The following is a 110,937-nucleotide window of genomic DNA, read 5'->3' on the forward strand; positions in this document are numbered from 1 at the left end:
GTGGCCGCTGCCGATTTCGATCGGGTGTTCGCCGAGGTGGTCGACGGCCAGCGAGGTCAGCCAGGCACGGTAATGTGATGCCGCGCTGACATCCTCAAGCGCGCGGGACTGCGCCCGCGTGTCTCCGGTGATGTCGGCCATTCGCGCACCGTAACACCGCCGCCGGGGGCTGCCGCCGTGAAGCTGTCGATTCTGATGCCGGTCTACAACGAGCAGGAGCGCCTGCTCAAGGCCCTGGACACGGCGCTCGCCGTCGAGTATCCGTGCGACATCGAGATGATCGTCGTCGACGACGGGAGCCGCGACCGCACGGGCGCGATCCTCGCCGCCTACGGCGACGAGCGCGTCACCGCGCTACGCCACCCGCGGAACCGCGGCAAGGGCGCCGCCATCCGGACCGCGGCGGACAAGGCCACCGGTGATTATCTGATCATCCTCGACGCGGACCTGGAGTACGACCCAGCCGACATTCCGACGCTTCTCGCGCCGGTCCTCGACGGCCGCGCCGAGGTCGTCTTCGGCAACCGGACCTTCGGTAGTCACTCCGCCTACTCCTTCTGGTACGTGATGGGCAACAAGGCCATCACCACCGCGGCCAACGTCCTCTACAACTGCTACCTGTCCGACCTCGAAACCTGCTTCAAGCTGATGCCGCTGGCACTGTACCGGTCGCTGCGCATCGTCTCGCAGGGCTTCGGCATGGAGGCCGAGGTCACCGCGAAGCTGCTGCGGCGGGGGATCCGGCCCTTCGAGGTGCCCGTCTCCTACCGGGCGCGCAGCCGCGAGGAGGGCAAGAAGATCACCTGGAAGGACGGGGTCGAGGCGCTCTGGATCCTGGGCCGCGAGCGCGTCGTGCCCCCGCCCGTCACCGCGCAAAGGAGGCGATCCGCTCGCTGATCGTGGCCGGATCGAGGCCGTGCCAGCGTTCGTGGTCGGTGGGGGTCCCGTACTTGTGCAGGTCGACGCGTTTCACGCCGATCGCGAGTGTCCGGTGTGGACGGTCGATGAGTGCCTCGGCGACGACCCGTGACGACGTGCCCTCCAGGTAGGGCTCGACGAGGACGACCTCACCGGTGTGCGCCAGGGCGCGCAGGCCTTCGACGTCGAAGGGCCGCACGGTGTTGGCGTAGGCGACCGTGACCGATATCCCCGCCGTGGCGAGCAGGACGTTGTCGAGCGTCGGCCCGACGGCGACGACGAGCGGCCCCTCACCGGACTTGATCACGCTGAGCCGGCCGGTCGTCTGGTGCGGCGCCGCGTTGCTCAACGTGGACAGTCGCATATAGACCTTGTCGTCGGTGAGTGCCGCCGCCCGCAGGGGACCGCCGACCTCCTTGGGGTGACCGGGCACGTGCACCGTCCAGTCGGGCATCGTGTCGAAGAGCGCGACGTCTCCGGGCGAGAAGTGCGTGTACCCGCCCTGCGACCAGTCGTAGGAGGCGCCGACGCTGACCAGGATCCCGCCGACGCCCTGGTGCTCGAAGTCGAGCTTGATCTGCTCGTAGGCGCGCTCGACGAGGAAGGGCGCGTAGGAGTGCGCGATCGGCCGCATCCCCGACAGGGCGAGGCCTCCGGCGGCGCTGACCATCAGCGCCTCCCGGATCCCGACGTTCAGGACGCGGTCGGGGTGCTCCCGCGCGGCCTGCGCGAAACGTTCGTGCCCGTTGGAGATGTCGGCGAGGACTACCGCGACGCGCGGGTCGTCGTCGATCAGGTCGGCGGCGGCGTCGATGAAGGCGTCGCGCATGGTCGTGGTGTCGGGGACCTTCATGGGGTGTCCGATATGCGGCAGGCTGGTGGTCATCGCGATGTCCTTCGTGGTCTAGATGCTCGACGTGGCGAACGCGACGACCGCGTGTGGCCCGGTTCCGTGGTGACCGCGCAGTCCGGCCTCGATGGCGTCGTGGTCTCGTCCATCCACTTCGGACGCCGACCAGCCCTGCGCGGTGAAGCGCGAGGCGATCCCGCCGGGCCAGCCGTGCGAGGCCGATCCGTTGTCCACCACCACGACGGTGATGTTGTCCAGGCCGGTCGCGCCGGCGTAGGCCATGGCCTCGTGGTTGGTGCCCTCGTCGAGCTCGGCATCGCCGAGCAGGACGTAGATCCGCGGCTTCAGCAGGCCCTGAGCGCGCAGCCCGAGCGCGGTTCCGACGGCCAGCGGCAGCCCGTGCCCGAGCGAGCCCGAGGAGATCTCGGCGCCCGGCACGAGCGTGCGGTCGGGATGCCCGCCGAGCCGCGATCCGGCCGTGAACGCCTCGTCCAGCCACGCGTCGGGCAGGTAGCCCTTCGCCGCCAGCACGGCGTAGAACGAGCCCGGGTTGTGGCCCTTGGAGAGGTAGAAGCGGTCGCGGTCGGGACTGTCGAGCCGCTCGGGCGACAGGTCGAGCACGCGGTCGTAGAGCGTCCAGAGCACGTCGAGGGTGGAGTCCTCGGGGGCGTGCTTGACGTCGACGACCCGGGTGATGAGACCGCGGAGGTCGTCGTATCCGAAGCGGGCGCTGGTGACGGTCATGGACTAAGCTTTCAAGTTCAACCTAACTTGAAGTCAACGAGCAGTGCGACATGTCACAGAAGGGGCCCGTGCGGATGCCCAACCGGCTCACCATCGGCGAGCTCGCCGCCCGTTCGGGCGCGGCGACCTCGGCGCTGCGCTTCTACGAGGAGCGCGGGCTGATCAGCTCCGAACGGACCGCGGGCAACCAGCGCCGCTATCGCCGCGACCAGCTGCGCCGGGTGGCGTTCATCCGTACGGCGCAACAGGTCGGGCTGACCCTGTCGGAGATCACCGAGGCGCTGAACTCGCTCCCCGAGGACCGTACGCCGACGAAGGCCGACTGGGCGCGCCTGTCGGGGCAGTGGCGGACTCGCCTCGACGATCAGATCCAGCGCCTCATCGAGCTGCGCGACACCCTGACCGGCTGCATCGGCTGCGGATGCCTGTCGCTGAAGTCGTGCGCGCTGTACAACACCGACGACCGCAAGGCCGCGCTCGGCCCGGGCGCGCACTGGGACGACGCACCGGTGCAGGCTTCGCGCTGAGACCGATTCCTTTCGCCGGCGACCGAGGTCTACCTGACCGAGTTCCCCTACGCCGAAACGAAAGGCCGACATGAGCATTCCCACCACCATGCGTGCGCTGTGCCAGGCCGCCCTCGACGGACCGCGCGGCCTGCACCTGCTCACCGACGCGCCCGTCCCGAGTCCCGGCCCGGGCGAGGTCCTCCTCCGCGTCACCGCCGCCGGCGTCAACTTCCGCGACCTCATGCGCGCCGACGGCACGTCCCCCGACGGCCCGCGCCCGCCGTTCATCGCGGGCTTCGAGGCTGCTGGTGAGGTCGTCGCGGTCGGCGAGGCCGTCACCGGGCCACGGCCGGGCGACCACGTCGTCGGCGTCGGCGACGGCGCCTTCGCCGAGTACCTCGCCGTTCCCGCGTACGCGGCCATGCCCGTACCGCCCGGCTGGACCGACCGCGAGGCCCTCGGCCTGGCCGTGAACTGGCCCACCGCGCTCGCCGCGCTCTCCACCCTCGGCGGACTCCACAAGGGACAGACGGTGTTCGTTCCCGCCGCCGCCGGCGCGACCGGCCAGGCCGCCGTCACCATCGCCCGGCACCTTGGCGCGACGGTGATCGCGGCCGCCTCACCGGCCAAGCACGACGTCGTGCGCGCCCTCGGCGCCGACCACGTCCTCGACTCCCGCGACGCGGACTTCGCCGACAGGGTGCTGGAACTGACGGATGGTCAAGGCGCCGACGTCGTCCTGGAATCGACCGGAGGGCCCGCCTTCGCCGAGAGTCCGCGCGCGGCCAAACGCGTGACCGGCCGGGTGATCGTCCTCGGTACGGCGGGCGGCGAGGCCGCGGTCACCAACGTCGACCTCGTCTACCGGCACCAGATCCAGCTCATCGGCCTCAACATCGGGGTGCTCGCCCGTTCGGCGCCGAGGCTCTTCGGTGAGCTCATGGGCGAGTTGACGGCGCTCATCGCGGCGGGCGTGATCGCACCCGGCGACCCCACCGGGTACGACCTCGCCGACGGCCCGAAGGCGCTGATGGACCTCGCGAACCGTTCCACCGTTGGGAAACTGGCCCTCCTGCCATGACGCCGGGCCTGGACGCGAGCCGCTTCACCGCCGAGACCGAGAGGTTCCGGCGGGAGCTGCTCGCGCACTGCTATCGGATGACGGGTTCGGCCCACGACGCCGAGGATCTCGTGCAGGAGACCTATCTGCGGGCGTGGCGGTCCCACGCCGGCTTCGAGGGACGCGCGTCGGTGCGGTCGTGGCTGTACAAGATCGCCACGAACGTCTGCCTGACGGCGCGAAGGCCGCGCCCGATCCGGGTGCTCCCCTCGGGTCTGGCGGGCCCGTCCGACGGCTCCGGCCCGCCGCTTCGGGCCGGCCCGGACGAGGTCGCGTGGCTCGAACCGCTGCCCGACGCGTGGACGACGCCGCCGGCCGACGATCCGGCGGCGGTCGTCGTCGAACGCGAATCGCTGCGGCTGGCGCTGATCGCCGGACTCCAGCACCTGCCCGCCCGCCAGCGCGCGATCCTCATCCTGCGCGAGGTGCTGGCGTTCACGGCCCCCGAGACCGCCGAGATCCTCGACACCACGACGGCGGCGGTCAAGAGCGGGCTCCAGCGCGCCCGCGCCCGCCTCGATGAACGCGACACCGGTTCCGAGCGGCTGCTCGAACCGTCCGATCCGCGGGCCCGCGCGCTGCTCGACGGGTACATCGCGGCCTTCGAGCACGCCGACGTCGGCCTGCTCGAACAGGTACTGCGCACCGACGCGTCCCTGGAGGCGACGCCGTTCCCCGCGTGGCAGTCGGGCCGCGCGAGCTGCCTGTACGTCCTCGGCGCGTACGTGCTCGGCGCACCGGGGGACTGGCGCATGTTCGCGGCCGGCGCCAACGGTCAGCCCGCCGCCGTCGTCTACCGGCGCGACGGCGACGGGATCCCGCGCGCCGACGGCGTCGTGGTCCTCGCCACCACCGCGACCGGCGTCGCCGGCGTCGTCAAGTTCGGCGACCCCGCCCTGGTCGCGGCCTTCGGCCACCCCGCCGTGCTCGCGTCCTGACTGCGATCCCCGTCACCATCGAAATGCCCCCGCCGCCCTCCGGGTTGGTCGCAGATGCCGTCACTCACCCAGGAGGACCCATGTCGTTGTCGGGCAAGCGCATCGTGATCACCGGAGGGGCGACCGGCATCGGCCGCGCCATCGCCGGACTCGCCGTCGAGCGCGGTGCCGCGGTCGTCGTCACCGGCCGGACCGAGGCCACGCTGAAGGCCGCCGTCACCGAGATCGGCCCGGGTGCCGACTACCGCGTGCTCGACGTGACCGACGCCGAGGCCGTCGAGCGCGTCCTGGCCTCCGTCGGACCTTTCGACCACCTCGTCACCGGCGCCGCCGAGATCGTCGCCGGGCCGTTCACCGAACTCCCCGAAACCGACGCCCGTTCGCTGTTCGAGACGAAGTTCTGGGGCCAGTACCGGGCCGCGAAGGCCGCCGTCCCGCACATCGCGCCCGACGGCTCGATCCTCTTCTTCTCCGGCTACCTCTACCGCAAGGCCGAGGCCGGTTTCTCCGGCTTCGCCGCCGTCAACGGCGCGGTCGAAGGCCTCGTGAAGGCCCTCGCGATCGAGCTCGCGCCCCTGCGCGTCAACGCCATCTCGCCCGGCCAGATCGACGTCTACGAGGGCCGCATGGACCCTGACGCCCACGCTCGTTTCCGCGCCGACGTCGCCGCCCAGATCCCCGCCGGACGGCCCGGCACGGCCGCCGAGGCCGCGCACGCCGCCCTGTTCCTGCTGGAGAACACCTTCACCACGGGCACGACGCTCGACGTCGACGGGGGAAGGTAACCCCAGGCGAGGACGGGGTGACACCCGCCACCCCGTTCCCGCGCCCTGCTCGTCGCCACCCGCCTCCGCGAGTTAAGGTAAGCCGAACCTAACGGCCACGGAGGCAGGAGGCAGGACGTGTCCACGTCGCCCGGCACGACCCCCACCGGGGCCGCCGCGTGACCACGACGCTGCCGCCGCTGCGACTCCCGTCGGTCGCACCGCTCGCCCCCGTCACCCGCGCGCTGGCCGCGATGCGCCGCAGCCGCGGCGAGCGCGCCACCGCCGGCGTCGCCGACGGGCTCGTCCTCGACTCCCTCGCCGGGTACACGCCCGCGACGTGCTTCACCGACGGTTCGGCCGTCGCACAGCTCATCGACGCGCCCCGCCGGCGCTGGGGCGCCGCGCCCCACGCCGCGGCCGCGCTGGCCTGGAAGGGCTACTCCTACTGGCTGGCGCTGCCCGCCGTCATCGGCTGGGCGAGCGCTCGCCGGGTGCCGCTGCTGCACGCGTCGAACGTGATGCTGCGGTTGTCCGACGAGCGGCCGTGGTTCCGGTTCGGGATGCGCCGGGCGATGGTCGCGGTCCTGCCGAACGACCCGGTCGCGGGTGATCCGGGTGTGCGCGTCGTCGACGACGAGGGCGCGCTCCTCGACGTTCTGCGCGCGACGCTCGTCGACCAGCATCTGGCGCCGCTGCTGACGCGGTTCCGCGGGCAGGTTCGCGTCGGGCGGCGGATCATGTGGGGTTCGCTGGCGTCGGGTGTCGCGCACGCCGTGGAGTACACCGCCGACACGACCCCGCTGTCCATTGTGGAGACCGCCGGGACGCTGCTGGAGGCCTTGCGGGTCCCCGATCTCGTCGATGTGGCGTGCACGCCGGAAGGTGAGATGAGCCTGCGGCGGAAGACCTGCTGTCTGGCGTTCACCGTCGAGGGACTGTCGACCTGCCGCAGCTGCTGCGTCACCGGGTGACGGTGTAGCGCTGTAGCAGCGCGCCGCCCGTCCCGATCGCCGTGCTTTCCACCAGTGCGAAGCGTGTGGCGTCCACATCCCCTTCGAACATGGGCTTTCCGGTGCCGAGGACGAGCGGGTAGAGCTTCACGATGAGCTCGTCGATCTCGCCGAAGAGGCTCCCGGCCAGTTTCGAGCCGCCCGCCAGCCAGATGTCGCCGCCCTCGCGTGCCTTGAGTTCGCGCACCGTCGCGACCGGGTCGGCGACGACATGGACGCGCGGATCCCCTGTGTCGCCAAGGGATGTGGAGACGACGTACTGCTCCAGGTGCGCGTACGGGCTGCTGATCCCCTCGGCGAGCGCGGGCTCGTAGGTGCCCCGGCCCTGGATGACGGTGTCGAAGCGTCCACTGGGGACGGTGACGCCGACGGCCTCGTGGAGGTGGGTGGGGAGGGTCTGGGGGTACTCGGCGACGAGATGCTCGACGAGCCCGTCGGGAAGCGGGAAGAAGGCGGCGATCGAGCCGTCGGAGGCGGCGATGAGACCGTCGATGCTCGCGCCGACGAAGTAGACGAGTTTGCGCATCGGACCATGATCACACGAAAAGGCCCCCGGCCTCATCGAGGCCGGGGGCTCCGTCCGCCCGGACGACTCAGTGGATCGCGGCCGCGAGCGGCTCGGCGGTCTCGCCCTCGACGGCGGCGTCGGCCTTGCGGTCCTTCATGACGACCAGCGCCAGCAGCGCCGCCGCGAAGACCCCGATCGCGCCGATCACGAAGGTCGTCGACATGCCCGACACGAAGGCCTCGCGGGCCGCGGTGGCCAGGCCGGAATCGCCTGTCGTGGCGGCGGTCCCGATGGCGTCGGTGATGGAGGCGCGGGCCGGTTCGGGCGTGCTCTCGGGCATCGCGTCACCGAAGTTGGTGACCAGGACGCTGCCGAGGATCGCCACGCCGAGGGCCGCGCCGGCCTGCTGGACGGTGTCGTTGAGGGCCGAACCGACCCCGGCGTGTTCGGCCGGGACGGCGCCCATCAGCGCGGTCACCGCGGCGGGCTGGGCGAGTCCGGCGCCGACCCCGAAGACCACCAGGGCCGCCGCGACGGTGACGAAGCCCGTGTCGGAGGACAGGGTCGTGAAGAACAGGAACCCGCCGGACAGGACCAGCAGACCCGCGACGGTCATCGCCCGGTTGCCGATCTTCATGCCGAGGGTCGCGCCGAAGGAGTTGGTGATGATGACCGCGATCGCCATCGGGATCATCGCCAGGCCGGTCTCGGTCGGCGTGTAGTCGAGCACGAGCTGGAGGTACTGGGTCAGCGCCAGCAGCAGTCCGCCGTTGGCGACCTGGACCAGCACCAGCGAGAGGCTGCCACCGGAGAAGTTGCGGTTGCGGAACAGGCTCAGCGGGACCATCGGCGAGTCGGTGCGCAGTTCCCAGATCACGAAGGCGGTGAGGCCGACGACGGCGGCGGCGAGGGCGATGAGGACCGTCGTGTCGCCGAGTCCCTTGGTGGGCGCCTCGATGATGACCCAGACCAGCGCGGTGAGGCCGACCATCGACAGCAGCGCGCCGAAGTAGTCGGGCTTGCGGTACGCGCTCCTCGACTCGGGCATGAGGGTCAGCGCGGCGACGATCGCGATGATGACGATCGGGACGTTGATCAGGAAGACCGAGCCCCACCAGAACTTCGCGATCAGCGCGCCGCCGAAGACCGGTCCGCCGATCAGGCCGACCATCAGCACCGAGCTCCAGATGGACATCGCCTTGCGGCGCTCCTTGTCGTCGAAGACGGTGATGAGGATCGACAGCGTCGAGGGCATGACCAGGGCGCCGCCGATGCCCATGAGGACGCGGCCGCCGATGAGCTGCTCGGGGGTGGAGGCGTAGGTGGCCAGCAGTGACGCGATCCCGAAGATCGCCAGTCCGATCACCATTATCCTTCTGCGCCCGTAGCGGTCGGACAGGCTTCCGGCGGTCAGCAGCAGCCCGGCGAACACGAGGATGTAGCCCTCGATGATCCATTGGATGTCCTGCGCGGTGGCGCCGAGATCCTGGGTGAGGGGCGGGATGGCGACGGTGAGGACGCCGTTGTCGACGACGAGCACGAGCGTGCTCAGGCACAGCACGACGAGGATGAGCCAGCGTCGGGGGTGGAGGTTCGACATCGTTTCTTTCCTTCCGGGCGGATGGTTGCGCACACTGTGCGCGGCATGGGCACAACGTACCACGCGATCTGGACGTGCGCAACGGCGCACGGTGTGCGCTATAGTGAACGTGGACGAGAGGAGCACGAACATGCAGGACAAGCAGGCGATCCCCTCGGTGTGGACCCGCCCCAAGAAGAAGAAGGAGCAACCGGCCCTCAGCGTCGAGCACATCGTCGCCGAGGCCATCGGGCTCCTCGACGAGGAAGGCATCGAGCAGCTGAGCATGCGCAAGCTCGGCGCCCGCATGAACGCCGGCGCGACCTCCCTCTACCGCCACGTCGCCAACAAGGACGAGCTCATCGAGCTGGTCGTCGACGAGGTCTACGGCGAACTCACCGTTCCGAAGGTCACCACGCCCGAGCGGTGGCGCGAGAACGCGACCGAGGTCGCCGGGAGCCTGCGCGCGATGATGCTGCGCCACCCCTGGGTCGGGACGGTGCTGGGGCAGGTCGGGCTGAAGTCGCTCGGCCCGAACCTCGCCCGCCTGTCGGGGGAGTTCATGGCCGTCTTCCAGGCCGCCGGATTCCCCGTCCTGGACGCCGACAAGGTCATGAACACGCTGATCTCGTACGTCATCGGCATGGCGACGAGCGAGGCCGCGTGGCTCCAGCTCGTCACGCGATCCGGCAAGACCGAGGCGGAATGGGTCGCCGAGCTGCTGCCCCGGGCGATCGAGGCGGCCGCCGACCGCGCCGACCTCGCCGAGCCCCTCCTGGCCAGCTCCGGCGTCGACCCGGCCGTCGTCCGCGACGACAACTTCGCCTACGGGCTGGAGACCGTCCTCGACGGCTGCGCGGCGAGGCTGGCGCGCCTGTAGCCGCATCGGGCGCCCCCGCCGGCCTTCCGGGGGCGCCTGCGCGCGGTGCCGCGCCTCCCCGCGTCGCGGCCTTGCCGCGTGACCTGTCGAGAACTCGCCGGGAGGCGCGGACATCCGCTCCCGTCGAGCGTAGGTCCCGTCGGGCGAAGAGATCTTGAGCGCTTCTTGAGCGCCGACTGGACGCCGCCGGGCCCCGGCTTGTAGCGTGCAGGAGTCCGTGACATCGCCTAGGGAGGTGAGCCCCCATGAACCCAGTATCGAAGTGGGTGCTCTCCACGCGTGTCACGGCCGGGCGAACGACGTAGGTGTCGCCGGGAGCGCCTCGACTCCCGAAAGGCAACACCACCATGGACTCCTCGAAGTCTCCCGCGCCTCCCGCGTACGACGTGATCATCGCCGGATGCGGACCGGCCGGCGCCATGCTGGCCGCCGAACTCCGGCTGCACGACGTGCGGGTTCTCGTACTGGAGAAGGAAACCGAGCCCGTCTCCTTCGTCCGCATCGTCGGACTGCACATCCGCAGCCTCGAACTGCTGGCGATGCGCGGACTCCTGGATCGCGTGGCAGAACGGGGAAGGAAGCGCCCGGCCGCCGGATTCTTCGCCGCCATAGGCAAACCGGCGCCCGAGCACCTCGACACCGCGCACGCCTACATGCTCGGCATCCCCCAACCGGTCATCGTCGACGTGCTCGAAGAACACGCCACCGCCCTCGGCGCGCGGATCCGGCGCGGCTCCGCGGTCGCCGGTTTCGAACAGGACGACGACGGCGTGACCGTCACGCTCGCCGACGGCGAACGGCTGCGGTCGCGCTACCTCGTCGGCTGCGACGGCGGACGCAGCACCGTCCGCAAACTCCTCGGCGTCGGTTTCCCCGGCGAGCCAACGCGTAACGAGACGCTGATGGGCGAGATGGAGGTCGGCGTGCCGCCGGAGGAGATCGCGGCCACCCTGGCCGCGCTTCCCCAGGGCGACAGGCGATTCAGCCTCGGGGCCTTCGGCCGGGGCGTCTATCGCGTCGTGGTGCCCGCCGAAGGCGTCACCGACCGCGCGCAGGCGCCCACCATCGAGGACTTCCGGCGGAGGCTGCGAGCGGTCGCCGGAAGCGACTTCGGCGTGCACTCCCCGCGCTGGATGTCGCGCTTCGGCGACGCCACCCGCCTCGCCGAGCGGTACCGCGTCGGACGCGTCCTGCTCGCCGGGGACGCCGCCCACATTCACCCGCCCATCGGCGGGCAGGGCCTCAACCTGGGCGTGCAGGACGCGTTCAACCTCGGGTGGAAACTGGCCGCGCGGATCCGCGGATGGGCGCCCGAGTCGCTGCTGGACACCTACCAGGCCGAGCGCCACCCCGTCGCCTGGGACGTGCTGGACAACACCCGCGCTCAGCTGGAACTGCTGTCGCCCGAGCCGGGGCCGCGGGCCGTGCGCAGGTTGCTCACCGAGCTGATGGACGTCGGCGAGGTCAACCGCCGCCTGATCGAGAAGATCACCGCGATCGACATCCGCTACGACTTCGGCGATGGCGACGACAGGATCGGCCGCCGCCAGCCCGACATCGACCTGAAGGACGGCGGCCTCTACGAGGCCATGCACCGCGGTCGGGGCCTGCTCCTCGACCGCACCGACGGCCACCTCACCGTCGGCGGCTGGGCGACCCGCGTCGACCACCTGCCCGGCGCGACCGCCGGACCGGACGCGCCCAGCGTCCTGCTGCGCCCCGACGGCCACATCGCCTGGATCGGCGACGACCAGCGCGAACTGGACGCGCGGTTGCGCCGCTGGTTCGGCGAGCCGGCCGTCTGACCCGTCCGACGCCCCCTGCGCTTCCACGGCAGGGGGCGTCAGGTCACGCCGAGGACGATGCCCTGCAGTTCACGCAGCGACGCGATACGACGCGCCGCCCGCGAGAAGTCCTGCGCCCGAGTGAAACCGCTGTCGACGACGACGCAGTCGATCCCGGCCGCCACCGCCGAATCGAGGCCGCGGACCGAGTCCTCCACGACCAGCGTTTCCTCCCTGGAGGCCCCGAACCGCGCCAACCCGGCCAGATACGGCTCCGGATGCGGCTTCGTGCGGGTGAAGTTCTCACGCATGAGGACGAAGTCCATGAAACGCCGAATGTCGCGGCCTTCGTGAATGAGCTCGAAATCCACCCGCTTGGACATCGTCACGATTGCCATGCGGACATGTCCCGCCAGCTCCGCCAGGACGTCGACGACCCCCTCGATCTCGATGGACTCCGTCCGGAGGTAGTCCTGGTAGTAGCCGTTCCGGGCCACCCGCAGCTCGTCGACGGTCCGCTCATCAACACCCGCCGCCCTGGCCTGAGCCCACGTGCCAAGACCCGCGGTCACATCGCGGAGGTATCGCGTCTTGTCCAAGGGCAGCCCGACGTCAGCGAGGGCACGCTCCCCGGCCCTGAAGTACCAGACCTCGGTGTCGACGAGAACCCCGTCGTGATCGAAGAGGATGTACTTCTTCACGGCCCCGGCCCTCCCGCACTCGCGCCCACGACGGCCAGCATGACCCACCCGGACGCCCTCGCCGGATGCGGCCTCGCCCCGCGCGTGGCGGACCACGAGCGACGTGGCGGCCAACCTGCGGGTGGGGATATCGACGGTCGGCGACTGCCGTCGCCGCAGCCCGACGAGGCCCTTGGCCGAACGCTCCCCTGGAGCCCCCGCCGGATCGTCGCGTGGCGCCAGAAGCGCCCTGGCCCAGACGTCGGCGGCGGAGCTCGAATCAGCTGCCCAGCGGCAGCTCGGTCGCCCACCGTTCTCCCCGGCCACTCCCTGGCGGCAGGCAGCGTCCAAGCGGCCCCGGCGGGACACGCGGTACGCACAGAAGAACGCCCTCGATCCGCATTTTCGCAGGTCAATGGGCGTTCTTCGTACTCCAGAGCGGAAGCTGTGGGATTCGAACCCACGGAGGCTATGACACCTCAGCAGTTTTCAAGACTGCCGCCCTCGGCCACTAGGCGAAGCTTCCCGGTTCGCGGCCGGTGCCGTGCCGGTCGCCGTGGCGGGCTCGGCGCGTGCCGGGACCGCTGTCCCAGTTTGCCAGATAGCATCGCGATCATGCGAGCGGTGGTGGCGAGCGAGCCGGGCGGTCCCGAGGTCTTGGCGTGGACGGAGGTCCCCGACGCGGTCGCCGGGGCGGGCGAGGTCCTCATCCGCGTCGCGGCGGCGGGCGTGAACCGCGCCGACCTGCTCCAGCGCCAGGGGCACTATCCGCCGCCGGCGGGGGCGCCGTCGTACCCGGGCCTGGAGTGCTCGGGGACGATCGTCGAGGTCGGTGACGGGGTGACACGCTGGCGGACCGGCGACGAGGTGTGCGCGCTGCTGTCGGGCGGCGGATACGCCGAGCTCGTCGCGGTCGACGCCGGCCTCGTCATGTCCGTCCCCAGTGGAGTGTCGACTGTGGATGCGGCCGGCCTGCCGGAGGTGGCTGCGACGGTCTGGTCCAATGTCTTCGCCGCCGCCGCGCTGGCGGCCGGCGAGACGTTCCTCGTCCACGGCGGGGGTGGCGGCATCGGCACCTTCGCCATCCAGCTCGCCGTCGCCCGCACCGCCCGCGTCTTCACCACGGCCCGCTCCGAAAGCCACGAGCGGCTGCGCGCGCTCGGCGCCGAGGTCGCCATCGACTACCGCGAGGGCCGCTTCGCCGACATCGTCCGCGAACTCGGCGGCGCCGACGTCATCCTCGACAACATGGGCGCGGCCTACCTCGCCCCCAACATCGACGCGCTGGCCCCGGACGGCCGCATCGTCGTCATCGGCATGCAGGGCGGCCGCAAAGGCGACCTCGACCTTGGCCGCCTGATGGCCAAGCGCGGCACGATCCACGCCGCCGGGCTGCGAGCCCGCCCACTGCGGCAACGAGTGTCCATTGTGGCCGACGTCGAATCGCAGGTGTGGCCGCACATCGCCGACGGCACGGTCGCGCCCGTCGTCGACACCCACATCCCGATGAGCGAGGCTTCCGAGGCGCACGCGCGGATGGAGCGAGGCGGGCACGTCGGCAAGATCCTGCTGACGACCGGCTAGTCCCAAAGCCTTCGCGCCTCGGCCGCCTTGACCAAGTACGCCTCCGCGTCGGCGTTCGTGCTCGCCGTGACACCGTTCATCGGCGTCCTGGTCCGGCGCGACGATGCCCGTTCGCCACGGCCGCACTCACCGCACAGTGACCCGCGCGGGCGTCGCTCAGGCGAGCCCGACGAGTCGCGCCAGCAGGTAGGCCTCGGTTCCGGCGAGCCCGACCGAACAGAACAGCGCACCCGCCGAGTGCGGCGCCTCGCCGGCGAGCACCGATCCCAATGACACCACCCGTCCCTCGTGCGGCGTCCCCGCCAGTACGAAGGGCGGGTCATAGTCGTGGAGCTGCGCGACCGAGTCGGTGGTGACCAGCCGGGCGCGTTCGGCCAGCGACACGTCGAACTCGGCGCGGCCGTACTGTTTCGGCCCGAGCGTCGAGACGAAGGCCTCGGGGTCGATGGCGGCGGTGTCGAGCACCGATTCACCGGAACTCGTTGCCAGCACGACGATCTCGGCGCCCTCGGCGGCGGCCTCGGCCGTGTTCACGGCCTGCACGTCGATGCCGTAGCGCTCGGCGGCGTTGGTCGCGAAGGCGTGGCGGCGCTCGGAGTTGCGGCTGTACACCCGCACTCTCGACAGTGGACGGACGGCGTTGATCGCCCACAACTGCATCCACGCCTGCGGTCCGGTGCCGATGATGCCGGCGACGGAGGCCGTCGGCGCGGCCAGGGCGTCGGCGGCGACACCGCCGATCGCGCCGGTGCGCATCCGCCCGAGATCGTGCCCGATCGCGATTCCGGCAACGGATCCGTCCGAGCCGTCGTGCACCACGACGAGTTGTTCGCCGCCTTTGATCGTGTCGTAGGAGCGGTAACCGAACCACTTGTCGCCCAGTCGCCCGGTCGTGTAGATGAGGTTCCCGTCGCCGAGTTCGGTGTGCACGCGCGGGGGCGCGGTGAGTTCGCCGCGGTGGGCGGCGAGGATCGCGTCGCGGCATACGGCGACGGTGCCCGCCGCGTCGATCAGGCCGGGGAGGTCTGCGTCGGTCAGTACGGTCGCCATCCCCCGAGCCTATGGGATGCGCAGCCCCGCGAGGAGCCCTTCGAGTGCCGCGGCCGTCTCGTCGAGGGACGCGTCGTCCGGTTCCTGCGCGAGCCAGAGCGCGGCCTCGTTCATCGCGCCCGACAGCAGCCGCGCGATGGGCGTGACGGGCCCCGAGGCGATGACCCCCGCCGACATCAGCCCGCACAGCGCCTCGCGCAGGTGGCGCGCGGAGGCCGCGTCGTCCATGTCGCGCCACTCGTTCCAGCCGAGCACGGCCGGCGCGTCGACCAGGACGATGCGGCGGATCTCCGGGTCGGCCCCGGCGGCGAGGAAGGCGCGGCAGCCGGCCACGAACGAGTCCCAGGGGTCGGCGACGGCGTCGGCGGCCGCCGCGACCCGGGTGCCCAGCTCCTCTTGGGTCTCGCGCACGACGGCGGTGAACAGCCCGGCCTTGCTGCCGAAGTGGTGGTAGGCGGCGCCCTTGGTGACGCCGACGGCCTTGGCGACGTCGTCGAAGACCACGGCGTGGTACCCGTCGGCGGCGAAGCGGCGGCGTCCTTCGGCGAGCAGCGCCCGGCGCGTCTGCTCACGTTGTTCGACCCTGGTTGACATACCGAGAGTATGCCAGCTACCTTCACATACCCAAGGTATGTGAACGCGATCCGAGGAGAGACCATGACCCTGCGCGGCTTCTACCCCGTCCTGTGCTCCGCCGACGTCGCCGCCGCCCGCGACTTCTACGTGCGTCACTTCGGCTTCGAGGTCACCTTCGACGCCGACTGGTACGTCAGCCTCCGCCGAGCCGACGCGCACCACTACGAGCTGGCACTGCTAGATCCGTCCCACCCCACCGTCCCCGCCGCCTACCGCAAGCCACTCCAAGGCGGTCTCCTGCTCAACGTCGAGGTCGACGACGTCGACGCCGAGTATCGGCGACTCGTCGGAGACGAGGGCCTTGTCGAAGAGCTGTCGCTGAGGAGTGAGGAGTTCGGACAGCGGCACTTCATCGTCGCCGGACCCGACGGCGTGCTCATCGACGTGATCACCAACATCCCGCCCGGAGACGAGTTCGCGGCGAACTTCGCGGACGCGGGGACGAGCCCCGAACACGCGTAACGATCAGGGCGTGGCGGGGAGGGGCCGCCCAGCCGGCCATGAGCCGGACCGCTCGCCGAGCGAGCCGCTCAAGCCCGGCCGGCAGCTCCGCCAGGCCGAAGCGGTCGCGGACGGCGCTCCAGTTGGCGTCGACGACGGCCGCGCATACCTCGTCGTTGCCCAGCAGACAGGCCACCTCTTCGACCTCGGCCGGGTCGTACACCTGCACACCTACTGTGCGGATCTCGTCGAGGACCGGGCACGGCCCGGCGACGATGAGACGGCCGGCCGCCGCGCCCTCGACGATCGGGAGGCCCCAGCCTTCCCACGTTGACGGAACAGGACGACGTCGGCGGCGGCGCACATGTCGGCTTGCCGGGTGTGGTCGCGTGCCCAGGCGGCGGTGCTCACGTCCGCTCAGTTCGCGTCTCCGCTGGCGAAGGTGCCCTACCACCTCCGGGCCGCGTGTATCTCCACATGGCTTGCCAGCGGTGTAGCCGTGCCCCGCGCGGCGGGCTGGGCCGGTCACAGCGTCCAGGTGCTCATGCGCGTCTACGCCCGGTGCATCGACAACGACGAAGCCGCCGCGTTGAAGCGGATCGGGACGACGCTCAAGGCACCTCGCCGGAGGGGGAGCCGACACGGAGACGACACGGCAGGGTCAGACGATGACGATCCTCTGCCGTGAACGTAGGCACTCCTCGAACACTGCGATGAGCTTGCCCAGGGTGATGGTTTGGAGTTCCCGGGCCCACGAAGGCATCTCGGAAGGATCGTCAACTCTTTCGGGCTGATGCAGACCGGCGAAGCCGTCCCGGGCCCAGCGAAGCTGGGCGGCTCGCAGGAACGCAACGATCTCGGTGTAGCGGTCCACGGGGTGATCGCTGTTGGCGTAGTCGAGATCGAAGAGCGGACGCAGGGGCGTGGCGAGCGTGCTCCAGGAAGACTCCCCGCCAAAACCCTCCATGCGTGGGAGGTCGACCGCGGCCTCAGCGGCGAGCAACGTGTGGAAGGTGTGCAGCGGCCCCCACCCGTAGAACGCACCCACGCCGTCCCCGACGCCTCCATGGGAGAGACCGCCCGACGCGACCGTGTACGTCCAACTCATGCCGCCAGGTTAGCCAGCAGTCTGCTCGGTCTCGACCGCATGAGACCGAGCCGCCTTTTGGCCTCCCGTTGACGTTGGTGACACTGGTGACAGAACACCGTTGAAGGCGAGACCGCCGAGGCCCGGCGTCAGCGTGGCTTGGGTGTCACCCACGCGCTGATCCGCACGCCCGACGAGGTGCCCGCGGTCGCGCACTACGAACGGATCTACGCCAGTCTCGGACTCCCAGCTCCCACCCTCGCGCAGCTGCGAGAAGAGGGCATGCCGGTCCGCGACCTCGGCGACGCCGCGTGATCGGCGGCCGAATCCTTGATGGATCGGCCTCGCAGCCCTCGCCGAAGGCTCCGACTACATGCGCTCCTAGTCAGCCGTAGCCGCCGCTCACGGCCTCACCCTTTACGTGCCGGGCCTCGCCCTGGCCGAAGCGCGCGCCCTGCGCCCCGAGTCGGCCGGCCCACTCGACATCTTCGCCACGCACCCTGAGGTCTACGTCGTCCCCGCCCGGACCGACTCCCCCCGCCGCGACATCGACGCCCTCCACGACCAGAGCGGCACATAGGACCCGACGGCCGCGTGGGTTGTCCTGGCTGCCCGTGCGTGCGGCTGGGAGGTCCTTACGTGCGATGCGGAAAGACTTCGACGACTTGACCCGGGTGTGGTCGTTGACCAGCTCCCGTAGTCGGGTTCGGGCACGCAATTCCTAGACCGGGAGATTTAGGTCTTGATTCCACGTTTTGTCAGGAATGAATCAAGATCGTTTACAAATAGTCCGACTAGGTCGTAGTCTTTGAGTCCCTTGTCGCTATGTCCAAGCTCAACGCGAATGGCCCTTATCAGTCGTTCCACGGAGCCAAACACAAACGCGGGATCGCTTTGAGCCTCGGTGCTTAGTTGATTCGAATCCTTGCGCCATTGGCGAACCGCCTGGAGCACGACCGGTGTCGACCAAGCTAGGGCTGAGGCGGTGAAGTTCGCCATTGTCTGGGCGAGCTGTGCCTCGCCAACAGGTTTGCGCACGCTAGGTGCTTGATCAAGACCAAGCCCTCGGACGAACTCTGCGATGAACTCAGAGTGCATCTCGGCCCGCCGCTGGTGTTGTTCGGCTTCGATTTGTTTCATCCGCTCTACGTACCGGCCGAGGGCGACCGTCAGCGCAGCAACCGTAATGGTGGCAAATCCACCCAAAATTGAAGCTGCCATCGCGGGATCAATGGCTGCGGTGGTGACATATCGAACCACCGGCCCCACGGCGACTACGGTTCCGAGAACCAGCCAGCTGATTCGAGGGATCTTGGCAATGAAGGTTCTAAACGATGACCAGAGTTTTCGCATTCAGCGACATTAGCTCTGCCACTTCGTGACCCTGGGGGTCTTGCCCTCACTGTTTCTTATCGGTCGTTGCCCGAAAGCAACCTGGATGTAGGTTCCCGGCAATTCGCTGAGCAGCTAGGATACTCTCGGCGCAGGGCAGGAGAAAGAAAATGTGATCTTTGAAGGGCGCCGGTCAGGAAAACCAAATTGCCCATTCTCCTATCCGCTCAGGCAAACTAGAGCCCGGATTGGTCATGACCATTTAACCTATCTGGCACGGCGCCGTACTTCTCGAACTGGTGGGCACGGCCAGGGAACGGTTGTGTGTGAGGTCGGTGTACTGGCTGCTCGTGTGCAGTGGGCGCATGAGGTGCCGTCCCCGCTTCGGGCGTGGGGTCCGACGGCTTCCCCGGGGTACGGGCTGTCGTAGAGGCTCATGATTCACGCCCGATGGCCGCGACGATTGCCCCGATCTCGGCGGGGCAGGGCCATGGCATGCCGCAGGCTGCGCACTCTCTGACGCATCTGTGCAGATAGGTGCCGCTCCGCATGCCGACACAGCTCCTCGACCGTGTTCGCAGCTATTCGGGATACGTCGCGCAGCTCCTCGACGCGCGGGCCACGCTCGCCGAGCGGCGACGGATTCTCGTCATCGCCGGGTGGCTGAGCCTGATTGCGGCGACGCTTCATATTGACCTAGCGCAGGATGCTGCCGCGACGGCGCCGCCGAGCAGTACGCCCGGGAGGTCATCAGCCACCTCGACGCCGGGCCGGATCCCGCGCGGTGGTCACGTCGGACTGCCAGCGCGCACGTTGACCTGTCACTTGCCCTCATCTCCGCCGGCCAACTCGACGAAGCCGCCAACGCCACACAACGCGCCATCGAGTCCGGCCGGATCGTCCCCTCCAACCAATGGAGAGCGGCCGAAATCGTCGAAGCGGTCGAACGGCACGACCTACCCGAAGCGACAGAACTGCGGGAGGCGTTCGAGACCTTGACGGCCCCGCCGGAAGCATGGAGCCAGCGCGGAGGTGCCGCGACGGCTTCCGGCGGAGCACTTCCGGCCCCTCATCCTTAGTAGCCTGCCAGCCGAGGCGATCACAGGAGGGCTGTCAATGCGAGTCACTTACGACGCCACAGCAGACATGGCGTACATCTACTTGGTTGAGATTGGACCAGGAGAAGCGGTCCGGCAGGTACCGACCGAGGACAACTTGGCAGTACTCGACTACGACTCGGATGGGCGGATACTGGGCATCGAGGTGTTCAGCGCGGAACGCCGATTGCACCCCGAGGTGCTGAGCGCCGCCGAGAGAATCGACCTTGAGCCGGGTCCGCCTGACTAACGTTCGCCCTGGCGCATCCTCGTGGTCCGGACTACTGGTCCGTCAGCTGATGACCCTCATGAGATCGACGGCGAGGCCGGGGGCGACGGCGATCGTAGCTGCTGAACTCAACGAGTGTGGTTCGCCGTCGGCGCCGAGGACCACGGCCCCGGCCTCGCGGGCGATGACGACACCGGCCATCACGTCCCATGAGTTGTTGCTGAGCATGATGACGGCGTCGGTGGTGCCGTTGGCGACCCATACAAGGTCGATCGCCGCCGAGCCGAACATGCGCAGGCGCTGCACTTCCGGGATGAGTTTGCTGGTCAGCGCCAGACGGGCGTGGTTCTTGGTCTCGGCGTTCGTGCCGACGGCGTAGTCGCCGATGGATACCAGGGCCTCCGACAGCGTCATCGTGTTGCTGGCGGAGATCGGCTTGCCGTCCTGGAAGGCCCCACCGCCCTGGATCGCGTGGAACCGCGTCCCCAGGAACGGCAGATCAACGACGCCGACAACCGGCGTGCCGTTCTCCAGGAGCGCCAGGGAGACCGCGCACAGCGGGACGCCGTGGGCGTAGTTCACCGTCCCGTCGATCGGGTCCAGGGTCCACAGCAGCCCACCGGCGTCCGAGCCGGTGAGGCCGCGCTCTTCACCGAGCAACGGGATGTCCGGCGTGGCCTCGCGCAGGAACGCCCGGACCGCGTCCTCCGACGCGTAGTCGGCTTCGGTGGCATGGTCCCGATCGCCCTTCGCGGTTCGGGCGCCGATCTGGCGTTCGCGGACGATCGCGGCCGCCGCGTCGACGGCGGCTTGTGCGACGGCCAAGTGATCGGTCATACGATCTCTCCTCGTCCCAGATGGACTGGAAGATGGCTTCGTAGGTGGAGAAGAGCCCGGCCGACGTCCAGCGGCGTTTCATCACGAACGTTGGACTGTCCCCACCGCGCATCTCTGGCCGGTAGAGCTGAATGACGCAGATGCGGCCGTCGACGAGCAGGATGTTGAACCTCAAGGTCTCGTCGGTGAGCTGTGGGAGAGCATTCCGGCCGCGACGAGCACGTCGCCGGGCGGCACCGCGGAGCGCTCCCACGCTTCGACGGTGGCACCGTTCACGGCCAGCCGACCAGGGCCGACAGCGAGAGACTGTGTCGGCGAACGCCGACACAGATACGACACGGTCAGTGAGATCCAACGGGCCTCCGTGAGCCCCTGCGAGACCCGACCCCCAACATAGGAAACGGCCCCTCCTCTGCGATACCGCAGGTGAGGGGCCGTTCTACGTGCAAGCGCGGAGGCTCCGGGATTTGAACCCGGGATGGGGGATGAACCCCAAACCCGCTTAGCAGGCGGGCGCCATAGACCAGACTAGGCGAAGCCTCCACACGCATCCGCGATCGGATACGCGCCGGTCGAGCATACCGGTCGCCGTCGGCGGCTTGCAAAGTGGTTGGCACGCGGCGGCGTGGGGTGTGGTGGGGGCTGTCGGAGAGTGGTCGTGGGCGTGAAAAACCGCCCCCCGCGGTGAGGCGAGGGGCGGTCGTTGAGCGGGTGTCAGGAGGTCACGTTGAGGACCGTGTACCCGACCTGCTCGTTGGCGCCGTCCAGGTAGAAGACCGCGCCGAGGTAGTTGCCGTCGGCCTGGAGGCCGGTCCAGCTCGCCGTGACGTCGACCGCCGTGCCCGTGGTGACCTTGGCCGAGGCCGGGTTCACCGTCAGGTCGGCGCCTTCGCCACCGACGACCCACGTGTGCACCGGCACGTCGAGGGACGCCACCGGGGCCGCGTAGAGGTCGACGAACAGGACGTAGTCGGCGCCCGCGGGGAGCGTCACCGACTCGTCGGAGCCGCCGGCCGCGGAGTTGCCCAGGTACACCAGCTCGTCGCCGACCTTCTGGAACACGAAGAGGTCCACGTCGGTGCCTTCGCCGTACTGCGCGAAGTCGGCGTTGGCCGTCGAGAACCGCGCGAAGACCGCGTCGTCCGGCACGGACAGCTCGACCTTGCCGACGCGGTCACTGGTGGCCGGGTTGGCGGGGTCGAAGCCCTCTCCACCGGTCTTCAGCGGCAGCGTCGCGGCCTGGTCGGGCGCCAGGGCGGTCGCGACCGACTTCAGCGTCCCGCTGAAGCCGGGCTTCACCGACAGCTTCACCGAGCCGTCGGTGCCGGTGCCCGTCGCCTCGGCCGGGGCCGAGAGCGCGACGGAACGGACCGCGATGGGGCTGCGGACCGTCTTGCCCTTGAGCGAACGCCACGTGAGGGAGCCGAAGGAGTACTGCTCCAGCGCGGCGGTCGTGCGCGTGATGGTGACCTTGAAGGTCGCCGACGCGCCCGGGCGCAGCGTGATGCTCTGCTTGTCGACGCTCACCTTGGTGCCCGCGGGCGCCTCGATGGTCGCGAAGTACGTCTCGGTCTTCGTGCCGACGTTGGTGACCGTGCGGGTCACCGTCTGCTTGCCGGCGAGGTCGCCGACCGAGATCGAGGCGTAGTTCAGGTCCGAGGGGTCGATCGAGCCGACGCCGCCGGAGTTCGACTCGGGGTCGGGCTCCGCGCACATCTCCGCGCCGCCCTGGAGCAGCTGCCACTGGCCGAGGCCACAGGCGTACTGCACCCACTCGACCGGGTTCGAGTCGTAGACCAGGCCCGGGTCGAAGGCCTTCGCGATGGCGACGTGGCCGGCACCGAAGTCGAGCGGGGTGGCGTTGTGCCCGCCGCGCTGGATCGGCTTGCCGGTGTTGTCGGTCTGCGACGCGGTGGTCATCATCGCCGACTTGACCGCCATCGGCGACCAGTCCGGGTGCTTGCCGATGATCAGCGCGGCCAGGCCCGCGATGTGCGGGCTCGACATCGAGGTGCCCTGGTAGGACGAGTAGTTGTTGCCGTTGTTGCCGGGAGGCGCCACGGCCGCGATCACGTCCACGCCGGGCGCGGTGATGTCGGGCTTGAGGAGGTCACCGCCACCGGCGTTCGCCGGTCCGGCCGAGGAGAAGCCGGCCATCTCGGGCGCGCGCTTGCTGACCTGCTTGCCGGCCTCCAGCGACGCGGTGGGCGTCTTGGTGGACTTCAGGTAGTTCAGCAGCTTGGTGCCCGTGGCGGCGTTGACGTGCACCGACGGGACGACCTGGAAGTCGGCCGCGATGTCCGCGGCGCCACCGGGCACGTTGAACTGGATCATGCCGACGCCGCCGGCCTGCTTGACGGCGATCGACTTGTCGGTACGGGCGTTGACACCGCGCTGGCAGGCGACGATCTTCCCGGCCGCCTTGGCCGGGTCGAGGGCGCCGATCACGCACAGGTTGGCGTCGGACGCGCTCGCGCCCGCGGCCGGGATGTCCTTGGCGAGGACGACGTCCGTGCTGGGCAGGGCCGCGCCACGTCCCGCGCCGGTGAGCTTCTGTCCGTCGCCGAGGAGCGCGGCGGCCTGGAAGTCACGGTCGTGGGTGCTGGCGGCGACCGTGGTCAGCCACGGGCTGTTGTGCGCCACCGTGCTCGCGCCCGGGCCGGAGTTACCGGCCGAGGCGGCCACGAACACACCCGCGGCGGCGGCGTTGAGGAACGCGATCTCGACCGGGTCGACGACGTAGGTCGAGGAACCCGAGATCGAGTAGTTGATCACGTCGACGCCGTCGGTCGTGGCCTGCTCGATCGCGGCGACGAGGTCGACCGTGGTCGCGCAGGCGTCGGGGTCAATGGTCTCCCAGCACGCCTTGTAGATCGACAGGCGAGCGGCCGGGGCCATGCCCGAGATCTTGCCGACGGGGGTGCCGTCGATGCTCGCGTCGACGCCGTGGTTGCCGGCGGCGGTCGAGGCGGTGTGGCTGCCGTGTCCGCCGAAGTCGCGCGGCGAGTCGAACTCGCCCTCGACGGGCGGGGTGGAGCTGGCCTTGATGCCCTCACCGAAGTAGCGGGCGCCGATGACCTTGTTGTTGCACTCGACGTTGGCGGTCGGGTCCTCGTCGGAACCCTGGTCGCAGGTGCCGGTGAAGCCGCGGGCGCCACCGTAGACGGCCTCGTCCTCACCCTCGGGGCGCGGCTCGGGCAGCGGCGCGAACGAGGGGTTCTCCGGCCAGTAGCCGGAGTCGACGATGCCGACGACGACGCCGGAGCCGGCGTTCTCGTCGCCGCCGTACTGCGTCTCCCAGACCCCGTTGGCGCCGGTGAGGCCGAGGAAGTCGGGCGTGCTCGACGTGTCGGGCGCGTGGAGTTCGTTCTTCCACATGTTGGTGACACCGTTGGTCTTGGCCATCGCGGTGGCCTCGGTCGCGGTGAGCTTTACCGCGAAACCGTTGAAAGTGGTGTCATAACTGTAGATTTTGTCGGCGCCGGGGACTTTGGTCAGCACCGATTCCTGGGCTTGTGCCAGATAACCCTCGTAGGCCTGCACGGCGGGGTCGGTGGAACTGAGTCCCTCGCCCTCCGCCGGCTTCGTGGCCGCGTAACCGGATATTCCGCCATCGTAAGAAGCGACGGGGAGTCCGGCGACCTGCACGAGGTATGTACCGGCTTCATATGCTTCGCTGCCCGGGACACCCGGGTCAGCCTGGGCGCTACCTGTGCCCACCAGCGCGAAGGCGGTGACCGCCGCGGTGGTGAAAGCAAGCGCCGCCGGGCGTTTAAACCCGGCCACTCGCTGTGACGACACTAGTTGTTGCCTCCTCCGAAGCGCGATCACACGAACGCGCTAGGCGGAGCCTAGGGAAAACGCAGTGCTCGGGAAATATGTCACAAGCACTTGATCAGCATTAGTGATCTGGGCGTTATCAAATCGAGATCTGTAATTGTGTTATTCAGTTTGTGAGCCAGCTGAGCTGTTCTTTGAAAAGGGCGAATCCGACGAAGGCCACAATGTCGAGGAGGGCGTGGGCGACGACGAGTCCGCCGATCCGGCCGGTGCGCTTGTACCAGTAACCGAAGACCAGCCCCATGACGAAATTGCCCACGAATCCACCGAAACCCTGATAGAGGTGGTAGGCGCCTCGCAGGGTCGCGCTGGACAGGATCACCGCGACCGTCCCGTACCGCATCTGCCGGAGCCGGGTCATGAGGTACCCGACGACCACGACCTCCTCCAGCAGCGAGTTCTGCACCGCCGCGAGGATCAGGACCGGCACGGCCCACCACACGCCCGGCAGGGCCTCGGCGACGACGGTGGTGTTCAGCCCGAGCTCGCGCGCGACGAAGTACAGCGCCAGGCCCGGGATGCCGATCAGGGCGGTGAGGCCGACGCCGCTGCCGAGGTCGAAGAGCGGGCGGCGCAGGTCGAGGCCGATGGTCCGCCAGGGGCTGACGCCGTCCCGCGCGAGAAGATGGACGGCGAAGGCGGCCGGGACGAGCGCGAAGACGATGCCGAGGAGCTGGTAGGTCAGGTCGAGCCACGGGCGGCCGGGCGCGGCCGAGCCGTTGAGGGTCGAGGTCGCCTGGGCGAGCCCGCCGGGGGCGGTGAGCTTGGCGATGATGCTGACCAGCGAGTACACCGCCGACTGGCCGAGCGAGATGGCCAGGACCAGCAGGACCTCGGTGCCGCGCTGCCGGCGCAGGGGGTCGGCGGTGGCTGTCGTCATGCCAGGGAAGGGTACGGGGTGGCGTCGCCGTGGGCACCCAGGAAGCACTCAGCCGGGGTTATTCACCCTACTTCGTATACTCACTGCGGCCACGCGCACGGAGCGGCGGCCAGAGCTATAGACGGAGGTCGATCTGTGCGCAGTCGCTGGCGTGCCCTTGGAGCCCGGCTGCGCCCACACCGGCTTCCCCTCGCGGTGTTCTTCCTGGCCTCGGTGTGGGTGATCTCGAACCTCTGGCTCGACCCGGCCGGCCGGATCATGAGCAACAACCCCGGCGGCGACCAGGAGCTGTTCGAGTGGATGCTCGAACACGCGGCCTACTCGATCACGCACTGGCAGAACCCGCTGGGCACGACGCTGCTCAATGCGCCGGACGGCGTCAACCTCATGGCGAACACCTCGGTGATCGCCATCGGGACGCTCTTCGCGCCGATCACGATCGCCTTCGGGGCGCCGTTCGCCTACACCCTGGCGATGACGCTCGGACTGTTCGGGACCGCGGCGACCTGGTACTACGTGATGGTCAAGCGGCTGCGCCTGTCGCGCATCGCGGCCTTCGCCGGCGCGGCGATCTGCGCCTTCGGCCCGGCGACGATGTCGCACGCCAACGCGCACCTCAACTTCACCGCGATGGTGCTCGTCCCGCTGATCGTCAACCAGATCCTGCGCCTGCGCGAACCGGGCCGGACCTGGCGCGGCGGCGTCGCCCTCGGCCTGCTGATCGTCGTGCAGATGTTCATCGGTGAGGAGATCGTCTTCCTCATCGCGCTGTTCATGATGGTCTTCACGCTCTTCTACGCCTTCATTCGCTGGGACGACGTCCGCGAGTGGATCCCGCGCTACGTCAGGGGTCTGGGCGTCGCGGCGGTCATCGGCGTGGTCCTGCTGGCCTACCCGCTGTGGTACCAGTTCTTCGGTCCCCAGTCCTATGTGGGCATTCCCTGGGCCGCGCGTGCCTTCGAGGCCGACGTCGCCTCCTACGTCGCGCTCCCGACCGGCTCGATCGCCGGAACCCTGCAACCGCCGGGGTTCTCCCTGCGGCACAACCCGACCGAGGAGAACACCTTCTACGGCTGGGGACTGGCGCTGCTGGTCATCGTCTTCGCGGTGTGGCTGTGGCGGCGGCATCCGGCGTTGCGCGCGGCGGTGCTGACCAGCCTGGTGTTCATGCTCTTCTCCTTCGGCCCCGAAGTGAAGATCAACGGCTGGTGGACCGGGATCCCCGGCCCCTACTCGCTCGTCGAGCACGTCCCGCTGATCGACTCGACGCTCCCGACCCGCCTGAGCCTGCCGCTGCTGCCGGTCGTGGCGCTGCTCGTCGCCTACGGCATCGACCAGGTGCGCTCGCTCGGGCACGGACGCGTCAAACCGCGCCTGTCGGAGGAGTCGGTCTACCGCAACCTGCGCATCGGCTGGTTCGCCGCGGTGACGGTCGCGGTGATCCCCCTGCTGCCGCTGCCGGTCGTCACCTCCGAGCGCTCCGGCATCCCCGAGTTCTTCACCGCCGGCACGTGGGACGACTACGTCGACGACGGCCGCACCCTCATCCCCGTGCCGCTGCCCGGCGAGGTGAACTGGACCGGCATGCGCTGGCAGGTCGCCGCCGATCTCGGCTTCGCGATCCCGCTCGGCGCCTTCATCGGCCCGCATCCCGAGACCGGCGACGGCATGTGGAGCGGTCCGCGCAACCCGACGGCGAGCCTGCTGTTCTGGGTCGACCGCACCGGGCAGGTCCCCGAGATCACGCCCGCGCACATCATCCAGGCCCGCATCGACCTCCAGGAGTGGAAGGCCGACGCCGTCGTGCTCGCCGACACGCCCTCGCAGGCGGCGCTGCTGAGCACGCTGACGGACCTGCTGGGTGAAGGCGAGCAGGTCGAGGGCGTGTGGGTGTGGGACGTGCGGGCGCTGACGCGAACGGCTTGACATTGACCCGAGGTCAAGGTGGACGCTCGCGCCATGAACGACACCGAAAAGGCCTGGACCGGCATGCTCCCGGTCGATGACACCGCCCTCGCCGTCACCGACACCGGCGGCTCCGGCACGCCCGTCGTCTACCTCAACGGTTCCTATGGGAGCCGCCGCCACTGGCGTCCCGTCGTCGGTGAACTCGGCGCCGGGTGGCGCCACGTCACCTATGACGAGCGGGGGCGCGGGAGGTCGGGGCTGTCGGCCGACTACTCCTTCGAGGCGTGCGTCCGCGACCTCGACGCGGTCCTCACGGCTCGCGGGATCGCGCGGCCGCTGCTCGTGGGGTGGTCGTACGGCGCGCTCCTCGGCGTGCACTGGGCGGTCCGGCATCCCGATCGCGTCGCCGGTGTGGTCGGCGTCGACGGGCCCTATCCGACCGGCTGGACCGAGGAGGCCGACCTGGAGAACATCCGGCGGTTGTTCCGGAAGGCCCGGTGGCTGCTGCCGGTGGCGCGCCTGTTCGGGAACGCGGGCCGGATGAGCGGTGAGGGGCACGTGGAGATCGCCATCGAGGCCCACCGGCTGCACGCCGAGCTCAATCCCGTCCTGGACGCGGTGACGGTTCCGGTCCGTTACGTCGTCGCCTCGGGGGAGGCCTTCGGCAGTTCGGGCACGCTTCAGCGGGACATGCGCAAGACCCTCGATCCGGTGCTCCTGCGCAACCCGAGGCTCACGGTGGCGGCGAAGGCCGCGGGCAACCACGGCACGGTCGTCCGCAAGGACTTTCGCGTGATCGCCGGGGTGGTCCGCGACCTGGCGGGAGAGGTCGGCTGAGGCCATGAGGGACGGCGTCACGATCGGCCGGGCGGCGGCCTTCGCGGGAGTCACGATCAAGACCGTGCGGCACTATCACAAGCACGGTCTTGTTCCCGAACCACCGCGTGACTCCTCCGGGTACCGCCGCTACCGTTCGGCCGACCTGCTGCGGCTCGTCCAGGTCCGGACGCTGGCCGCCGCCGGGGTGCCGCTGACCGAGGTCGGGCCCCTGCTCGACGTCGACGGCGACCGCTTCACCACGGCCCTCGCCGACGTCGAGCGGCGTCTCACCGAACGCATCGAGGAGCTGGCCGCCCGGCGGGACACGCTGCGCCGGCTGGCCCACGGCGACCGGGCACTGCTGCCCGAACGCGCCTGCCGGCTGCTCGACCGCGGTGTCGAACTCGGCCTCACCCCCGAGGAGATCGAGGCCCACCGTGAAGGCATGGTCCTCATGCGCGCCCTCGTGCCCGACGCCTTCGAGGACTACCTCGGCCACGCCGAGGAGGTGCTCGCCGACACGCGCTTCATGGCGCTGAACAGAGAGTGCTGGGCCGCCAAGGACCTGGCGCCCGACGACCCCCGCGTCGAGGAGCTGGCCACCGCGATGGCGGAGTGCTTCCTGGCCAACCCGGTGCTGCTGGGCTTCTCGATGGATCTCCAGGCCCGCACCGACACCGCCGGGTACGGGCTGCTCAACCACCACGGCGAGGACCACGGGCCGGCGATGGCGCGGCTGACATCGCTCGTCGAGAAGAGGCTGCGGGCGGCGGGCGTGACCATCCCGTACCAGTGAACGGGGCCGCGCCCGCTCGACGGCCGGGGGGTAGCGGGCGTCGTGGCACAATCGGCCCAATGCAGATCGGGATGCTCGGACCCTTCGAGGTGCGCACGGACGACGGCGGTCTCGCCGACGTCCCGGGCGCCCGCCTGCGCGGGCTGCTCATCGCCCTGGCGCTCAACCCGGGGCACGTCGTCCCGAAGGGCTCGCTGGTCGACTGGATCTGGGGCGAGCAGCCGCCCTCGGACGCCGCCAACGCCCTCCAGCGCCTGGTCTCCCGCCTGCGGAAGGTCCTGCCCGAAGGCTCCGTCGAGGGCCACACCGACGGTTACCGCCTCAACGCCGGACCCGACGACGTCGACGCCGTGCGCTTCGAGCGCCTCGTCGGCCGGGCCCGCGAGGACGACGAGTCGCAGCGGGTCCGGCGTCTGCGCGAGGCCCTCGGGTTGTGGCGCGGCTCGGCCATGCAGGACGTCGGGCTGCCCGAGAGCGCGGCCTTCGACGCGGCCGTCACGCGCCTCGAACGCCTGCGCCTGACGGCCATGGAGGACCGTTACGACGCCGAGGTCGGCCTCGGGCACGGCGCCGAACTGGTCACCGAGCTCACCGACCTGGTCGCCGCCAACCCGGTCCGCGAACGTCTCGTCGCCGCCCTCATGCGCGCCCTCGTCGCCAGCGGCCGCGACAGCGAGGCCCTGCTGGTCTACCAGCGCACCAGCGAGCTCCTCGGCGACGAGCTCGGCGTCGATCCCTCGCCGGAGCTGTCGGCCCTGCACGTCGCGTTGTTGCGCGGCGAACTCGGCGGCCGCGAGGAGAACCGTAAGACCAACCTCCGCGCCGAGCTGACCAGCTACATCGGCAAGGAGGCCGACCTGGCCGCCGTCTCCGAGCTCATCGGCGAGCACCGGCTCACGACCCTCATCGGGCCCGGTGGTTCGGGCAAGACGCGCCTGGCCACCGAGACGGGCCGCACCCTCCTCGGTGACCTCCCCGACGGTGCCTGGCTCGTCGAGCTGGCCCCCATCGGCCCCGACGACGACGTCGCCCAGGCCACGATCGCGGCCCTCGGACTCCGCGACGCGCTGCTCGGCGACGCGACGAACGCCGAGCCCGCCGACCGGCTCGTCGCCGCCATCCGCGAGCGCGACGCCCTGCTGATCCTCGACAACTGCGAGCACGTCATCGAGACGGCCGCGGCCTTCGCCCACCGCGTCCTCGGCGAGTGCCGCCGCCTGCGGATCCTCGCGACCAGCCGCGAACCCCTCGGCATCACCGGTGAGGCGCTGTGGCCGGTCGCGCCCCTGGCCCTCCCCGCCGCCGGGGCCGACGCCGCCGCGGCCGAGTCGTCCCCGGCCGTCATGCTGCTGCTCGACCGCGCCCGCGCGGTCCACAAGGACCTCACGGTCGACGCGCTCACCCTGTCGACGCTGGTGCGGATCTGCCGCACCCTCGACGGCATGCCCCTGGCGATCGAGCTGGCCGCGGCGAGGCTGCGCACGATGTCCGTCGACCAGCTCGCCGAGCGCCTCGACGACCGTTTCCGCCTCCTCACCGGTGGCAGCCGCACGGCCCTGCCCCGCCACCGCACCCTGCGCGCGATGGTCGACTGGAGCTGGGAGCTGCTCAGCGACGCCGAACGGACGGTCCTGCGCAGGCTCTCGGTCTTCCACGGCGGCGCGAGCCTGGAGGCCGCCGAGAAGGTCTGCGCCGGTGAGGCCGTCGAGGACTACGAGGTCCTCGACCTCCTCGACGCCCTCGCCGAGAAGTCCCTCGTCGTCGTCCAGGGTGAAGGCGCCGCCCGCTACCGCATGCTCGGCACCATCAAGGAGTACGCCCAGCAGCGACTCGCCGAGGCGGGGGAGACCGACCTCGCCCGCCGTGCGCACCTGGCCTTCTTCACCGAGCTCACCAACACCGCCGAACCGCACCTCCGTCGCGCCGACCAGGTCGACTGGCTCGGCAGGGTCCAGGCCGAGCACGACAACATCGTCGCCGCCATGCGCGGTGCCATCGCCGCCGGCGAGGCGCCCGAGGCGATGCGGCTCGCGGCGGGCTGCGGCTGGTACTGGTGGCTCGGCGGCAGCCGGGCCGAGGGCATGGAACTGCTGACGGCCGCCACCGAACTGCCGGGCGAGGTGCCCGGGGACATCCGCGCCACCGTCTACGCCCTCATCACCATGTTCCTCAACACCGGCCCGAGCGACGCGCACGCCGCCGCCGAGTGGATCCGGCGGTCCTACGAACTCGTCAAGGACCACCCGCGCGGCCACCCCGCGCTCGGCCTCGTCGTCGCCAGTGAGCGCCTCCTGCACGGGCCCGAGGGCTTCGTCAGCGCCTTCGAACCGGTGCTCGCCGACCCCGACCCGTGGGTGCGGGCGCTCGCCCGCCTCCAGACGGGCAAGATGCGGATCGTGCTCGGCGTCGAGGTCGACCTCGCCGAGACCTATGTCGCCCAGGCCCTCGCCGAGTTCCGCGCGCTCGGCGAGCGCTTCGGGATCTCCTTCGCGCTGACCGAGCTGGCCGACCTGCTCGCCGGGCGCGGTGAACTGGTTCGGGCCTGCGAGTACTACGAGGAGGCGATCGCGGCGATCGCCGAACTGGGCGTCGAGGACGACGTGATCCGGATGCGCGGCCGGCAGGCGCTGATGTACTGGATCTCGGGCGACGAGGATGCCAGCGCGGTCGCCCTGGCGGAGGCCGAGCGGGGCGCCCAGCGGGTCACCTGGCCGGGCACGCTCGCGCAGCTGGCCATGGAGCGGGCGATGCTCGCGCGCTGGAGCAGTGACGCCGACGAGGCCCTGCGGCAGCTCGACATCCTGCGGACCGCGCTGGGGCCGGAGGCGGAGCGCCCGAACATCGTCGCGACGACGCACGACCTGCTGGGGTACCTCGCCGAGGACCTCGAACTGGCCCGTGCGGAGCACGCGGCGGCGATCGCGGCGGCCGACGAGTCGGCGCACGCGATGATCATCGCGCAGTCGCTGGTCGGGGTGGCCGACCTGGCGCTGCGCCTCGACGAGCCCGAGCAGGCGGCGCGGCTGGTCGAGGCCAGCTATGTCGTACGCGGACGGCCCGACCGTTTCCAGCCGGACTCCGCGCGCATCGAGCGGGTGGTGCGAAGCCGCCTCGGGGACACGGGGTACACCGAGGCGGCGGCGGAAGGGGCGGGCGTGGACTGGCGGGAACTGGTCGCGGTCACGCTCGCTTCGTGAAGGACCGGCGCGCCCAGACGTAGCCGATGACGGCGATCGCGACACACCAGGCGATCGCGGTGATCGTGTCGGTGGAGTCAGGCGTGCCGGCGAGGAGGCCGCGCAGGGTCTCGATGATCGACGTGAAGGGCTGGTACTCGGCGAACTGCTTCAGGCCGGGGCCCATCTTGTCGGCCGGGACGAGCGCGCTGCTGAAGAACGGAAGCATGACCAGCGGCAGGACGGCCATGCCGGCCGTCTCCGGCGACTTCGCGAACAGGCCGAGCGCGATGGTGAACCAGGCGGCCGCGATGGACAGCAGGAGGACGATCCCGGCGACGCCGAGCCAGTCGGTGAAGCTCGCGTTCGGGCTGAGGCCGAGTGCGAAGGCCACGCCGAGCACGGCCGCGATGGCGATCAGGTTGGTCAGGACGCTGGCGATGACGTGCCCGGTCAGCACCGCGCCGCCCGAGACATCCATGGTCTTGAAGCGGTTGATGATCCCCTTGGTCATGTCGGAGTTCACCGCGGTCGCCACCGCTCCCAGGCCGTAGCAGACGGCCATGAGGAGCATGCCGGGCGTGGCGTAGTCGACGTAATCGACGCCGACGCTGAAGGCGTCGCCGAGCATGTAGACGAACATCAGCATCATCACGACGGGCATGAGCACCGCGTTGAAGACCGAGGTCGGGTTGCGGGTGAGGTGCTTGACGTTGCGGCGGAGCATCACCGCCGAGTGGGACTTGCTCATTTCGCGGCCTCCGCGGTGTGGCCCGTCAGGGCGAGGAAAACGTCGTCGAGGTCGGGGGTGTGCACCGAGAACTCCTCGGCGCTGAGGGAGTGCTCGTCGAGGCGGTCGAGGAGGGACCGCAGCGACTTCGTGCCGCCGTCGCTGGGGACGCGCAGGGCCAGGGCCTCGTCGTCACGGGTGGCGTCGGGGAAGATCCGCGCGGCCGCGTCGAGTTCGGCGCCGGAGGTGAAGCGGAGCCGGACATGAGTGCCGGGCAGCTGGCGCTTGAGCTGGTCGGGCGTGCCCTGAGCGACGAGTCGGCCCTGGTCGAGGACGGCGATGCGGTCGGCGAGCTGGTCGGCCTCGTCGAGGTACTGGGTGGTGAGGAAGATGGTCGCGCCGTCGGCGACGAGCTCGCGAATGATGGTCCACATCGTGCGGCGGCTGCGGGGGTCGAGGCCGGTGGTCGGCTCGTCGAGGAAGATGATCTTCGGGTTGCCGACGAGCGTCATGGCCAGGTCGAGTTTGCGGCGCATGCCGCCGGAGTAGGTCGAGGCGTGCTTGCCCGCCGCTTCGGTCAGGTCGAAGCGGTCGAGGAGGTCGGCGACGACGCGCTTGCCGTCCTTGGCGGGGACGCGGCTCAGGTCGACCATGAGCTGGAGGTTCTCGCGGCCGGTGAGGAGCTCGTCGACGGCGGCGAACTGGCCGGTGACGCCGATGGCCGCGCGGACCGCCTTGGCGTCGGCGGTGATGTCGTGTCCGGCGACGCGGGCGGTGCCGCCGTCGGCCTTCATGAGGGTGGTCAGGATGTTCACGGTGGTGGTCTTGCCGGCGCCGTTCGGGCCGAGCAGGGAGAAGATCGTGCCCGCGGGGACGTCGAAGTCGACGCCGTCGAGGACGGACTTGTCCTTGAACGCCTTTCGCAGCCCGGAGACCGTGATCGCTGATGGAGTCATGCGCCTACTGTCGGAGGCGCCGCTGACACGGCTCTGTCATCGCACTGACACCAGGATTGACGCCATGTCTGACGGCAGTGGGGCGTCAGCTGTCCTGGCTGGTGGTGGGTACCTTCGGCGCATGTCCGGACGCGCCGAGCAGCTCGCCGAGTTCCTCTCCACCTGCGAGCGGATGTTCATTCCGCCCGCCGAGCCGTACTTCGCGTGGGCGCGGGAGAGGCTCCCGGCGGGGTCGGCCGGGCGCGTGCTCGACCACACGGTCTTCGACGGGTTCATCAAGGGGACGTCCTGGCACGTCCGGGCGATGATCATGACGGCCGCGCGCCTCGACGTGCCCCTCGTCGTCCCGGCCTCCGCCGCGATGATCGCGTGGTCGCGACGCGGCACCGCGGGTGGGGTGTGGGCGATGCGGATGCTGCTGGATCTGCCGCTCGTCGAGATGGACGTGCTGGACGCGGAGTCGGCCTTCGGCGCCGCCAGGCTCCCCGCGATCCGCGACGACGTCCTGACCGACTTCGCCACCGCGCACGTCGTGCACGTCGCGAGGACCCGGGGGTGGCCCGTCGTCACCACCGACGCCACCGACATCCGGCGCATCGCGCGGGACGTGGCGGTCGACGAGTGCCCCGGGAACACGCGATGAGCGTGCGGGTGGTGGAGGCGGGGGACGTCGAGGGCCTCGTGGAGATGTTCGGGCAACTCGGGTACCCGGTGACCGTGGAGGCCCTGGCGGCGCGGATCCGGCGCAACACCGCGCCCGGCTACCGGGCGTGGGTGTACACCGACGCCGACGGCCGTCCCGTCGGCTTCGCCGGCGGGCACGTGATGTGGCCGTGGGAGCGCGACGAGCCGGTCGCCCAGCTGATGATCCTCATCGCCGACGAGCGGTTCCGCGGGCGAGGTGCCGGGTCGGCGCTGGTCGAGGCCTTCGAGGCGTGGGCCCGGGGCGAGGGCGCGCGGCAGCTGATGCTGGGGTCGGGGGCGGCGCGCGCGGAGGCGCACCGGTTCTACGAGCGGCGGGGGTACGTGGCGACGGGGGTGCGGTTCGTCAAGGAGGTGGCGTAGGGCTTTCGCGGTGGTCCCGCCCGAGCGAGTCTCGACACCCCCGCGCCGACGTCGGCCGACCAGCCGAACCACCTTCCCGAAATTCCCCCTTGCCAAATGGTCAAGAATCGTTGACCATTACTCGCATGTCTTCCGATCACGTGCCCGAGGCCTCTTCCGAGCAGGTCCCCGAAACCATCCACGTCACCACCGACGAACAGCTCCGCGCCGTCTCCAACCTCACCCGCCACCGGATCATGGCCGTCCTGCGCTTCGAGCCCGCGACGATCACCCAGATCGCCGAGCGCGTCGGCCTGGCCAAAGGGAGCTCCAGCTACCACGTCCGCCTGCTCGAACGGGCCGGGCTGATCAAGGTCGTCCGCACCCGCAAGGTCCGCGGTGTCATCGAGCGGTACTACGCCATGGCCGCGCGGGGGATCGTCCTCCCCGAATCCAGCGAAGGCGGACCCGACGTCCTGATGCGGCACGCGGTCGCCGACCTGGAGGCCGCACCGGTCGACGGTGAACGGCACGTCCGGATGGCCCACCTGCGGCTCACCGAGGAGCAGTTCGCCGAACTCGGCGCGCGGCTGAACGCCCTCGCCGACGAGTACCGCGAACTGTCCGACCCCTCGCTGCCCGACACGTCCCTCGTGTTCGCGCTGTTCCACCCCGGCACGCGCGCGCGGACCGAACGGGACGCCACGTGACCGCGCCCGGCTTCGGGCGGCTGTGGACCGCCCAGACGATCTCCTCCCTCGGCGACGGCGTCACCCACGCCGCCCTGCCACTGCTCGCCCTGACGCTCACCCGCGACCCGATGACGCTCGCCGTCGTCACGGCCGCCGGAACCCTGCCGTGGCTGCTCTTCGGCGTCCTCGGCGGCGCCCTCGTCGACCGCTGGGACCGTCGCCGCACGATGTGGGTCACCGACGCCGCCCGCGCCGGCCTGCTCCTCATCCCCGCGGCCGCCGCCGCGTTCGACGTCCTGAGCGTCCCGCTGCTCGCGGCCGTCGCCTTCCTCCTCAGCCTCGGCGGACTCCTCTTCGACACCGCCGCCACCGCCTACCTGCCCGACCTCCTCGGCCGCGACCAGGCGCTCCTGGAACGCGCCAACTCCCGCCTGCGCGGCGCCCAGACCGCCGCCTCCGGCTTCGCCGGACCCCCGGCGGGCAGCGCCCTGCTCGCCCTCGGGCGGTCGGTCCCCCTGCTCGCCGACGCCGTGTCCTTCGCGGTCTCGGCATTCCTCGTCCGGTCACTGCCCGCCACGTCCCGGCCCGTACCGCGGGCCCGCGAATCGCTACTGCGCCAGGCGCGGGCCGGCGCCTCCCACGTCTTCCGCGACCGGCTGCTCCTCGGCCTCGCGCTGCGACCGGCGGTCGGCAACATCGCCTTCGTCGCCATGGAAACCGTGCTCGCCCTCTACGCGCACGACCGCCTCGGCATCAGCACCTTCGGCTTCGGCCTCCTCCTCACCGCCGAGGCCGTCGGCGGCCTGCTCGGCGCCGGCATCGCCTCCCGGCTCGGCCGGCGCCTCGGCACCGGCACCGCGCTCACCTGCACGGCCGCCGTCGAAGGACTCGCCATCCTCGGCCTCGCCGTCGCCCCGAACCCCTACGTCGCCGGCCTCGCGCTCGCCGTCTGCGGAGCGGGCATGGGCGCCACGATGGTGCTCGCCCCTTCCCTGCGGCAGGCGATCGTCCCCGCCCACCTGATGGGCCGGGTCACCTCGACCTCCCGCATGCTCGCCATGTGCGCGGCACCGTTCGGTGCCTTCCTCGGCGGCTGGCTGGCCTCGGCCTTCGACGTGCGCACGCCCTTCTTCGTGGGCGCGGGTCTGCTTCTGACGATGACCGCGGTGACGGCGACGATGACCAGCAACCGCAGGGTCGAGGCCGCGCTGCGCGCCGCCGCCGAGGCCGACGTCCCGGTATCCGCGGTCGCGCCCGACCTGGTCGAGCAGGGTGCCGTCTAGAGCTTCGCGAGGGCCCGGGTCACGACGCCGACGGGGACACCGACACCCCCGGCTCCGGTCCGGGCCCTTCCGTCAGCCGGCTCACGCCGACCCCGGCGCACACGAACACGGTGATGGCCGCGAGGACCACCAGCGCGACCTTCCGGCGCCGGCTCCAGACCGGTCGCTGCGCGAAGCTTGCGGGCATCCGCGAACCCTACGCCAGCCCCGCCTCACGCGCGCGGATCGCCGCGTGCACGCGGCTGCGCAGTCCCAGCTTGGCCAGCACACGGCTGACGTGCGTCTTCACCGTCGCCTCGGCCATGCCGAGTTCGGCGGCGATCTCGGCGTTCGCCGCGCCCCTGCCGAGCGCGGCGAAGACCTCCTTCTCGCGGGGCGTCAGCTGTGACAGGTCCAGCGTCGTCGACTCGGCCGGTACGGCCCGCGCGAAGCGCGCGATGAGCCGCCGCGTCACCGCCGGGGAGATCAGCCCGTCGCCGCGCGCGACGATCCGCACGGCGTCGATGAGCGCCTCGGCGTCGGTGTTCTTCAGCAGGAAGCCCGCCGCGCCCGCCTGGAGCGCGCCGAAGACGTACTCGTCGACGTCGAAGGTCGTCAGGATCAGCACGTCGACGACCCCGCGCAGCGCCTCGGTCGCCGCGATCCCGTCCATGCGCGGCATGCGCACGTCCATCACGACGACGTCGGGTTTCAGCTCGCGCGCCATCGCGACGGCCTGCTCCCCGTCGGTCGCCTCCCCCACGACCTCGACGTCGGACGCGCCGCCGAGGATCAGCACGAGCCCGGCGCGCACCGCCGCGTGGTCGTCGGCCACCAGGACCCGGATCGTCACGTCGTCTCCTCCATCACCGGCAGTTCCACATGGACCCGCCATACCGACTCCTCCCGGCCGGCCCGGAAGGTCCCGCCGAGCAACTGCGCCCGCTCCCGCATCCCGACCAGCCCGGCGCGGGCGTTCACACCGATCGGCTCCTCGACGACGACACCCGGCGGGCTGTCCACGGTGATCGTCACCAGCCGGGGCGCGTAGTCGACCCGCACCACCGCCGAGCCGTCGCCGTACTTGCCCGCGTTGACAAGGGACTCCTGCATGATCCGGTACCCGGCGAGGTCGACCGCGGCGGGCAGTTCGCGCGGCTCGCCGGTCACGAGCAGCTCGACGTCGAGGCCGAGGTCGCGGTGCCGGCCGACGAGACGGTCGGCCTCACTGAGCCGGTGGCTCACCGGTTCGTCGACGGTCTCGTCGTCGGAGCGCAGCAGCTCGATCATGTTGCGCAGCTCCGAAAGGCCCTGCACGCTGTTGTCGCGGATCGTGTCGAGTACCCGCCGGCTCGTCGCCGCGTCCAGGTCGGGCCGCGACAGCAGCGCCGCCGACTGCACCGCGATCGCGCTGAACTGGTTGGCCACCAGGTCGTGCAGCTCCCGCGCCATCCGTGTCCGTTCGGCGTTCACCGCGCCCCGGCGGTCCATTTCGGACAGTCGGGCGACCTGGGCCGCGTGCTCCCGCGCGATGTCGGCGCGGTCGCGGTACATGCGCACCAGCAGGCCCGTCAGGACCGGCGTCGCCATGATCCCCACGACGATGAGGAACAGCAGGATTCCCCAGCGCGGCTCACCGGCCCAGGTCCCGAACCACAGCCCGGCGGCCACACCCCCGGTGAGCGTCAGACCGCCCAGCCACCAGTGCAGGCGCCGCCAGCCGTAGGCGACCGCCGAGTACACGTTGTCCTCGAAGATCAGGAAACCGGCCGCCGACAGCCCCATCCACGCGTCGATCGCGAACGCGACGAAGCCCACGTACAGCGTCACCATCGGCATGCCCCGCCGCAGCAGGATCGCCAGCGCGCCGAGGCCGAGCGGCAGCAGCCGCCACTCCAGCGGGTAGATCACGCCGTTGTTCGACCCGTACGCGCCGAGCAGCGCCAGCACGACACCGCCGAGCAGCGCCCCCAGCGCGTACCCGGCGTCGATCCTCGTCTGGCGCGCGTCCGCCTTCCACAACCTCACCGCTACATCCCACCACCCGTGAGGGCCCGCCGCCTCACACCCCGCGCGGAGCATCGACTACATCGAAGGTCGTACGCGGGTTTCGTGCCTGGTGGCGACGTATCCGGACGGAGCGGCCGCGAGGCTTGAGGGGAGTCGTCGACAAGGACGGGGAGGAAGCGTCGTGGCAGCGTTCATCATCGGAGCCGAGGTGGCCTTCTGGCTGTTCATCGGCCTCGGACTGGCCGTCCGCTATCTGCTCAAGATGCCCCGGACCAGCGTGTTCGTCCTTCTGCTGGTGCCGCTCATCGACGTGGTGCTGCTCGTCGTCGCCGTCGCGCACATGCGGCAGGGCGCGACCGCCGACCTCACCCACGCCCTCGCCGCGCTGTACCTGGGCTTCTCGATCGTGTTCGGGCACGCCATGATCCGCTGGGCCGACCAGCGCGTCGCGCACCGCTTCGCGGGCGGCCCGCCGCCGAAGAAGGGCCCGAAGTACGGCATGGCGCGGGCGAAGGACGAGTGGATCTTCGCGGTCAAGACGCTGGTCGCCTGGGGTCTGGCGATGGGGATCGTCTACCTGATGGTGTGGCTCGTCGGCGATGCCGAGGTCACCGGATCCCTGGTGGCGTCGGTGAGCTGGGCGGCGAAGATCCCCGGGATCTGCGCGATCATCGCGCTGACCTACACGATCTGGCCCAAGACGCCGAAGACGCCCGCGCAGGAGGCCGAGGCCGCCGAGGAGGCGAGCGGACTCCAGCGCAGGCCGAAGTCGGAGCTGAGCAGCATCGAGCGGGTCAACTCGGGACTGTGAGGGGGAGGCACGGCGGCGGACGGAGACGTCCGCCGCCTTCGCCGTGCGCGGATCAGCGGCCGCCCGGGAGCAGCCGGACGTGGTGCGACAGCCCGTCGCCCAGCCAGCCCGCCTTGTCGTCCTCGGGGAACGCCGACGCCGCGCCCGTGAGCACTCCGTCCGGTGCGGCCCGCAGGGCCAGCATCAGGTCGGGGCTCCACGGCCCGACCCCGGGAGCGGCCAGCCGGACCGGCACGGTCACGTCGAGATCCCAGTCGCCCGAGGCGATCGCGGAGGTCCGCGCGGCCACACCGTCCACATTGACCTCGACGTCGCGCTCCCCGACGGTCACCGTGATCGGCAGTGCCGGCCCGGAGGTCTCGATGACCCCGGTCCAGATCCCCCGCGGCAAGGGCGAAGGCCGCTCGGGCGTGGTGCCCGGAGGCAGCAGCGCGCGCGTGAAGCCGGGGACGAGCTCGGTGAGGACGTGGTCGAGCAGCGCCGTGCGGACCTTCGCGCCGGAACGGTTGGTGAGGACCGCGACCGCGAGCCGCCGCGCCGGCACCACGACGAGCATCGTCGCCACACCGCCCATGCTGCCGCTGTGCGACAGCAGCCGGGGTTCGCCGGTGCCGATGAACCAGCCCAGACCGTAGCCCTGGTCGGGGTTGTAGGGGCGCGGGTCGAACATCGCCGCGGCCGTTTCGGGGGCGAGCAAGGTGGGTGCGCCGAGACCGAAGCGGACCAGGTCGGACGCACTCGTCCACAGCAGCGAGGCGCCCCGGTGGGTGGTGTCGTAGTCGGGATAGCGGCGGCCGTCGGCGGTGTATCGCGACGCCGATTCACCCACATAGGACGGTCCGATGTGGGCGGTGGACATGCCCAGCGGCGTGAACACGGTGTCGCGGACGTAGTCGGCGGGCTCGCGGCCGGTCGTGTTGCGCAGCACGGCGTCCAGGAGCCCGTAGCCGAGGTTGGAGTAGCCGAAGGCGGTGTCCGGCTCCCGGTACGGGCGGCCGTAGTGGGCGAGGGTGTCGGCGAGCGAGGCCACCTCGGCACCGTCGTAGGCGAAGTCGAAGTGGGTGCCGAAACCGGCGCGGTGCTGGAGCGTCTGCCGGATCGTCGGGGGAGTGAACCGGTGCGCGGGGAGGGCGAGCCCGAGATGTTTCTCGATCGGGTCGTCGAGGGAGAGGAGGCCCGCGTCGGCCGCCGCGCACACCGCCGTGGCCGTCACCGGCTTGGTCACCGACGCCGAGAGATAGGCGGTGCCGGTCGTCGCCGGGCGCTTCGACGCGATGTCGGCGGCGCCCCAGGCGCCCGCGAAGACGACCTCGCCGTCGTGGGCCACGGCCACCGAGACCGAGGCGCCGTCGTGGGCCGTCAGGGCCTTCTCGGCCACTCGGGTGATTCCGTCGAGCATGGTGGCACCTCCGCGCGTAGGCCACCGACCCTACCGACGCCGTCGGCGGCGGGATCGGCGATGCCGCTCACACGAGGGGGAGCAGGCCGCGCTCGGCGAAGACCTTCTTGGCGGTGAACATGGCGTTGAGGCCGCGCGGGAAGCCCGAGTAGACGGCGGCGTGCATGATCGCCTCGACGATCTCGGCGGGCGTGAGGCCGACGTTCAGCGCGGCGTTGACGTGCACCTCCAGCTGCGGTTCGCACCCGCCCATCGAGGTCAACGACCCGATCGTGACGAGCTGACGATCGCGCGGGGCGAGGCCCGGACGGGAGTAGACGTCGCCGAAGCCGAACTCGACGATGTAGCGCCCGAAGTCGGGCGCGATGTCGGCGAGGGAGTCGATGACCTTGTGGCCGCCCTCGCCGTCGATGGCGGAGAGCCGGGCGAGGCCGCGGGTGAAGCGGTCGTTGTCGGGCATAGGGTCCAACCTTTCAGTTGGTGGGAGGGGTTTGACGGTACAGGGTGGGGAGGGGATTACCAACTGAACGGTTGTCAGAAACTGGCGTAAGAAACTGGCGTCAGTGACGGGTGGCAGTGACGGTCGTCAGCGGCGTGCGGCAGGAGCGAGTGGCGGGGGCGAGTGGCGGGACGGGCGTGTGGATCGCGCGGGCGGGAAGGCGTGTGGATCACGCGGGTGGAGCGGACGGCAGGCGGTTCGCCTGCGTGGACGCGAACCGGGAAGTCCGGCTCGGCCAGCGCGGACGGCAGCGCCGTTCCCGCGAACCGCGACTTCCGGTTCCGCGCACGCCAGCGGCGGCGTCCGCCCACGCGAGCGGCGGCCCTGGGTTCCGCCCACACGAGCTGCGGTCCGCCCACGCGAACGGGCGCCGTCGACCGCCTCACGCCAGACTTGACTCGACCACTCCGGAGGTGCCCGTGCCCAACGCCATCACCACCCGACGCCGCCGCTTGCGGGCACTCCGCGCGCACGCCTGGTGGATCGGAGTCTGCGCGCTCGCGGGGTTCGCCGCCGGGTGGGGACTCACCGGAGGAAGCGTCGCCGGGGGCGTCATCGGCGCGGTTGCGAAAGGCGCCCTCTGGACGGGCGTGGTGTTCTTCGCCGCTCGCGAGGAAGCCGAAGACCGTCCTGCGAAGCGACGGCTCCCCCGCCCGAGCCCGCCGGTCCCGCGCTCGCGCTGGGTCACTGGCCGTCTGCGCCGGTCGCGACGCTGATCGGTGGTGTCACAGCGCTCGCGCAGCCGTGCCCGCCGGTCCCGCGTTCGCCCTGGGTCACTGGCCGTCTGCGCGGGCCGCGATGCTGATCGGCGGCGGCACCGGTCCTAGCGCGGCTTTTGTGGTCAAGGCTGCTCCGCCTCCGTGCACGCGAGGGGGTATCCGCCCGCCGCACGAACGGTGGTGGCGTTCCGCTGTCCTCGGCCACGTGAGAGGCGGCGTGCCGCTCTGGGATGCGGCCGGCTGTTCGTCTCCGGGCACGCTGGCCGGGAAATCCGGCACCGTCCACGAGCGGCGGTCTCCGGTTTCCCTCACGTGAGCGGTGGCCCTCGGTTCTGGCTACGCGAGCAGCGGTGTGTCCGGCTCCGCCCCGCCGCACGAGCGGCGGCGTCTGACTCTGCCCACGCCAGCGGCGGCCCCGAGTGGTGGCCTTCGGTTCTGGCCACGCGAGCTGGTAGTCCGGCGCCGCCCACGGACGGCGCCGCCGGTTCCTGCCCACGCCAGCGGCGGCCCCGAGTGGTGGCCTTCGGTTCTGGCCACGCGAGCTGGTAGTCCGGCGCCGCCCACGGACGGCGGCCGCCGGTTCCCGCCCACGCCAGCGGCGGCCCCGAGTGGTGGCCTTCGGTTCTGGCCACGCGAGCTGGTAGTCCGGCGCCGCCCACGGACGGCGCCGCCGGTTCCCGCCCACGCCGGCGGCCCCCGAGTGGTGGCCTTCGGTTCTGGCCACGCGAGCAGCTGTGTGTCCGGCTCCGCCCCACACGAGCGGCGGCGTCTGACTCTGCCCACGCCAGCGGCGGCCCCGAGCGGTGACCTTCGGCCCTGCCCACGCGAGCGGCGGCCTCCGGTTCCCCACCCACACCCCCCACCCCACACACCGACGGCGGCGCCCGCCCCCGCGAACGCCGCCGTCGACCGCCTAACTCACCCATCGCTCACTCCCCGAGGAACGCCCCCAGGGCCGCCGCGAGCATCCAGGCGTCGTCGGCGCCGGCCAGTTCGCGGGCCGAGTGCATCGACAGCGCGGCCACGCCCACGTCGACCGTCGTGATGCCCAGGCGGGCGGCCGTGATCGGGCCGATCGTCGTCCCGCACGGCATCGCGTTGTTCGACACGAACACCTGCCACGGCACACCCGCGCGCTCGCAGGCCGCCGCGAAGATCCCGCGACCGCCACCGTCGGTGGAGTAACGCTGGTTCACGTTCACCTTGAGCATCGGCCCGCCGTTGGGCATCGGGTGGTGCCCGGGCTCGTGCTTCTCGCTGTAGTTCGGGTGCACGGCGTGCCCCATGTCGGCCGAGACGCACACGGTCGCGGCGTAGGCGCGCGCACGGTCCTCGTGCGAGCCCCCGCGCGAGTAGACGAGCCGGTCGAGGACGTTCGCGAGCAGCGGACCGCCCGCGCCCGTGTCGCTCTCCGACCCGACCTCCTCGTGGTCGAAGGCGGCCAGCACCGGAATCCGCGACGGCGAACCCTGCGCGGCCGCGATCAGCGCGGCCGCGCCCGCGTGCACGCTGAGCAGGTTGTCGAGCCGGGACGCGGCGAGCAGCTCCTCGTCGCGGCCGAGGTAGGCCGGCGCCTGCACGTCGAAGGCCATCAGGTCCCAGCCGACCACCGAAGCGGCGTCGACACCGGTCTCCTTGGCGACGAAGTCGATGACGCCGTCCCCGTCGAGCTCACCGATACCCCAGATCGGCGTCAGGTGCTGTTGCGGATCGAGGACGAGACTCTGGTTGACCTCGCGGTTGAGGTGGATCGCCAGCTGAGGCACCCGCAGCAGCGGCCGGTCGACGTGCGCCAGCACCTGCGAACCGTCGGCGAGCGTCAACCGCCCGGCGAGACCCAGATCACGGTCCAGCCACGTGTGCCGCGGCACACCCCCGTAGACCTCGACGGCGATCTGGCGCCACCCGGCGCGACCGGTGTCCGGGTACGGCTTCAGCCGCAGGTTCGGCGAGTCGGTGTGCGCGCCCACGACATGGAACGGCGTCGACGCGCCCGCGCCTTCCGGCACGTACCAGGCGATCAGCGCGCCCCCGCGGATCAGGTAGCGCCCGCCGGGCGCCGCTTCCCACGCCGCGGTCTCCTCGACGGCCGTGAAACCGGCGCGCTCCAGCCGGGCCGCCGCCGCGCGAACGGCGTGGTACGGCGTTGGGCTGGCCGTCACATAGTCGATGAGGTCGTCGGTGTGCGTTCGGTCGAAAGCTACGGTGCTCACGGTGCTCCGATGGCGATAGTTCGGCAGAGGTCTCCGGCGCCGAGCCTAACTCCGGACGGGTTCCAGACGCGGCCGGTGAGCGCGTTTTGAGACGCACACCGCCCGACATCGGCGCCGTAATACGCGGTACCTTCACCTGCACGAGTCTTACGGGAGGAAATCGTGCTTGAGTACTGGCGTGCGGTCAGGGACATGGAGTACGTCGTGCCCACCGATCGCCCCCTCGACGAGCTCATCGAAGAGCTGACCGGCGCACTCACCTCTCCCCAAGCCGAACTGCGCGACGAGCTCGCCTACTCGACGCTGGTCACGTGGGTCCTCAACGGGACCCTCGACGACCGGCTCACCGACCTCGCCACCCGCATGACGAAGTTGCTCGAACACGAGGCCGTCCAGGCCCGGACCTTCGCGACGCTGATCCTGGCCGCCGTCGTCGAACGCGACAGTGCCGCCGACCTCTGCGACGTCGCCGACGTGCGCGACTGGCGGGACGCGTTCGTCACCTGGTACACCGGCGAACGAGACCTGCGCGGCTGGGACCCGAAGCTCGGCTGGCTGCACGCCGTCGCGCACGGTGCCGACACCCTCGGCGCCTTCGGCTGCTCCCCGCGGTTGAGCGCCGAGGAGGCCGCCGAGTTGCTCGCGGTCGCCGCGGTCCGGCTCGTGACACCCAACGACTACCTCTTCGCGCAGCAGGAGGACGACCGGCTGGCCCTGGCCGTCGCGCTGATCCTGTGCCGCCGCGACCTGGGGGAGGAGCAGTCGGTGGCGTGGCTCAGCGTCATCGACGGCTACTTCGCCACGGGGGAGCCGGGTCCCGTGCCGGTGCCGGCGTCGAACACGATGCGGACGCTGCATTCCCTTTACCTGCACGCCGACCTGGGTGTGCACTACGAGAACCTCACGCGCGACCTCGCGCACTCGGAGGCGGTGCGGAAGGCGATCGCGTCGTTGCTGGGGAAGGTCTGGCCTTCGCTGCCTACCGGCTGAGCGTCGGGGCGGCGATCCCGCGATCGGCCAGTTCGCACCGAACCCGGTCGAAGACCTGTCCGGCCGTGAGCCCACCGACGTCGACGTCGACGACGTCCCAGGCGGTCCGCGCGAGAAGTCGCCGCGTCAGCACGGCCTCCCCGCGCAGATGGGCGGCGGCCGACGCCAGGTCGTGTACCTCGCTGGTCCCCGGCTGCCGCGCGAGTTTGCCCGTGTACCAGTCGATCCAGCCGTCGTCCTCGCGTCCGACGGCCCGGCGGAGGGCGACCTCGGGGTCGTCGGAGAGGTAGACCACGACGACATCGGCGGGCCGGACGGCCTTGGCGAGTTCGCCGACGAATCCGGTCAGCGCCTCCTCGTCGTGCCCCCACGCCACAAGGGACGGAATGAACGGGACGAGGGCGTCGGCGACGAGGTACTTCCGTTGGGCCGCGAGCGATTCGCCGATGTAGGCGCGGGTGCAGGCGATCAGCGTGGCCGGTCGTACCGCACCGGTTCCCTCGGCGAACTCCTCGGCGACGGCACGGAACACGGGCCGCGTGAGGACGTGCTCCTCCTCGAAGTGGTCGGTGCCCGGCCCGAGCCAGGAGGCCAGAGCGCGGCACACCGTCGACTTGCCGACGCCCGGGCCGCCGCCGATGACGGCGATAAGCGTCGTCACAGCCACTTCACCGACTGCCCATGGGATCCGGCGATCGCGACGGCCCGCCCGTCGAGGGCGACGACCTGCGGTTCCGGGCCGTTCGCCGGTGCCGTGACGGGTACGGCGTGCGAAGGGAAGACCTCGGCGTCCTCGTTGGAGATCCAGTGCCCTGGAAGGGATCTGGCGAGCCCGGCGAAGTTCTCGCGGTCGGCCGGGTCGAGGACGTAGCCGAGCACCGAGGTGTGGAAGACGACGAGCGTCGCGTCGGCCGGGGCCTGCGCGGCGAGGGCGGGCAGGTCGGTGAGGAGGTCGCCCCGGACGAGCCGGGGCGGGTCCCGGCGGGTGAGTTCGGCGGCGGCGTGGAGGCGGGCGCGCCGGTGCTCCTGTTCGGGCCAGACGAGGGCGCTGAGCCAGCGCAGGACGTCGTCGTCGGTGATGTCGAGGGGGTTGAGGTCGAGACCCGCGCGCCAGACGACGTGGGGCACGCGGTCGGGGACGGGCACGTCGCCTTCGGGCGCGCATTCGAGGAGGACGGGGCTGGCGGGGTCGCCGACGGTCCGGCCGCCGTAGCGGTAGCGGTACCGGTCGGGGTACAGGCACAGGCCGGCCGAGGCGCCGACCTCCAGTAGCGCCAGGGGTTGCGGGAGCGCGGCGAGGATGGGCAGGATCGGCGCGCAGCGGCCGGCCTCGTTGGTCTGGGTGCGTCGCGCGAGCATCTGGGCGGCGACTTCGTCCCAGTGCCACATGAGCCAGTCGTGGAACTCCTCGGGCGTGCGGGTGGGGCCGCCGAGATAGCGGGTGGCGGCGAACAGCAGGTTCGGCTGCCGCTTGGGTTCGGGGAGTTCGTCGAGCAGGGCGAGCAGCCGGGCGTCGTCGGCGACGAAGTGCGCCAGGCGTTCGTAGCTGCGCGACATGCCGCGCAGCTGGCGGGTGGCGAACGAGCGGTACCAGTCGGCGGTGATGCTCATCGAGCGAGTGTGCCTCGCGGATCTCGCGTCGGCGACTTCGCGGGGGCGGGCGAGGAAAGACCCCCGCGCCGCCCGGCGCGGGGGTCTGCCCCAGAAGGCCTTTGTGTTCGCCGTCCCTAGATCCCGCTCCAGTTGCCGGAGATCAGCGCCAGCGCGAACCGTTCCACGAAGTCGCCCGCGCGCGGGTCGTTGTGGCCGGCGTGGGTGCATTCGCCGTCGGAGTCGCCGGGGAACTTGACCCACAGGAAGTACTCGGCGCCGCCGGTACCGGCCTGCGAGGTCACGCCGAGCTTCGAGCCGCGCGAGTTGCACCAGTCGCCGTCGGTGTTCTGCGTGCCGTTGCGGCTGGTGTCGACGACCCACTTCTTCGACGTGGGCAGGAGGTTGTTGACGGCGGCGGCGTAGGTGTTGGACGCGCCGGTCGCCTTGTAGTTCGAGACGTTGACGGAGAAGCCGCGCACGTTGGCGATACCGGACTGCTGGAGTTCGGCGGCCATGTCGGCCTCCGGGAGCCAGCCGGCGTTGCCGGCGTCGAGGTAGCTCCACGCGCCCGGGGCCTTCGACTTGAGCTGCTCGGTGGCGTAGGTGAGCAGGTGCCTGCGGGTCGCGAGGTTGGCGGGCGTCATCTCATCGCAGTCGATGGCCTGCGCGACGGCGTCGGGCTCGATGATCACGATCGCCTTGCGGGAGCCGATTCCGGCCGCGAAACCGCGGATCCAGGCCTCGTACTCGCCGGCCGTCTCGGGGCCGCCCTCGGAGTAGCCGCCGCAGTCGCGGCCGTAGATGTTGTAGGCCGCGAGGATCGGGGTCTTACCGGCGGTGGCCGCGGCGGTCACGTAGTCGTCCACCGACTCCTCGATCGCGCCCTCGGTCTCGCCGCTCCACGAGCCGAACCACTTCGCGCCGGCCTTGGAGGCGATGTTGGCCTCGATGGTCGCCTTGTCGGGATCGTTGGGGTTGAGCCCGATCCACTTGTAGGCGTTGTTCTCGGGGTCCACATAGAACTCGCCCGCGGGCTGTGTCGCGGTCTCGGTGGTCAGCGAGATGTTGTCCAGGCTGAAGGTGTAGGCCCCGTTCCTGCCCAGCTGGAAACCGACCTGCCCGGCGGTGGTGGAGATGTTCGACGTGAACGTGTAGCTGAACCGCTTCGAGGTCGTGGTCAGCGCGATCTCCTTGTCGTGGGGCGCGGTGTACGGGGCGACGTTGAGCTGCACCGTCGAGCGGACGGTCACGGCCTTGGACGCCTTGGCGTCGAAGGAGATCGTGTAGCTCTTGCCGTTCTCCAGCTTGAGCCCGTCCTGCCCCATGGGGGCGTCCCAGTAGTTCGCGGGCGTCCCGGTGACGTTGACGTTGAGCACGCCACCGCCGACCGCCATGGTCGTGTTCGGTCCGTTCCACCAGCCGGTCGTTCCGTTGCTGAAGCCGCCGTTGGTGACCAGCTCGGTGACCGCGGCGGCGCCGACGCCGGCGGGCGCGCCGCCGGGCTCCTCGGCGCCGGCCGTGGCGTTGACGACCACGGGAACGCCGACGGCGAGGACGGCCAGGCCGATGATGCCGTATCGCAGGGGTTTCTTCATGGTTGACCCGTTCTTGTCGCGGGTGGGGGTTTGCGAACGCGGCCCAAGTTAGCGAACTTGATCGCCGGTGTCTACATGGGAGCGATTCCATCGCAGGTGGCGGGGGTGATGTGACCGCTCACGCAAAACCCTCGCGCCGGAGTGGATCAGTCCGCTACCCTGGGCGCATGGGAACGATAGGCCTGTTGATCTACTCCTAAGAGTCGTGAACTCTTGAGGAGCGCACCGCCGTACGCGTGAGGCGTCGGCCGCATCGTCGTACTCGACGCTGCCGCCAGACCCCCGTACCCGGTTTTTCCCAAGCCGCTTCTTTGTGTCGCAGTCACCGCCTCGCCGGTGAGATCCACGCATTTCTCAAGCGGCTTCGCCGTGCGCACCGTCTCGTGCAGACGCTGCCGCTCCACGGTCGATCCAACCGGAGGTCACCTTGACCCGCCATGCTCAAACCCTCGCACCGCACCGTGTCTCGCAGCTCGCGGTCGGCGATATGTCCAAAGTGTACGGAGACAAGGTCGTGCTCGACCAGGTCTCCTTCACCGTCCGCACCGGCGAGCGCGTCGGTGTCATCGGTGAGAACGGCTCGGGCAAGTCCACGCTCCTGCGCCTGCTGGCGGGGGAGGAGGAGTCCGACAACGGCGAGGTCACCGTGGTCGCGGCGGGCGGCGTCGGGCACCTGGGCCAGACCCTCGGACTGCCCGGCGACGACACGGTCGCCGACGCCGTCGACAACGCGCTGTCGGAGTTGCGCGACCTGGAGAAGCGCATGCGCGCGGCCGAGGAGACCCTCGGCGACGCCGACGAGGCCGCGCTGGCCGAGTACGGCGAGCTCCTGGCCGCCTATGACGCGCGCGGCGGCTATGAGGCCGACGCCCGCGTCGACGCCGCCATGCACAACCTCGGTCTCGCCCACATCGGGCGCGAGCGGGTGCTGCGCACCCTTTCGGGCGGCGAGCAGTCGCGTCTCGGGCTGGCGTGCGTGCTCGCGGCGGCGCCGGAGCTGCTGCTGCTCGACGAGCCGACCAACCATCTCGACGCGGGCGCGGTGACGTGGCTGGAGGATCAGCTTCGCACCCATCGCGGCACGGTCGTGACGGTGACGCACGATCGCGCGTTCCTCGAACGCGTGGCCACCGCGATCCTGGAGGTCGACGCCGACACGAAGTCGGTGACGCGCTACGGCGACGGCTGGAACGGTTACCTGACCGCGAAAGCGGCCGCCCGGCGGCGCTGGGAGCAGGACTACGGGGACTGGCTGGCCGAGATCGCCCGGCAGGCCGAGCTGGCCGACACCGGCATCGAGAAGCTGGGGAAGTCGGAGAAGTCGACGACCAGGCCCCGCACCGCCGGTCACCGCCGGTCGCACGAAGGCGGCCTGTCGGCGCAGGTGCGCAACGCCCGCGAACGCCTCGACCGGCTCAAAGCCGATCCCGTCCCCAAGCCGCCCGAGCCGCTGCGTTTCGCGGTGCGCGTCGAAGGCGGCAAGGGCGACGGGCTCACCGCCGAACTCGACGGCGTGACGGTCGCCGACCGGCTCGACGTCGCGTCCTTCTCCATCAAACCGGGTGAGCGGATGCTGCTGACCGGCCCGAACGGGGCGGGTAAGACGACGCTGCTGAACGTCCTGGCCGGCGCCGTCCGGCCGAGCTCGGGGAAGGTGCGCAGGCCGAAGCGGACGGCGTACCTGCGGCAGGAGCTGCCGACGCGGCAGGTGCGCCGGTCGGTGCTGGCGGAGTTCGCCGACGGCCTGCCCGGGCCCGCCGACGAGCACGCGGCGACCCTGGCGGCGCTGGGTCTGTTCCGCGAGGAGGACTTCGGGCGTTCGGTGGACGAACTGTCGGTCGGGCAGCAGCGGCGCCTCGAACTGGCGCGGCTGGTCACGCGGCCCGCGGACCTGCTGATCCTCGACGAGCCGACCAACCACCTGTCGCTGGCGTTGATCGAGCAGCTGCAGGAGGCGCTGATGGAGTTCAAGGGGGCGCTGCTGGTCGTTTCGCACGACCGGCGCTTCCAGGAGGACTTCACCGGTGTGCGCGCGGAACTGCGCGCCGGGCGGCTCGTCGCCTGACCCCGGCGCCGGGGCCCGGCAGGGCCCCGGCGCCAGGCGTCCGGGTTGGTGTGGAGCAGCTCGCGGGCCTCCGCGGCGCCGGCGATGGTCCGGGACACGAAGTCCAGGAAGCGCGCGACCTTCTCCAGGCGATCGGCATCGAGGACCGAACCTGTCCGCAAGGCCTCGTAAAGTCATGCACATGACCGCAGCCGACGTCCTCACCCGCCGCGAGCTCAACCGCGCCACCCTCGCCCGCCAGCACCTGCTCGCGCGCGTCTCGATGCCCGCCGCCGACATGGTCGCCCACCTCGTCGGGCTCCAAGCCCAGGCCCCGCACTGCGCCTACTTCCAGCTGTGGTCGCGCCTCGAAGGCTTCGACTTCGCCGAACTGTCCGGCCTCCTCGTCTCCCGCGACGTCGTGCGCATCGCGCTCATGCGCTCCACCATCCACCTCGTCACCGCCGACGACGCCCTCCTCCTGCGCCCCCTCATCCAGGCCGCGCTGTCCCGCGACCTGTTCAACAACTCCACCTACGGCAAGGGCGTCGCCGGACTCGACCTCGACGAGGTCCTCGCCTTCGGCCGCGAACTCATGGAGGAGGCGCCCCGCACCGGCGCCCAGCTGCGCGAGGCCTTCACCGAACGCTGGCCCGACCGGGACGCCCCGGCGCTCGCCTACGCCGTGCGCTGCCTCCTGCCGTCGGTGCAGGTCCCGCCGCGCGGGCTGTGGAACCGCAGCGGCGCCATCGCGCACACCACCGCCGAGCACTGGCTCGGCCGCGACCTCGCCACCGACTCGACCCTGGAGGAGGTCGTCCCCCGGTACCTGGCCGCCTTCGGGCCCGCGAGTGTGAAGGACATGCAGAAGTGGTCCGGCGTCACACATCTGCGCGAGGTCGTCGACCGGATCGGCGGGCTGCGGGTCTTCCGCGACGAGAACGGCACCGAGCTGTTCGACCTCGCCGACGCGCCCCGCCCCGACGGCGACGCCGAGGCCCCCGCCCGGCTCGTCGGGCCTTTCGACAACCTGCTGCTGTCCTACGCCGACCGAAGCCGGGTGATCTCCGAATCCCAGCTCAAGCGGGTGATGACCAACAACGGGATCCTGCGCGGTTCCCTGTTCGCCGACGGGTTCTTCGTCGGGGCCTGGGACGTGGTGCGGACCAAGACGTCGGCGACGGTGTCGCTGGCGCCTTTCGCGCCGGTGTCGAAGACGCGGCTCGCGGAGCTGGAGGCGGAGGCGGCGAGGCTGCTGGAGGCGACGGATCCGGGGCTGGAGCACGAGATCCGGGTCACACCGGAAGGGTGAGGCACGATGGTTCCATGACCCCCGCCCACGCCGCGTTCGCCGGCTACCTGCGCACCTGGGGCGACCTGCCCGAGTCCGAGCTGGCGAAGGTCGGCGAGGTGTTCCGGCCGCTCGACGTGCCGGAGAGGACCCAGCTCGTGCGCGCCGGTGAGCGGCCGGGGCGGGTCTTCTTCAGCCTCACCGGGCTGAGCCGGATCTTCCACGTGGACGAGGGCGGCACCGAGCGGATCAAGGCGTTCCGGGCCGAGCACGAGCTGATCTGCGCCTACTCCGCGCTGCTGCGCGACGAACCGTCCGATGTGCACATCGAGACGGTCGAGCCCTCGCGGCTGCTCGTCGCCACCCGCGAGCGCTTCGCACTGCTCAACGCCGGGCACCCGGGCTGGCGGGAGATCATCATGCGCCTGACCGAGCGACGGCTGGTCGAGGAGGACCATCGCCACACCGAGTTGCTGCGTTTCGACGCCTCCCGCCGCTACCGCAACTTCCTCGCGGCCGAACCGGAGCTGGCCGCGCGCCTGACGCAGCGGCTGATCGCGTCCTACATCGGGGTCACTCCGGTGCAGCTCAGCCGGATCCGGGCCCAGCTCCAGCGGCGTTAACTTCTGTTAATGCCCCGCGGTCGCGCGATCCATAGCGTCGTGGGCATGACGAACATGAAAGCCGCGGTGGTCCGCGCGTTCGGCGGTCCCGCCGCCCTCACCGTCACCGACCTGCCCATCCCGGCGCCCGCCCCCGGCGAGGTCCTCGTCAAGATCGCCGCCGCCGCGGTCAATCCCGCCGACATCGGCATGCGCGACGGCCGCTACCCCTGGCGCGACGCCCCTCGCATGCCGATCGTCCCCGGCTACGACATCACCGGGACGGTGGCCGCGCTCGGCGACGGTCTCGCCGGAACCGGCCTCGCCGTCGGCGACCGGGTTCTGGCCATCACCATGCACGCCGTGACGCAGACCGGTTCCTACGCCGAGTACGCGGCCCTTCCCGCGCGCCAGGTCGTGGCGACACCTGCGAACCTTGGCCTCGTCGAGGCGGTCACCCTGCCGCTCAACGCCCTCACCGCGCGGCGGATCGTGGAGCGGCTCGACCTCGACGCGGGGCGGACGCTGCTCGTCAACGCGCCCCGCAGCGCCGTCGGGGCCTACGTCGCGCAGTGGGCGGCAAGCGCTGGGATCACCGTGGTGGCACCGGATGAGGTGACCGGCCCGGTCGACGCGGCCGTCGACACCATCGGCGGGACCCGCGCCCGCGCGGCCTTCGACGCGGTCGCCGACGGCGGGCGCTACGTGTCGATCGTGCCCGAGTTCTGGGTTCCGGGCGGGGTCTTCGCCGCCGAACGCGGCATCGAACCGGCCCTCGTGGCGCTGCACTCCCTGGGCGACGGCGATCTCGGCGACGTGGTGCGCGCGGTGGAGTCGGGCGAGCTCGTGCCGACGCCCGTCGACCGCACGATGCCCCTGTCGGAGGCCGTGCGCGCGCACGAGCTCCTGGAAGCCGGTGGCCTGCGCGGGAAGCTCGTGCTCACGCCCTGAACGGGCCGGTCACCTCGTAGGTGCGGCCGTCGTAGAGGTCGTTGGCGATGCCGCGCTGCGAGGAGAAGTAGAGACGGTCGCCGGCCGGGTTGAAGGCGACGCCGCACAGTTCCGACTCGTCCTGGCCGGTGAGCCGCAGGAACGGGGCCACCGCACCGTCGGCGGAGATCACGCAGATCTCCATGTCGCCGCCGTCCTCGGCGACGTACAGGTCGCCGCCGGGCGTGCCGGTCAGATTGTCCACACCGGACAGTGGACCGTCGCCGCCGTAGAGGACGCGCAGGGAGTTCGCGACCGCGTCGTAGGCCCAGACGCGGTCGTCTCCCTTCGTGGTGAAGTAGCAGACCCCGGCGGCGTAGTGGCAGCCCTCGCCGCCGTCGAAGTGCCGCGCCTCGGGGACCTGGTGCCGGGTGGGCGCGGTGCCGCCCGACGGTTCGGGCACGTCCGTCCACAAGAGACCATCGTCGGGTCCGGCGAGCACCTGGAGCCTGCCCGATCCGAGGTCTCCCCAGGACTCCGGGACGAAGCGGTAGAGGCAGCCGTCCGGCTCGTCCTCGGTGAGATAGACGACGTAGCGCTCGGGATCGGCGGCGGCGGCCTCGTGCCGGAAGCGGCCCATCGCCGGGCGCCGTCGCGCGGCGACGCCGCCGTAGGGGTCGGTCTCGTAGACGAATCCGGTGGGCGTCTCCTCGCAGGAGAGCCAGGTGCGCCACGGCGTGGCGCCGCCCGCGCAGTTGCGTTCGGTGCCCGACAGGATCGGGTAGGCGTCGAGGATCGTCCCGTCGGCGCCGAAGCGCACGGCGCCGACCCCGCCCCGGCCCGCCTCCAGTTCGGCGTTGGACACGTAGATCCAGCCGTCCCCGTGGGCGAAGCAGGCTCCGCCGTCGGGACCGCCGTGCCATGCGTGCCCGGTCCCGGCGACGTCCACTTTGGACTGACCGATGAGCCGCGCGGTGAAGCCCTCGGGCAGCCGGATGCCCAGGGCGTCGGGCTCCGACAGTTCCCCGTACGCGCCACGGCCCGGGGACGCGGCCACCGCCTCGCGCCACAGGCTGCCGCCCAGGGCGACCGCCACGCCCAGCAGAGTTCGCCGCTTCACCACAAGTCCCCCCTCGTATTGCTCCCTACATGTCTATACGTCGCAATTCATCACATTCCGGATCCCACGCCGACGGGTAGGTTCTTTCCATGCCACTCGACCCCAGCCGCACCGCGCTGCTCGTTCTCGACCTCCAGACCCGCCTGGTGGCCCTGCCCCTGGGGCCGCACAGCGGTCCCGACGTCGTCGCCGCCAGCGCCCGGCTGGCCGATCACTTCCGGGAACACGACGCGCTGGTGATCTACGTGCAGGCCCACCGCCCGAACGTCGAGCAGCCGCCCGGGAGCGAACTCGTCGCCGAGGCGACCCCGCGTCCCGGGGATCTGCTGCTGACCAAACAGTCCGTCGGCACCTTCGCCACGACCGACCTCAACGACCGCCTCATCGAGCACGGCGTCGAGACGGTGGTCATCTGCGGCATCGCGACGACGATGGCGGTCGAGTCGACGGCCCGCGTCGCCTCCGACCTGGGCTACGACGTCGTCCTCCCGCGTGACGCGATGACCGGCCTGCACGCCGACGAGCACGAGTTCGCGTTGTCGCACGTGCTGCCGAGGTTCGGCGAGGTCGTCGTGGCCGACGACGTGCGCTTCGCGTAGACCCCGCGGCCTACCGGCCGTCCCCGCCGAGAAGGAGCCGGGCCGCCACGTCGGCGCCGTCGTCACGGATCCGGGCGGCCACCGCGCCCGCGCGCCCGCGCGTCGCGGGCGCCAGGGCGATCTCCAGCGCGGCCGCCAGGGATTCCACCGTCGGCGCCGGCTCGTCGTGGGCGGCGCCGATGCCGAGCTCGGCGACGCGCGCCGCCCAGTACGGCTGATCGCCCATCTGCGGGACGAGGACCTGCGGCGCTCCCGCGCGGGCCGCCGTGGTCGTCGTCCCCGCACCGCCGTGATGGACGGCGGCGGCGACCCGGCCGAACAGCTCCTGCTGGTTGACCTCGCCGACGACGAAGCAGTCGTCGGCGTCGTCGGCCGACGCGAGATCGGCCCAGCCGCTGCCGAGCACGACACGGCGGCCGTTGGCGCGGGCCGCGGCGACGGCGACGCTCGCGGCGTCCGGAGCACGCATCGGCATGCTGCCGAATCCGATGTAGACGGGCGCCTCACCGGCGGCGAGGAAGGCCTCCAGCGCCCCGGGCAGCGGACGGGTGTCCGGCCGGATCCACGCGCCCGTCTGCACGAGGTCGAGGTCGGTCATCCCCTCACCCGGACTCAGGACCGGATCGGCGGCGAGCCACGGGTGCTCGGTGAAGACGTGATCGCGGACGTTGTCCACCGAGGACAGCCCCAGCGCGGCCCGATGGGCGTTGAGCGGCTCGCGGTACATCATGTTCAGCCGCGCCGGATCCGAGACGGCGGCGGGGAAGTGCCGCGAGGGCAGGCCGAAGAGCTGATAGCAGGCGAAGACGTAGCGGACGCCGAGCACCTCGGCGACGTCCCGCGCGCCGACCGGCAGCAGTCCGGCGGCGAGGATCACGTCACAGCCCGCACCCTCGGCCGCCAGCAGCTCGAAGCGCTCGGCGACGAGATCGGCGGCCATGCGCAGCGCGTCGGCCGGCGTCGGCGGTTTCGCGCCCGCCACGAACGCCCGCACCGACGGCCCCAGCGGCGTCATCGGCATGCCCGCGTCGGCGAACAGGGCCGCGAAGTCGGGAGGCGCGCACACGCGAACCTCCGCGTCCCGCGCCCGCAATCGCAGCGCCAGCGCGACAACGGGCTCGACGTCCCCACGTGATCCGGTCGTCGTGAGCAGTACGCGCATGTCGTGATCCCCCTCGCTCGCCGAAAGTGCCTGTGACCGGCGATTCTGCCGCACCGGCGGTCGCCGGAAAGGGACCCGGTGTGGCTCGAAGCGTGGGTCGTGATAGGAAAACTGGTAGCGGAGGGCGTGTCTCACGCCGGGTCCGGCGGGGCCGGATTCCCGCCCTCGTCGATGATCAGGAAGTCGCGCACGAGCGCCTCGGCCTGCCGGACGAGCGGCCGCAGCACCTTGTACCGCGACAGCGTCACGATCCGCGCCACCATCGGCGCCGTCCGCTTCGCCAGCTCCCGCGTCCGCCGCTGCCCCGGCGTCCGGTCGTAGACCCAGTACAGGACCAGCGCCATCTGGTGCAGCCACAGCATCTCGGGCAGGATGTCGGCGATCTCGGGCGCGATCCTCAGCGACGTGCCCGCCAGGACCTCCCGGTACAGCGCGGTGTCCTCCAGCCGGGCCGGCGCCGACTCGTGCGAGAAGGGGCTCAGCGGACTCGACGGGTCGGCGGCGTTGCGGAAGAACTGCCCGGCGAAGCGGTGATAGGGCTCGGCGACCTCCAGCCAGCATTCGAGGGCGATGCCGACGCGTGCGGCCAGGTCGGTCTCACCGGCGATGCGTTCGCGGGTCAGCGCGACGTGCTCGGTGGTCATCCGGCTGTAGAAGCCCTGGATGAGGTGGTCCTTGGAGTCGAAGTAGTAGTAGGCGTTGCCGACCGAGACGCCCGCCTCGGCGGCGATCGCGCGCATGGTGGTCTTGTCGTAGCCGCGCTCGGCGAACAACCGCAGCGCGGTCTCAAGGATCGCGCTGCGGGTGTGTTCGCTGCGGGCACGGGCACGGCCCGCAGCGGGCGGTTCTGTCACAGGCCGAAGCCTAGACAGCCGGTTGTCTCGGCGCTCCGGGCGGGAGGGCGTAATTGCGCAGATCGCCCTGGATGGAGCGGCGGCGGAAGCGGCCGAGGACGAAGACGTTGGTCAGATGGATGGTGCCGAGCACGAGCAGAACGGCGCCGATCTTGAAGGCGACCGACTCGAAGACCTCACGGGCGGTCGTCGGCGGCCGTGAGTCGGTGAGCCACAGTGCGATGAAACCGAGGTTGATCAGGTAGAAGCCGACCTGGAGGAGCTTGTTGACGGCTTCGGCGAGGGCGCCGTCGCCGCGGAAGACGTCTTTGAGGAAGACGACGCCGTTGCGGGCGAGGGTTCGGGCGACCCAGACGGTCAGGACGACCGAAATGATCAGGTAGATGCTGTATCCCAGTACGGACAGGTCCACGGGCACTCCCTAGTTGAACGTGTTCAACTTCCAGTCGGGACTCTACGCCGTTAATTGAACGCGTTCAAAGATGCCTGCCCGTGATGTGGGCCACGCGCCGACGGCCGGTCACCTTCACCTGGCAGAATGCGCCCAATGCCGACCGAGCCGAATGCGACGCTGCGCGAGATCTCCACCCGATTCGTCGCGTGGGGCCTGATCACCGACGTCGACCGCGACCTCGCCCTCACCGAGGAGGGGGATCCGGCCGACCGTCCCGGCGAGTACGACTGGGCCGAGATCGTCGAAACGCTCGGCGTGGGCGTCGGTGTCTCCAACGATGACGTCGACGACCTCGAAGAGGCCTACCAGGACCTCCTCGAAGACCTCGCGGCCCTGAGCGACCGGACGGTGTCCGAGGTCGAACTGGGCGAGGACGAGGACGGCGAGGAGCTTTTGACCTTCGTGCTCGACGGTGAGGAGTACGGCTGGGAGGTCGAGCACATCGCGCCCGGACAGCTGGACATGCTGTCGATCTGGGAGTGCGTCGGCGACCTCGAACCCGACGACGGGCGCGTCTTCTTCCACACCCGCGGTGACGTCGACGGCGAGTGGAGCGAGAGCCTCTACGTGCTGGCGACTCCCGCGCAGGTCACGGCGCTGCGCGAGGAGTACGGGCTGGAGCTGGACCCGGTCTAGGGCCGGGAACGTGGGCGCGGCCCGCGTTCGGGCCGCGCCATCGGGCGGATCAGCCCCACTTCTGCCCGGAGGGCTGGCGGGTGGTGGCGTTGAGCCGGTTCCAGACGTTGATCATCGAGAGGCTCATGACCAGGGCCGCGCGCTGCCGCTCGTCGAAGTGCTTCTCGACCTCGGCCCAGGTCTCGTCGGTAACGTCCCCGGCGTCGGCCAGCCGCGTCATCTCCTCCGAGAGGCGCAGGGCCGCGCGCTCGGCCTCGGAGAAGTACGGCGCCTCGCGCCAGGACGCGACCGCCCAGATCTTCTCGTCGGTCTCGCCGGCCTTCTTCAGCGCCTGCGAGTGCATCTCGACGCAGACCGCGCAGCCGTTGATCTGGCTGGCGCGCAGGTTGGTGATCTCCAGGAGCTCACGGGAGACCCCGGCCGACAGGTACGTCTTGCCGACCGCCTGCAGGGCGGCGAGGGCACCGTCGAGGACGAAGGCGGGGTGCTTCATGCGGGCTTCCATGGTCGGCTCCTCTAAGTCGATTCCAGTTCTCGTGCTTTCACTGGAATGACGCGCCCCGCGGCGAAAGTGTGACAGGAGTGGCGACGGACACACCTACGTCGGCGACGCCTCCGGCGCGTCGTCCGACAACGGCCGGGCGCCCCCGGCGAACTTCGCCAGCGCGGCCCCGTGCACCACGCCCTTCCCGTCGCCCGCGATGCCCCGGGGCAGCTCCTCGCCCGCCGCGAGCACCAGATTCCCGTAACGCCTGCCGCGCAGCATGCCCGGCTCGCCGATGAGCACGACGTCGGCGAAGGCCTCGCGCAGTCCGGCGGTGAGACGGCGGGTGAAGCTGAGCATCGGCAGGTCGGTGACGTTCACGATGTAGAGCCCGCCGGGCGCCAGGATCCGCTCGACCTCCCGCGCGAACTCCACTCCGCTGACGTGCGAGGGCATCTGGGCGCCGTTGTAGATGTCGCCGACGACGACGTCCCACTCCCCGGCCGCGGACGCGCCGACGGCCTCGCGGGCGTCGGCGACGGTCGGCGTGACATCGGCGTCCCTGCGCAGCGGCAGGTGGACGAGCACGAAGTCGAGCAGCCGCGCGTCGCGGTCGACGACCTTCTGCACCGAACCGGGCCGCGCTGCGGCGATGTAGCGGGGGATGGTCAGCGCGCCGGCGCCCAGATGCAGCACGCGCAGTGGCTCACGTGGTTTCGCGGCCGCGTCGAGGATCCGGGCGATCTTGCGGACGTACTCGAACTCCAGCCGCTTCGGCGCGGTCATGTCCACATAGGACTGTGCCACCGAGGCGACGTACAGCGTCCACGACCCCTCGCGGCCAGGGTCGGGCACTAGTTCGGCCTGGCCGCCGTCGACATCGGCGAAGATCGTGTCCACCCGCTCACCGTACGCGCGAGGCGTGCCAGGTCGGCGGGTCGGTGCCGTCCATGGGGTGACCCGGCAGCGGCGAGTCCGAGCGGGCGCGCAGTCCGTCGAGCACGATCTCCAGGTGCCGCATCGCGACCCACTTGTGGTCTTCGGCGATCTCGGTCTCGTGCCGCACCAGCATCGCCAGCATTCCCAGCACATCGCCGGTGCCGACGTCGTCGCGCATGTCGCCGCGCGCCTGGGCGCCCGCGACGAGCGGGTCGAGCATGTCGAGCATCGTGCTGGTGGCGTGCGCGACCTCCGGGATCTCCATGACGGCGTCCTTCAAGCGCGGGCGCAGGGCGGACAGGGGCGCGCCGAGGCGCAGTTCGACGCAGCGCCGCATGAAGCGGCACAGCGCTCCCCACGGGTCGCTCTCGTGGTCGGTCTCCTTGCGGGACAGGGTGATCAGATTGTCGATGGCGGTGGCGACGACGGCCCTGAGCAGGGCCTCGCGGTCGCCGAAGTGGCGGTAGAGGGTGCCGACGCCGACCTCGGCGCGGCGGGCGATCTCCTCCATCGGCACACCGATCCCGTGCCGGATGAAGGCCTGGTGGGCGGTGGCGACGATCTTGTCGCGGTTGCGCTGGGCGTCGGCGCGGCGACGGGCCGGGGGTTCGGGGGGCTGGGACACGGTCTCGGCGCCTTTCTCGGTGTCCTATCTGGACGGTATCCCTCCGGTTGCGTACAGTGGGCTTCAACCGGAAGAAAATCCTCCGCTTCTCAGCGAGAGTGAGGGTAATCATGACCCAGATCGATGCCTCTGAGCTGCAGGTAGACGAGATTCCCGCCTTTCCGACCCAGCGATCCTGTCCGTTCCACCCACCCGGGGAGTACGCAGAGATCCGCCAAGGTGACACGCCGGTCCGGGTGGCCCTCCCCAGCGGCCGCGTCGCCTGGCTCATCACCGCCCACGACCAGGTCCGCCAGGTACTCGCCAGCCCGCACGTCTCCTCCGACCGGGGCCGCGACAACTTCCCGATCCGGTTCAAGCAGCCCGATCCCGAGATCACCGAGAAGTTCAAGGAGTTCCGGCCCTCGCTGATCGGCGTCGACCCGCCGTTCCACACGCGACTGCGCCGGTCGGTGATCACCGAGTTCACCGTCCGCCGGACCAGGGAACTGCGTCCCCGCGTCCAGGAGATCGTCGACGGCGCCGTCGACGACCTGCTGGAATCCGGCAAGGACGGGCGGCCGGTCGACCTCGTCGCGAAGGTCTCCCTGCCGGTGCCGTCGATGGTCATCTGCGAACTCCTCGGCGTCCCCTACGCCGACCACGACTTCTTCCAGGACCGCACGGCCACCCTCATCAGCTTCAAGCGCGCGCCCGAGGACGGCCTGAAGGCCTTCCACGACCTCGGCGACTACTTCCGCGACCTGGTGGCGCGTAAGGAGAAGGCGCCCACCGACGACCTCATCGGCCGCCTCATCGTCGCCGGCCGGGAGAACGGCGACCACGACTCCGAGGAACTCGTCGGCCTCGCCCAGCTGCTGCTCATCGCCGGGCACGAGACGACCGCGAACATGATCAGCCTCGGCACCGTCGCGCTGCTCGAAGACCCCGAGCAGCTGCGTGCCCTGCGCGAGGACCCGGACACCCTGATGCCCAAGGCCGTCGAGGAACTGCTGCGCTTCTTCACCATCGCCGACACCGTCACCGCCCGCACGGCGACGGCCGACATCGAGGTCGGCGGGATCACCATCCGCGCCGGCGAGGGACTGATCGCCTCCGGGCTCGCCGCCAACCGCGATCCCCACGCCTACCCCGAACCCGACTCCCTCGACATCACCCGCAACGCGCGCAACCACGTCGCCTTCGGCTACGGCGTCCACCAGTGCCTCGGGCAGAACCTGGCGCGCCTCGAACTCGACATCGTCTATCGCACGCTCTTCGGCCGCGTGCCGGGCTTGACTCTGGCGGTCCCGGCCGAAAGCCTTTCGTACAAGGACGAAGCGCTCGTCTACGGCATCAACGAGGTGCCGGTCACCTGGTGATGGGAGGGAACATGCGCGTCATCGCCGATCGTGAGGTGTGTGTCGGAGCCGGTCAGTGCGTACTGACCGAGCCCGACGTGTTCGATCAGGATCCGGAGGACGGGCGGGTGCTGCTGCTCATCGCCGAACCCGGCAAGACCTATGAGGACGCCGTCCGGGAGGCCTGCGACCTCTGCCCCTCGGGTGCGCTGTCGATAGCGGAGGACTGACGGTGCCGCGCGCGTCACGTCCGTCGTGACGCGCGCGACAACCCGGAATCGGACCGCCGCCGCCGGCGTTGTCGAACGGCGTGACACACGACGTGGACGTGGTGGTGATCGGCGCCGGGCAGGCCGGCCTGTCGGCGGCCTACCACCTCAACCGTGCCGGTTTCGCGCCCGGAACCGGATCGGTGGTCCTCGACCACAATCTCGCGCCGGGCGGAGCCTGGCTGCACCGCTGGGACTCGCTGACCGTGGAGAAGGTGCACGGCATCTTCGACCTGCCCGACATGGCCCTCGGCTTCGGCGAACTCGACCCCGCGGCCCGGGCAAACGAGGTCGTGCCCCGGTACTTCGCCGAGTACGAACGGCGTTTCGGCCTGCGCGTCCAGCGGCCGGTGAACGTCGCCTCCGTGCACGAGACCGTCGGCGGGCGGTTGCTCGTCGACACCGACAAGGGCGCCTGGTCGGCCCGCGCGATCATCAACGCGACGGGTACGTGGGAGAAGCCCTTCTGGCCGCACTACCCGGGCATGGCGTCGTTTCGGGGACGGCACATCCACACCGCCGGATACCACTCGGCGGAGGAGTTCGCGGGCAAGCGCGTCGTCGTGGTCGGTGCGGGCGCCTCGGCGCTCGGGCACCTCCTGGAGCTGCACGGGGTCGCCGCCGAGACGACGTGGGTGACCCGGCGTGAGCCGGAGTTCCACACCGAACCGTGGACCGAGCAGCGCGGGCGCGAGGTCGTGGCCCGCGTCGACGAGCGCGTGCGCGCCGGGCTGCCGCCGGAGAGCGTCGTGCGCGTGACCGGATACCCCCTGACACCGGCGATCCAGGCCGCGCGGGACACCGGCGCGCTGGACCGGCTGCCGATGTTCGACCGGATCACGCCGGAGGGCGTGCTCTGGGACGACGGGCGTTTCGTCGCCGCCGACGTGATCCTGTGGGCGACGGGCTTCCGCGCGTCGCTGGACCACCTGGCGCCCCTGCGTCTGCGCGAGCCGGGCGGGGGAGTCCGGATGGACGGGACGCGGGTGGTCGCCGACCCGCGCGTGCACCTGGTCGGATACGGCCCTTCGGCGAGCACGGTGGGCGCGAACCGGGCCGGAAGAGCCGCGGTGAAGGAGATCCGGGAGCTGCTGGCTCCGGCTCTGGTCTGACGGGGCGGCGATCGTCCGTTCGGGCGGACGCGCCCGGCCGCCGGACGAGTGTGAAGTGTCCACTTCGGACTGTTTCGCGGCGCCGAACTGTGCCCGCGCATCCGGCGTCCGGATGTATCCGGAAGCCGGGCGGGCACTGCCTCCTGACCGTCTCTTGTAGACAATCCGGGTCAAGCGGGCGAACCGTACCGAGTGCCTCCTTTGCCGTGGATATAAAGGACTCCTGCCCTGACGTTCAAGAATCCGGGGCGCCGATTCCGCACCGTTGGTGCGTCTCTTCAGGCACACGGGGGTTTGCCGCAATGACCGGACAGTTCAACGATCCCGTCCTCCACTGGAACGCCGAGCTCATCGCCGCCGTCCGCGCCACCGGGGGTCCGCCGACGACGATCAGCCGCGCCGCCGCGATCGTGCACGTCGCGATGTACGACGCGGCCGTGGCCGTCGCGCGGACCGCGACGCCCTACGCGCTGCGGTTCCCGCCCTACGTCGACGGTGTCGAGCCCTCGCTGGAAGGGGCCGTCAACCAGGCCGCCTACCAGGCACTGCGCACCCTCTACCCCGGCCGTGACTTCACCGTCGCGCTCGACGAGGCCACGTCGCGCCTCGGTTCGCGGGTCCGTCCCGTGCCGCTGATCCGGGGTGCGGCGATCGGCACCGCGGCGGCGGAGGCCGTGCTGCGCGACCGGTCCGGCGACGGCTCGGAGGTCTCGCCGCCCTATGTCGCCGTGCTGGAGCCGGGCGCCTGGCGCCCGACCGGTTCGGGTGCCGCCGCGAGTCCGCACTGGGGACTCGTCAAGCCGTGGGCGCTCAGCTCGGGCGACCAGTTCCGCCCGCAGCCGCCCAACGACGCCGACAACTACGAGAAGCTGCTGGCCAGCGGCTTCTACGAGCGGCAGGTCGACGAGGTGCGCGAACTCGGCGGGCGCGAGTCGGCGCGCCGGACGCCCGACGAGACCGAGCAGGCCTTCTTCTGGGCCAACGACCTCGACGGCACCTACAAACCGCCCGGGCAGCACTTCGAGCACACCCGGATCGTGTCCCTCCAGAAGGGACTGTCCCTTTTGGAGAACGTGCGGCTCTTCGCGCTCGTCGCGATGGCCATGGCCGACGCGACCATCGCCGCCTGGGACGTGAAGTACCTCAGCGGCATCGACCTGTGGCGGCCCGAGTCGGCCGTGCACCACGCCGCCGAGGACGGGCGGCCCGGCACCGAGCCGGACGCCGACTGGCGTCCGCTGTCGCAGGACCGGTCGGGATTCAGCTTCTCGCCACCTTTCCCGGCCTACGTCTCCGGCCACGCGACCCTCGCCGGGGCCTGGGCGCAGACCATGCGCCTCTTCCTGGGCGAGGACGACGTCGCCTTCGAGGCGACGACCGACGACCCGCACGCCAGGGGCGTCGTCCGCGCCTTCGACAGCTTCACCGAGGCCGCCGAGGAGGACGCCCGCAGCCGGGTCTTCCTTGGCGTGCACTATCAGGTCGACGCCGACGGGGGCCTCGACCTGGGCAGGAACGTCGCCGAGCACGTATACGCCAACAGGCTCCAGTAGCTCGGCGACCGCACAGAACGGCCCCGCGCTCGGGGGTGGGTGCGGGGCCGCGTAACGCCTGGAGGCCTACGGTGTGGCGACGCGGGTGAACTCCAGGGACGGCGGGCCGTCGGGATCGGCGCGGAACTCGACCTCGTCCACACCGTCGGGGTACAGCTGGACCCCGGCGAGCTTGCCGAGCCCGCCGTCGTCGACCGTCAGGTAGACGAAGTCGTTGACGAACTCCCACGTCCCGCTGAAGTCGACGGGATCGGCGCCCCCACTCCCGGAGACGTCGTCCGGCGCGACGCCGGTCGCGGTGAAGGTCGAGTCGGCCCCGAGCGTGATCGAGGCGCCGGTTTCGTCACTGTGGAAGACACCGGGCACATCCTCGGCCTCGACGGAACCGCACGCCGAGGTGAGCGCCGCCGTGGCGGCGAGGATGAGGACGAGTCCGTGCCGTCGGGTTCGCTTGCCGATCATGAGCCGAGCGTAGCGGCGCGACGGTGCGGTGGAGCCGCGGTGAGATGGAGAGCACCGGCGGGGGCGCGGCCACGCCGACGGGCTCAGGCCGGGTGATCGGCGGGGCCGGTCGCGCGGTCCGCGAGGCCGGAACCCGCCACCCCGGGTCGGTGGTCCTACCCCGCCGCCACCTTCCACAGCACCAGCGTCACGATGCCGGCCACGCCGACGGCCCCGGCCGCGATCAGGCCGAGGAGGATCCGGGTGCTGGGCCGCCAGGCGGGAGCCGCCGGTGCCGAAGCGGTGGGACGGGGGAGCCTCTCCAGGGCACGGTCCGCGACCGGCGTCCCCTCCACCGGCCGCGTCGCGAGCTCGCGTCTTCGTCGCGTGGTCAGCGCGCGCATCGAGGCGGCGGCGTGGGCGAGGAGCACCTCGCGGGCGGGCTCGTCGGCGAGGAGGCTCGCGCCCCGGGCGACCACGAGTTCGGGCTCGGCGGCCGTGACCGTCGGGATGCCGAGGATCCGGTGCAGCAGCGTTGCGACGAGGGGCATGCGGCTGGCCCCTCCGACGACGTAGATCCCCGCCGCGCCGGTCAGTCCGGCCGTCGTGAGGGCGGCCCTCGTCGTCGCGACGGTGCGGCGGATCAGGGGTTCGGCGATCGTCTCCAGGTGCTCGCGGGTGAGCGGCACGTCGCGTTCGGCCATGGGGATGTGGAGGAGCGCCTGGCGGGTGCGGGACAGCAGCTCCTTCGCGCCGCGCACGTCCTCGGCGAAGCGGCGCCAGGCGCGCCTGTCCTCGGGCCCGCGCGGGCTGCGGAGCCGTGACCAGGCCTCGCGGGCGGAGTCGTCGGCCTCGATGGTCGTGTCGAGGAGGTCGACGACGGCGGCGTCGATGTCGAGGCCGCCGAGGTCGTCGAGGCCGTCGGCGGCGAGGACCCGGCCCTCGGCGACCACCGACACGTTGAAGCTCCCCGAGCCGAAGTCGTAGACGGCGACCGGACCCGGGGAACGCGCGTCGAAGTAGCGCGCGGCGGCGACGGGCTCGGGCACGAGCGTCACCGGCGCGAGACCGGCTCGTCCGGCGGCGCGCAGGAGCGTGTCCCGGCGGGTCTCGTCCCAGGCGGCGGGGTGGGTGAGCACGACGCGGCCGACGGGTCCCGCCTCGTTCGCGACCCGGCGCAGGACGGCCGCGAACATGTCCACGACGGTGACCTCGACGCCGAGCCACACCGCCTCGTCGTCGACGTGGAGTTTGGGGTGCGGCTCGAAGCGGCCGGGCGCGGCCAGTCCCGCGGCAAGGGCGTCGCGGCCGGTGAGCAGGCCGGCGCCGGGTTTGGCGAAGACCGCCGACGGCAGCGTCGGCGCGCCGTCGAAGAGGATCGTCTCGCTCCGGCCGTCGCCGTGGCGGACCACCGCGACGGTGGTGGAGGTCCCGAAGTCGACCGCCAGTACGGGTTCCACGGTGCCCCCCTTCGCCGGGCCGCCGTGTCTCCCGGGCGGCGGCCACCGGTCCATTGTGGAGTCCGTGGCGCCCCGGCGGAATACGTCGAACGGCCCCGCGTCCACAAAGGACGCGGGGCCGCACGTGCGATTCCGGTCAGCGCAAGCCGAGGTCGATCGCGTTGGTGAGGGTTCCGTCGTCTCCGTCGAGCGACCAGATCATCGCTCCACCGAGCTTCTTGCCCTTGATGTAGGTCATCTTGTTGGTCATCGTCGTGACGTCGTCATAGGACCAGAACTGGCCGTTGGAGTACAGCCAGATCGCCATCGCCGCCGAGTCGGTGTAGCGCGTGCCCGGCCGGTTCTTCAAGACGTCGTAGTCCTCGATGCCCGGTTCGTAGGTTCCGGGCGCCGCACCGGTGCTCGTCTGATAGAGCCCGTTGTTGGTCGCCGGTACGCCCGCCCAGCCGCGGCCGAAGGCCGGGACCCCGAGCACCAGTTTCGAGGCCGGTGCGCCGCGGGCGATGTACTCGTTGACGGCGAGGTCGCCCGACCACTTCGTGGGCGACGGGTCGCCCGGGGGCGAGTAGATCTGCGCCTGGTGGTTGGTCTGCGGACCCCAGGCGCCGTACAGGTCATAGCCCTGCACGGTGACGAAGTCGAAGTTCTGCATGAGCGCGGGAACCTCGAAACCGGCGGTGATCTTCGCCGGGTCGGCCGGGACGAAGGCGGTCAGCTCGAAGTGCCTGCCGACCGTCGCCCCGTAGGCGTCGAGTTGCCTGCGGAACTCGGCGACCAGTGCGGTGAAGTTCTGCTTGTCCTCGGGGCGGATGACGTTTCCGGTGTTCCCCTCCGACCCCGGCCATTCCCAGTCGAGGTCGATGCCGTCGAAGACGCCGTAGGCGACACCGTTGCCGCACTGCACCTCCCCGCCGATGCAGGGGAGGTTGCCCTTGAGGTACAGGTCGATGCAGCTCTGCACGAAGGCCACCCGGTTGGCGGGGAGGGCCGCGTTGGAGAAGTACTTCGACCAGGTCCAGCCGCCCAGCGACAGGTTGACCTTCAGGTGCGGGTACTTCGCCTTGAGCTTCTTGAGCTGGTAGAAGTTGCCCGCGAGGGGCTGGTTGTAGACGTCGCCGACGCCGTCGACGGACTCGGCCGCGCCGAACTTGCGCTGGTAGTCGGCCCACGCGTCACCGACGCCGGCCTGGTTGGCCTCGAAGCAGCGGCCCTGCTCACTGACGTTGCCGAAGGCGTAGTTGATGTGGGTCAGGTCGGCGGCGGCACCCGTGGTGTCCATGCTCTTGACGAGGTAGCCGCGGGCGTAGATGCCCCACTGGGTGAAGTAGCCGACCTTCTTGTACGACGAGGGACCGGGGCCGCCGTCCTCAAGGGTCTTCTTCGAGACCGTGTTCGAGAAGCCGGACACGTTGCCCTTGGCGTCGCGAGCGCGGATCTTGAAGCTGTAGGTCGTGTTGGCGGTGAGCCCGCCGACGACCGCGGAGGTCGCGTTGCCGGGCGCGGTCGCCGACTGCGCGTTGTTGACGAAGACGTCGTAGCCGGTGACGCCGACGTTGTCGGTGCTGGCCGTCCACTGCAGGGAGACGGTGTTGGCGGTCGCCGTCGGTGCCGCGAGGTTGCCCGGCGTGGTCGGTGCCTGCGTGTCGTCGCCGGGGCCGGGGCCACCGGAGCAGGAGGTGCCGTTGACGGTGCAGTTCGTGGGCGCCGCCTGAGCGCCGGAATAGGAGGCGTTGTAGCCGATCTTCACCGAGGCGCCGGGGGCGATGGCGCCGTTCCAGCCGGTGTTCTTGACGGTCACGTCCTGGCCGGAAACGGTGTACGTGCCCTCCCAGAGGGACGAGATCCGGTGACCGGGGGCGAGGGTGAACTTGAGCGTCCAGGACGCCGATGCCGTGGTGCCGGTGTTCTTGATCGTGTAGTCGGCACCGTAGCCGGTGCCCCAGTCACTGCCGAGTTTGTAGGTGGCGGTGAGGTTCTCGGCCGCGTGTGCGGGTTGCGCCGCTCCCAGTGCGACGACCAGCGCGACCGCGCCTAATAAGAAGCCTCTCAGCGTCTTCCTCATCTTGTCCTCCGAACAAATAGTAAGGAAGTTTAAAGGTGAGCTGAGGTTATGGGATCGTGACCGGACTGTCAACGTTCTGTCTTGAGGGTGATGGGGAGGGCGCGGGACGGAGAGGGGGAGGGGGGTGCGGCGGGAAGCGGGACGGGTGTGGCGGCGCGGGGTTGGGCGGGAGGGCACGGGACGGAGAGGGGGGAGGGCGCGGGACGGAGAGGGGCGCGGGACGGAGAGGGGGAGGGGCGAAGAAGGGGACGGGGAGGGGAGGGTGCGGCGGGAAGCAGGACGGGTGTGGCGGCGCGGGGTTGGGCGGGAGGGCGCGGGGATGCGGCAACGGCGAAGGCCCGGACGCTCGGGAGAGCGGCCGGGCCTTGGTGTCAGAGCCTTGGTGTCAGGGCCTTGGTGTCAGGGCGATGGGTCAGGCGTCGAAGGCGCCCGACCTGACGGCCGCGACGAAGGACGTCCACTCTGGACGGTCCGTCGCCAGGGTCGCGCCCTCGCGGTGTTTGGTGTCGCGGATGGCGACGCCGTGCGCGGAATCGGTGCAGGCGGCGACTTCGATGCAGTTACCAGTACCGCCGCTGCCACTGCGGCTGCTCTTGCGCCAGGCGCCGACCTCGACACAGTTGTTGCCGCTTCCGCCGCTTCCGCTTCGGGTGCTCTTGCGCCACGCCGACACCTCGATATGGGTGCTCACAGCTTGTCCCTCTCGGCGGTGATGAGTTTCTTCGACGCCTTCGGGTCCAGGGAGGCGTCCAGAAGCCGATCATACGCCTGGGCTAGCTGTTCAACCGGTTCCGCTTCGACGCAGATGTCACCGGCCGAACTCGCCAGGTAGGCGACTTCTGGATAGGGATCGACAAGCGTGAAGACCTCAAATGAGCCTTCTTGGCCCGTGCATGTGCCGACGGGGAGAATCCGCACGTCGGTCCCAGGTCTGCGCATGGCGCCCAAGAGGTGGTTGAGTTGGGCTTTCATGGTCTCGTCATTCCCGGCCCGCTCGCGCAGCAGGTGTTCGGCAATGATGCAGGTGAATTTGAGCGGCCGGTGCGTGCTCAGAACGTGTTGGCGAGTCATGCGAAGCTCGATCCACCGCGTGATCTCCTCTTCGGACGCGCCGGGCTGACGTGCACGCATGAGTGCTTCGGCGTAATCGGGCACTTGAAGGAGGCCGGGAAGGCAGGCCATCTCGAAGACTTTGATGGCCGTTGCCCGCGATTCCATCCACGCCCTATCGATGAGCGTCGAAACAACGTCACCGGTGTATCCGTCCCACCAGCCGGCCTGTGCCGCATCCTTGCGGATGGTCATGAGATCTGTGCGGCGGTGCGGCTCGGTGACGCCGCACATTTCGAGGTAGGCGTGAAGCATGTCCTCGCTGACAGGGACTTCACCCGCTTCCATACGGGTGATCGTGGAGCCGTCGCGGCCGAGGTGAATTCCCGCTTCTTTCGCCGTGAGACCGGCGACGTCGCGGATTTCGCGCATCGCCTCGCCGAGCCACAGCGTTCGAATCGTCGGTTTGCGGTACCGGCCCATGGGTCCAATCCTTCGTGGGGGTCGGGAGAAAAAATCCGAAGAAATCCGGTGGCGCATGTATGCGCCATAGGCCCGATCATGGTACAACTAAGACGTGAGTGAGCCAATACGATACGTCATGATCGCTGGCAGGCTCATGTAGACACTCGTGGGGTCAACGGACCATCTCCACGGGAAGGTACGACCAGGGCGGGTTGCTTCGATTGGACCCGAGGACCCGCCCTGGTCCCCAAACAACCGGAGGTCCCGCGTTGCGGAAACCCGATCAACGTCCTGTCTATCACGCCCGCACGCCTTAACCCACCGCGAAACTCCCCCGGCGCGAGCTCACACCCGGCCGGGGTTGAGGGCGACCCGTCCAGGGGGTCGCGGGGGCGGGCACCACCGCGAGGTCCACCACGCCGACCGTCGGCATTCACACATCGCTTCCCCGGCGATGCCGACGACGAGTGGACCGGTGCCCGCCCCACCTCACCCACAGCGAAGGAGCAGCACCGTCATGCCCCAGGTCAACGTCGAATGGGCCGCCTACTGGCGCGGCCTCCTCCAATGGCACGAGAACAACCCCGCCGACGACATGTGCGCGTGCGGCGACCGTTCCAGCGACTGCCGTATCCGCCAGGTCGCCGTCAAACGCGGTGTCCTCCGGCTCATCACCGACAACGTCCGTCCGTAGGAGCCCACACATGAACGTCGACCCCATGCTCGCGACCCAGACCCCCGAGGTGGGCGTGGTCACCGTCGCGGGCTTCGGCCTCTACGGCTCCCTCCTCTGGCTCGTCCGCTCGATCGCCCGCCGCGCCAGCGTCCCCACCCGGGAAGCCGCCGGGAACCTCCTCCACCTCGCGCTCACGAAGGTCGGGAACAACGGCGAGGGCCGCCACCGCTGGGAAACCCTCCGCGCCTGGCAGCCCTACATCCGCGCCGACTGCCGTCACCTGCGGCGACCCAGCCGCCGCTACCTTCCCGGCCGGCGGAGGTGACCTGGGCGTCCGGGACCTGAGCTAGTCCTCGGCGAGCACGATCACCCGGTCGTTCGGGCCGAGCACGACCGTCTCGGCCTTGTCGGGGTTGAGGTGCACGCCGTAGGTCGGCGCGACCTGCGCCTGTGCGGCCAGCCGGTACCCGATCGCCGTCTCGCCACGGCGTTTGGCGCTCTCGGCGACGGTGTAGAAGGTCAGCGGCATCTGCATCCGCACGTAGTACTCGGCGGGCTTGAGGTAGATCTCGGAGCCCTCGGGGTCGAAGAGGTCGGCGAAGACCGTTGCCAGGTGCGGGTTCTCGGCGATCTGGGTGAGCATCAGGCTGATCAGCTTCTCGCTGACGATGAAGTCGTCGGCCTGCGTCACCTGCGCCAGTCCGCGGTTGCGGTCGTCGGACATCTCGCTGACGACGGGGTACTTCGCGCCCGTCTTCTCGGCCATGTCGCGCAGGTGCAGCAGCGTCACCAGGGTCCGGGAGTCGGCGAGCTGCGCGGGCACGTTGTCGCAGCAGAGCACGATGATGTGGTCGTAGACGCCGACGTTGAGGCTTTCGAGGGTGCGCCGGTCGGTGGTGTCGTCGGTCTTGTAGTTGAGGCCGAGCACCTTCATCTGGTGGCCCAGTTCGGTGAGGTTCGCCGCGGCGCCGGGGTGGTCGGTGACGACGTCGGCGCTCGAACCGGGCGACACGTAGGCGTCCAGCTGCCGCAGAACGCTTCCCGCGCGGGCGTTCCAGCCCATGATCAGGGTCCGCTCGGGACGTGCGGAGTGCTTCCCGCGCGCGACGATGCCCTGCTCCACAATGGATGGCTGGCTGCCGTCGAGGTGGATGGCGCTGTCGTCCTCGGCGATGAGGATGAGCCGGTCGCCGGGGTTGATGACGGTGCGCGCGGGCGGGTTCAGGTGGCACTTCGCGTCGGGCGTCTGGATCCCGATGACCGAGGACTTCCGGTAGGCCAGCTGCGCCTGCCCGAAGGAGTACCCGGCCAGTCGCGGCTCCTCGGCGAGGTAGATCTCGTCGCCGCCGAAGTCGAGCAGGTCGGTGTACACAACGGACAGTCCCGACTGCCGGCAGGTCTGCACCATCAGGCGCGCGGTCACGTCGTCGGCGTCGATGATCTGCGCCTCCCGGCCGCCCGCGAGCCGCGCGGCGGGCAGGTTCCGGCTCTCGGCGACCGAGGCGACGACGTGATAGGGCTCGGTACGGTCGGGGTTCCCGTGCGTGACCGCGAGCAGGGACTTGACCAGCTGTGCGTCCGGGTCGGGTTCGCCGGAGGTGAGCAGGATGATCGACTTGGCCGCGTCGGGGTTGACGATGCGGATGTCGTCGGGGTCGACCGGGTTCCCGGTGCGGCACACGATCTTCGTGGTCTTCGTCGAGCCGAGTTTGGCCTTGATCTCGTCCTCCATCTCGACCTTGTCCCGGTCGGCGAGGATCGCGATGCACGCCCGGCGCTCGGATTCGTTGGCCTCCACCAGTTCTGAGATGACGGTGAAGATCTGGTCGGACCAGCCGAGCACGACGGTGTGGCCCGACTCGACCACCAGCGAGCGGCCTTTGCGCAGGTCGGTGAGCTTGTCGTCGAGGCCCGTGGTCAGGATGCCGACGAGGCTGGAGACGATGACGATGCCGCCGATCGTCACGGCCATCATGATGACGACGAAGACGCCCGTCGGTTCGTCGGCGGTGACGGTCCCGGGGTCGAGGACGTGCAGGAGGCTCGTCCAGAGGCTGTCGAAGAAGCCGAGCCGGTTGCCCTCCTCGTCGGTCTGGGGCGAGATGAGCACGACGAGTGTCCCGGCGATCGCGACGAGCGCGAAGGTCACGAGTACGAGCCAGGTCACGAGCGCCGGCGCGCCCTTGGACATGGTGTTGTCGAATCTGTACCGGAGACGCTGACGCGGCTTGGGTTTGCGCACGGGGATGGTCCTTTGGCGGGGTGGTGTGTGCCGCGGTCCCTTCGGGGAGGGCCGAATCAGTGAGTGGGCTGACGGATCGCGACCGCTTTAGGCCAACTTACGCAGGTCACGCACGGTGGCGGCACGCCGCACGGTGCGGCAGACTGTGCGCGTGCATTCCATTGAACGATTGTCCGGCCGGGTGTGGCTCTACCCGGGCGACGCCGACGCCGCCAACATTCAGGGCAGCGTCGCGGTGATCACCGGCGACGACGGCAGCGTCGTGGTCGACGCCGGGCACAGCCCGGCGGTGGGATCCCTGGTGCGGCGGGCGATGCGCGAGGCGGGCCTGCCCGACGCGCGCTGGCTCGTCTACACGCATCACCACTGGGACCACACCTGGGGCGCCCGCGCCTGGGACGGTGTCGAGATCATCGGGCACGCCTCGGGCGCCGAGATCCTCGGCGAGGAGGCGAAACGGCCCTGGAGCGAGGAGTACCTGCGTGCGGGCATGGTCGCCGATCCCCTGCTGGAACCCAGTTACAGCGCGCGGATCCGCGCGATGGCCGGTTCCTGGGAGGGCTTCGCGATCCTGCCGCCGACGCGCGTGTTCACCGACTCGCTGACCCTGCCCTACGACGTCGAGGTCCGCCACGTCGGTGGGGGGCACGCGCCCGACTCGACGGTCGTCGTCGTGCCCGACGCCTCGGTCATGCTGCTCGGCGACTCCTTCTACGCACCGCCGTTCCACGTGCGGAAAGCCGACGACACCACGGATCTGGCGATGGTCCGCCGTTTCCTGTCCGAAGGGTACGAGTGGTACGTCGACAGCCACAGCCCGCCGCGCAGGCGCGGGGGATGGTCGGCCGCCGCGGGTCTGATGACCGCCACCGGGCGCTTCCGCCGCCGCCCACGGGGTGAGTCGTGACGGTTCTGTTCGTCGGTGCCAACCCGATCGTCCGGCTCTTCGACGCCGGTGCCGTCAGCGCCTTCGCGTCGGTGTGGATCGCCGACTGGACGGTGAAGGGGCCGGGCACCGCACTCGTGCTGTGGCACAGGGGATCGGTGCGCGTCCTCGGTGAGGACGCGGAACTCGCGCGGTGGCTGGAGCGGGACTTCACGCGGCACTTCCCGGAGGTCGCGGGCCTGGACTGGCCCGAGTCCACCGTGGAGATCGTGCCGGTGCGGGTCCGCGCCGGCCTGGACTCCCTGGAGGTCGAGGCCGGAGACGTCGAGGTGTCGGCGGGCGACGTGCTCGACCGGCGGACCTTCGCCACCGACGCCTTCGAACTGGACGGGGTCGCCCACGGGCTGTCGCTGGTGCTGGCGCCGGTCGCGACCGGAAGGATCGCGGTCGGCGGGACCGGCCTGCCGGGCGAGGTCGTGGTCGAGGGGACGCCGGAGCGGCCGTCGTCGTCGGCTTTCCTCACGGCGGGCGAGGTCTGGACACGCTAGAAGGGGCCGCGCCCTGCCGGGCGCGGCCCCTTCTCACCGGACCTACGAGCAGAAGACCGCGGTGAGCAGCTTCTGGATCGCCACCCCACCCTCCGCGGCGAAGTCGATCGGCGCGTCCCCGACGGTGATCGATGCCGACAGGGTCGTGCCGGTTTCGAGCGAGCGGTAGTTCACGGCCGCGTAGCCGTTGATGAAACCGTTGGTGTTGACCACCTTGCCGCCACAGGCCGGGCCGAGATCGGTCGTCGACAGGCCGAGACCGTAACCGATTCCCGAGCGCGGCTCCGGCTTGAGCAGTTCGGTGACGAGGGGCTCCCCGACGATGTCGCCGTCCAGCAGGGCGGACAGGAAGTCCGACAGGTCTCGCGTGGACGAGATCATGTCGCCGCCGGTGGACAGCCAGGTCGGGTTCTGGCGGGTCGCGTCGACGGTCGCCCACACGCCCGGCGAGGTCTCGTAACGGTAGTAGCCGTGGGCGTGCGGGCCGGGGATGTTCGTGCGGCTCTCGGGAAGAACGGTGTCGCGCAGACCGAGGGGACGCAGCACGCGCTGCCGCATGGCCTCGACGAAAGACCGGCCGGTGACGTTCTCGACGAGCAGGCGCAGGACGATGTAGTTGGTGTTGGAGTAGCTCCAGCCGCCGCCGGGCTCGAAGCGCGGCTCCTTCGACAGCGAGAACGCGACCAGTTCCTCGGGGGTGTAGTCGTGGAAGCGGTTGTCGACCCATTCCTCCCCGGTGGAGGGAATACCGGGCACGATGGTGCCGTCGGGGAAGTACTCGCCGCTGATGTTGAACAGGCCGCTGGTGTGCTGTAGCAACATGCGGATCGTGATGCGGGGATCGAGGTCCCATTCGGGCAGGTGGGCGGCGGCGGAGTCGTCGAGGCCGATCACGCCGTCCTCGACGAGGGTCAAGACCAGCGCCGAGGTGAACGCCTTGGTGGCGCTGCCGACGCGGAACAGGCCGTCGGCGGACGGTTTCGCGGGTTCGCCGAGTTCGCGGACACCGGCGCTGCCGGTCCACTCGCCCTGGTCGTCGCCGACGCGCACCACGACGCCGGCGAAGCCCTGGTCGACGACGGACTGAATGGCGGCCTGAAGGTCGGGACGGGACGGCGTGCGATCGTGGGCTTCGGCGGGGGCGGTGACGGTCGCGGCGAGGGTCGCGACGGCGGTGGCGGTGACGGCGATGCGGCGGAAGATCGCGGTGGCGGACATGGTTCCTCGTTTCGTCGCGGGGTCGCTTATGCCGCAACGATGAGGGGGCCGGCCGCCGCCGGGCTGACACGAGGCTGACGCGTGGCCTGACACGGACTCAAGTTCGACTCAAGAACTTCCCGCCGCCCGCCGCCTACCGTCGGCCGTGTGCAGGAATCCACCGCAACGCACGACATCGCCGTGATCGCCGCCGTCCTCGGCATCGAGCCGCGTGAGCGCCCGCCCGTCGACTGGGCGGCGGCCGCCGCGGAACTCGGCGCCGAGATCCCCGCCGACTTCCGTGCGCTCATCGACGCCATCGGCCCGGGCCGCATCGGGCACGACACGCTGCTGCTCGCGCCCTACGCCACTCCGAACTACGACCAGCTCGGCACACAGCGGGAGCGGACCGCCGCGCTGGCGACCATCTGGGCCGACGAGGCGGACTACGACGACCCCGAGTTCATCAGCAAACCGGCGATCTTCGACGAGCCCGGCGTGCGCCCGATCGTTTGGGGCGCCTCGGGTCTGGGCTTCTACCTGTGGTGGATCGCCCGGGACGGCACCGATCCCTCGACCTGGGGTACCGCCCTCGAACAGTCGCGCGGCGGCGCATGGGAGTTCCACACCGGCACCGCGACGAGCATCCTGCGCGGTGCGCTGACCGGCGAGCTGGACACCTTCTACATGGACAGCCTCCGCGACGCCGAGCAGCACCACTTCACCCCGGCGACTTGACCGCCGGCCGTTGTGGCGCGCCTGTGGCGCGGCCATGGCGGTCCGGTCCACAGTCGTGCCACGAACCCACAACAGTCAGGAGTCCGCACATGCAGCTGAAGAGGATTCTCGCGGCCGCCGCGATCGCCCTCGGCGTCGCCGCCGTCGTCGTCGGCGGGACCGTCGCGACGACACAATGGGAGGGCGACGCCGTCTCCTACTACCAGGGCAAGACGCCCTACTCCGTCCCGGAGAACGTCGCCGCCGAAGACTTCGACCGCGACTACGCCTGACCGGCGCTAGTCGTCCTCCCCGGCCATCCCCGCCTCGTAGGCGATGATCGCCGCCCGCACCCGGTTCGGCGCGTTCACCTTCCCCAGGATCGCGCTGACGTGGGCCTTGACGGTCCCTTCGACGAGGAACAGCCTCCGGGCGATCTCGGCGTTGGGCAGGCCCCGACCGATCAGGGCGAGGACGTCGCGTTCGCGGTCGGTCAGGGCCGCGACGAGTTCGAGGGCGCGTTCGGTCCGTTCCAGGCGTTCGGGCCCGACGCGGCTGATCACACGCTTGGCGATCTGCGGGGAGAGGAAGGCACCGCCCTCGGCGACGGCGTGCGTGCCCGCGAGGAGTTCACGCGGGTCGCCCGACTTGAGCAGGAAGCCGGCGGCGCCTTCGGCGAGGGCGCGCGCGATGTAGGCGTCCTCGCCGAAGGTCGTGAGCATGACGACCTTCGTGTCCGGGACGGCCTTGCGCATTTCGGCCGCGGCGGCGAGGCCGTCGAGTCGCGGCATCCGCACGTCGAGGAGCGCGATGTCGGGGCGGTGGGCGCGGGCCAGTTCGACGGCCTCGCGCCCGTCGCCCGCCTCGGCGACGACCTCGATGCCCGGGTCGGTCGCGAGGATCGCCTTGACCCCGGCACGGATCATCAGTTCGTCGTCGGCGAGCAGGATGCGGATCATGGTGTCTCCCGGTGCGGAATCGTCGCGGTCACGGTGAATCCGCCGTCGGCGGGACCGGCGTGGAACGTGCCGCCGGTGAGGCGGACGCGTTCGGCGAGGCCGTGCAGTCCGCGCCCGCCGGAAACCGCGGAGACCACAGTGGACAGTGCGTTGTGGACGGTCACGACGGTGGCGTCGGGACCGTGTTCGACGCGCACGGTCACGGGGGTGCCCGGCGCGTGCTTCGCCGCGTTGGTCAGCGACTCCTGGACGACGCGGTGCAGCGCGCGGTCGGCGGCACGGCTCGGCGTGGCGCTCCCCGTCGTCGTCAGGCCGACGTCCAGTCCCGCCGACGCGGCCCGCGCGACGAGGTCGCCGACGCTCTCGTCGGCCGGTGTCAGCGTGGGTTCGGCGTCGTCGGTGAGCAGGCCGATCGTCTGCCGCAGCTGCTCGGTGGCGCTCCCGGCCGCCGCCCGCAGTTCGCCGGCGGCCGCGCGCTGCTCCGGCCCGAGCCCGGGAGTCAGTTCGAGGAGTCCGGCCCGCAGCGCGATCAGCGCCAGTTCGTGGCCGAGGGAGTCGTGCATGTCGGCGGCGATCCGCTCGCGCTCCCGGCGGCGGGCCTCGGCGGCGATCAGCGCCTGCTCGCGTTCGAGGGCCCGCACGCGCTCGCCCCCGGCGGCGATGAGGTCGAGCTGCTGCCGCCGGAAACGGCCCGCGAACCAGGGGAGGACGAAGCCGACGCCGTAGAAGGCGAGCCCGGCGCCCCAGTCCCAGGCGTTGAGGAACGCGAAAGGCGTGCTCGCGACGGCCGCGGCGAGCAGGACCCACGTGTCGCGGGAACCGGCCGAGCGCCGTCCCAGGAAGAAGGCCGCGACGCCGAGCACGATCGCCAGCAGGACCTGCCAGACGGCGCCGCTCGCGGCGAGCCCGACCCCGTTCCACAGGGCCAGACCCGCCGCGAGCAGCAGAGCGATGGTGATCTTCACGGTCGAAGGCTACTTCGCGAGCCGGACGACGCGGGCCGCGATGACCGCGAGGGCCGCGGCGGCGCCCGCCGCGAGCAGGATGAGCAGGGAGGGCGCGCGGTACCAGCACTGCGCCCAGTCGATGTCGCGGCGGAACAGGACCCCGAGCAGCGAGGGGTAGGCGGCGAAGAGCAGGACCGGGATCGCCATCGGGCTGAGCCGCAGCGCGATCCGCCACACCGGGCGGCCTTCGCGGCGGGCCGCCCAGCGGCGGGAACGGGCGAGGCCGAGGGCGCCGAGGCCGAGCGCGGCGAGGGCGGTCAGGCCGATGACGAGCTCATAGATCCACAGGGTGCCGGATCCGGCGGGCTCGCGGCCCTGGCTGAGGTCGGCCAGGCCGGTGAGGATGTCGTAGGACTCGTCGTAGATCGCCGAGGTGGGGGACATGACGGCGAAGCCGTAGCCGGTCTCGGGGATGATCATCTGGTTGGCGGTGTAGGTGAAGAGGTTGCCGGCGTGCACGATCTGGTCGGGGCCGCCGTCGTCGGGTTTCTCGACGCCCCAGCCCATCCCGTACTCGCTGACGGATGAGGGGCTGTGCATGGCGGTCAGCGAGTCGGCGCCGACGAGCTGGGTTCCCCCGCCGTTTTGGCCGATGAGCCATCTGCCCATGTCGTCGGCGTTGGTGACGACGTCGCCGGAACCGCCGATGAGGGCGTCGTCCCACAGCTCGTCGGCCGACGACCACAGGCCGAAGGCCTCGATGCCGCCCTGGGGGGCCTCGCCGCCGAGGGAGCTGCCGGTCATACCGAGCGGGGCGAAGACCTCGCGGTCGAGGTAGGCGGTGAAGGACTCGCCGGAGGCGACCTCGACGAGGCGGGCGAGGAGGTCGTAGTTGGCGTTGCAGTACTCGTAACCGGCGCCGGGGTCGCGTTGCAGTTCGCCGTCGGCGAGGAGGGCGGTGAAGGCGGCGAGATCGGGCGCGTCGCGCAGGGCCATGGCGTCGAGGCCCCGGTCGGAGAGGCCGGAGGTCTGGTTGAGCAGGTGCCGGACGGTGATGTCGGCGAAGCGCGGGTCGGCCATGGCGAAGCCGGGGACCTGGGCGGCGACGGTGTCGTCGAGGGAGATCTTCCCGGCCTCGACGAGCTTCATGACGGCCATCGCGGTGAAGGACTTGCTGACCGACGCGACCCGCATCGAGGTCTGGGCGGTGACCGCCTGGCCGTCGAAGCCCTCGCCGAAGCCCTGCGAGTAGACGACTTCGGAGCCGTGGGTGACCACAAGGGACAGTGCGGGCAGTCCGCTGTCGGCGAAGGCCTCGGCGGCGTAGGCGGCGAACGCGTCGGCGGTGGGGGCGGGGGTGTCGGCGTGGGCGGCGGTGGCCGGGATGAGGGCGAAGGCGGCGGTCGCGGTGGCGGCGGTGGCGAGGAGGAGGCGCTTGATCTGCATGACCGGAAATCTATGGAGATCCGGGCGCCGATCCATGGGGCCGAAGGAAGCGGTGACCCCTGACGAAAGTCGGGGGTCACCGCGGTTCAGCCGAGTTGACCGAGGGCGGCCGACGCGGGCGGAGGACGTCGGACCCCCTCCCACCCTCGCCGTCAACCCACGCCCGTGCCCCTCCGTCCCGCCCGGGCCGCGCCGATCGCCGCGATCGTGACGAGCCCGATCCCCGTGAACTGCCAGACCGCCGGGACCTGGTGCAGCGCGACCCACCCGATGACCAGCGCGATCGCCGGTTCGAGGCTCAGCAGCGTCCCGAAGGCGCCGACGGCGATCCTCCGCAGCGCCAGCATCTCCATCGCGTAGGGCAGGACCGGGATCAGCAGCGCCAGCGCGGCCCCGAGGTACAGGTCGCGGAAGTCCATGCGCGGCAGTGCCTGCGAGGCCCCGACCGCCGTCGCGACCAGCGCCGAGACCGTCATCGACATCGCCAGCCCCGACAGCCCCGGCACCTTGTCGGCGACCTTCTGCGTCAGCAGCACGTACCCGGCCCAGCAGAACGCGTTGGCGACGGCGAAGGCCAGCCCCGGCACGTTGACCGGCCCGTGCCACGGCTCGGTCAGCAGCACGACGCCGCCGAACGCGACCGGCGGCCACAGCAGTCCCCACTTCCCCGCCCGCCGCATCACGCCGACGCCCAACGGCCCGAGGAAACCGATCGCGACGGCGGCCGCGATCGGCAGCCGCGAGGCCGCCTCGGCGAACAGCAGCGTCATCCCCGCGCTGACCGCCCCCAGCGCGGCGACGCCGGCCAGGTCGCGCGGGGAATGCCGCCACGGCTTCGGCCGGACCACGATCAGCAGGATCACCGCCGCCCACGACAGTCGCAGCCACGTCGTGCCCGCGGGCGTCAGCCGGTCGAAAAAGCTCGTCGAGGCGGCGAGGCCGACCTGCACGAGCGACATCGAGCCGAGGGTGAGGGCGACGGCGGGCGCCGGGCTCGCCGTGCGCGGCGGCGCGGGGGTCAAGACGGTCATGGAGTCCATCCGAACCGAGAACGACCGTCCACGTCCAGCGAGAAGTCATGGACTGACTGTTCCGTTGCGCTGGACAATGGCCCCATGGACCTCCACTTGCTGCGCGTACTCGTCGAACTCCACCGCCACGGCACCATGCGGGCTGTGGCGAAGGCCACGGGCTACGGGACCTCGACCGTCTCCGTGCAGCTCGCGACCCTGGAGAAGCAGGTCGGCACGCCGCTGCTCGAACGCGTCGGCCGGACCGTGCGCTTCACACCCGCCGGGCGGCGGCTCGTCGAGCACGCCGAGGGCATCCTGTCCGCCGTCGAGGCCGCCCGCGCGGACATCGGCCCTTGCGGCGAGCCGTCCGGCCTGCTGCGGATCGCGGGTTCGGCGAGCATCATGTCGACCGACCTGATCCCCGTCGCGACCGCCCTGCGCGCGTCCCACCCCGCGCTGCGGCTGGAGATGCAGGAGCGCGAGCCCGGCGAGGTCGCCGAGCTGCTCGACGCCGACGAGGTCGACCTCGGTTTCGTCTACGACTACAGCCTGGTCCCGCGCTTCACCCCCAACGGCACGACGATGCGGCTGATCTGCACGGTGCCGATCCTGCTGGCGGTGCCCAAGGGCAAGTTCGGGCCGGTCGAGACGCTCGACGACGTGCGCGAGCTGCTCGCCGGCGAGCCGTGGATCGGTAACTCGCGCGGCGCCGATGACACCGAACTCGTCGAGTTCCTGTGCGGGATGGCCGGTTTCGCGCCGACCGTCGCGCACGGCGCCGACAGCCTCAACCTCGCCCTCGACTTCGTCGCCGCCGACCTTGGCGTGGCGCTCGTGCCGGCCTTCGTCGGGCCCTGCGACGGCGTTGAGCTGCGGGAACTCCCGACGGGACTGTTCGAGCGGCGGATGTTCGCGGTGACCCGGCCGGGGCGGCACGCCTGGCCGGCGGTGCGTCTGGTGACCGCGGCGGTGGAGGCGCGCGTGCAATGAGATGCGCCGCACTGGCATGTGACTTGACGTTAGTGTGCGGCGCACAGTATCGTGTTGTTCGTGGGCACCGAAGAAACGATCCTCAACCTCGCGCAGGAGCTGCGCCGCGGCACCGTCGTGCTCGCCTGTCTGGCGCTGCTCGACGAGCCGCAGTACGGCTACGCGCTCCTCGAAACCCTCAACGACGCCGGGATCACCGTCGACGGCAACACCCTCTATCCCCTCCTCCGCCGCCTTGAGAAGCAGGGACTGCTGATCAGCGAGTGGAACACCGAGGAGTCCCGGCCGCGCAAGTTCTACCGGGCCTCCGACGAGGGTTCCCGCGTCCGCGACGGCCTCACCCGCGAATGGCACGACCTCGCCGCCTCGATCGCACGACTGACCACGGAGACGACATGACCGCCCCGAACACCCTCACCGAGCGCTACGTCCAGGAAGTCGTCCGGCGCATCCCGGCCGACCAGCGCACCGACGTCGCCGACGAACTGCGCGCCACGATCGCCGACACCGCCGAGGCCCGCGAGGACGAGACCCCCGAGGCCGCCGAACGCGCGGTCATCACCGAGATGGGCGACCCGATCCGGCTCGCCGCGAAGTACGCCGACCGGCCGCTGGCCCTGATCGGGCCCGACCTCTACCCGGCCTACATCCGCCTGCTCGTCGTGCTCATGTCGACCGTGCTGCCCATCGCGGTACTGGCCGTCGTGGTCATCGACGCCCTGGACGGCGACAACAGCGTCGGTTCGCTGATCGGCGCGGCGATCGGCGGCGTGCTCACCATCGGCGGGCAGATGTTCGCCTGGCTGACGGTGATCTTCGCGCTCATCGACCGGATGCGGCGCACCGACGCGGCGGCGAAGTCGCTGGTGTGGACGCCCGACATGCTCCCCGCGCTGCGCAGGGCTCCCGACAAGGGCGGGCTCGCCGCCTACGCCTCCGTGGTCTGGTACGCCTCGCTGATCGCGGCGATCGTCTGGCAGCACGCCGCCGCGCCCTACCGGCTCGACGACGGTTCCCAGGTCGAGGTGCTGAACCCGGCGCTGTGGTCGAACTGGATCTGGCCGATCATCGGCGGACTCGCGGTCATGGCCGCGCTGGAGATCGTGCGGATCGTCCGCCGCGGATGGACCCTGGCCCTGGTCATCGCCTACACGGTGGCCGACCTGGTTTTCGCGCTGCCGCTGGCGTGGATCTTCTATGACAGGCAGATCCTGAACCCGGAGTTCCTCGCCGACTTCAACGGCGAGTGGACGACACCGGCCGCCTTCTACTCGGGTGCGGCGATCGTGGTGATCGCGGTCAGCGTGACCGAGGCGTACAAGCGGTTCCGCATGCTGTCGAAGGTCTGACGGACCGAAACCGAAAGGCCCGGGGCACACTTCCCGGGCCTTTCACCTGCCCTGTGACGTGATCGATAACCCGTTGCCGTCCCGGGCCGCGTCGATAAGATCGTCCACGAACCCCGATTCGTGAAACAAGGAAGCGATTACTTGACAGACATTCGCACCGCCCGCGCCGAAGAGATCCCGAACCTGACCACATTGGACGGTTCGGAGGAACGAAACGCCGCGACCGCCGCCTATCTCACCGACCTTCTCGCCAAAGGCTGCACCCGTCCCGAATGGTGCTTCGTGGCCGAGAACGGTGCGGGGAAGATCGTCGGGAACGTGGTCCTGTGGACCGCACCCGGACACGACGTCCCGACCGACTTCGTCCTCTTCGAGGCCCCCTGGGACGACCCGGAGCTGGGCCTGCGCATCCTCCGCCACGGCTTCGCCGCCGCGAGGGAACTCGGCGCCACCGAGCTCAGCCACATGCTCGACATGCCGGCTCAGGCACCGCAGTTCCAGACCGAACCCGACGCCCGCCAGGCCGTCCTCACCGAGGCCGGGCTCTCCGTCGCCCGCGACGGCCGCCGCTTCCAGTGGCTCGCCGGTTCGGCGCTCCCGGCGCAGGACCCGCGCCTGACCTGGCGCTCGATCGCCGAGATCGGCTCCGAGCCCTTCATCGAGCTCTTCGAGAAGATCCTCGCCGACACCGCCGACTCCCTCCTCCAGGCCGACGTTCGCAAGCTCGGCCTGCGCGGCGCGGCCGAACTGCTCCTGGAGGACATGTCCGACATGGAGCACGAGCCGGAGTGGTTCGAGCTCGGTTACGACGAGACCGGTTCCGTCGCGGCGGTGAGCCTTCCGGCGCGCAACCCGAGTTTCCCGGTCATCGGATTCGTCGGCGTCTCCCCCGATCACCGCGGCAAGGGTTACTCCGCCTCGATCGTGGCGCGTGGCACGCAGATCCTCGTGGCCAACGGCGCCACCGAGATCCGCGGCGACTGCGACGCCGGGAATGTGGCGATGTACAAGGGTTTCGAGCGTTCCGGCTATGTCAACTTCGCGGATCGGCGCGCGTACTCCGGGACCATTTGACACGCGGAGCTTAACTTGGAATCACCGGTGGGCCGATCGGAAGCCCTTGCCGTGGACCCGCCCACCGGGATGACAAGGAGAGTTGCCGTGGTCTTCAAGAAGATGATGCGAGCACTCGGTGTCGGCGGTCCCAGCGTCGACACCGTTCTCGATCGCGCCGACACCGTCCCGGGCGCGGTCCTCACCGGTCAGGTCCACATCGCCGGCGGTGACCACGCGGTCGACATCGAGCATGTCGCCCTCGGCCTGGTCACCCGCGTCGAGGTGGAATCCGGCGACAGCGAGTACGACACCACGGTCGAGTTCCAGCGCGCGATCGCCGGTGGCCGCTTCCAGGTCGCACCCGGTCAGAACTACAGCCTGCCCTTCCAGCTCCAGGTTCCCTGGGAGACGCCGGTGACGGCCGTCTTCGGGCAGCAGCTGCACGGCATGACCCTCGGTGTCCGCACCGAGCTGTCGGTCGCCAAGGCCGTCGACAAGGGCGACCTCGACGGCATCGCGGTCCTCCCACTGCCGTCCCAGGAACGCGTCCTGCAGGGCTTCGGGAGCCTCGGCTTCCACTTCAAGCGCGCCGACCTGGAACGCGGCCAGATCCGCGGTGTCCACCAGACGCTGCCGTTCTACCAGGAGATCGAGTTCCACCCGCCGCAGCACATGTACGGCCGGGTCAACGAGGTCGAGCTGACCTTCGTGGCGAGCCCGCAGGGCATGTCGGTGATCATCGAGGCCGACAAGCGCGGCGGGATCTTCCACTCCGGGCACGACGCCATCGGCCGCTTCGACGTCACCCACGAGCAGGCCGAGAAGATGGACTGGGCCGCCCAGATCAGCAACTGGATCGGGCGCTTCTAAGCGAAAGCCGCGCCGGGCCGTCCCTTGTGGACGGCCCGGCGCGGGTGCTCAGTACTTGAGCGTGAAGGTGAAGTCGCCCGACAGCCTGCTGGACAGCCGGGCGAGCGAGACGATCCGCCCCTCGGCCGCCAGCCGCTCGGTCTCGGCCCGCGAGAGCCCGCAACCCTCGGCGATCAGGCGCATCGGCCGCAGCGGAACGCGCGCGGCGAAACGCACCGAGACGTCGAGCACCTCACGATCGGCGGGGTCGACGCACGCGATGTCGAGCCGCCAGGCGCCGTCCCAGTCGAGGGAGACGCGGTTGCGCCGATGCAGGCCCGGATCGGCGATCAGTTCGGCGACGAGGGCGGGATCGTCGTGATGCAGCCGATCCAGCAGCTCCGGCCGGATCGAGCGCACGTTCACCCGCTCCATCACCGTGAGTTTCGCCGTCTCGTCGCAGTTCGCGCACAGCGCGAGGAGCCAGACGTCGAGCAGTTTGTGGTTGGCGTTGACGCGGAATTTACCGCTGGCCTTGAAACGTTCGTGACCGCACGCGTGACAGCGGCGGCGGACGAGCGGAAGGCGCGTGGGCACGACGGCCCAGTTTTCGAGCACAGTGATACACCGGTTCCAGGTGAGAAGTCCGCAGCAGAAAGAAGCGCGGCGCTAAGGCGCGGCGCGCTATGAAACAGCGCTCGGGATGTCTCACACGGTGTACAACGGCTGGTCCTGGGCTCGGGGACAGGTTGCTGGCACGATAGCGGCGCACGGCGGCGCCGATCCACCGGTTTTTCTAGACCAGGTCGGTAAAAGGCACGTCGGGGTCGGCGAGGAACTTCACGTCCATGTCGCTGCGCGCGCGGATCAGGCGCTGGACCGGCGCGATGCCCTCGTCCCACATGTTCACGTGCATCCCCGCCACCACACGCCTTCCGTCGAGCCAGAAGGCGTAGAACGCGCGGCCCGCGACGTCCCCGCGCACCACGACCTCGTCGTAGCCGTCCTTGGGGAACCAGCCGGCGTACTCCATGCCCAGGTCGTACTGGTCGCTGAAGAAGAACGGCAGTGGATCCATCTCGCCCTCGTGGCCGAGCATCGCGCGGGCCGCGGCGGGGCCGGTCTCCAGGGCGTTGGCCCAGTGCTCGACGCGCACATGCGTCTCGTAGAACGGCCGGTAGACGCTCGCGACATCGCCGGCGGCGAAGATGTCGGGATCGTCGGTGCGGAAGTCCTTGTCGGTGCGGATCCCGTTGTCCACGGTCAGCCCGGCGTCGGCGGCCAGCGAGGTGTTCGGGATCGCGCCGATCCCGACGACGACGTTCACCGCCGGAAGGACCGTCCCGTCGGTGGTCTCGACCCCGCTCAGCCGCCCGTCCTCACTGAGGAAACGCACGGTCCCCTGGCCGAGCAGGACCTTCGTGCCGTTGTCGCGATGCACCTGTGCGAAGAACTCGCCCATCTCCGCGCCCAGCACCGCGTACAGCGGGGTCGGCTGCGGCTCCACGATCGTCACCTCGGCGCCGTAGCCCCGGGCCGCCGAGGCGACCTCAAGGCCGATCCAGCCGCCGCCGACGACGACCAGCGGACCGCCGCCGCCTTCGCGCAGGGCCGTGCGCAGCACGTCGGACTCGAAGAAGTCCCGCAGGTAGAACACCCCGGCCAGGCCCCCGCCGGGCACGTCGAGCCGCCGCGCCGACGAACCCGTCGCCAGCAGCAACTTGCGGTAACCGACGTGCTCGCCGTCGGCCAGCTCCACCCGGTGCGCCTCCCGGTCGATGCCCGTCACCGGACGGCCGAGCAGCAGCTCGACGTCGTTGGCGGTGTACCAGTCCTCGGGGTGGACGTAGAACTCCTCCTCCGGCGTCTCGCCCTTGAGGAAGCCCTTCGACAGCGGCGGACGTTCGTACGGGCGCCGGTTTTCGGCCCCGATCAGCACGATCCGTCCGGTATGGCCTTCTGTGCGCAGGGTCTCGGCGGCCTTGGCTCCGGCGAGTCCCGCGCCGGCGATGACGACGTCGGCGTTGTCCATGCGATCTCCTCGACGAGGGGCGGATCGGCGGATTCGCCATCGAGCCTATCGACTTTCCCCGCCCCCGGTGGGAATGTCGGCCCGCCCGTCTACCGTGCGCGCAGACGACACGACGGGAGTACCCATGAGCGCCGACCTCGAAGCCCTCCGCACCCGCCTGCGCGAGCGACGGGACGAACGGGAGGCCGCCGCCGAGCGGCGCGAGGCCGAGGTCGTCGCCCGAGAGGTCGTCGGGGCCGCCGCGGCCTCCGGAGACGCCGAAGCGCTCGCCGACGCGTTCCTCGCGACGGCCGATCACCCGAGCGTCTGGGCCTTCTGGAGCGAGCGGCTTCGCCCGCTGTCGCGGGAGGACCGCGCCCACCTCGTACGGATACTCGGTGAACGGGTCGAGTCGATCGACGACGCCGACGTCGCCGGCCTGGTCACGCGTTTCGTCCTCCACACCGCCAAGGACATGGCGCCCACGCTCAACACCGCACGTGCCGCACTCGGGCAGATAGCCCGCCAGTGGAAGGGCTACCCCTTCCAGCAGCTGCCCGAACTCGCCGCGCTGCTGACCGCGGCGGGAGAGATCACCGGGCCGATGATCGCGGGTCTTCGCCGTTCGGCCCTCTGGTACGGCACGTCCATGCTGCGGGAACTGCCCGCCGCGTTCGACGAGATGCCGCTGAACCCGGGTGAGGCGTGGAGCGACGAGGTTCTGGGCGCTCTTCCCTCGCTCGGCACGGAATGGCGCGGCTTCCTGCTGCACATGAACACCGCGCATTCGGCGAAGCCGAGCGCGAAGTGGGCCAAGCGGACACGCGAGTTCCTGGCGACGCTCGGGGAGGGGGTCGTCGTCGCGTCACTGGTGGAGTGGCTGGCTCTGCTCGGGCGTCCCCGAACCCTGCCACTGGACGACGGTTCCTGGGGCGACGACATCAACGGTGCCCTGGATCCCTTCAACGCCACCGCCGTGCGCGGCATGCTGTGGACGCTCGGGATGGTCGAGCCGACGGCCGAGTCGGCGCGCTGCGCCGCCCGCGTCGTCGAGTACGCGCTCAAGAAGGTCCCCGGGATAGGGCCGCACACCCCGAAGGTCGCCAACGCGGGCGTGCACGCGCTGTCGGCGATGGACTCGGCCGACGCGCTCGGGCAGTTGGCGCGGCTGGCGACCCGCGTGACGTACAAGGGAACCCTGAAGCTCCTGGAGGCCACGCTCGACGCCAAGGCCGTCGCGCTCGGCCTGTCGCGCGAGGAGATCGAGGAAATGGCCGTCCCCGCCTACGGTCTCGGCGAGGTCGGGCGGCACACCGAACTCCTCGGCGACGTCACGGTCGAGCTCATCGCCGACGACGGTGTCCGTCTCCAGTGGACGAACGCCGCCGGTAGGACGGTGAAGTCCGTGCCCGCGTCGGTCAAACGCGACCACGCCGAGCGGCTGGCCGAGTTGAAGGCGGCCGTCAAGGACGTCGCGAAGATGCTGACCGCGCAGGTCGAGCGCGTCGACAAGCTGTTCCTCGCCCGGCGCGAATGGCGCTACGACCAGTGGCGCGAACGCTATCTCGACCACCCGCTCGTCGGCGTCGTCGCTCGTCGTCTGCTGTGGACGGTCGGCGAGACGGCCGTCGGCTACGCCGACGGTGAGCTGCGGGCGCACGACGACGCGCCGGTCGCGGTCGCCGACGACGCCGTCGTGCGACTGTGGCACCCGCTCGGCCACGAGGTCGCCGAGGTCCTGGCGTGGCGGGAATGGCTGGAGCGGCACGGGATCACGCAACCGTTCAAGCAGGCGCACCGTGAGGTCTACCCGCTCACCGCCGCCGAGGAGAACACGCGCGTCTACTCCAACCGCTTCGCCGCGCACGTCATCCGGCAACACCAGTTCTCCGCCCTGGCCGCGATCCGGGGCTGGGACAACAGGCTGCGGCTGATGGTCGACGACTCGTACCCGCCGGCGACCCGTCGGCTGCCGCAGTGGAACCTGCGCGCGGAGTTCTGGGTCGAGGGCATCGGCGACGACTACGGCGCCGACACCACCGACGCCGGCACCTACCTGCGGCTCGCCACCGACCAGGTCCGCTTCTACCCCCTCGACGCGCCCACGCACTTCGCGCACGCCGGAGGCGGGCCGTACGAGCAGTGGCTGCACGGCGAGGAGCCGGTGGAACCTCTGCCGCTCAGCGAAATCCCGCCGCTCGTGCTGAGCGAGGTACTGCGGGACGTGGACCTGTTCGTCGGCGTCTCCAGCGTCGGCAACGACCCGACCTGGCAGGACGGCGGACCGGAGGGCCGCTTCCGCGACTACTGGCAGAGCTACAGCTTCGGCGAACTGTCGGGGACGGCGAACACCCGGCGCGAGATTCTCGCGCGGCTCGTCCCGAGGCTCGCGATCGCCGACGTGGCGACGGTCGAGGACCGCTTCCTCGTCGTGCGCGGGAAAGGGAAGTGGACGTACAAGATCCACCTCGGCTCGGGCAACATCCTGATGAGCCCCGGCGACCGTTACCTGTGCATCGTGCCGGGGCAGAGCGCGGGACGCGGCCCGGAGAAGCTGTACCTGCCCTTCGAAGGGGACCGGACGCTCGCGATCATCCTCAGCAAGGCGATGCTGCTGGCCAAGGACGACGAGATCACCGATCCCACGATCACCCGGCAACTGCGGTAGGGCGGGCTCGCGCCCGCCCTCTCGCTCAGATCTCCACGACGACCTTGCCGAAGGCCGTGCCGCTCACGTAGTGCGCGTAGGCCTCGGTGATCTCGCCGAAACCGAACACGCGGTCCACAAGCGGGCGGATCGCGGCCGACTCGACGAGCTTGCCCAGGTCCTCCAGATCGCTTCTGCTGCCGACGAAGACCCGCCGGATCTCGGCCATCGTCTGCGCCCAGGCCGCGCCGGGGACGGTGACGTCGGCACGCGTCTCCGACTGCGTCGCCAGCAGCACGACCTGCCCGTAGAGGGACGACGCGCGGATCGACTCGGCGACGGTGTCGGGTCCGGCGGTGTCGACGATCAGGTCGGCGCCCAGACCGCCGGTGAGCTCACGAACCCCGGCGCTCCACTGTGGAGTGTCGCGGTAGTTGACGACGCCGTCGGCACCCAGTTCCCGGACCCGCTCGGCCTTCTCGGGGCTCGACGTCGTCGCGATGACGCGGTACCCGAGGGCCTTGGCGATCTGGACGGCGTACAGCGAGACACCGCCGGTGCCGAGGGTGACGACCGTGGCGCCGTCGGGAAGCGCGGCCCCGCCGGTGATCGAGGTCCAGGCGGTGACGCCGGCGCAGGGCAGGGTCGCGGCCTCGGCCCACGTCAGGTGCGCCGGGACGGCGGCCAGCGCGCCCTCGTCGAGCAGCGCGTACTCGGTCAGCATCCCGTCGTGCGTGCAGCCCAGCTGGTCGATCATGGACGCGTCGAGTCTGCCGCCGTGCCAGCGGTTCCAGTAGCTGCCGACGACGCGGTCGCCGACGCCGAACCGCGTCACGCCCTCGCCCGTCGCGGCGACCTCACCGGCGCCGTCGGACAGTGCGACGACGCCCGCCCGCGGGGGCAGCGGATAGCGGCCCTCGACGATCAGCCGGTCGCGCTTGTTGAACGAGGCCGCCCGCACCCGCACCAGGACCTGGCCGGGGCCGGGTTCGGGGACGTCGTGCTCGCGGAGGACGAAACCGGTGCCGTCGAAGGAGTCCAGGTGATAGGAGCGCATCAGTTCGCCTTCGTGTAGCCGACGGCGTGCCGGACACGGCCGTCGCGGACACGCAGCAGGTTCGCGCCCCGGAGGAGACCGTCGTCGCGGCGGAGGGTCCAGGTGAGGACGGCGTCATCGCCGTGGACGAGTTCCCGCTCGATCTCGAACTCCCCGCTGGTGTCGGTGGCGATCGCGGTCCACAGTTCGAGCGCGGCGGCGTGGCCGTCGGCGGTCCCGCCCTGCGCGAGTTCGACGACGACGTCCTCGGCGAGGATGTCGCCGAGGCGCGAGGGGTCGTGGGTGAGGAAGGCGTCGGTGTAGATCTTCAGCACGGTGTGAATGTCGGTCATGCCGCCCAGCCTGCGCCCGCGTTCGCGGCCCGGCAATTCCCCGGAGGGAATGGCGGTGGGGTGATCGTCCGCGCTACAACTGGGCCATGACCACGACCTTCGGGCCCGAGCTGCAACGCTGGCGGGGCAGTCGCCGGCTCAGCCAGCTCGAACTGGCCGCGCGCGCCGGGACCACCCAGCGGCACCTGAGCTTCGTCGAGAGTGGACGGTCGCGCCCCGGCCGCGCGATGGTGCTGCGGCTGGCCGAGTCGATGCAGCTGACGCTGCGGGAACGCAACGAACTGCTGCTGTCTGCCGGATACGCGCCCGTGTACCCGGAGAGCGCGCTGGACGAACCGGCCCTGCGGCCGGTTCGCGACGCCCTGCACCGGATCATCGAGGGCCACATGCCCTACCCGGCCGTCGTCGTACGCGCGTACGGCGACGTTGTGGCCGCGAACGAGGCGATGTCGGTGCTCACCGACGGCGCCGCGCCCTGGCTGCTGAAACCGCCGGTCAACGTCCTGCGCCTCGCGCTCCACCCCGAGGGCATGGCCCCGCGCGTGCGCAACCTCGACGCCTGGGGGCGGCACGTCATCGACTCGCTGGTGCGCCTGCGCGCCCTGCGCGGTCACACCCCGGAACTCGACGAGTTCATCGCCGAACTGGGGTCGTACGTCCCGCCGGCGGCGCCCGGCCCGGACCACCTCGGCTTCGCCGTGCCGTTGCGGCTGACGTACGGCGACGGCGAGCTGCGGCTGCTGACGACCCTGACGTCGTTCGCCACGGCCGTGGACGTGACCCTCGCCGAGCTGCACCTGGAGGCGTTCCTCCCCGCCGACGACGCGACGGTCGAGGCACTGCGGAAGCGGGCGGGGGGTTAGGCCGTCACGGCCACCGCCGTCGCCAGCAGCTCCGGGACCGTCCCGGCGAAGTCGCGCAGCAGCCGCAGCGCGACCAGTTGCGCCTCGGCGCTCAGGTCGAGGCCGGGTACGACGTCGCGCAGATCGGGCAGCCAGCGGTCGGGGGCGTCGTCGACGGTGGCGGCGAGAACATGCGACGCCGGGGTGACCACGGCGAACGCCTCCGCCCAGGTGACCAGGCCCGCCGAGACGGCGGCCACGAGCCAGCGGCGGGTGTCGTCGGGATCGGTCGACGGATACATGGCCAGGGTCTCGGCGAGGGTGGCGCCCGCTTCGAGGGCCCGGCGCGGCGTCGGGTCGCCCGCGGCGACGTGCCCTTCACCGCTGCCGCTGAGGAGCCCGAGCCGGTTCCGCGCCGGGGACGCGGCGATCTCGGCGAGGAACCAGCCGTGGCTCTCGCGGTGGAAGTTGTCGCTCCCGCCGAGCCGCTTGATCTGCCACGCGGGCGTCTCGCGTTCGGCGAGGTAGGCGCGCAGCGCCTCCTTCTCCGCCTCCTCGTCGTCGGCCTCGGCCATCTTGCGGACGCGTTTGACGACACCGCCCTGGAACTCCGCGCGGGTGTACTTCAGCGGATCCAGGTCGGCCTCGACCAGCGCCAGCATCGCCGCCTTTCCCGCGCGCTCCCACAGATCCAGCAGCAGACGCAGTTGCGGCACGATCCCGCGCACGCGCACGTGCCGCAGGATGTGGCGCTGCACCTCCGGATCGGCGCAGGTGACCGCGTGCCGGCCGGTCCAGCCGCCGGTCGTGGCGAGAAAGCGTTCGCGCAACTCCGCCGGATAGACCTGCCCGCCGGGGACGTGCGCGGCGAAGGCGCGGCCCGACATGACGTGCGCGACCTGCGCCGACGACATCGGGCGGCGCAGCGCGAGCGCGCCGGCCAGGTCGGGCTCGTCCAGGTCGAACAGTCGCTGGAGTTCCCCGACGTCGAGCTTGCCGCGTGCTCGCACGAAGGCCTGACGCAGCGCCGGAGTCCCGTGACCGACGACGAACTCGAACCACTCGCGACGGCGCACGCCGTGGGTGAACAGGTCGGCGGCGGTGCGCTCGTCGAGGTGCGGCAGCAGCGCCAGCTGCGTCTCCACCCCGGCGGCGTCGAGGAGGACGACGAAGGCCTTGCGGGCACCGGTCAGCGACGGTTTCGCGTCGGCGGGCGGCAGCGCCTCGGCCTCGGGCCACGCGGATCCGGGGTCGGGCTCGGCGGCCGCCTTCGCGCAGAGCTCGGCGACGGTCCCCTTGTACCCCTTGAGGAGTCGCCGCAGGGCACGCCAGGCCCCGGCGTCCTGCCCGACCGTCGCGGCGAGGACGCGGCCGACGACGGCGTGCACCGGCTGGAGCCTCCACACCGACGGCTCCAGCGGGTCGGCCCGCCGGGACGCCTCCAGCACCCCGGCCGCGGGCCGCGCGTGCGCGATCAGCTCGGCGACCCGCTCGGCCTTGAGGAACCGCGCGGTCAGCGTCCGCAGCGCCTTCGTCCGCGCCGCTCCCTTGAGCGGCAGGGAGAACAGCGCGGCGGGCGGGTCGGGGTACTTCTCGGCGACCACACCCGGATGCGCGGTGAACAACGCCACCCGCAGCTCCTCGGGACAGTCGTCGCGGGCGCACAGCGCGGCCGACACCGCCGCCGCGAAAGGCTCCTCGGCGTGCGCCCGCGCGATCAGCGTCCAGTCCAGGTCGGCGCGTTCACGGGCGACGCCCCCGGCGTCCTTCTCCCCGGCCGCGCGCAGCTGCTCGATCGCCGCCCCGGTGCCCTCGAACTCCGCCGCGAGCGCCTCGATCCCCCTACCCGCCAGGGCTTCCATGGCGCGGTCGCGGATCGGCAGGTCGTAACGCGCGGTGACCGCCGCGACCTCGCCGACCCCGGAGTCACGCTGTACGGATACCAGGACACGGGCCTGCTCCCGCAAGGTCAGGCGAGCCGCCGCCCGCCGCAGCGCCCACTCGTAGTGTTCCCGGAACGGTGACAGCGCGAGCACGGGCGCGTAACCGAAGTAGAGGCCGCCGGAGATCTCCTGGGCCTTCAGCTCCTGCCACTCCGGACGGCGCGGGTCGCAGTCCGCGAGCAGGCGTTCCCAGTCGCGGTAGCCGCGTGCCCCGAACGTCGACATCTCCGCCCAGCGCTCGGCGGGCGGGACGTCCGGCGCGCCCTCGGCGACGCGGGGGTGGTCGCGGGTGACGTCGGGGCTGGAACGCAGGTGCCACAACAGTTCCCGCTCACCGTCGGCGAGGACGTGCGCGACCAGTTCGCCGGGTACGTGCCGTTTCGCCAGTCGCGCTTCGACCGCCCATCGCGCGCTCGCCGCGAGTCTCGCCCAGTCGGGCGCGTCGAGGGCGGTGAGCAGCGCGAGGGCGGCGTTGTCGTGCTCGTTGGTCACGGGTGCCTCCGGGGTGAGTGGATCACCATAGAGGGCGCGTGCGACGGCTCAGCACTGCGGGAAGAACCGCCCGTTCGGCGTGGAGTTCCACGCCAGTACCGATGCCGTCTCCGGTCCGTAGACGCCGTCGTCGTCGATGTGGTGGAAGCGTTGCGCGTTGGCCAGCGCGCCGGCGGTGGCGGGGCCGAAATCGTTGTCGACGGCGATGTTCTGGCCGTAGCAGTCGCGCAGTGTCCGCTGGAGCACGGCGACGTGGGTGCCGTAGGAGTTGTAGGCGTCGCCCATGAGGCATTTCGGGGTGGCGCCGAGGGAGTCGCGGTAGACCGGCACGGACCACTTGTAGGTCGCGTCGAAGTGGTTGTGGAAGTCGTTGCAGCGCGGGACAGGCGCCGCCGACGCGGGCGTGGCCAGTACCGGGATCGCGACGGAGAAAGCGAGGATCGAGAGGGCTAACGCGGCGATCTTGCGGAGTTTCATGGGTCCTCCACGGATTGCTTCTGCTTGTGGGCATCGTGGCACAGAACGTGCCCGCCGGACAGGCGCCGGTGACGCCTCGTCGGCCCGGCGTGCCGATTCCTCCCAGGGTGAAAACGCTGGTGGAACGTCCGCGGGCGGCTTAGCTTCGCATCATGCGCGAAGTGATCACCGACGACGGCCGTACGCTCGCCGTCGAAGAATGGGGCGTTCCCGGTGGCACGCCGGTCGTCTATGTCGCGGGCAGCCCGATGGGCCGCCTCGCCCGCTATCCCGACCCGGCGTTGTTCACCGAGCTGGGCGTCCGGCTCATCACCTACGACCGGCCCGGTTTCGGCTCGTCGACACCGCTGCCCGGCCGCCGGGTCGCCGACGCCGCCGGCGACATCCTCGCCATCGCCGTCGAGCTCGACCTCGGGCGTTTCCCGATCTTCGGCGTCTCCGGCGGCGGCCCGCACGCGCTGGCCTTCGCCGCCGCGCATCCGACGCGCGTCAGCCGTGTGGCGACGCTCGCCGCGATCGCCCCGCGCGACGCCGACGGGCTCGACTGGACCGCCGGGATGATGGAGGGCAACGTCGGCAGCGCGGCCGCCGCCGCCCTGGGCCGGGAGGCCATGGAGGAGCGCCTGATCGCGGCCGGGACGAGTGCGCCGCCGCCGCTGCCGGCGATCGAGCAGGCGGTCCTGTCGAGGCCCGCGGTGAGTGCGATGCTCGGCGCGGCCTTCGCCGACGCGGTCCGGCCGGGCGTGGGCGGCTGGGTCGACGACGCGATGGCCCTGTACGGGACGCCCTGGGGTTTCGACCCGGGAATGGTGATGGTGCCGGTGCGCATGTGGCACGGCGGCGCCGACACGACCGTCCCGGTCTCGCACGCGCACTGGCTGGCGAAACGCATGCCGGGCGCGGACGTGCACATCGAGCCGGGGGCGGGGCACGCCGGGCACTTCGACGCGACACCCGAGACGTTGCGGTGGCTGGTGAGGCGCGAAAAGGACTAGAAGTTCTGTTCGCCGAGGCTTCCGGACAGGGAGAGTGCCGCTGAGTGCCGTCCTAACTGATCCCGGCGAACCGCCGGGTCCTGTCGGGACCCGGCGGTACGTTCCCGGCATGGTCTCCGTACCACCCGCCCGGCACCTCGTGCGTGCCCGCGACCTCGCCGACACGCGCTACGCCGAAGGCCTCACCGTCGCCGACCTGGCCCGCGCCGCCGGGCTGTCGCGCGCGCACTTCAGCCAGGAGTTCCGCCGCGCCTTCGGCGAGTCCCCGCACGCCTACCTGCTGACCCGGCGCCTCGAACGCGCCGCCTCCCTGCTGCGCTTCACCGACCACGGCGTCGCCCGGATCTGCTGCGACGTCGGACTGTCGAGCGTCGGCTCGTTCACGACGAGCTTCACGCGCATGTTCGGCATGTCGCCGACGGCCTACCGCGCCGCCCTCCCGCCGCCCGAGACCTACGCGATGGTCCCCGCCTGTGTCCTGCGCGTGTACGGGCGGCCGCGACTCCGGACGTTTCGAGAAGACGGCGGCCCCGGCGGCGAATAGCGTGGTCAGGGCAGGTACACCACGACGCCGGAGGGCGAAATGATCAAGGTCGGCAGTATGCAGCTGTGGGTCCACGACCAGGACGAGGCGCTGCGGTTCTACACCGAGAAGGTCGGCTTCGAGGTCCGCCACGACGTGACCCTCGGCGACATGGGCGACTTCCGCTGGCTCACCGTCGGGACGCCCGGGGAGAACTTCGAGCTCGTGCTCATGGCCATTCCGGGCGAGCCGGTGATGGACCCGCAGACCGCCGACGAGGTCCGGAAGCTGATGGCGAAGGGCTTCGCGGGGACCCTGTTCCTCAGCACCGACGACTGCCGCGCGTCCTTCAAGGAGCTGTCGGGACGCGGGGTCGAGTTCAACGAGGAGCCGCACGACACGCCGTACGGGGTGGACGCGGGATTCCGGGACCCGTCGGGGAACAGCGTGCGGCTGACACAGCCGAACTTCTAGCGGACCGCCGTGCCGAGCGGGAAGGACCGCCGTAGCGTGCCGGGGTGGCTCGCCGGACCTTCCCGCCGGTCTCGGCCTACGGTTCACGGGTGCCGTGGGCCTCGGGCGGGACTATGCGTTTACCAGCACCAGCCGGGGACGAGGTCGCACACGTGCTCACCCGTCTCGCAGCTGACGACGCACTTCAACTTCGGGCCGCCGTCGCAGATGTAGTACGTGCCGCACGACGCGTCGGCGGCGGCCTTCGGGGCAAGACGCGCTAAAAGTTTGTCCGCGAGAGCGTTGATCTTGGTCATTGTCGCCTCCATGGGTGGTTCGGGTGTTGAGGCAGGAGCCTAGCGGCCGGGTACTGAAAGTCAAGAGGTGAACTAGATTGCGTGGCCTCGCTACTTTGGGTCGCATCCCGACAGCGAAAGGTAGTGATGCATCACCGGGAACGGTGTGAACCCCGCCTTCTTGTAAGCGCGGCGGGCCCGGGTCGACGGCGAGCATCTCGATCGCCGCGGCCGGCGACGCGAACACCGGCTCCCACGCCCGCGGCGCGAGCGCGCCGACCGGCTTGACGTCGTCGGCCCGGAGCGGACGCACGACGCGCGGCACTACTTCCCGCCCCGCCGGACCATCTCGTCGATCCAGCTCGGCGCGAACGGTGACGTGCAGCCCGGCGACGTCGGATAGTCCTTCAAGACCTCAAGGCGTTCGCCGATGTCGAGGGCGCGGGCGCGGAGGCCGGGGTTCTCGATGCCGATGTTGGCCAAACAGGCGTTCATGGCCCACTGGAGGCGCTCGGGAGCGTTCTTCATCTCCGCCTCGATCGTGTCGAGGAGGGCGGGGAGGTCGAGGCCGTCGGGTTTCTTCACGACGCGCTCGGTGGTCAGCGCCCAGCCCGCGCTCGCGACGACCGGGTCGGCGTCGGCCAGCCACGTCGTGCGCAGGTCCTCGGCGTGCGCGGACTTCTTGACGACGTAGTTCACCAGCCAGTCGTGGACCTTCGGGCGACGCGCCGCACGCAGCATGGCGTCGAGCTCATCACGCCCGAAGGCCTTCGGGCGGCAGATCAGGAGGGCGAGGAGACGCGCGGCCGTGTCACCCGTCGCCCACAACCCGACGGCGAGCTCCTGCTGCGTCTTCAGCCGCTTCGCGACGGCACGCAGTTTGCCGAGGTTGACGCCGTGGTCGTCGCCGTGCTTCTCGTTGACCTCGCGGGCGCGTGGGTCCTCCAGCGCGGCGAGCTCGGTGAGCAGCTCGGCGACGGTCGTGTCGGTGGGCATGCCGCCTCCTTCGTGGGTGGATCCAGGGTACGGCGGGGGTGGGACGGCGATGGCTGGAGTGCTGCCGTGGACGCCCAGTTGTTAAGCGCGATCGCCGCCGCCTGCGCGGCGGTCATCAGTCTGGTCAACGTCGGCATCTCCTCGCGGCTCGTGCGCAGGCAGGACGACACGCGCTGGATCAGGGAACGGCTGCCCCAGCTCGTCACGGCCTACGCCGAGGCGGTCTTCCAGTTCGAACGGAAGGTGTTCGAAACGGACTGGACGGTCCTCTCGGCCGAGGAACGCGAGAAACTGGGACTCGACGAGGGTGTGAAGGCGCTCGGGATCCTCGCTGAGTTCGAGGTGTTCGCCTCGCCCGAGACCGTGGACACGGCCCATGCGGTGTTCCACGCCGCCGACCTGATCCGGATGACGCGCCGGGAGGAACCGGCGGCGAAGCGATGGGACCTCTACTGGGCCTGGGCCGAGGCCAAACAGGACTTCCTCACGGCCGCCCGCCGGGAGATGGGGCTGAAAGCCCCGTCGGTGCCGTCCGGTCTCAAGGCCCACCGCGAGCGGTCGAAGCGGGGAGGATCTGACGGCGGGGCCGGCGGGGAGCAGCCATGACCGGCGGGCGCGACGGCGACCGCCACCGGCCCGCACGGAGACACGAACCGGCACGGAGACACGAAAAAGCCCCGGGCAAAGCCCGGGGCTCCTCGACTGGCGCGCCCGAAGGGATTCGAACCCCTAACCTTCTGATCCGTAGTCAGATGCTCTATCCGTTGAGCTACGGGCGCACATTCACCGCCTAGCGGCGGCGACCGGCTAATACTAGCGGGTGCCGCCGGAGGCTCGCGAGCGGGTTATGCACAGTGCCTCAGGCCACGTCAGTCGGCCAGGATCTTGTCCACGAAGCCCGCGTACAGCTCGGCCTGCCCGGCCGCGCCCGACGTGTTCCAGATGCCGTGCTCCAGGTCGGCGACGTCCTCGCTGAGCCCGAAGTGCCGGACCCACTCGTAGCGGCGCGTCCGTCCCGGCCAGAAGCGCTGGTGGGACGCGAACCAGGCGACGTACGCGCGGTGCAGCGCCTCGTCGAGCAGGTGGGCGCGCGCCCAGCCGTCGGCGCATTCGGCGAGCTCGGCCGCGACCGATCCCGCTTCGGCGGACAGCGCCGCCTCGCTGCGGTCGGTGAGCAGGTACGGGAACACCGACACGCGCCCGCGCGTCTTCGTCCCCACCCCGCTGCGGTCGGAGAGCATCACGCCGTAGGCGAAGCCCGCGACGAGCTTGACGGGCGCGTCCAGCTCCCGCCAGCCCTCGCCGTCCTCCAGGGCGTCGACGGCCGCCGCGAAGTCGCTCTCGCGCAGGTGACCGACCGGGACGTCCCCGCCGGTGCGCGACGGCAACTCCTCGCGGTCCCACACGGCCACGAGTTCGGCCTCGCCGCCCGCCAGTGACAGGCCCGGTGAGTACACGAACGACAGGCCCTTCTCACCCCGGTGGGCGGAGATGAGTGCGGCCGAGGCTCGGATGATGTGGGGTGGCAGTGACATGGCCCAAGTGTTGCCAGGTCCGGCCGCTCTTGTCCACCGGTGAGACGAAGCCCGCTTGACGGGCTTGGGACACTACGCGGGTGAGTTCCTCTCAGTACGCGGCCATCGGAGTGCACGATTCCATCTGGACGGGGCGCCGGGTCCGGCTTCGCGGCCTCGAACCGAAGGAGTGGCCGCGCTTCCGCGACAACGACCTGAACACGACCAACCAGCGCCACGGTGACCGTGTTCACCCGCCCCGCTCGGACGCCTCCTACGAGCGCTGGGCCGCCGAGCAGGCCGTGCGGACCGAGTCCGACGAGCTGTGGCTGGTCATCGCCGACGTCAACGACGACCGGCCGGTCGGTTCGATCCGCACCCTCCGCGCCGACCCCACCGCCGGGCTCTTCTGGTACGGCGTCGCGATCTTCAAGGAGGAACAGCGCCGGGGCTACGCCAGTGAGGCGATCCGCATCGTCCAGCGCTACATGTTCGGCGAGCGCCGCTACACCAAATGCCAGGCGGAGGTCTTCGGCGACAACGCCGCCTCCCTGGGCCTCCACCAGAGCCTCGGCTTCGTCCTGGAGGGCCGTCTGCGCAAGGCGTCGTTTCGGGAGGGCTCACGCCAGGACATCGTGATCTTCGGCATGACCATCGAGGAGTTCCGCAACCTCCGCTGAACTCACACGCGGAGGCCGCCGCGGGAAACCCACGGCGGCCTCGTCATGTCAGGTGGGAAACCCTAGATCCGCTCCATCGCCTTGCGGAACGGGTCGAGGCCCAGCGCGCCCAGGTTCAGCGCGTCGGTGTGGAACTGTTTGAGGTCGAAGGCCGCGCCCTTGCGGGCCTTGGCGTCCTCGCGGGCCTGGAGCCAGATGCGCTCGCCGACCTTGTACGACGGGGCCTGTCCGGGCCAGCCGAGGTAGCGGGACAGCTCGAAGCGCAGCATCGCGTCGTCGATGCGGCAGTGGGCGCGCATGAAGTCCCAGCCGAGGCCGGCGGTCCAGCGCGCGCCCGGGTTGAAGCCGAAGGGGTTGTCCTTCGGGATCTCCAGCTCCAGGTGCATGCCGATGTCGACGATGACGCGCGCGGCCCGGAAGGCCTGCCCGTCGAGCATGCCGAGCTTGGCGCCCGGGTCGTCGAAGTACCCGAGCTCGTCCATGAGCCGCTCGGAGTACAGCGCCCAGCCCTCACCGTGGCCCGAGCACCACAGCATGAGGCGCTGGTAGCGGTTGAGCAGCTCGGCGCGGTAGGCGGTCTGCCCGACCTGGAGGTGGTGTCCGGGGACGCCCTCGTGGTAGACGGTGGTGACCTCGCGCCAGGTGGAGAAGCCCTCGTCCTCGTTGGGCACCGACCACCACATGCGGCCCGGGCGGGTGAAGTCCTCCGAGGGGCCGGTGTAGTAGATCGCGCCGTCGGCGGTCGGGGCGATGCAGCACTCGATGCGGCGGATCGGCTCGGGGATGTCGAAGTGGGTGCCGGCGAGGTCGGCGATGGTGCGGTCGGCGAGCTCCTGCATCCAGTCGCGGAACTCGGCCTTGGTGGCGATGTGGCGGGCCGGGTCGGCGTCGAGGGCCGCGACGGCGTCGTCAACGCTCCCACCGGGCACGATCTCGCCGGAGACGCGGCGCATCTCCGACTCGATGCGGTGCAGTTCCTGCCAGCCCCACGCGTAGGTTTCCTGAAGGTCGACGGCCGCGCCGAGGAAGTAGCGCGAGGCGCGCGCGTAGCGCTCGGCCCCGGCGGCGTCGTTCTCGGGCGCGAGGGGCGCCAGCTCGTCACGCAGGAAACCGCCGAACTCGGCGACGCCCCGGCGGGCGGCCTCCGCACCGGCCGCGAGGTCGGTGGCGAGGGCGCCGGTGGGGGCGGATCCGTCGACGGTGACCCGGCCGACGAGTCCGGCCCAGAAGTCGTCGCCGCTCGCGCCGTTCCAGTTGTCGCACTGGTCGGCGCATTCCCTGACCTGGCGGATCGCGGCGACGCGACCGTCGGCGGCGGCCGCGCGCAGGGTCTCCCGGTAGCCGTCGAGGGCCTTGGGGATCTTGGCGAGGCGGGCGGCGATGTTGGCGGCCTGCTCCTCGGTCCCGATGGTCATCAGGTCGAAGATCTGGCGGACGCTCTGCAGCGGGCTGGCGATGACGTTGAGGTCGGCGGCGGTGTCACCGGCGTCGAAGCGCTCAAGGGACAGGGCGAGACGCTCGACCATGCCCTCCTTGGCGACCTGCTCGCGTTCGTCGACGGGGGTGGCGGCCTCAAGGTCGGCGAGGGCCTTGCGGGTCAGGTCGGCCTCGGTGGCCAGCCCGGAGGGGGAGAAGTCGTCGAGTTCGTGGTCGTGTCCGGCCACGCCCTGGTACGTCGCGCTGATCGGGCTGAGCGCGATCGAGTCCTCAACGTACTTGTCGGCGATCTCGTCAATACGTCTCATGGCGGCGACACTACGGCACGGTGGCGGCGGGGCGCATCACCGTAATGTGGCGGTCGTCATCGAAGGAGTGCACCCATCCGCCGGCCCTGCCGAGCTCCAGGAGGCGCTCCCGGTCGACGAGGGTCGTCTGGGCCGGTCCGGGCGTGGACGGCCAGTCGCGGCGACCGCGCCAGGCGGGCGTGAACCAGGCCTCGACGGCGGCCGCGGGATCGTCGGCGTCGAGGGCGGCGCGTGCCTCCTTGAGGGAGGCGAGGGTGCGGTCGAGGGCCGCGCGGACGGCGGCGGCGTTGCCTCCCGCCATGGCCGCGACGAGCTCGGGGCGGGTGAGGGCGACGCGGGTCCCGTCGCGGAAGGAACTGGCGGCCAGCGCACGCGGCAGGGGATCACCGGCGGCCTCGACGAGCGCGGCGGCGAGCAGGTGCGGGACGTGACTGACGGCGGCGACGGCGGCGTCGTGCTCGGCGGCGGTCGTGGGAACGACGCGGGCGCCCATCGCGGTGTAGAGGCGCGCGAGTTCGAGCCAGTCGTCGAGGGAGGTCTCCTCGTCGAGGCACAGCGCCCACACGCGGTGGGTGAACAGGTCGGCGTCGGAGTGCTCGAAACCGCTGGTCTCCTTGCCCGCCATGGGGTGCCCGCCGACGAAGCGCCGCCCGGCGAGGAGGTCCCGCAGCGGCGTCTTGACCGACACGACGTCGGTGATGAGCCCGTCGTAGCCGTCGAGCGCGGGCATCACCGCGCCGAGCGCGGGGAGGGGCACGGCGAGGACGGTGACGTCGACGCGCCAGGTGTCGAGGGAGTCGACCGTGCGCAGTCCGCTGGCGACCGCGGCCAGCCGGGTGGTGCGGTCGGTGTCGTAGCCGGTCGCCTCATGCCCCGCCGCGTGCAGGGCGCGCAGGAGTGAACCGCCGATGAGCCCGAGTCCGATGACGCCGATCCGCATCGACACAGGCTCTCACATCCCCACATGTGGACACTCGGTGTGACACACTCGTCGCTCGGGGTACGGTGAGGAGCTGACGTGAAGCGCGGAACGTGGCCGGTCTTCCTGGTGGTCGTGGCACTTCTCCTGGGAGGGCTCACGGCCCCCGCGCACGCGGCCATCCCCTCGCTGCCGAAGTCGAGCGCCTCCTTCAACGGGCCCGTCCGGGCCGTGGCCTACCTGGGCGACACCATCTACGTCGGCGGGGACTTCACCGCCGCCTTCGTCAACGGCAAACGCAGCTACCGCGACCGCATCGCCGCGGTCGACGCCCGTACCGGCGCCCTGCGGGACTTCGCGCCCAAGCTCGACGGGAACGTCTACGCACTCGCCGTCAGCGGTTCGCAGCTGTACGTCGGCGGGTACTTCACGACCGTCGACGGTCTCAAGCGCCGCCACATCGCGCGCTTCACCGGCGGGGACCTCGACGCCTGGCGGCACAGCGTCTCCGGGGCCGTCCGCGCCCTCGCCGTCAGCGACGGCGTGCTCTACGCCGGTGGCAGCTTCTCCACCGTCGACGGCCAGGCCCGCGGCAACGTCGCCTCCTGGAACCTGTCGGCGGACACACTGACCTCGTTCGCGCCCGCCGTCGACGCCACCGTCCGCTCGGTCACCGCCGGCGCCAACAGGCTCTACGTGTCGGGCACCTTCAACACCGTCAACGGCGCCGACGCCCGCAAACTCGCCGCCGTCGACAAGACCAGCGGCGCCCTCGACACCGGCTTCGCGCCGAAACTGACCTCGATCGTCTACGACGTGCTCCTCGCCCACGACCGCGTCTACGCCGCCGTCGGCGGACAGGGCGGGCGCCTCATCGCCATGGACTACGACGGCCGGACACGCTGGCAGACCACGACCGACGGCGACGTCCAGGCCATCACCGCCATCGGCGACACGATCTACGCGGGCGGACACTTCGAGTCCGTGTGCGCCTCACCCCGCACCGGCGACCAAGGGCTGTGCCTCGACGGGGAGAAGGCCGGGCGCTTCAAGTTCCTGGCCGTCACGACCTCGGGAACCCTGACGTCCTGGGACCCGTGGAGCGACTCGATCGTCGGCGTGTGGTGCATGGCCGCCTCCGGTGACCGCCTCGCGGCCGGCGGCGAGTTCCTGACCTTCGGGAACGGGACCGTCAAACAGCGCGCCTTCGCACAGTTCCAGGGCTGACCACGCGCCCGCCGCGCGGGCTCCCGTTACGATTCCCTACATGGCCGCCCACGACGTCCCGACACCCGCCGGTGACGGCTGGACGCCGCCCGGCGCGAACACCGCGCCGGCCGCCAACGGCCGCCGCGCGCACGCCCCGGCCGTCGACACACGACCCGTGTCATGGGCCGACACCCCAGGCCACGCCGTCAAAGGCGAAGGGCGCATCAGCGCCACCACCTGGCCCGGCGGCTTCGAACCCAAACGGCCACCCCTCGCCCCGAACTACATGTACGCGCCCGAACCCGCACGGCCCCAATACCGGGAGACCCTGCGAATCGGGCCCGCCGGAATCTGGGCCGGAGCGGGCGTCGCCAGCCTCTGGTTCCTGATCTCCGGACTGCTCGCGACGACACTCACCGCGTACGTCTGGGTGACAGCCGTCGCAGCACTCGTCGCCTGGCTGGCGGCTTCTCTTCTGGCTCGGTACGGTGACCGTGGCGCCGCAGCCGGGGTGGCCGCTGTCAGCGGCATGGCCCTCGGGGTCGCGGGGCTCGTCGTGGAGTGGAATGCGCTCCACGGCGACTGGATCCTCTGGTGAACTCGTGACGGCGCGCCTTTCAGGGTGCCCACCGGTGCGAGTGATAAGCATCCCGTCGGGGGTGGGTGAATGACGTACTTTGCAGTCGCGGCGGTCCGCATCGGAACACAGTGGACGGCGCACGAACTTGATTTCGACGGTGTCGACGACCTCGACGAGGTGGCCGACAGGCTCCGCGACGTGGTCGAGGACGCCTCGGTGACCCTCGCCTTCGTAGAGGCCGACGACGAGTACCTCACGGTGCTGCGTCTCGACGACGGAGAAGACCTCCGGCTGTTCTCCTCGGACGCGGAATTCGCCGACTCGTCCAAACTCGGCGGGATCCTCCTCGCCGACGTGACAGACGGCGAACCAGTCGAGATGGACGCCGACCCGGTCGGTGAAGCCGACCTCCTGTCCGACCTCGGTGTCTCGGCCCAGGCGCTCCTCGCGCTCTGCGCCAAAGACGGCATCCTGCCGTCCGACATCACCGCCGAAGTCGCCGGACGCCTCGGCATCGGCGACGACATCGAAGAACTCCGCGAACCATAAGCCCGCGGACGGGACAAGACAGTACGACCAGTTCTGCACGGCACGGCACCGCCCCGGTGTGGGGGCGGTGCCGTGCCGTGCTTGTTTGGGCGGCGCGAACGAAACCGCCTGAAAGGTATGGGATCGGGCTCGGCCCGCCGCCGGTGCCGGGTTCCCGGCGTGGGTGCGGAAACGCGGCCGGGTTCCCGGCGTGGGTAGGCGAGCGCGCGCGAGACTCGCCCGAGGCGGGACGCTGCGGCGGGGTTCCCGGCGTGGGTGAGCCGCGAAGCGAGGCTCGCGCTCGCGGGGCCGGCGTCTTGGGTTCCCGGTGTTGGTGGGTGAGGTTTTAAGGGCCTGTGTTTGTTTGGGCGGCGCGAACGAAGCCGCCTGAGGGGTATGGGATCGGGCTCGGCCCGCCGCCGGTGCCGGGTCCCCGGCGTGGGCGGGCGAACGCAGCGAGACACGCCGTGGGCGGGACGGTTGCGGCCGGGTCCCCGGCGTGGGCGGGCGAAGCGAGGCTCGCGCTGAGTGGGAGCGCTGCGGCGAGGTTCCCGTCCTGTGGGGCGCTCACCCGAGCGGGGTTGCTGCGACCGGGTTCCCGGACTTGGCGGTTCGTGAGGCGCGACTTGCGGTGTCGAAGCCCGGTGTGTGGAGCGGACGGCCAGCGAAGCGAGACCCACCCACGCCGGGCCCCTACGGCGAAGTTCCCGGCCCCGCGTGGGTCCTGACTGAGACTCGTTCCGAGCGGGAACGTTCGGCCGGCCCCCGGCATGGGCGCAACCGTGCTCCGTACTGCTCACGCCGACTCGCGTCGGCGTGGACTCCGTGCCTCGCGGCTGCTCCGAGCGCGACTCGCGGGCAGCGTTCGGCGGCGGACGGCCCGCGCGAAAGACGCACTCCTCCGCCCGCCCCAAAGGGGCCCCAAAAAACACGATACGGGCGAGGTGCGACAAAACCGCGACTCCGAGAACGGCTCGCGGTGCTCTCGCGAGACCCGGCTCGATGCCGGGTTCCCGGCACCGACGAGCCGACAAGCGAGACCCGCCCGACAGTGCCCCGTCCCCGGCGCAACTGAGCGAGGGTCGGGAGCGGCATCCCCCTCACAACGCCGCCAGCACCGCCGCCGCCAGATACAGCACCTGCTCCGCCGTCCGCCGCGGCAGCGGTGTCGCCGGGCGCCCGCCGAACTCCAGCTTCCGCAGCGCCGCCGACACGTTCGCCGGGAACATCACCACCAGCAGCACCCCCAAGCAGATCGCCGCGGCCCGAGCCGTCGCCGGGACGAGCAACCCCACCGCCCCCGCGATCTCCAGCACGCCCGTCACCGTCACCAGCAACGCCGGACGCGGCAGCCGCTCCGGCACCATCGCGATCATGTCCGCGCGCAACTTCCCGAAGAAATGCGCCAGCCCGGTCATCAGGAACATCAACGCCAGCCCTCCGCGCACGGCGGGCTGCCACCCGTCGAGGACGTCGACTCCGGCGAAGCCGAGGGCGCGCAGCACGACGAACCCGCCGACGAGGGCGATGAGCGGGGCCATGGGAACTCCCGAGGTAATCTAGTCATTGACAAGTTATGGACCGACGGTAGCGCGGTATCTTGTCGGTGTCAAGATATGGAGGCTGATCACCATCAACGCACGCGGATACCACCACGGAGACCTCCGGCGCACGATCCTCACCGCCGCCGTCGAGGCCATCGCCGAGTCCGGCCCGGCCGGCTGGAGCCTGCGCGAACTCGCCCGCCGCGCCGGCGTCTCCCACGCCGCCCCGGCCCACCACTTCGGCGACAAGGCCGGCCTCCTCACCGCCGTCGCCACCGAGGGCTTCGGCCTCCTCGCCGACGAACTCACCGCCGCCGGCGACGACTTCCTGGAGGCGGGCGTCGCCTACGTGCGTTTCGCGACCTCCCACCCCGCGCACTTCGAGGTCATGTTCCAAACGGCGATCCTGCACGCCGACGACCCCGACCTCAACGCCGCCGAGGCCCGCGCCTCCACAGCCCTCGAAGACGGCCTTCGCCACGCCGTCCCCGCCGCCGAGGCGACCGGCGACATGCGCCTGGCCGCGTGGTCGATCGCGCACGGCTTCGCCGCGCTGTGGATCAGCGGCGCCCTGCCCGAGCGCGCCGGGTCCGACGCGGTCGCGGCGGCCAGACCGGTCCTGGAGAAGCTGCTGCGGAAGTGATCACGCTGCCCGACCGGCCGTAACGATCGGGCAGACCTCACCCCACGCCTTGCCCGGCGCGACCGCACCGGGTTTTGATTGCCCTGCCCCGCCCGCGCAGAGAGAGGCCGCGACCATGCCCGCGTCCCGCCGGACCGCCTTACTCACCGCCGCCCTCCTCGCCGCCGCGACGGCCCCCCTCGTCACCGCCACCCCCGCCCACGCCGCCTCCTGCGTCTCCGCCGTCGACAACGACTTCGACGGCGACGGCGTCCGCGACCTCGCCGTCGGCGACCCCTTCACGGCCGGCGGCGGCCGCGTCGTCGTCACCCACAGCCGCACCGGCCTCGCCACCGTCATCGACCAGGCGACCGCCGGCGTCCCCGGCAACGGCGTCAACGGCGACTTCTTCGGCTTCGCGCTCGCCTCCTACGACCGTGACCTCGACGGCTGCGACGACCTCGTCGTCGGCGGCCCCGGCGAGACCGTCGGGACCAAGGCGAAGACCGGCGCCGTCTGGGTCGTCCCCGGCTCGCCGACCGGCCTCAACCCGGCGGCCTCGGTCATGTTGACGCAGGACACGGCGGGTTTCCCGGGCGCCAACGAGAACAACGACCTCTTCGGCTACGCCCTCGCGGCGGGAAACTTCGGCTCGCAGCGTTTCCTCGCCATCGGCGTGCCCGGTGAGACCGTGGGCGCGAGCGCCTCCAACGCCGGCCAGGTCGTCTACCAGCGCGGCTCCACGACCGCCGCCCTCACCCAGGACACCGCGGGCGTCCCGGGCATCGCCGAACTCGGCGACCGCTTCGGCGAGACCCTCGCCGCGACACCGCAGCACATCGTCGTCGGCGTCCCCGGCGAGAACGCGGGCGAAGGCCTCGTCCACGTCTTCGCCCACCGCCTCACCGACGGCCGCCCCACCCCGGTCAAGTCCACCGGCCAGGACACCGCCGGCGTGCCCGGCGTCGGCGAGCCCGGCGACCGCTTCGGCGGGCAGCTGTCGGCCGTCGCGTTCCGTCCCGGTGGGGGCGGCACCGGCACGCTCGTCGCGGTGTCGGTCACCGGCGAGGACGTCCGCGAGAACACCGTCACCGACGCCGGCATCGTCCACGCCCTCTACTTCGGCACCGACGGTTCCTTCCGGCAGCTCGCCGAGTACTCCCAGGACGCCGCCGGAGTCGAGGGCGACGCCGGTTCCGACGACCAGTTCGGCCGCACCGTCGCGCTCACCAACACCGGCACCGCCGCCGAGGGCACCCCCGCGACGACCGTCCTCACCGTCGGCGCCCGCGGTGCCGAGAACCCCGACCCGCGCCTCGGCGCGCTCCAGGTCTTCCGCCTGTCGGGCGCCCCCGGCGACGGCGACCTGTGGATCGCGCCCGGCACGCACGGCCTGCCCGCCAACGCCATCGGCGGCAACACCCGCATCGGCTCCTCCCGCGACCACCTCTACGTCGAAGGCCACCTCCCCGACGGCGTCGGCGCCGCCGTGCACGGCCTGCGCTGGCGGGACCTCCTCGCCGGGCAGTCGCCGCCCGCGCGGACCTGGCCGGTGCCCGGCACGGGAGTGCTGATCTGGGCGATTTCCTGACGAACGGGGTTCAGTCGGCGGTCACCCGCCCATCACCGAATGGGTTCGCGGCGTCCACACGATTCTCTGACCGCGTGCATGAGGCGTTGGCGGGAGAGACGCGTACACCTCCGACACTTCGGACATGAACCGCGTACCGGCCCTCATCATCACCGCGGCTTTAACCTTCACGATCGGCGGCGCCGTCTCCCCGGCGACCGCATACGCCGCCACGTGCGTCACCGGCGCCGACGGCGACTTCGACGGCGACGGTCTCCGCGACCGCGCCGTCGCCGCCCCCAACGGCGCCGACGGCGGCCACGTGGTCGTCACCTACACCTCGACGGGCACGACCACCGTCATCGACCAGCAGACCGCGGGCGTGCCCGGGGCGGGCGCCGACGGCGACCTCTTCGGCTTCGCGCTGGCGACCTACGACAACAACGGCGACGGCTGCGACGAGCTCGTCATCGGCGGACCCGGCGAGGACGTGGGCGGGAAACCCGACGCGGGAAGCGTCTGGATCGTCCCGGGCGCGCGCGGCGGCCTCAACACCGCCGCCACCACCGCCTACACCCAGGACTCGGCGGGTTTCCCGGGCGCCGTCGAGCCCTCCGACCTCTTCGGTTACGCGCTGGCCGCCGGGTTGACCGGCGCGCAGCCCTACCTCCTCATCGGTTCGCCGGGCGAGAAACTCGACGACGGCTACGCCGAAGGGCAGGTCTACTACCTGCGCGCGGCCGCGATCGTGACCCTCCATCAGGACAAGCCCGGCGTCGCCGACGACTCCGAGCCCGGCGACTGGTTCGGCGAGACCGTCGCCGCCACCCCCACGCACGTGGCCGTCGGCGTCTCCGGCGAGAACGCCGGGGCGGGCGCCGTCGCCCTGTTCACGCACGCCCTCACCGCCGACAGCCTCACGCCGCTGTCGACGGTCGGCCAGGACTCGGCGACCGTCTCGGGCGCCGGCGAGGCGGGCGACGCCTTCGGCGGCGGCCTGTCCGCCCTCCCGTACCGGCCCACGGGCGTCACCGCGACCGGCACGCTCCTGGCGGTGTCGGCGACCGGCGAAGACCTCGGCGCCGCCGTCGACGCCGGGCTCGTCCACACCCTGTTCGTCGACTCCAGGGGCGTCGTCACGCAACTGGCCGAGTACAAGCAGAGCGCGCCCGACGTCGAGGGCACGCCCGAGACCGACGACCTCTTCGGTGGCGTCGTACGGCTCGCCGACACCTCCGGCGGTGCCTACGCCACCCCGGCGTCGGCGCTGCTCACCGTGGGTTCGGCGGGTAGTGAAGGCAGCCACCCGGGCACGGGCGCCGTGCAGGTCTTCCGCCTGGCGGGAGCCCCCGGCGACGGCGACGTGTGGATCGCGCCCGGACACGCCGGGCTGCCCGCCGAAGGCTGGAACGACCACACCGTCGCCGGGTCGACGCCCGAGTGGCTGTACCTGCCGGGATGGTCCGACGCGGGCGCGGTCGTCTTCGGGCTGAAGTGGAGCGAGCTGCTCGCGGGCGGTTCCGTGCGGGCCCACGTGTGGCCCGCCGGTGACGACTTCAACGTCACCGGGGTGCTCTAGCTACCCTCATACCCGTGACCACCCGTTTCGACGACTGGATGGGCCGCGCCCTTGAGGTCGCGGCGGGCGCCGACCCGGCCGACGTGCCGGTCGGCGCCGTCGTCTACGGCCCCGACGGCACCGAACTGGCCGCCGCCGCCAACGACCGCGAGGCCACCGGCGACCCCACCGGGCACGCCGAGATCCTCGCGCTGCGCGCCGCCGCGCGCGTCCACGGCGACGGCTGGCGCCTGTCGGGCTGCACCCTCGTCGTGACGCTGGAGCCGTGCACGATGTGCGCGGGCGCGCTGGTCCTCGCCCGGGTCGAGACGGTCGTGTTCGGCGCGTGGGAGCCGAAGACGGGCGCGGTCGGGTCGCTGTGGGACGTCGTGCGCGACCGGCGGCTCAACCACCGGCCCGAGGTGCACGCGGGGGTGCGCGAGGAGGAGTGCGCGGCCTTGTTGCGGGCGTTCTTCCGGGCCTGACGGGCGAGCGCATAGGACAGCGCATATAGACGGTCATCTC

Annotated in this window: 112 protein-coding genes and 3 tRNA genes (1 of these 115 running past the window's edge); 58 read left to right on the forward strand and 57 right to left on the reverse strand. The window is 70.9% G+C overall.

What is annotated here, in order from left to right; all coding sequences use genetic code 11:
* Positions 1-141, reverse strand: partial view of a class I SAM-dependent methyltransferase gene (locus HNR73_RS14585; RefSeq protein ID WP_184787988.1) — the 5' portion only. The gene continues 567 nt to the left of window position 1, outside the view; the window shows 141 of its 708 coding nt (coding positions 1-141); it begins with the start codon at positions 139-141; the stop codon falls past the left edge of the window.
* 36 nt (positions 142-177) lie between these two features.
* Between HNR73_RS14585 and HNR73_RS14590 the strand changes: the two genes are divergently transcribed.
* Positions 178-897 (forward strand): glycosyltransferase family 2 protein, encoded by a 720-nt coding sequence (locus HNR73_RS14590; RefSeq protein WP_184787989.1) that lies wholly within the window; start codon positions 178-180, stop codon positions 895-897.
* On the opposite strand, the gene HNR73_RS14595 is transcribed toward HNR73_RS14590, so the two are convergent.
* Complete coding sequence (locus tag HNR73_RS14595; RefSeq protein ID WP_184788371.1) at positions 866-1,747, reverse strand: transketolase family protein; 882 nt, start codon at positions 1,745-1,747, stop codon at positions 866-868. The two genes, HNR73_RS14590 and HNR73_RS14595, sit on opposite strands and share 32 nt — an antisense overlap.
* Positions 1,748-1,822: 75 nt before the next feature.
* Positions 1,823-2,512, reverse strand: a complete 690-nt coding sequence (locus tag HNR73_RS14600; protein WP_184787990.1) for a thiamine pyrophosphate-binding protein — start codon at positions 2,510-2,512, stop codon at positions 1,823-1,825.
* A 74-nt stretch (positions 2,513-2,586) separates the two neighbouring features.
* Between HNR73_RS14600 and soxR the strand changes: the two genes are divergently transcribed.
* From soxR to HNR73_RS14625, 5 genes are all read left to right on the forward strand, one after another.
* The gene (gene soxR, locus HNR73_RS14605) at positions 2,587-3,039 is read left to right on the forward strand and encodes a redox-sensitive transcriptional activator SoxR (RefSeq protein ID WP_203685756.1); all 453 of its coding nucleotides are present in this window, start codon (positions 2,587-2,589) and stop codon (positions 3,037-3,039) included.
* A 70-nt stretch (positions 3,040-3,109) separates the two neighbouring features.
* Positions 3,110-4,102 (forward strand): NADPH:quinone oxidoreductase family protein, encoded by a 993-nt coding sequence (locus HNR73_RS14610; RefSeq protein WP_184787992.1) that lies wholly within the window; start codon positions 3,110-3,112, stop codon positions 4,100-4,102.
* Positions 4,099-5,079, forward strand: a complete 981-nt coding sequence (locus HNR73_RS14615) for an RNA polymerase subunit sigma-70 (RefSeq protein WP_184787993.1) — start codon at positions 4,099-4,101, stop codon at positions 5,077-5,079. The genes HNR73_RS14610 and HNR73_RS14615 overlap by 4 nt, the downstream gene beginning before the upstream one ends.
* A gap of 80 nt (positions 5,080-5,159) precedes the next feature.
* On the forward strand, positions 5,160-5,864 hold the full coding sequence (locus HNR73_RS14620; protein ID WP_184787994.1) for an SDR family oxidoreductase: 705 nt from the start codon (positions 5,160-5,162) through the stop codon (positions 5,862-5,864).
* Between the two features lie 233 nt (positions 5,865-6,097).
* A complete protein-coding gene (locus HNR73_RS14625) occupies positions 6,098-6,817 on the forward strand; it encodes an IucA/IucC family C-terminal-domain containing protein (protein WP_184788372.1) in 720 nt (239 codons plus the stop codon).
* Here the strand turns inward: HNR73_RS14625 and HNR73_RS14630 are convergent.
* On the reverse strand, positions 6,807-7,382 hold the full coding sequence (locus HNR73_RS14630; RefSeq protein WP_184787995.1) for a dihydrofolate reductase family protein: 576 nt from the start codon (positions 7,380-7,382) through the stop codon (positions 6,807-6,809). The genes HNR73_RS14625 and HNR73_RS14630 overlap by 11 nt on opposite strands.
* Positions 7,383-7,449: 67 nt before the next feature.
* On the reverse strand, positions 7,450-8,964 hold the full coding sequence (locus HNR73_RS14635; protein ID WP_184787996.1) for an MFS transporter: 1,515 nt from the start codon (positions 8,962-8,964) through the stop codon (positions 7,450-7,452).
* A gap of 130 nt (positions 8,965-9,094) precedes the next feature.
* Here HNR73_RS14635 and HNR73_RS14640 point away from each other — a divergent pair, with 130 nt between their 5' ends.
* Both HNR73_RS14640 and HNR73_RS14645 read left to right on the forward strand, forming a co-directional pair.
* Positions 9,095-9,823 carry a TetR/AcrR family transcriptional regulator gene (locus tag HNR73_RS14640; protein ID WP_184787997.1) on the forward strand — a complete coding sequence of 243 codons (729 nt, stop codon included), beginning with the start codon at positions 9,095-9,097 and terminating at the stop codon, positions 9,821-9,823.
* A gap of 347 nt (positions 9,824-10,170) precedes the next feature.
* Positions 10,171-11,628 (forward strand): FAD-dependent monooxygenase, encoded by a 1,458-nt coding sequence (locus HNR73_RS14645; RefSeq protein WP_184787998.1) that lies wholly within the window; start codon positions 10,171-10,173, stop codon positions 11,626-11,628.
* A gap of 38 nt (positions 11,629-11,666) precedes the next feature.
* Here the strand turns inward: HNR73_RS14645 and HNR73_RS14650 are convergent, their stop codons facing one another.
* Entirely contained in the window at positions 11,667-12,308 is a 642-nt protein-coding gene (locus HNR73_RS14650; protein ID WP_184787999.1) for an HAD family hydrolase, read from the reverse strand.
* A gap of 418 nt (positions 12,309-12,726) precedes the next feature.
* Positions 12,727-12,813, reverse strand: a tRNA-Ser gene (locus HNR73_RS14655).
* A gap of 89 nt (positions 12,814-12,902) precedes the next feature.
* On the opposite strand from HNR73_RS14655, the gene HNR73_RS14660 reads away from it, so the two are divergent.
* Positions 12,903-13,871, forward strand: coding sequence for an NAD(P)H-quinone oxidoreductase (locus HNR73_RS14660; protein WP_184788000.1), 969 nt, complete (start codon positions 12,903-12,905; stop codon positions 13,869-13,871).
* Positions 13,872-14,027: 156 nt separating this feature from the next.
* On the opposite strand, the gene HNR73_RS14665 is transcribed toward HNR73_RS14660, so the two are convergent.
* Both HNR73_RS14665 and HNR73_RS14670 read right to left on the reverse strand, forming a co-directional pair.
* Positions 14,028-14,921 (reverse strand): ornithine cyclodeaminase family protein, encoded by an 894-nt coding sequence (locus HNR73_RS14665; protein ID WP_184788001.1) that lies wholly within the window; start codon positions 14,919-14,921, stop codon positions 14,028-14,030.
* 9 nt (positions 14,922-14,930) lie between these two features.
* Entirely contained in the window at positions 14,931-15,515 is a 585-nt protein-coding gene (locus tag HNR73_RS14670) for a TetR/AcrR family transcriptional regulator (protein ID WP_184788002.1), read from the reverse strand.
* Positions 15,516-15,578: 63 nt separating this feature from the next.
* Between HNR73_RS14670 and HNR73_RS14675 the strand changes: the two genes are divergently transcribed.
* Positions 15,579-16,019 carry a VOC family protein gene (locus HNR73_RS14675; RefSeq protein WP_184788003.1) on the forward strand — a complete coding sequence of 147 codons (441 nt, stop codon included), beginning with the start codon at positions 15,579-15,581 and terminating at the stop codon, positions 16,017-16,019.
* A 640-nt stretch (positions 16,020-16,659) separates the two neighbouring features.
* Here HNR73_RS14675 and HNR73_RS14680 read toward each other — a convergent pair.
* Positions 16,660-17,106: a hypothetical protein gene (locus HNR73_RS14680; RefSeq protein ID WP_184788004.1), complete on the reverse strand. Its 447-nt coding sequence runs from the start codon at positions 17,104-17,106 to the stop codon at positions 16,660-16,662.
* Positions 17,107-17,244: 138 nt separating this feature from the next.
* Here HNR73_RS14680 and HNR73_RS14685 point away from each other — a divergent pair, with 138 nt between their 5' ends.
* On the forward strand, positions 17,245-17,400 hold the full coding sequence (locus HNR73_RS14685; protein ID WP_184788005.1) for a hypothetical protein: 156 nt from the start codon (positions 17,245-17,247) through the stop codon (positions 17,398-17,400).
* A gap of 106 nt (positions 17,401-17,506) precedes the next feature.
* The gene (locus HNR73_RS14690) at positions 17,507-17,665 is read left to right on the forward strand and encodes a hypothetical protein (RefSeq protein WP_184788006.1); all 159 of its coding nucleotides are present in this window, start codon (positions 17,507-17,509) and stop codon (positions 17,663-17,665) included.
* A 155-nt stretch (positions 17,666-17,820) separates the two neighbouring features.
* Here HNR73_RS14690 and HNR73_RS14695 read toward each other — a convergent pair whose 3' ends face one another.
* A complete protein-coding gene (locus tag HNR73_RS14695; RefSeq protein WP_184788007.1) occupies positions 17,821-18,438 on the reverse strand; it encodes a hypothetical protein in 618 nt (205 codons plus the stop codon).
* Positions 18,439-19,533: 1,095 nt separating this feature from the next.
* Here HNR73_RS14695 and HNR73_RS14700 point away from each other — a divergent pair.
* Complete coding sequence (locus HNR73_RS14700; protein WP_184788008.1) at positions 19,534-19,764, forward strand: DUF2283 domain-containing protein; 231 nt, start codon at positions 19,534-19,536, stop codon at positions 19,762-19,764.
* 42 nt (positions 19,765-19,806) lie between these two features.
* Here the strand turns inward: HNR73_RS14700 and HNR73_RS14705 are convergent, their stop codons facing one another.
* From HNR73_RS14705 to HNR73_RS14720, 4 genes are all read right to left on the reverse strand, one after another.
* Entirely contained in the window at positions 19,807-20,580 is a 774-nt protein-coding gene (locus tag HNR73_RS14705) for an inositol monophosphatase family protein (protein WP_184788009.1), read from the reverse strand.
* Positions 20,581-21,032: 452 nt separating this feature from the next.
* Positions 21,033-21,123 (reverse strand) — tRNA-Ser (locus HNR73_RS14710).
* A gap of 171 nt (positions 21,124-21,294) precedes the next feature.
* Positions 21,295-24,123 carry a S8 family peptidase gene (locus tag HNR73_RS14715; RefSeq protein WP_239121928.1) on the reverse strand — a complete coding sequence of 943 codons (2,829 nt, stop codon included), beginning with the start codon at positions 24,121-24,123 and terminating at the stop codon, positions 21,295-21,297.
* Positions 24,124-24,526: 403 nt separating this feature from the next.
* Positions 24,527-25,300, reverse strand: a complete 774-nt coding sequence (locus HNR73_RS14720) for a CPBP family intramembrane glutamic endopeptidase (RefSeq protein ID WP_184788010.1) — start codon at positions 25,298-25,300, stop codon at positions 24,527-24,529.
* A gap of 135 nt (positions 25,301-25,435) precedes the next feature.
* Here HNR73_RS14720 and HNR73_RS14725 point away from each other — a divergent pair, with 135 nt between their 5' ends.
* From HNR73_RS14725 to HNR73_RS14740, 4 genes are read left to right on the forward strand one after another with little or no spacing between them, the layout of a single operon-like run.
* On the forward strand, positions 25,436-27,226 hold the full coding sequence (locus HNR73_RS14725) for a DUF6311 domain-containing protein (protein WP_184788011.1): 1,791 nt from the start codon (positions 25,436-25,438) through the stop codon (positions 27,224-27,226).
* A 33-nt stretch (positions 27,227-27,259) separates the two neighbouring features.
* The gene (locus HNR73_RS14730; protein WP_203685744.1) at positions 27,260-28,045 is read left to right on the forward strand and encodes an alpha/beta hydrolase; all 786 of its coding nucleotides are present in this window, start codon (positions 27,260-27,262) and stop codon (positions 28,043-28,045) included.
* 4 nt (positions 28,046-28,049) lie between these two features.
* Complete coding sequence (locus tag HNR73_RS14735) at positions 28,050-28,823, forward strand: MerR family transcriptional regulator (RefSeq protein ID WP_184788012.1); 774 nt, start codon at positions 28,050-28,052, stop codon at positions 28,821-28,823.
* 59 nt (positions 28,824-28,882) lie between these two features.
* On the forward strand, positions 28,883-32,020 hold the full coding sequence (locus tag HNR73_RS14740; RefSeq protein WP_184788013.1) for an AfsR/SARP family transcriptional regulator: 3,138 nt from the start codon (positions 28,883-28,885) through the stop codon (positions 32,018-32,020).
* On the opposite strand, the gene HNR73_RS14745 is transcribed toward HNR73_RS14740, so the two are convergent.
* Together HNR73_RS14745 and HNR73_RS14750 are read right to left on the reverse strand one after the other, a co-directional pair.
* A complete protein-coding gene (locus HNR73_RS14745; RefSeq protein WP_184788014.1) occupies positions 32,004-32,750 on the reverse strand; it encodes an ABC transporter permease in 747 nt (248 codons plus the stop codon). The genes HNR73_RS14740 and HNR73_RS14745 overlap by 17 nt on opposite strands.
* Positions 32,747-33,685 (reverse strand): ATP-binding cassette domain-containing protein, encoded by a 939-nt coding sequence (locus HNR73_RS14750; protein ID WP_184788015.1) that lies wholly within the window; start codon positions 33,683-33,685, stop codon positions 32,747-32,749. The genes HNR73_RS14745 and HNR73_RS14750 overlap by 4 nt, the downstream gene beginning before the upstream one ends.
* A gap of 121 nt (positions 33,686-33,806) precedes the next feature.
* On the opposite strand from HNR73_RS14750, the gene HNR73_RS14755 reads away from it, so the two are divergent.
* The 4 genes from HNR73_RS14755 to HNR73_RS14770 all read left to right on the forward strand — a co-directional run bounded on the left by HNR73_RS14755 (position 33,807) and on the right by HNR73_RS14770 (position 36,704).
* A complete protein-coding gene (locus tag HNR73_RS14755) occupies positions 33,807-34,328 on the forward strand; it encodes a hypothetical protein (protein ID WP_184788016.1) in 522 nt (173 codons plus the stop codon).
* Positions 34,325-34,750: a GNAT family N-acetyltransferase gene (locus tag HNR73_RS14760; RefSeq protein ID WP_203685742.1), complete on the forward strand. Its 426-nt coding sequence runs from the start codon at positions 34,325-34,327 to the stop codon at positions 34,748-34,750. The genes HNR73_RS14755 and HNR73_RS14760 overlap by 4 nt, the downstream gene beginning before the upstream one ends.
* 125 nt (positions 34,751-34,875) lie before the next feature.
* Positions 34,876-35,439: an ArsR/SmtB family transcription factor gene (locus HNR73_RS14765; protein ID WP_184788017.1), complete on the forward strand. Its 564-nt coding sequence runs from the start codon at positions 34,876-34,878 to the stop codon at positions 35,437-35,439.
* Positions 35,436-36,704: an MFS transporter gene (locus HNR73_RS14770; RefSeq protein ID WP_184788018.1), complete on the forward strand. Its 1,269-nt coding sequence runs from the start codon at positions 35,436-35,438 to the stop codon at positions 36,702-36,704. The genes HNR73_RS14765 and HNR73_RS14770 overlap by 4 nt, the downstream gene beginning before the upstream one ends.
* A 19-nt stretch (positions 36,705-36,723) precedes the next feature.
* Here the strand turns inward: HNR73_RS14770 and HNR73_RS14775 are convergent, their stop codons facing one another.
* Genes HNR73_RS14775 through HNR73_RS14785 form a run of 3 tightly spaced genes read right to left on the reverse strand, consistent with a single transcriptional unit; the run spans position 36,724 to position 38,711 of the window.
* The gene (locus tag HNR73_RS14775; RefSeq protein WP_184788019.1) at positions 36,724-36,891 is read right to left on the reverse strand and encodes a hypothetical protein; all 168 of its coding nucleotides are present in this window, start codon (positions 36,889-36,891) and stop codon (positions 36,724-36,726) included.
* A 9-nt stretch (positions 36,892-36,900) separates the two neighbouring features.
* Positions 36,901-37,578 (reverse strand): response regulator, encoded by a 678-nt coding sequence (locus HNR73_RS14780; RefSeq protein ID WP_184788020.1) that lies wholly within the window; start codon positions 37,576-37,578, stop codon positions 36,901-36,903.
* The gene (locus HNR73_RS14785; protein ID WP_184788021.1) at positions 37,533-38,711 is read right to left on the reverse strand and encodes a sensor histidine kinase; all 1,179 of its coding nucleotides are present in this window, start codon (positions 38,709-38,711) and stop codon (positions 37,533-37,535) included. Before HNR73_RS14785 ends, HNR73_RS14780 begins: the two co-directional genes overlap by 46 nt.
* A 163-nt stretch (positions 38,712-38,874) precedes the next feature.
* Between HNR73_RS14785 and HNR73_RS14790 the strand changes: the two genes are divergently transcribed.
* Positions 38,875-39,504: a hypothetical protein gene (locus HNR73_RS14790; protein ID WP_184788022.1), complete on the forward strand. Its 630-nt coding sequence runs from the start codon at positions 38,875-38,877 to the stop codon at positions 39,502-39,504.
* Positions 39,505-39,556: 52 nt separating this feature from the next.
* Here HNR73_RS14790 and HNR73_RS14795 read toward each other — a convergent pair whose 3' ends face one another.
* From HNR73_RS14795 to HNR73_RS14805, 3 genes are all read right to left on the reverse strand, one after another.
* On the reverse strand, positions 39,557-40,903 hold the full coding sequence (locus HNR73_RS14795; RefSeq protein ID WP_184788023.1) for a serine hydrolase domain-containing protein: 1,347 nt from the start codon (positions 40,901-40,903) through the stop codon (positions 39,557-39,559).
* 67 nt (positions 40,904-40,970) lie between these two features.
* Positions 40,971-41,363, reverse strand: coding sequence for a carboxymuconolactone decarboxylase family protein (locus HNR73_RS14800; protein ID WP_184788024.1), 393 nt, complete (start codon positions 41,361-41,363; stop codon positions 40,971-40,973).
* 1,687 nt (positions 41,364-43,050) lie between these two features.
* On the reverse strand, positions 43,051-44,334 hold the full coding sequence (locus HNR73_RS14805) for a M18 family aminopeptidase (protein WP_184788025.1): 1,284 nt from the start codon (positions 44,332-44,334) through the stop codon (positions 43,051-43,053).
* Between the two features lie 204 nt (positions 44,335-44,538).
* On the opposite strand from HNR73_RS14805, the gene HNR73_RS14810 reads away from it, so the two are divergent.
* The gene (locus HNR73_RS14810) at positions 44,539-45,324 is read left to right on the forward strand and encodes a DUF2785 domain-containing protein (RefSeq protein WP_203685733.1); all 786 of its coding nucleotides are present in this window, start codon (positions 44,539-44,541) and stop codon (positions 45,322-45,324) included.
* On the opposite strand, the gene HNR73_RS14815 is transcribed toward HNR73_RS14810, so the two are convergent.
* The 3 genes from HNR73_RS14815 to HNR73_RS14825 all read right to left on the reverse strand — a co-directional run bounded on the left by HNR73_RS14815 (position 45,314) and on the right by HNR73_RS14825 (position 48,512).
* Complete coding sequence (locus HNR73_RS14815) at positions 45,314-45,985, reverse strand: P-loop NTPase family protein (RefSeq protein WP_203685731.1); 672 nt, start codon at positions 45,983-45,985, stop codon at positions 45,314-45,316. The two genes, HNR73_RS14810 and HNR73_RS14815, sit on opposite strands and share 11 nt — an antisense overlap.
* A complete protein-coding gene (locus HNR73_RS14820) occupies positions 45,982-46,935 on the reverse strand; it encodes a DUF2332 domain-containing protein (protein WP_184788026.1) in 954 nt (317 codons plus the stop codon). Before HNR73_RS14820 ends, HNR73_RS14815 begins: the two co-directional genes overlap by 4 nt.
* Positions 46,936-47,051: 116 nt before the next feature.
* Positions 47,052-48,512, reverse strand: a complete 1,461-nt coding sequence (locus tag HNR73_RS14825; RefSeq protein ID WP_184788027.1) for a glycoside hydrolase family 6 protein — start codon at positions 48,510-48,512, stop codon at positions 47,052-47,054.
* A 427-nt stretch (positions 48,513-48,939) separates the two neighbouring features.
* On the opposite strand from HNR73_RS14825, the gene abc-f reads away from it, so the two are divergent.
* The 4 genes from abc-f (at position 48,940) to HNR73_RS14845 (ending at position 53,400) form a co-directional block, all read left to right on the forward strand.
* Positions 48,940-50,577 (forward strand): ribosomal protection-like ABC-F family protein, encoded by a 1,638-nt coding sequence (gene abc-f, locus HNR73_RS14830; RefSeq protein ID WP_373316586.1) that lies wholly within the window; start codon positions 48,940-48,942, stop codon positions 50,575-50,577.
* Positions 50,578-50,758: 181 nt separating this feature from the next.
* Complete coding sequence (locus HNR73_RS14835; RefSeq protein ID WP_184788029.1) at positions 50,759-51,868, forward strand: winged helix DNA-binding domain-containing protein; 1,110 nt, start codon at positions 50,759-50,761, stop codon at positions 51,866-51,868.
* Between the two features lie 14 nt (positions 51,869-51,882).
* Positions 51,883-52,470, forward strand: coding sequence for a Crp/Fnr family transcriptional regulator (locus HNR73_RS14840; RefSeq protein WP_184788030.1), 588 nt, complete (start codon positions 51,883-51,885; stop codon positions 52,468-52,470).
* Positions 52,471-52,515: 45 nt separating this feature from the next.
* Positions 52,516-53,400 (forward strand): NADP-dependent oxidoreductase, encoded by an 885-nt coding sequence (locus HNR73_RS14845; RefSeq protein ID WP_184788031.1) that lies wholly within the window; start codon positions 52,516-52,518, stop codon positions 53,398-53,400.
* Here HNR73_RS14845 and HNR73_RS14850 read toward each other — a convergent pair.
* Positions 53,390-54,499, reverse strand: coding sequence for an alkaline phosphatase PhoX (locus HNR73_RS14850; protein WP_184788032.1), 1,110 nt, complete (start codon positions 54,497-54,499; stop codon positions 53,390-53,392). The two genes, HNR73_RS14845 and HNR73_RS14850, sit on opposite strands and share 11 nt — an antisense overlap.
* A gap of 89 nt (positions 54,500-54,588) precedes the next feature.
* On the opposite strand from HNR73_RS14850, the gene HNR73_RS14855 reads away from it, so the two are divergent.
* Positions 54,589-55,098 (forward strand): cysteine hydrolase family protein, encoded by a 510-nt coding sequence (locus tag HNR73_RS14855; RefSeq protein ID WP_184788033.1) that lies wholly within the window; start codon positions 54,589-54,591, stop codon positions 55,096-55,098.
* Positions 55,099-55,108: 10 nt separating this feature from the next.
* Here HNR73_RS14855 and HNR73_RS14860 read toward each other — a convergent pair whose 3' ends face one another.
* The 3 genes from HNR73_RS14860 to HNR73_RS14870 all read right to left on the reverse strand — a co-directional run bounded on the left by HNR73_RS14860 (position 55,109) and on the right by HNR73_RS14870 (position 57,526).
* On the reverse strand, positions 55,109-56,260 hold the full coding sequence (locus HNR73_RS14860) for a glycosyltransferase (protein ID WP_184788034.1): 1,152 nt from the start codon (positions 56,258-56,260) through the stop codon (positions 55,109-55,111).
* Positions 56,261-56,391: 131 nt separating this feature from the next.
* Positions 56,392-57,114 carry a TetR/AcrR family transcriptional regulator gene (locus tag HNR73_RS14865; RefSeq protein WP_184788035.1) on the reverse strand — a complete coding sequence of 241 codons (723 nt, stop codon included), beginning with the start codon at positions 57,112-57,114 and terminating at the stop codon, positions 56,392-56,394.
* Positions 57,115-57,124: 10 nt separating this feature from the next.
* Positions 57,125-57,526, reverse strand: a complete 402-nt coding sequence (locus HNR73_RS14870) for a hypothetical protein (protein WP_184788036.1) — start codon at positions 57,524-57,526, stop codon at positions 57,125-57,127.
* A 135-nt stretch (positions 57,527-57,661) separates the two neighbouring features.
* Between HNR73_RS14870 and HNR73_RS14875 the strand changes: the two genes are divergently transcribed.
* Positions 57,662-58,204, forward strand: coding sequence for a hypothetical protein (locus HNR73_RS14875; RefSeq protein ID WP_184788037.1), 543 nt, complete (start codon positions 57,662-57,664; stop codon positions 58,202-58,204).
* 49 nt (positions 58,205-58,253) lie between these two features.
* Here HNR73_RS14875 and HNR73_RS14880 read toward each other — a convergent pair whose 3' ends face one another.
* From HNR73_RS14880 to HNR73_RS39050, 3 genes are all read right to left on the reverse strand, one after another.
* The gene (locus tag HNR73_RS14880; RefSeq protein ID WP_184788038.1) at positions 58,254-58,709 is read right to left on the reverse strand and encodes a carboxymuconolactone decarboxylase family protein; all 456 of its coding nucleotides are present in this window, start codon (positions 58,707-58,709) and stop codon (positions 58,254-58,256) included.
* Positions 58,710-58,802: 93 nt separating this feature from the next.
* Positions 58,803-59,588: a spermidine synthase gene (locus tag HNR73_RS14885; protein ID WP_221330960.1), complete on the reverse strand. Its 786-nt coding sequence runs from the start codon at positions 59,586-59,588 to the stop codon at positions 58,803-58,805.
* Positions 59,589-59,592: 4 nt separating this feature from the next.
* A complete protein-coding gene (locus tag HNR73_RS39050; protein WP_221330929.1) occupies positions 59,593-60,252 on the reverse strand; it encodes a TetR/AcrR family transcriptional regulator in 660 nt (219 codons plus the stop codon).
* A gap of 236 nt (positions 60,253-60,488) precedes the next feature.
* On the opposite strand from HNR73_RS39050, the gene HNR73_RS14890 reads away from it, so the two are divergent.
* From HNR73_RS14890 to HNR73_RS14905, 4 genes are all read left to right on the forward strand, one after another.
* Complete coding sequence (locus tag HNR73_RS14890) at positions 60,489-61,613, forward strand: cytochrome P450 (protein ID WP_239121926.1); 1,125 nt, start codon at positions 60,489-60,491, stop codon at positions 61,611-61,613.
* An 11-nt stretch (positions 61,614-61,624) separates the two neighbouring features.
* Positions 61,625-61,822, forward strand: coding sequence for a ferredoxin (locus HNR73_RS14895; RefSeq protein WP_184788041.1), 198 nt, complete (start codon positions 61,625-61,627; stop codon positions 61,820-61,822).
* A gap of 80 nt (positions 61,823-61,902) precedes the next feature.
* A complete protein-coding gene (locus HNR73_RS14900; protein WP_203685729.1) occupies positions 61,903-62,973 on the forward strand; it encodes an NAD(P)-binding domain-containing protein in 1,071 nt (356 codons plus the stop codon).
* A gap of 302 nt (positions 62,974-63,275) precedes the next feature.
* Complete coding sequence (locus tag HNR73_RS14905) at positions 63,276-64,526, forward strand: vanadium-dependent haloperoxidase (RefSeq protein WP_184788043.1); 1,251 nt, start codon at positions 63,276-63,278, stop codon at positions 64,524-64,526.
* Positions 64,527-64,592: 66 nt separating this feature from the next.
* Here the strand turns inward: HNR73_RS14905 and HNR73_RS14910 are convergent, their stop codons facing one another.
* From HNR73_RS14910 to HNR73_RS14930, 5 genes are all read right to left on the reverse strand, one after another.
* Complete coding sequence (locus HNR73_RS14910) at positions 64,593-64,988, reverse strand: lipocalin-like domain-containing protein (RefSeq protein ID WP_184788044.1); 396 nt, start codon at positions 64,986-64,988, stop codon at positions 64,593-64,595.
* A gap of 155 nt (positions 64,989-65,143) precedes the next feature.
* Positions 65,144-66,427: an Hsp70 family protein gene (locus HNR73_RS14915; protein ID WP_184788045.1), complete on the reverse strand. Its 1,284-nt coding sequence runs from the start codon at positions 66,425-66,427 to the stop codon at positions 65,144-65,146.
* A 136-nt stretch (positions 66,428-66,563) separates the two neighbouring features.
* Positions 66,564-68,489 carry a glycoside hydrolase family 18 chitinase gene (locus HNR73_RS14920; RefSeq protein ID WP_184788046.1) on the reverse strand — a complete coding sequence of 642 codons (1,926 nt, stop codon included), beginning with the start codon at positions 68,487-68,489 and terminating at the stop codon, positions 66,564-66,566.
* A gap of 412 nt (positions 68,490-68,901) precedes the next feature.
* Entirely contained in the window at positions 68,902-69,180 is a 279-nt protein-coding gene (locus HNR73_RS14925; protein WP_184788047.1) for a DUF397 domain-containing protein, read from the reverse strand.
* Positions 69,177-70,022 (reverse strand): helix-turn-helix domain-containing protein, encoded by an 846-nt coding sequence (locus tag HNR73_RS14930; protein WP_184788048.1) that lies wholly within the window; start codon positions 70,020-70,022, stop codon positions 69,177-69,179. Before HNR73_RS14930 ends, HNR73_RS14925 begins: the two co-directional genes overlap by 4 nt.
* A 499-nt stretch (positions 70,023-70,521) precedes the next feature.
* On the opposite strand from HNR73_RS14930, the gene HNR73_RS14935 reads away from it, so the two are divergent.
* Positions 70,522-70,698 (forward strand): hypothetical protein, encoded by a 177-nt coding sequence (locus HNR73_RS14935; RefSeq protein WP_184788049.1) that lies wholly within the window; start codon positions 70,522-70,524, stop codon positions 70,696-70,698.
* Between the two features lie 10 nt (positions 70,699-70,708).
* Positions 70,709-71,005 (forward strand): hypothetical protein, encoded by a 297-nt coding sequence (locus tag HNR73_RS14940; RefSeq protein ID WP_184788050.1) that lies wholly within the window; start codon positions 70,709-70,711, stop codon positions 71,003-71,005.
* A 21-nt stretch (positions 71,006-71,026) separates the two neighbouring features.
* Here the strand turns inward: HNR73_RS14940 and HNR73_RS14945 are convergent, their stop codons facing one another.
* Entirely contained in the window at positions 71,027-72,922 is a 1,896-nt protein-coding gene (locus tag HNR73_RS14945) for a CASTOR/POLLUX-related putative ion channel (RefSeq protein WP_203685727.1), read from the reverse strand.
* A gap of 151 nt (positions 72,923-73,073) precedes the next feature.
* Between HNR73_RS14945 and HNR73_RS14950 the strand changes: the two genes are divergently transcribed.
* A complete protein-coding gene (locus HNR73_RS14950) occupies positions 73,074-73,829 on the forward strand; it encodes an MBL fold metallo-hydrolase (protein ID WP_203685725.1) in 756 nt (251 codons plus the stop codon).
* Entirely contained in the window at positions 73,826-74,356 is a 531-nt protein-coding gene (locus HNR73_RS14955) for a hypothetical protein (RefSeq protein ID WP_184788051.1), read from the forward strand. Before HNR73_RS14950 ends, HNR73_RS14955 begins: the two co-directional genes overlap by 4 nt.
* A gap of 42 nt (positions 74,357-74,398) precedes the next feature.
* Here the strand turns inward: HNR73_RS14955 and HNR73_RS14960 are convergent, their stop codons facing one another.
* Positions 74,399-75,574, reverse strand: coding sequence for a serine hydrolase domain-containing protein (locus HNR73_RS14960; protein ID WP_184788052.1), 1,176 nt, complete (start codon positions 75,572-75,574; stop codon positions 74,399-74,401).
* 147 nt (positions 75,575-75,721) lie between these two features.
* Here HNR73_RS14960 and HNR73_RS14965 point away from each other — a divergent pair, with 147 nt between their 5' ends.
* Together HNR73_RS14965 and HNR73_RS14970 are read left to right on the forward strand one after the other, a co-directional pair.
* Positions 75,722-76,291 (forward strand): hypothetical protein, encoded by a 570-nt coding sequence (locus HNR73_RS14965; RefSeq protein ID WP_184788053.1) that lies wholly within the window; start codon positions 75,722-75,724, stop codon positions 76,289-76,291.
* A gap of 89 nt (positions 76,292-76,380) precedes the next feature.
* A complete protein-coding gene (locus HNR73_RS14970; protein WP_184788054.1) occupies positions 76,381-76,563 on the forward strand; it encodes a hypothetical protein in 183 nt (60 codons plus the stop codon).
* A gap of 6 nt (positions 76,564-76,569) precedes the next feature.
* Here HNR73_RS14970 and HNR73_RS14975 read toward each other — a convergent pair whose 3' ends face one another.
* The 4 genes from HNR73_RS14975 to HNR73_RS14990 all read right to left on the reverse strand — a co-directional run bounded on the left by HNR73_RS14975 (position 76,570) and on the right by HNR73_RS14990 (position 80,653).
* Positions 76,570-77,229 (reverse strand): response regulator, encoded by a 660-nt coding sequence (locus HNR73_RS14975; RefSeq protein WP_184788055.1) that lies wholly within the window; start codon positions 77,227-77,229, stop codon positions 76,570-76,572.
* Positions 77,226-78,194, reverse strand: coding sequence for a sensor histidine kinase (locus HNR73_RS40725; RefSeq protein WP_184788056.1), 969 nt, complete (start codon positions 78,192-78,194; stop codon positions 77,226-77,228). The genes HNR73_RS14975 and HNR73_RS40725 overlap by 4 nt, the downstream gene beginning before the upstream one ends.
* A gap of 9 nt (positions 78,195-78,203) precedes the next feature.
* Entirely contained in the window at positions 78,204-79,622 is a 1,419-nt protein-coding gene (locus tag HNR73_RS14985) for a serine hydrolase domain-containing protein (RefSeq protein ID WP_184788057.1), read from the reverse strand.
* Positions 79,623-79,774: 152 nt separating this feature from the next.
* Positions 79,775-80,653 carry an EamA family transporter gene (locus HNR73_RS14990; protein WP_239121925.1) on the reverse strand — a complete coding sequence of 293 codons (879 nt, stop codon included), beginning with the start codon at positions 80,651-80,653 and terminating at the stop codon, positions 79,775-79,777.
* Positions 80,654-80,737: 84 nt separating this feature from the next.
* Here HNR73_RS14990 and HNR73_RS14995 point away from each other — a divergent pair, with 84 nt between their 5' ends.
* The 5 genes from HNR73_RS14995 to HNR73_RS15015 all read left to right on the forward strand — a co-directional run bounded on the left by HNR73_RS14995 (position 80,738) and on the right by HNR73_RS15015 (position 84,900).
* Positions 80,738-81,625: a LysR family transcriptional regulator gene (locus HNR73_RS14995; RefSeq protein WP_184788059.1), complete on the forward strand. Its 888-nt coding sequence runs from the start codon at positions 80,738-80,740 to the stop codon at positions 81,623-81,625.
* Between the two features lie 60 nt (positions 81,626-81,685).
* Positions 81,686-82,024: a PadR family transcriptional regulator gene (locus HNR73_RS15000; protein WP_184788060.1), complete on the forward strand. Its 339-nt coding sequence runs from the start codon at positions 81,686-81,688 to the stop codon at positions 82,022-82,024.
* Entirely contained in the window at positions 82,021-82,974 is a 954-nt protein-coding gene (locus tag HNR73_RS15005) for a permease prefix domain 1-containing protein (protein ID WP_184788061.1), read from the forward strand. The genes HNR73_RS15000 and HNR73_RS15005 overlap by 4 nt, the downstream gene beginning before the upstream one ends.
* Positions 82,975-83,115: 141 nt before the next feature.
* The gene (locus tag HNR73_RS15010) at positions 83,116-84,048 is read left to right on the forward strand and encodes a GNAT family N-acetyltransferase (protein WP_184788062.1); all 933 of its coding nucleotides are present in this window, start codon (positions 83,116-83,118) and stop codon (positions 84,046-84,048) included.
* Between the two features lie 87 nt (positions 84,049-84,135).
* Positions 84,136-84,900 (forward strand): sporulation protein, encoded by a 765-nt coding sequence (locus tag HNR73_RS15015; protein ID WP_184788063.1) that lies wholly within the window; start codon positions 84,136-84,138, stop codon positions 84,898-84,900.
* Between the two features lie 48 nt (positions 84,901-84,948).
* On the opposite strand, the gene HNR73_RS15020 is transcribed toward HNR73_RS15015, so the two are convergent.
* Both HNR73_RS15020 and HNR73_RS15025 read right to left on the reverse strand, forming a co-directional pair.
* The gene (locus HNR73_RS15020) at positions 84,949-85,476 is read right to left on the reverse strand and encodes a DUF1062 domain-containing protein (RefSeq protein ID WP_239121924.1); all 528 of its coding nucleotides are present in this window, start codon (positions 85,474-85,476) and stop codon (positions 84,949-84,951) included.
* A gap of 199 nt (positions 85,477-85,675) precedes the next feature.
* Complete coding sequence (locus tag HNR73_RS15025) at positions 85,676-86,911, reverse strand: NAD(P)/FAD-dependent oxidoreductase (RefSeq protein WP_184788065.1); 1,236 nt, start codon at positions 86,909-86,911, stop codon at positions 85,676-85,678.
* 124 nt (positions 86,912-87,035) lie between these two features.
* Here HNR73_RS15025 and HNR73_RS15030 point away from each other — a divergent pair, with 124 nt between their 5' ends.
* Positions 87,036-89,558, forward strand: a complete 2,523-nt coding sequence (locus HNR73_RS15030) for a DUF4132 domain-containing protein (RefSeq protein WP_203685723.1) — start codon at positions 87,036-87,038, stop codon at positions 89,556-89,558.
* Between the two features lie 25 nt (positions 89,559-89,583).
* Here HNR73_RS15030 and HNR73_RS15035 read toward each other — a convergent pair whose 3' ends face one another.
* Positions 89,584-90,594, reverse strand: a complete 1,011-nt coding sequence (locus HNR73_RS15035; RefSeq protein ID WP_184788066.1) for a zinc-dependent alcohol dehydrogenase family protein — start codon at positions 90,592-90,594, stop codon at positions 89,584-89,586.
* Positions 90,594-90,926, reverse strand: coding sequence for a nuclear transport factor 2 family protein (locus HNR73_RS15040; protein ID WP_184788067.1), 333 nt, complete (start codon positions 90,924-90,926; stop codon positions 90,594-90,596). The genes HNR73_RS15035 and HNR73_RS15040 overlap by 1 nt, the downstream gene beginning before the upstream one ends.
* A gap of 86 nt (positions 90,927-91,012) precedes the next feature.
* Here HNR73_RS15040 and HNR73_RS15045 point away from each other — a divergent pair, with 86 nt between their 5' ends.
* Positions 91,013-91,789, forward strand: a complete 777-nt coding sequence (locus HNR73_RS15045) for a helix-turn-helix domain-containing protein (protein WP_184788068.1) — start codon at positions 91,013-91,015, stop codon at positions 91,787-91,789.
* Here the strand turns inward: HNR73_RS15045 and HNR73_RS15050 are convergent.
* Positions 91,786-94,203, reverse strand: a complete 2,418-nt coding sequence (locus HNR73_RS15050) for a hypothetical protein (protein WP_184788069.1) — start codon at positions 94,201-94,203, stop codon at positions 91,786-91,788. The two genes, HNR73_RS15045 and HNR73_RS15050, sit on opposite strands and share 4 nt — an antisense overlap.
* A 48-nt stretch (positions 94,204-94,251) precedes the next feature.
* On the reverse strand, positions 94,252-94,680 hold the full coding sequence (locus HNR73_RS15055) for a peptidoglycan-binding domain-containing protein (protein ID WP_184788070.1): 429 nt from the start codon (positions 94,678-94,680) through the stop codon (positions 94,252-94,254).
* 152 nt (positions 94,681-94,832) lie between these two features.
* On the opposite strand from HNR73_RS15055, the gene HNR73_RS15060 reads away from it, so the two are divergent.
* The 3 genes from HNR73_RS15060 (at position 94,833) to HNR73_RS15070 (ending at position 96,672) form a co-directional block, all read left to right on the forward strand.
* Positions 94,833-95,675 carry an alpha/beta fold hydrolase gene (locus HNR73_RS15060; protein WP_184788071.1) on the forward strand — a complete coding sequence of 281 codons (843 nt, stop codon included), beginning with the start codon at positions 94,833-94,835 and terminating at the stop codon, positions 95,673-95,675.
* Between the two features lie 109 nt (positions 95,676-95,784).
* A complete protein-coding gene (locus tag HNR73_RS15065; RefSeq protein WP_184788072.1) occupies positions 95,785-96,219 on the forward strand; it encodes a helix-turn-helix transcriptional regulator in 435 nt (144 codons plus the stop codon).
* A gap of 39 nt (positions 96,220-96,258) precedes the next feature.
* Positions 96,259-96,672, forward strand: a complete 414-nt coding sequence (locus HNR73_RS15070) for a VOC family protein (RefSeq protein WP_184788073.1) — start codon at positions 96,259-96,261, stop codon at positions 96,670-96,672.
* Between the two features lie 119 nt (positions 96,673-96,791).
* Here HNR73_RS15070 and HNR73_RS15075 read toward each other — a convergent pair whose 3' ends face one another.
* A complete protein-coding gene (locus HNR73_RS15075) occupies positions 96,792-96,968 on the reverse strand; it encodes a hypothetical protein (protein ID WP_184788074.1) in 177 nt (58 codons plus the stop codon).
* Positions 96,969-97,271: 303 nt separating this feature from the next.
* Positions 97,272-97,943 carry a DNA alkylation repair protein gene (locus HNR73_RS15080; protein WP_184788075.1) on the reverse strand — a complete coding sequence of 224 codons (672 nt, stop codon included), beginning with the start codon at positions 97,941-97,943 and terminating at the stop codon, positions 97,272-97,274.
* Between the two features lie 66 nt (positions 97,944-98,009).
* Here HNR73_RS15080 and HNR73_RS15085 point away from each other — a divergent pair, with 66 nt between their 5' ends.
* Positions 98,010-98,549: a hypothetical protein gene (locus HNR73_RS15085; protein ID WP_184788076.1), complete on the forward strand. Its 540-nt coding sequence runs from the start codon at positions 98,010-98,012 to the stop codon at positions 98,547-98,549.
* A gap of 97 nt (positions 98,550-98,646) precedes the next feature.
* Here the strand turns inward: HNR73_RS15085 and HNR73_RS15090 are convergent.
* Both HNR73_RS15090 and HNR73_RS15095 read right to left on the reverse strand, forming a co-directional pair.
* A tRNA-Arg gene (locus HNR73_RS15090) sits at positions 98,647-98,722 on the reverse strand.
* Between the two features lie 90 nt (positions 98,723-98,812).
* Positions 98,813-99,478 carry a hypothetical protein gene (locus HNR73_RS15095; protein ID WP_184788077.1) on the reverse strand — a complete coding sequence of 222 codons (666 nt, stop codon included), beginning with the start codon at positions 99,476-99,478 and terminating at the stop codon, positions 98,813-98,815.
* An 80-nt stretch (positions 99,479-99,558) separates the two neighbouring features.
* On the opposite strand from HNR73_RS15095, the gene HNR73_RS15100 reads away from it, so the two are divergent.
* Positions 99,559-100,137, forward strand: coding sequence for a GNAT family N-acetyltransferase (locus HNR73_RS15100; RefSeq protein WP_184788078.1), 579 nt, complete (start codon positions 99,559-99,561; stop codon positions 100,135-100,137).
* Positions 100,138-100,199: 62 nt separating this feature from the next.
* On the opposite strand, the gene HNR73_RS15105 is transcribed toward HNR73_RS15100, so the two are convergent.
* Together HNR73_RS15105 and HNR73_RS15110 are read right to left on the reverse strand one after the other, a co-directional pair.
* Positions 100,200-101,882 (reverse strand): DUF885 domain-containing protein, encoded by a 1,683-nt coding sequence (locus HNR73_RS15105; RefSeq protein WP_184788079.1) that lies wholly within the window; start codon positions 101,880-101,882, stop codon positions 100,200-100,202.
* A 10-nt stretch (positions 101,883-101,892) separates the two neighbouring features.
* On the reverse strand, positions 101,893-102,822 hold the full coding sequence (locus tag HNR73_RS15110) for a prephenate dehydrogenase (RefSeq protein WP_184788080.1): 930 nt from the start codon (positions 102,820-102,822) through the stop codon (positions 101,893-101,895).
* A 78-nt stretch (positions 102,823-102,900) separates the two neighbouring features.
* Between HNR73_RS15110 and HNR73_RS15115 the strand changes: the two genes are divergently transcribed.
* The 3 genes from HNR73_RS15115 (at position 102,901) to HNR73_RS15125 (ending at position 105,139) form a co-directional block, all read left to right on the forward strand.
* Positions 102,901-104,028, forward strand: a complete 1,128-nt coding sequence (locus HNR73_RS15115) for a PQQ-binding-like beta-propeller repeat protein (RefSeq protein WP_184788081.1) — start codon at positions 102,901-102,903, stop codon at positions 104,026-104,028.
* Positions 104,029-104,068: 40 nt separating this feature from the next.
* On the forward strand, positions 104,069-104,608 hold the full coding sequence (locus tag HNR73_RS15120; protein WP_184788082.1) for a hypothetical protein: 540 nt from the start codon (positions 104,069-104,071) through the stop codon (positions 104,606-104,608).
* 69 nt (positions 104,609-104,677) lie between these two features.
* A complete protein-coding gene (locus tag HNR73_RS15125; RefSeq protein ID WP_184788083.1) occupies positions 104,678-105,139 on the forward strand; it encodes a tRNA adenosine deaminase-associated protein in 462 nt (153 codons plus the stop codon).
* Positions 105,140-106,218: 1,079 nt separating this feature from the next.
* On the opposite strand, the gene HNR73_RS15130 is transcribed toward HNR73_RS15125, so the two are convergent.
* Positions 106,219-106,659, reverse strand: a complete 441-nt coding sequence (locus tag HNR73_RS15130; RefSeq protein WP_184788084.1) for a DoxX family protein — start codon at positions 106,657-106,659, stop codon at positions 106,219-106,221.
* Positions 106,660-106,750: 91 nt separating this feature from the next.
* Between HNR73_RS15130 and HNR73_RS15135 the strand changes: the two genes are divergently transcribed.
* The 4 genes from HNR73_RS15135 (at position 106,751) to HNR73_RS15150 (ending at position 110,897) form a co-directional block, all read left to right on the forward strand.
* Positions 106,751-107,305, forward strand: a complete 555-nt coding sequence (locus HNR73_RS15135) for a TetR/AcrR family transcriptional regulator (protein WP_184788381.1) — start codon at positions 106,751-106,753, stop codon at positions 107,303-107,305.
* A gap of 115 nt (positions 107,306-107,420) precedes the next feature.
* Entirely contained in the window at positions 107,421-108,875 is a 1,455-nt protein-coding gene (locus tag HNR73_RS15140) for an integrin alpha (RefSeq protein WP_184788085.1), read from the forward strand.
* Between the two features lie 124 nt (positions 108,876-108,999).
* Positions 109,000-110,433 (forward strand): integrin alpha, encoded by a 1,434-nt coding sequence (locus HNR73_RS15145; protein WP_184788086.1) that lies wholly within the window; start codon positions 109,000-109,002, stop codon positions 110,431-110,433.
* 38 nt (positions 110,434-110,471) lie between these two features.
* The gene (locus tag HNR73_RS15150; RefSeq protein ID WP_203685721.1) at positions 110,472-110,897 is read left to right on the forward strand and encodes a nucleoside deaminase; all 426 of its coding nucleotides are present in this window, start codon (positions 110,472-110,474) and stop codon (positions 110,895-110,897) included.
* Positions 110,898-110,937 lie beyond the last annotated feature (40 nt).

The sequence above is a fragment of the Phytomonospora endophytica genome, from assembly GCF_014202425.1.
Taxonomy (GTDB): Bacteria; Actinomycetota; Actinomycetes; order Mycobacteriales; family Micromonosporaceae; genus Phytomonospora; species Phytomonospora endophytica.

What these genes read in the sequence shown, in the direction of transcription:
- HNR73_RS14595 (WP_184788371.1), bottom strand. Translation starts at nt 1,747, where the DNA reads ATGCGCGACGCCTTCATCGACGCCGCCGCCGACCTGATCGACGACGAC.
- HNR73_RS14600 (WP_184787990.1), bottom strand. Translation starts at nt 2,512, where the DNA reads ATGACCGTCACCAGCGCCCGCTTCGGATACGACGACCTCCGCGGTCTC.
- soxR (WP_203685756.1), top strand. Translation starts at nt 2,587, where the DNA reads ATGCCCAACCGGCTCACCATCGGCGAGCTCGCCGCCCGTTCGGGCGCG.
- HNR73_RS14610 (WP_184787992.1), top strand. Translation starts at nt 3,110, where the DNA reads ATGAGCATTCCCACCACCATGCGTGCGCTGTGCCAGGCCGCCCTCGAC.
- HNR73_RS14615 (WP_184787993.1), top strand. Translation starts at nt 4,099, where the DNA reads ATGACGCCGGGCCTGGACGCGAGCCGCTTCACCGCCGAGACCGAGAGG.
- HNR73_RS14620 (WP_184787994.1), top strand. Translation starts at nt 5,160, where the DNA reads ATGTCGTTGTCGGGCAAGCGCATCGTGATCACCGGAGGGGCGACCGGC.
- HNR73_RS14625 (WP_184788372.1), top strand. Translation starts at nt 6,098, where the DNA reads ATGCGCCGCAGCCGCGGCGAGCGCGCCACCGCCGGCGTCGCCGACGGG.
- HNR73_RS14630 (WP_184787995.1), bottom strand. Translation starts at nt 7,382, where the DNA reads ATGCGCAAACTCGTCTACTTCGTCGGCGCGAGCATCGACGGTCTCATC.
- HNR73_RS14635 (WP_184787996.1), bottom strand. Translation starts at nt 8,964, where the DNA reads ATGTCGAACCTCCACCCCCGACGCTGGCTCATCCTCGTCGTGCTGTGC.
- HNR73_RS14640 (WP_184787997.1), top strand. Translation starts at nt 9,095, where the DNA reads ATGCAGGACAAGCAGGCGATCCCCTCGGTGTGGACCCGCCCCAAGAAG.
- HNR73_RS14645 (WP_184787998.1), top strand. Translation starts at nt 10,171, where the DNA reads ATGGACTCCTCGAAGTCTCCCGCGCCTCCCGCGTACGACGTGATCATC.
- HNR73_RS14660 (WP_184788000.1), top strand. Translation starts at nt 12,903, where the DNA reads ATGCGAGCGGTGGTGGCGAGCGAGCCGGGCGGTCCCGAGGTCTTGGCG.
- HNR73_RS14665 (WP_184788001.1), bottom strand. Translation starts at nt 14,921, where the DNA reads ATGGCGACCGTACTGACCGACGCAGACCTCCCCGGCCTGATCGACGCG.
- HNR73_RS14670 (WP_184788002.1), bottom strand. Translation starts at nt 15,515, where the DNA reads ATGTCAACCAGGGTCGAACAACGTGAGCAGACGCGCCGGGCGCTGCTC.
- HNR73_RS14675 (WP_184788003.1), top strand. Translation starts at nt 15,579, where the DNA reads ATGACCCTGCGCGGCTTCTACCCCGTCCTGTGCTCCGCCGACGTCGCC.
- HNR73_RS14680 (WP_184788004.1), bottom strand. Translation starts at nt 17,106, where the DNA reads ATGAGTTGGACGTACACGGTCGCGTCGGGCGGTCTCTCCCATGGAGGC.
- HNR73_RS14695 (WP_184788007.1), bottom strand. Translation starts at nt 18,438, where the DNA reads ATGCGAAAACTCTGGTCATCGTTTAGAACCTTCATTGCCAAGATCCCT.
- HNR73_RS14700 (WP_184788008.1), top strand. Translation starts at nt 19,534, where the DNA reads ATGCGAGTCACTTACGACGCCACAGCAGACATGGCGTACATCTACTTG.
- HNR73_RS14705 (WP_184788009.1), bottom strand. Translation starts at nt 20,580, where the DNA reads ATGACCGATCACTTGGCCGTCGCACAAGCCGCCGTCGACGCGGCGGCC.
- HNR73_RS14720 (WP_184788010.1), bottom strand. Translation starts at nt 25,300, where the DNA reads ATGACGACAGCCACCGCCGACCCCCTGCGCCGGCAGCGCGGCACCGAG.
- HNR73_RS14730 (WP_203685744.1), top strand. Translation starts at nt 27,260, where the DNA reads ATGAACGACACCGAAAAGGCCTGGACCGGCATGCTCCCGGTCGATGAC.
- HNR73_RS14735 (WP_184788012.1), top strand. Translation starts at nt 28,050, where the DNA reads ATGAGGGACGGCGTCACGATCGGCCGGGCGGCGGCCTTCGCGGGAGTC.
- HNR73_RS14740 (WP_184788013.1), top strand. Translation starts at nt 28,883, where the DNA reads ATGCAGATCGGGATGCTCGGACCCTTCGAGGTGCGCACGGACGACGGC.
- HNR73_RS14745 (WP_184788014.1), bottom strand. Translation starts at nt 32,750, where the DNA reads ATGAGCAAGTCCCACTCGGCGGTGATGCTCCGCCGCAACGTCAAGCAC.
- HNR73_RS14750 (WP_184788015.1), bottom strand. Translation starts at nt 33,685, where the DNA reads ATGACTCCATCAGCGATCACGGTCTCCGGGCTGCGAAAGGCGTTCAAG.
- HNR73_RS14755 (WP_184788016.1), top strand. Translation starts at nt 33,807, where the DNA reads ATGTCCGGACGCGCCGAGCAGCTCGCCGAGTTCCTCTCCACCTGCGAG.
- HNR73_RS14760 (WP_203685742.1), top strand. Translation starts at nt 34,325, where the DNA reads ATGAGCGTGCGGGTGGTGGAGGCGGGGGACGTCGAGGGCCTCGTGGAG.
- HNR73_RS14765 (WP_184788017.1), top strand. Translation starts at nt 34,876, where the DNA reads ATGTCTTCCGATCACGTGCCCGAGGCCTCTTCCGAGCAGGTCCCCGAA.
- HNR73_RS14775 (WP_184788019.1), bottom strand. Translation starts at nt 36,891, where the DNA reads ATGCCCGCAAGCTTCGCGCAGCGACCGGTCTGGAGCCGGCGCCGGAAG.
- HNR73_RS14780 (WP_184788020.1), bottom strand. Translation starts at nt 37,578, where the DNA reads ATGGCGGGTCCATGTGGAACTGCCGGTGATGGAGGAGACGACGTGACG.
- HNR73_RS14795 (WP_184788023.1), bottom strand. Translation starts at nt 40,903, where the DNA reads ATGCTCGACGGAATCACCCGAGTGGCCGAGAAGGCCCTGACGGCCCAC.
- HNR73_RS14800 (WP_184788024.1), bottom strand. Translation starts at nt 41,363, where the DNA reads ATGCCCGACAACGACCGCTTCACCCGCGGCCTCGCCCGGCTCTCCGCC.
- HNR73_RS14820 (WP_184788026.1), bottom strand. Translation starts at nt 46,935, where the DNA reads ATGAGCATCACCGCCGACTGGTACCGCTCGTTCGCCACCCGCCAGCTG.
- HNR73_RS14825 (WP_184788027.1), bottom strand. Translation starts at nt 48,512, where the DNA reads ATGAAGAAACCCCTGCGATACGGCATCATCGGCCTGGCCGTCCTCGCC.
- HNR73_RS14835 (WP_184788029.1), top strand. Translation starts at nt 50,759, where the DNA reads ATGACCGCAGCCGACGTCCTCACCCGCCGCGAGCTCAACCGCGCCACC.
- HNR73_RS14840 (WP_184788030.1), top strand. Translation starts at nt 51,883, where the DNA reads ATGACCCCCGCCCACGCCGCGTTCGCCGGCTACCTGCGCACCTGGGGC.
- HNR73_RS14845 (WP_184788031.1), top strand. Translation starts at nt 52,516, where the DNA reads ATGACGAACATGAAAGCCGCGGTGGTCCGCGCGTTCGGCGGTCCCGCC.
- HNR73_RS14855 (WP_184788033.1), top strand. Translation starts at nt 54,589, where the DNA reads ATGCCACTCGACCCCAGCCGCACCGCGCTGCTCGTTCTCGACCTCCAG.
- HNR73_RS14860 (WP_184788034.1), bottom strand. Translation starts at nt 56,260, where the DNA reads ATGCGCGTACTGCTCACGACGACCGGATCACGTGGGGACGTCGAGCCC.
- HNR73_RS14875 (WP_184788037.1), top strand. Translation starts at nt 57,662, where the DNA reads ATGCCGACCGAGCCGAATGCGACGCTGCGCGAGATCTCCACCCGATTC.
- HNR73_RS14880 (WP_184788038.1), bottom strand. Translation starts at nt 58,709, where the DNA reads ATGGAAGCCCGCATGAAGCACCCCGCCTTCGTCCTCGACGGTGCCCTC.
- HNR73_RS14895 (WP_184788041.1), top strand. Translation starts at nt 61,625, where the DNA reads ATGCGCGTCATCGCCGATCGTGAGGTGTGTGTCGGAGCCGGTCAGTGC.
- HNR73_RS14905 (WP_184788043.1), top strand. Translation starts at nt 63,276, where the DNA reads ATGACCGGACAGTTCAACGATCCCGTCCTCCACTGGAACGCCGAGCTC.
- HNR73_RS14910 (WP_184788044.1), bottom strand. Translation starts at nt 64,988, where the DNA reads ATGATCGGCAAGCGAACCCGACGGCACGGACTCGTCCTCATCCTCGCC.
- HNR73_RS14920 (WP_184788046.1), bottom strand. Translation starts at nt 68,489, where the DNA reads ATGAGGAAGACGCTGAGAGGCTTCTTATTAGGCGCGGTCGCGCTGGTC.
- HNR73_RS14930 (WP_184788048.1), bottom strand. Translation starts at nt 70,022, where the DNA reads ATGGGCCGGTACCGCAAACCGACGATTCGAACGCTGTGGCTCGGCGAG.
- HNR73_RS14935 (WP_184788049.1), top strand. Translation starts at nt 70,522, where the DNA reads ATGCCCCAGGTCAACGTCGAATGGGCCGCCTACTGGCGCGGCCTCCTC.
- HNR73_RS14940 (WP_184788050.1), top strand. Translation starts at nt 70,709, where the DNA reads ATGAACGTCGACCCCATGCTCGCGACCCAGACCCCCGAGGTGGGCGTG.
- HNR73_RS14960 (WP_184788052.1), bottom strand. Translation starts at nt 75,574, where the DNA reads ATGTCCGCCACCGCGATCTTCCGCCGCATCGCCGTCACCGCCACCGCC.
- HNR73_RS14970 (WP_184788054.1), top strand. Translation starts at nt 76,381, where the DNA reads ATGCAGCTGAAGAGGATTCTCGCGGCCGCCGCGATCGCCCTCGGCGTC.
- HNR73_RS14975 (WP_184788055.1), bottom strand. Translation starts at nt 77,229, where the DNA reads ATGATCCGCATCCTGCTCGCCGACGACGAACTGATGATCCGTGCCGGG.
- HNR73_RS14985 (WP_184788057.1), bottom strand. Translation starts at nt 79,622, where the DNA reads ATGCAGATCAAGCGCCTCCTCCTCGCCACCGCCGCCACCGCGACCGCC.
- HNR73_RS14990 (WP_239121925.1), bottom strand. Translation starts at nt 80,653, where the DNA reads ATGACCGTCTTGACCCCCGCGCCGCCGCGCACGGCGAGCCCGGCGCCC.
- HNR73_RS14995 (WP_184788059.1), top strand. Translation starts at nt 80,738, where the DNA reads ATGGACCTCCACTTGCTGCGCGTACTCGTCGAACTCCACCGCCACGGC.
- HNR73_RS15005 (WP_184788061.1), top strand. Translation starts at nt 82,021, where the DNA reads ATGACCGCCCCGAACACCCTCACCGAGCGCTACGTCCAGGAAGTCGTC.
- HNR73_RS15025 (WP_184788065.1), bottom strand. Translation starts at nt 86,911, where the DNA reads ATGGACAACGCCGACGTCGTCATCGCCGGCGCGGGACTCGCCGGAGCC.
- HNR73_RS15030 (WP_203685723.1), top strand. Translation starts at nt 87,036, where the DNA reads ATGAGCGCCGACCTCGAAGCCCTCCGCACCCGCCTGCGCGAGCGACGG.
- HNR73_RS15035 (WP_184788066.1), bottom strand. Translation starts at nt 90,594, where the DNA reads ATGCGCTCCTATCACCTGGACTCCTTCGACGGCACCGGTTTCGTCCTC.
- HNR73_RS15040 (WP_184788067.1), bottom strand. Translation starts at nt 90,926, where the DNA reads ATGACCGACATTCACACCGTGCTGAAGATCTACACCGACGCCTTCCTC.
- HNR73_RS15045 (WP_184788068.1), top strand. Translation starts at nt 91,013, where the DNA reads ATGACCACGACCTTCGGGCCCGAGCTGCAACGCTGGCGGGGCAGTCGC.
- HNR73_RS15055 (WP_184788070.1), bottom strand. Translation starts at nt 94,680, where the DNA reads ATGAAACTCCGCAAGATCGCCGCGTTAGCCCTCTCGATCCTCGCTTTC.
- HNR73_RS15060 (WP_184788071.1), top strand. Translation starts at nt 94,833, where the DNA reads ATGCGCGAAGTGATCACCGACGACGGCCGTACGCTCGCCGTCGAAGAA.
- HNR73_RS15065 (WP_184788072.1), top strand. Translation starts at nt 95,785, where the DNA reads ATGGTCTCCGTACCACCCGCCCGGCACCTCGTGCGTGCCCGCGACCTC.
- HNR73_RS15070 (WP_184788073.1), top strand. Translation starts at nt 96,259, where the DNA reads ATGATCAAGGTCGGCAGTATGCAGCTGTGGGTCCACGACCAGGACGAG.
- HNR73_RS15075 (WP_184788074.1), bottom strand. Translation starts at nt 96,968, where the DNA reads ATGACCAAGATCAACGCTCTCGCGGACAAACTTTTAGCGCGTCTTGCC.
- HNR73_RS15080 (WP_184788075.1), bottom strand. Translation starts at nt 97,943, where the DNA reads ATGCCCACCGACACGACCGTCGCCGAGCTGCTCACCGAGCTCGCCGCG.
- HNR73_RS15095 (WP_184788077.1), bottom strand. Translation starts at nt 99,478, where the DNA reads ATGTCACTGCCACCCCACATCATCCGAGCCTCGGCCGCACTCATCTCC.
- HNR73_RS15105 (WP_184788079.1), bottom strand. Translation starts at nt 101,882, where the DNA reads ATGAGACGTATTGACGAGATCGCCGACAAGTACGTTGAGGACTCGATC.
- HNR73_RS15110 (WP_184788080.1), bottom strand. Translation starts at nt 102,822, where the DNA reads ATGCGGATCGGCGTCATCGGACTCGGGCTCATCGGCGGTTCACTCCTG.
- HNR73_RS15120 (WP_184788082.1), top strand. Translation starts at nt 104,069, where the DNA reads ATGGCCGCCCACGACGTCCCGACACCCGCCGGTGACGGCTGGACGCCG.
- HNR73_RS15125 (WP_184788083.1), top strand. Translation starts at nt 104,678, where the DNA reads ATGACGTACTTTGCAGTCGCGGCGGTCCGCATCGGAACACAGTGGACG.
- HNR73_RS15130 (WP_184788084.1), bottom strand. Translation starts at nt 106,659, where the DNA reads ATGGCCCCGCTCATCGCCCTCGTCGGCGGGTTCGTCGTGCTGCGCGCC.
- HNR73_RS15140 (WP_184788085.1), top strand. Translation starts at nt 107,421, where the DNA reads ATGCCCGCGTCCCGCCGGACCGCCTTACTCACCGCCGCCCTCCTCGCC.
- HNR73_RS15145 (WP_184788086.1), top strand. Translation starts at nt 109,000, where the DNA reads ATGAACCGCGTACCGGCCCTCATCATCACCGCGGCTTTAACCTTCACG.
- HNR73_RS15150 (WP_203685721.1), top strand. Translation starts at nt 110,472, where the DNA reads ATGGGCCGCGCCCTTGAGGTCGCGGCGGGCGCCGACCCGGCCGACGTG.